110 protein-coding genes and 7 pseudogenes (1 of these 117 cut by a window edge) are annotated in these 112,063 nt (G+C 61.1%); 33 read left to right on the top strand and 84 right to left on the bottom strand.

Annotated elements, in window-relative coordinates; all coding sequences use genetic code 11:
• The 3 genes from C5L10_RS18520 to C5L10_RS18510 all read right to left on the bottom strand — a co-directional run.
• On the bottom strand, positions 1 to 1,059 hold the 5' portion of the coding sequence (locus tag C5L10_RS18520; protein ID WP_105430866.1) for a malonyl-CoA synthase. Its footprint begins 474 nt before the window's first position; the window shows 1,059 of its 1,533 coding nt (coding positions 1-1,059); the start codon lies at positions 1,057 to 1,059; its stop codon lies beyond the left edge, outside the window.
• The gene (locus C5L10_RS18515) at positions 1,059 to 2,432 is read right to left on the bottom strand and encodes a malonyl-CoA decarboxylase (protein WP_105430865.1); all 1,374 of its coding nucleotides are present in this window, start codon (positions 2,430 to 2,432) and stop codon (positions 1,059 to 1,061) included. Before C5L10_RS18515 ends, C5L10_RS18520 begins: the two co-directional genes overlap by 1 nt.
• 82 nt (positions 2,433 to 2,514) lie before the next feature.
• Complete coding sequence (locus C5L10_RS18510) at positions 2,515 to 3,729, bottom strand: polyhydroxyalkanoate depolymerase (protein ID WP_105430864.1); 1,215 nt, start codon at positions 3,727 to 3,729, stop codon at positions 2,515 to 2,517.
• A gap of 114 nt (positions 3,730 to 3,843) precedes the next feature.
• Here C5L10_RS18510 and C5L10_RS18505 point away from each other — a divergent pair, with 114 nt between their 5' ends.
• From C5L10_RS18505 to C5L10_RS18490, 4 genes are all read left to right on the top strand, one after another.
• On the top strand, positions 3,844 to 4,497 hold the full coding sequence (locus tag C5L10_RS18505) for a glutathione S-transferase (RefSeq protein WP_105430926.1): 654 nt from the start codon (positions 3,844 to 3,846) through the stop codon (positions 4,495 to 4,497).
• Between the two features lie 24 nt (positions 4,498 to 4,521).
• On the top strand, positions 4,522 to 5,361 hold the full coding sequence (kynA, locus tag C5L10_RS18500; RefSeq protein WP_105430863.1) for a tryptophan 2,3-dioxygenase: 840 nt from the start codon (positions 4,522 to 4,524) through the stop codon (positions 5,359 to 5,361).
• Positions 5,362 to 5,435: 74 nt separating this feature from the next.
• Positions 5,436 to 6,272: an AraC family transcriptional regulator gene (locus C5L10_RS18495; RefSeq protein ID WP_105430862.1), complete on the top strand. Its 837-nt coding sequence runs from the start codon at positions 5,436 to 5,438 to the stop codon at positions 6,270 to 6,272.
• 86 nt (positions 6,273 to 6,358) lie between these two features.
• Positions 6,359 to 6,781, top strand: a complete 423-nt coding sequence (locus C5L10_RS18490) for a VOC family protein (protein ID WP_105430861.1) — start codon at positions 6,359 to 6,361, stop codon at positions 6,779 to 6,781.
• A gap of 5 nt (positions 6,782 to 6,786) precedes the next feature.
• Here the strand turns inward: C5L10_RS18490 and C5L10_RS18485 are convergent, their stop codons facing one another.
• The 31 genes and pseudogenes from C5L10_RS18485 to C5L10_RS18340 all read right to left on the bottom strand — a co-directional run bounded on the left by C5L10_RS18485 (position 6,787) and on the right by C5L10_RS18340 (position 38,576).
• Positions 6,787 to 7,110 carry a hypothetical protein gene (locus C5L10_RS18485; RefSeq protein ID WP_105430860.1) on the bottom strand — a complete coding sequence of 108 codons (324 nt, stop codon included), beginning with the start codon at positions 7,108 to 7,110 and terminating at the stop codon, positions 6,787 to 6,789.
• A 73-nt stretch (positions 7,111 to 7,183) separates the two neighbouring features.
• Complete coding sequence (locus C5L10_RS18480) at positions 7,184 to 8,089, bottom strand: 2-hydroxyacid dehydrogenase (protein WP_105430925.1); 906 nt, start codon at positions 8,087 to 8,089, stop codon at positions 7,184 to 7,186.
• Positions 8,090 to 8,156: 67 nt separating this feature from the next.
• A complete protein-coding gene (locus C5L10_RS18475) occupies positions 8,157 to 8,870 on the bottom strand; it encodes an amino acid ABC transporter ATP-binding protein (protein WP_205837068.1) in 714 nt (237 codons plus the stop codon).
• Positions 8,871 to 8,982: 112 nt separating this feature from the next.
• Positions 8,983 to 9,783, bottom strand: coding sequence for a transporter substrate-binding domain-containing protein (locus C5L10_RS18470; protein ID WP_105425576.1), 801 nt, complete (start codon positions 9,781 to 9,783; stop codon positions 8,983 to 8,985).
• 52 nt (positions 9,784 to 9,835) lie between these two features.
• The gene (locus C5L10_RS18465; RefSeq protein WP_105430924.1) at positions 9,836 to 10,492 is read right to left on the bottom strand and encodes an amino acid ABC transporter permease; all 657 of its coding nucleotides are present in this window, start codon (positions 10,490 to 10,492) and stop codon (positions 9,836 to 9,838) included.
• Between the two features lie 16 nt (positions 10,493 to 10,508).
• Entirely contained in the window at positions 10,509 to 11,177 is a 669-nt protein-coding gene (locus C5L10_RS18460; protein ID WP_041363762.1) for an amino acid ABC transporter permease, read from the bottom strand.
• Between the two features lie 88 nt (positions 11,178 to 11,265).
• Complete coding sequence (locus C5L10_RS18455; protein WP_105430923.1) at positions 11,266 to 12,321, bottom strand: LacI family DNA-binding transcriptional regulator; 1,056 nt, start codon at positions 12,319 to 12,321, stop codon at positions 11,266 to 11,268.
• A gap of 81 nt (positions 12,322 to 12,402) precedes the next feature.
• Complete coding sequence (locus C5L10_RS18450) at positions 12,403 to 13,227, bottom strand: inositol monophosphatase family protein (protein WP_105430858.1); 825 nt, start codon at positions 13,225 to 13,227, stop codon at positions 12,403 to 12,405.
• The gene (locus C5L10_RS18445; protein ID WP_105430922.1) at positions 13,228 to 14,241 is read right to left on the bottom strand and encodes a LacI family DNA-binding transcriptional regulator; all 1,014 of its coding nucleotides are present in this window, start codon (positions 14,239 to 14,241) and stop codon (positions 13,228 to 13,230) included.
• Positions 14,233 to 14,970, bottom strand: a pseudogene (locus C5L10_RS34170) (glycerophosphodiester phosphodiesterase); the annotation flags it as partial. The gene C5L10_RS18445 and the pseudogene C5L10_RS34170, both read right to left, overlap by 9 nt.
• An 8-nt stretch (positions 14,971 to 14,978) precedes the next feature.
• Complete coding sequence (locus C5L10_RS18440; protein ID WP_105430857.1) at positions 14,979 to 16,034, bottom strand: ABC transporter ATP-binding protein; 1,056 nt, start codon at positions 16,032 to 16,034, stop codon at positions 14,979 to 14,981.
• Complete coding sequence (locus C5L10_RS18435; RefSeq protein WP_105430856.1) at positions 16,034 to 16,891, bottom strand: carbohydrate ABC transporter permease; 858 nt, start codon at positions 16,889 to 16,891, stop codon at positions 16,034 to 16,036. The genes C5L10_RS18440 and C5L10_RS18435 overlap by 1 nt, the downstream gene beginning before the upstream one ends.
• Before the next feature lie 2 nt (positions 16,892 to 16,893).
• Positions 16,894 to 18,195, bottom strand: a complete 1,302-nt coding sequence (locus C5L10_RS18430) for a carbohydrate ABC transporter permease (RefSeq protein ID WP_105430855.1) — start codon at positions 18,193 to 18,195, stop codon at positions 16,894 to 16,896.
• 131 nt (positions 18,196 to 18,326) lie between these two features.
• Positions 18,327 to 19,673: an extracellular solute-binding protein gene (locus tag C5L10_RS18425; RefSeq protein ID WP_105430854.1), complete on the bottom strand. Its 1,347-nt coding sequence runs from the start codon at positions 19,671 to 19,673 to the stop codon at positions 18,327 to 18,329.
• A 186-nt stretch (positions 19,674 to 19,859) separates the two neighbouring features.
• Positions 19,860 to 20,156, bottom strand: coding sequence for an addiction module antidote protein (locus C5L10_RS18420; protein WP_105430853.1), 297 nt, complete (start codon positions 20,154 to 20,156; stop codon positions 19,860 to 19,862).
• A 2-nt stretch (positions 20,157 to 20,158) separates the two neighbouring features.
• Positions 20,159 to 20,353, bottom strand: a complete 195-nt coding sequence (locus C5L10_RS18415) for a type II toxin-antitoxin system RelE/ParE family toxin (protein ID WP_311766243.1) — start codon at positions 20,351 to 20,353, stop codon at positions 20,159 to 20,161.
• Positions 20,354 to 20,491: 138 nt separating this feature from the next.
• Positions 20,492 to 21,553: a molybdenum ABC transporter ATP-binding protein gene (gene modC / locus C5L10_RS18410; RefSeq protein WP_105430852.1), complete on the bottom strand. Its 1,062-nt coding sequence runs from the start codon at positions 21,551 to 21,553 to the stop codon at positions 20,492 to 20,494.
• Positions 21,550 to 22,251, bottom strand: a complete 702-nt coding sequence (gene modB / locus C5L10_RS18405) for a molybdate ABC transporter permease subunit (RefSeq protein WP_105430851.1) — start codon at positions 22,249 to 22,251, stop codon at positions 21,550 to 21,552. Before modB ends, modC begins: the two co-directional genes overlap by 4 nt.
• A 215-nt stretch (positions 22,252 to 22,466) precedes the next feature.
• Positions 22,467 to 22,694, bottom strand: a complete 228-nt coding sequence (locus C5L10_RS18400) for a hypothetical protein (protein ID WP_105430850.1) — start codon at positions 22,692 to 22,694, stop codon at positions 22,467 to 22,469.
• An 85-nt stretch (positions 22,695 to 22,779) separates the two neighbouring features.
• A complete protein-coding gene (locus C5L10_RS18395) occupies positions 22,780 to 23,010 on the bottom strand; it encodes a hypothetical protein (RefSeq protein WP_105430849.1) in 231 nt (76 codons plus the stop codon).
• A gap of 298 nt (positions 23,011 to 23,308) precedes the next feature.
• Positions 23,309 to 24,106 carry a molybdate ABC transporter substrate-binding protein gene (modA, locus tag C5L10_RS18390; RefSeq protein WP_105430848.1) on the bottom strand — a complete coding sequence of 266 codons (798 nt, stop codon included), beginning with the start codon at positions 24,104 to 24,106 and terminating at the stop codon, positions 23,309 to 23,311.
• A 1,071-nt stretch (positions 24,107 to 25,177) separates the two neighbouring features.
• Entirely contained in the window at positions 25,178 to 26,227 is a 1,050-nt protein-coding gene (locus C5L10_RS18385) for a class I SAM-dependent methyltransferase (protein ID WP_105430921.1), read from the bottom strand.
• 167 nt (positions 26,228 to 26,394) lie between these two features.
• Positions 26,395 to 27,453: an alpha/beta fold hydrolase gene (locus C5L10_RS18380; RefSeq protein ID WP_105430847.1), complete on the bottom strand. Its 1,059-nt coding sequence runs from the start codon at positions 27,451 to 27,453 to the stop codon at positions 26,395 to 26,397.
• Positions 27,454 to 27,715: 262 nt separating this feature from the next.
• Positions 27,716 to 29,251: an ABC transporter substrate-binding protein gene (locus C5L10_RS18375; RefSeq protein WP_245448037.1), complete on the bottom strand. Its 1,536-nt coding sequence runs from the start codon at positions 29,249 to 29,251 to the stop codon at positions 27,716 to 27,718.
• 50 nt (positions 29,252 to 29,301) lie between these two features.
• Complete coding sequence (locus C5L10_RS18370) at positions 29,302 to 30,138, bottom strand: ABC transporter permease (protein WP_245448036.1); 837 nt, start codon at positions 30,136 to 30,138, stop codon at positions 29,302 to 29,304.
• Positions 30,135 to 31,112: an ABC transporter permease gene (locus C5L10_RS18365; RefSeq protein WP_105430845.1), complete on the bottom strand. Its 978-nt coding sequence runs from the start codon at positions 31,110 to 31,112 to the stop codon at positions 30,135 to 30,137. The genes C5L10_RS18370 and C5L10_RS18365 overlap by 4 nt, the downstream gene beginning before the upstream one ends.
• Positions 31,109 to 32,812, bottom strand: a complete 1,704-nt coding sequence (locus C5L10_RS18360; RefSeq protein ID WP_105430844.1) for an ABC transporter ATP-binding protein — start codon at positions 32,810 to 32,812, stop codon at positions 31,109 to 31,111. Before C5L10_RS18360 ends, C5L10_RS18365 begins: the two co-directional genes overlap by 4 nt.
• Positions 32,813 to 32,823: 11 nt before the next feature.
• Positions 32,824 to 33,717, bottom strand: a complete 894-nt coding sequence (locus C5L10_RS18355; RefSeq protein ID WP_172717072.1) for a fructoselysine 6-kinase — start codon at positions 33,715 to 33,717, stop codon at positions 32,824 to 32,826.
• A gap of 133 nt (positions 33,718 to 33,850) precedes the next feature.
• Entirely contained in the window at positions 33,851 to 34,897 is a 1,047-nt protein-coding gene (locus C5L10_RS18350) for an SIS domain-containing protein (RefSeq protein WP_105430842.1), read from the bottom strand.
• Positions 34,898 to 34,920: 23 nt separating this feature from the next.
• Positions 34,921 to 36,531: a hydantoinase B/oxoprolinase family protein gene (locus C5L10_RS18345; protein WP_105430841.1), complete on the bottom strand. Its 1,611-nt coding sequence runs from the start codon at positions 36,529 to 36,531 to the stop codon at positions 34,921 to 34,923.
• Entirely contained in the window at positions 36,531 to 38,576 is a 2,046-nt protein-coding gene (locus tag C5L10_RS18340) for a hydantoinase/oxoprolinase family protein (protein WP_105430919.1), read from the bottom strand. The genes C5L10_RS18345 and C5L10_RS18340 overlap by 1 nt, the downstream gene beginning before the upstream one ends.
• 142 nt (positions 38,577 to 38,718) lie before the next feature.
• On the opposite strand from C5L10_RS18340, the gene C5L10_RS18335 reads away from it, so the two are divergent.
• On the top strand, positions 38,719 to 39,642 hold the full coding sequence (locus tag C5L10_RS18335) for a LysR family transcriptional regulator (RefSeq protein WP_172717071.1): 924 nt from the start codon (positions 38,719 to 38,721) through the stop codon (positions 39,640 to 39,642).
• Positions 39,643 to 39,992: 350 nt separating this feature from the next.
• Here the strand turns inward: C5L10_RS18335 and C5L10_RS18330 are convergent, their stop codons facing one another.
• Positions 39,993 to 40,223 (bottom strand): DUF982 domain-containing protein, encoded by a 231-nt coding sequence (locus tag C5L10_RS18330; RefSeq protein ID WP_371411954.1) that lies wholly within the window; start codon positions 40,221 to 40,223, stop codon positions 39,993 to 39,995.
• A 96-nt stretch (positions 40,224 to 40,319) separates the two neighbouring features.
• Here C5L10_RS18330 and C5L10_RS34925 point away from each other — a divergent pair, with 96 nt between their 5' ends.
• Positions 40,320 to 40,910 (top strand): transposase, encoded by a 591-nt coding sequence (locus C5L10_RS34925; RefSeq protein WP_371411953.1) that lies wholly within the window; start codon positions 40,320 to 40,322, stop codon positions 40,908 to 40,910.
• Positions 40,911 to 41,462: 552 nt separating this feature from the next.
• On the opposite strand, the gene C5L10_RS18320 is transcribed toward C5L10_RS34925, so the two are convergent.
• The 3 genes from C5L10_RS18320 to C5L10_RS18310 form a co-directional block, all read right to left on the bottom strand.
• Positions 41,463 to 42,131, bottom strand: a complete 669-nt coding sequence (locus C5L10_RS18320) for an NAD(P)-dependent oxidoreductase (RefSeq protein WP_105430837.1) — start codon at positions 42,129 to 42,131, stop codon at positions 41,463 to 41,465.
• Positions 42,132 to 42,201: 70 nt separating this feature from the next.
• A complete protein-coding gene (locus C5L10_RS18315) occupies positions 42,202 to 42,675 on the bottom strand; it encodes an SRPBCC family protein (protein ID WP_105430836.1) in 474 nt (157 codons plus the stop codon).
• A 37-nt stretch (positions 42,676 to 42,712) separates the two neighbouring features.
• A complete protein-coding gene (locus C5L10_RS18310) occupies positions 42,713 to 43,582 on the bottom strand; it encodes an SDR family oxidoreductase (RefSeq protein ID WP_105430835.1) in 870 nt (289 codons plus the stop codon).
• 106 nt (positions 43,583 to 43,688) lie between these two features.
• Here C5L10_RS18310 and C5L10_RS18305 point away from each other — a divergent pair, with 106 nt between their 5' ends.
• On the top strand, positions 43,689 to 44,579 hold the full coding sequence (locus C5L10_RS18305) for a LysR family transcriptional regulator (protein ID WP_105430834.1): 891 nt from the start codon (positions 43,689 to 43,691) through the stop codon (positions 44,577 to 44,579).
• Between the two features lie 182 nt (positions 44,580 to 44,761).
• Positions 44,762 to 44,997 (top strand): annotated as a pseudogene (locus C5L10_RS34920) (MerR family DNA-binding transcriptional regulator); the annotation flags it as partial.
• 174 nt (positions 44,998 to 45,171) lie between these two features.
• On the opposite strand, the gene C5L10_RS18295 reads toward C5L10_RS34920, so the two are convergent.
• Both C5L10_RS18295 and C5L10_RS34370 read right to left on the bottom strand, forming a co-directional pair.
• Positions 45,172 to 46,428 carry an arsenic transporter gene (locus tag C5L10_RS18295; protein ID WP_105430833.1) on the bottom strand — a complete coding sequence of 419 codons (1,257 nt, stop codon included), beginning with the start codon at positions 46,426 to 46,428 and terminating at the stop codon, positions 45,172 to 45,174.
• Positions 46,429 to 46,833: 405 nt separating this feature from the next.
• A pseudogene (locus C5L10_RS34370) lies at positions 46,834 to 47,066 on the bottom strand (chromate transporter); the annotation flags it as partial.
• 1,210 nt (positions 47,067 to 48,276) lie between these two features.
• Here C5L10_RS34370 and C5L10_RS34365 point away from each other — a divergent pair.
• The 6 genes from C5L10_RS34365 (at position 48,277) to C5L10_RS18255 (ending at position 52,375) form a co-directional block, all read left to right on the top strand.
• A complete protein-coding gene (locus C5L10_RS34365; RefSeq protein ID WP_105430831.1) occupies positions 48,277 to 48,438 on the top strand; it encodes an entericidin in 162 nt (53 codons plus the stop codon).
• A 221-nt stretch (positions 48,439 to 48,659) separates the two neighbouring features.
• Positions 48,660 to 49,001 carry a hypothetical protein gene (locus C5L10_RS18275; protein WP_105430830.1) on the top strand — a complete coding sequence of 114 codons (342 nt, stop codon included), beginning with the start codon at positions 48,660 to 48,662 and terminating at the stop codon, positions 48,999 to 49,001.
• Between the two features lie 662 nt (positions 49,002 to 49,663).
• Positions 49,664 to 49,966 carry a hypothetical protein gene (locus tag C5L10_RS18270; protein WP_105430829.1) on the top strand — a complete coding sequence of 101 codons (303 nt, stop codon included), beginning with the start codon at positions 49,664 to 49,666 and terminating at the stop codon, positions 49,964 to 49,966.
• Positions 49,963 to 50,181 carry a hypothetical protein gene (locus C5L10_RS18265; RefSeq protein WP_105430828.1) on the top strand — a complete coding sequence of 73 codons (219 nt, stop codon included), beginning with the start codon at positions 49,963 to 49,965 and terminating at the stop codon, positions 50,179 to 50,181. Before C5L10_RS18270 ends, C5L10_RS18265 begins: the two co-directional genes overlap by 4 nt.
• Before the next feature lie 139 nt (positions 50,182 to 50,320).
• Complete coding sequence (locus tag C5L10_RS18260; protein WP_105430827.1) at positions 50,321 to 51,049, top strand: alpha/beta fold hydrolase; 729 nt, start codon at positions 50,321 to 50,323, stop codon at positions 51,047 to 51,049.
• 72 nt (positions 51,050 to 51,121) lie between these two features.
• Complete coding sequence (locus C5L10_RS18255) at positions 51,122 to 52,375, top strand: cation:proton antiporter (RefSeq protein ID WP_311766212.1); 1,254 nt, start codon at positions 51,122 to 51,124, stop codon at positions 52,373 to 52,375.
• Positions 52,376 to 52,625: 250 nt separating this feature from the next.
• Here the strand turns inward: C5L10_RS18255 and C5L10_RS18250 are convergent, their stop codons facing one another.
• Positions 52,626 to 53,576, bottom strand: coding sequence for a tripartite tricarboxylate transporter substrate binding protein (locus tag C5L10_RS18250; RefSeq protein WP_245448042.1), 951 nt, complete (start codon positions 53,574 to 53,576; stop codon positions 52,626 to 52,628).
• Between the two features lie 215 nt (positions 53,577 to 53,791).
• Between C5L10_RS18250 and C5L10_RS18245 the strand changes: the two genes are divergently transcribed.
• Together C5L10_RS18245 and C5L10_RS18240 are read left to right on the top strand one after the other, a co-directional pair.
• The gene (locus tag C5L10_RS18245) at positions 53,792 to 54,730 is read left to right on the top strand and encodes a hypothetical protein (RefSeq protein WP_105430918.1); all 939 of its coding nucleotides are present in this window, start codon (positions 53,792 to 53,794) and stop codon (positions 54,728 to 54,730) included.
• Between the two features lie 193 nt (positions 54,731 to 54,923).
• Positions 54,924 to 56,962 (top strand): annotated as a pseudogene (locus C5L10_RS18240) (AI-2E family transporter).
• Between the two features lie 159 nt (positions 56,963 to 57,121).
• Here the strand turns inward: C5L10_RS18240 and C5L10_RS18235 are convergent.
• The 8 genes from C5L10_RS18235 to C5L10_RS18195 form a co-directional block, all read right to left on the bottom strand.
• Positions 57,122 to 57,397, bottom strand: a complete 276-nt coding sequence (locus C5L10_RS18235; RefSeq protein ID WP_105430823.1) for a hypothetical protein — start codon at positions 57,395 to 57,397, stop codon at positions 57,122 to 57,124.
• 454 nt (positions 57,398 to 57,851) lie between these two features.
• On the bottom strand, positions 57,852 to 58,061 hold the full coding sequence (locus C5L10_RS18225) for a cold-shock protein (protein ID WP_172717077.1): 210 nt from the start codon (positions 58,059 to 58,061) through the stop codon (positions 57,852 to 57,854).
• A gap of 206 nt (positions 58,062 to 58,267) precedes the next feature.
• Complete coding sequence (locus tag C5L10_RS18220; RefSeq protein ID WP_105430821.1) at positions 58,268 to 59,353, bottom strand: sensor histidine kinase; 1,086 nt, start codon at positions 59,351 to 59,353, stop codon at positions 58,268 to 58,270.
• A complete protein-coding gene (locus tag C5L10_RS18215) occupies positions 59,350 to 60,792 on the bottom strand; it encodes an ATPase domain-containing protein (protein WP_105430820.1) in 1,443 nt (480 codons plus the stop codon). Before C5L10_RS18215 ends, C5L10_RS18220 begins: the two co-directional genes overlap by 4 nt.
• A 179-nt stretch (positions 60,793 to 60,971) precedes the next feature.
• Entirely contained in the window at positions 60,972 to 61,202 is a 231-nt protein-coding gene (locus C5L10_RS18210) for a DUF982 domain-containing protein (RefSeq protein WP_311766210.1), read from the bottom strand.
• Between the two features lie 465 nt (positions 61,203 to 61,667).
• Positions 61,668 to 62,123 (bottom strand): BA14K family protein, encoded by a 456-nt coding sequence (locus C5L10_RS18205; RefSeq protein WP_371411951.1) that lies wholly within the window; start codon positions 62,121 to 62,123, stop codon positions 61,668 to 61,670.
• Positions 62,124 to 62,226: 103 nt separating this feature from the next.
• Positions 62,227 to 62,574, bottom strand: a complete 348-nt coding sequence (locus tag C5L10_RS34915; protein WP_371411950.1) for a GXWXG domain-containing protein — start codon at positions 62,572 to 62,574, stop codon at positions 62,227 to 62,229.
• A gap of 294 nt (positions 62,575 to 62,868) precedes the next feature.
• A complete protein-coding gene (locus C5L10_RS18195; protein ID WP_172717070.1) occupies positions 62,869 to 63,336 on the bottom strand; it encodes an MgtC/SapB family protein in 468 nt (155 codons plus the stop codon).
• 319 nt (positions 63,337 to 63,655) lie between these two features.
• On the opposite strand from C5L10_RS18195, the gene C5L10_RS18190 reads away from it, so the two are divergent.
• Entirely contained in the window at positions 63,656 to 63,970 is a 315-nt protein-coding gene (locus tag C5L10_RS18190; protein WP_105430818.1) for a hypothetical protein, read from the top strand.
• Positions 63,971 to 64,020: 50 nt separating this feature from the next.
• Complete coding sequence (locus C5L10_RS18185) at positions 64,021 to 64,593, top strand: exopolysaccharide biosynthesis protein (RefSeq protein ID WP_245448034.1); 573 nt, start codon at positions 64,021 to 64,023, stop codon at positions 64,591 to 64,593.
• Between the two features lie 183 nt (positions 64,594 to 64,776).
• Here the strand turns inward: C5L10_RS18185 and C5L10_RS34355 are convergent.
• Positions 64,777 to 64,964, bottom strand: a pseudogene (locus tag C5L10_RS34355) (hypothetical protein); the annotation flags it as partial.
• 12 nt (positions 64,965 to 64,976) lie between these two features.
• Between C5L10_RS34355 and C5L10_RS18175 the strand changes: the two are divergent.
• Positions 64,977 to 65,391 (top strand): annotated as a pseudogene (locus tag C5L10_RS18175) (SOS response-associated peptidase family protein); the annotation flags it as partial.
• 240 nt (positions 65,392 to 65,631) lie between these two features.
• On the opposite strand, the gene ggt reads toward C5L10_RS18175, so the two are convergent.
• Both ggt and C5L10_RS18165 read right to left on the bottom strand, forming a co-directional pair.
• Positions 65,632 to 67,224, bottom strand: coding sequence for a gamma-glutamyltransferase (gene ggt, locus C5L10_RS18170; RefSeq protein WP_105430816.1), 1,593 nt, complete (start codon positions 67,222 to 67,224; stop codon positions 65,632 to 65,634).
• A gap of 441 nt (positions 67,225 to 67,665) precedes the next feature.
• A pseudogene (locus tag C5L10_RS18165) lies at positions 67,666 to 68,614 on the bottom strand (LysR family transcriptional regulator).
• A 113-nt stretch (positions 68,615 to 68,727) separates the two neighbouring features.
• On the opposite strand from C5L10_RS18165, the gene C5L10_RS18160 reads away from it, so the two are divergent.
• On the top strand, positions 68,728 to 69,228 hold the full coding sequence (locus C5L10_RS18160) for a MarR family winged helix-turn-helix transcriptional regulator (protein ID WP_172717069.1): 501 nt from the start codon (positions 68,728 to 68,730) through the stop codon (positions 69,226 to 69,228).
• Positions 69,229 to 69,317: 89 nt separating this feature from the next.
• Here C5L10_RS18160 and C5L10_RS18155 read toward each other — a convergent pair whose 3' ends face one another.
• Together C5L10_RS18155 and C5L10_RS18150 are read right to left on the bottom strand one after the other, a co-directional pair.
• Positions 69,318 to 70,133 (bottom strand): xanthine dehydrogenase family protein subunit M, encoded by an 816-nt coding sequence (locus C5L10_RS18155; RefSeq protein ID WP_105430814.1) that lies wholly within the window; start codon positions 70,131 to 70,133, stop codon positions 69,318 to 69,320.
• Between the two features lie 13 nt (positions 70,134 to 70,146).
• Positions 70,147 to 70,638, bottom strand: coding sequence for a (2Fe-2S)-binding protein (locus C5L10_RS18150; protein WP_105430813.1), 492 nt, complete (start codon positions 70,636 to 70,638; stop codon positions 70,147 to 70,149).
• A 413-nt stretch (positions 70,639 to 71,051) separates the two neighbouring features.
• On the opposite strand from C5L10_RS18150, the gene C5L10_RS18140 reads away from it, so the two are divergent.
• Positions 71,052 to 71,636 (top strand): UbiX family flavin prenyltransferase, encoded by a 585-nt coding sequence (locus C5L10_RS18140; protein ID WP_105430811.1) that lies wholly within the window; start codon positions 71,052 to 71,054, stop codon positions 71,634 to 71,636.
• A gap of 21 nt (positions 71,637 to 71,657) precedes the next feature.
• On the opposite strand, the gene C5L10_RS18135 is transcribed toward C5L10_RS18140, so the two are convergent.
• The 9 genes from C5L10_RS18135 to pcaD form a co-directional block, all read right to left on the bottom strand.
• Positions 71,658 to 72,164: a TIGR02444 family protein gene (locus tag C5L10_RS18135; RefSeq protein WP_105430810.1), complete on the bottom strand. Its 507-nt coding sequence runs from the start codon at positions 72,162 to 72,164 to the stop codon at positions 71,658 to 71,660.
• 141 nt (positions 72,165 to 72,305) lie between these two features.
• Entirely contained in the window at positions 72,306 to 74,117 is a 1,812-nt protein-coding gene (locus tag C5L10_RS18130; protein WP_105430809.1) for a methyl-accepting chemotaxis protein, read from the bottom strand.
• A gap of 513 nt (positions 74,118 to 74,630) precedes the next feature.
• Entirely contained in the window at positions 74,631 to 75,053 is a 423-nt protein-coding gene (locus C5L10_RS18120; RefSeq protein ID WP_105430808.1) for a type II toxin-antitoxin system VapC family toxin, read from the bottom strand.
• Positions 75,054 to 75,308, bottom strand: a complete 255-nt coding sequence (locus C5L10_RS18115) for a type II toxin-antitoxin system Phd/YefM family antitoxin (protein WP_105430807.1) — start codon at positions 75,306 to 75,308, stop codon at positions 75,054 to 75,056.
• A gap of 75 nt (positions 75,309 to 75,383) precedes the next feature.
• Positions 75,384 to 76,454, bottom strand: coding sequence for a 3-carboxy-cis,cis-muconate cycloisomerase (locus C5L10_RS18110; protein WP_105430806.1), 1,071 nt, complete (start codon positions 76,452 to 76,454; stop codon positions 75,384 to 75,386).
• 33 nt (positions 76,455 to 76,487) lie between these two features.
• Positions 76,488 to 77,105, bottom strand: coding sequence for a protocatechuate 3,4-dioxygenase subunit alpha (gene pcaG, locus C5L10_RS18105; protein ID WP_105430805.1), 618 nt, complete (start codon positions 77,103 to 77,105; stop codon positions 76,488 to 76,490).
• 1 nt (position 77,106) lies between these two features.
• Positions 77,107 to 77,847, bottom strand: a complete 741-nt coding sequence (gene pcaH, locus C5L10_RS18100; RefSeq protein ID WP_105430804.1) for a protocatechuate 3,4-dioxygenase subunit beta — start codon at positions 77,845 to 77,847, stop codon at positions 77,107 to 77,109.
• Positions 77,844 to 78,260, bottom strand: coding sequence for a 4-carboxymuconolactone decarboxylase (gene pcaC / locus C5L10_RS18095; protein ID WP_040123922.1), 417 nt, complete (start codon positions 78,258 to 78,260; stop codon positions 77,844 to 77,846). Before pcaC ends, pcaH begins: the two co-directional genes overlap by 4 nt.
• A 2-nt stretch (positions 78,261 to 78,262) precedes the next feature.
• A complete protein-coding gene (gene pcaD, locus C5L10_RS18090; RefSeq protein WP_105430803.1) occupies positions 78,263 to 79,057 on the bottom strand; it encodes a 3-oxoadipate enol-lactonase in 795 nt (264 codons plus the stop codon).
• Between the two features lie 93 nt (positions 79,058 to 79,150).
• On the opposite strand from pcaD, the gene pcaQ reads away from it, so the two are divergent.
• Positions 79,151 to 80,077 carry a pca operon transcription factor PcaQ gene (pcaQ, locus tag C5L10_RS18085; RefSeq protein ID WP_105430914.1) on the top strand — a complete coding sequence of 309 codons (927 nt, stop codon included), beginning with the start codon at positions 79,151 to 79,153 and terminating at the stop codon, positions 80,075 to 80,077.
• Here the strand turns inward: pcaQ and C5L10_RS34350 are convergent.
• Both C5L10_RS34350 and C5L10_RS18075 read right to left on the bottom strand, forming a co-directional pair.
• On the bottom strand, positions 80,061 to 80,255 hold the full coding sequence (locus C5L10_RS34350) for a hypothetical protein (protein WP_245289928.1): 195 nt from the start codon (positions 80,253 to 80,255) through the stop codon (positions 80,061 to 80,063). The two genes, pcaQ and C5L10_RS34350, sit on opposite strands and share 17 nt — an antisense overlap.
• Positions 80,256 to 80,578: 323 nt before the next feature.
• Positions 80,579 to 80,911 carry a hypothetical protein gene (locus C5L10_RS18075; protein ID WP_105430802.1) on the bottom strand — a complete coding sequence of 111 codons (333 nt, stop codon included), beginning with the start codon at positions 80,909 to 80,911 and terminating at the stop codon, positions 80,579 to 80,581.
• 153 nt (positions 80,912 to 81,064) lie between these two features.
• Between C5L10_RS18075 and C5L10_RS18070 the strand changes: the two genes are divergently transcribed.
• A complete protein-coding gene (locus C5L10_RS18070) occupies positions 81,065 to 82,321 on the top strand; it encodes a glycerate kinase (protein WP_105430801.1) in 1,257 nt (418 codons plus the stop codon).
• 45 nt (positions 82,322 to 82,366) lie between these two features.
• On the opposite strand, the gene C5L10_RS18065 is transcribed toward C5L10_RS18070, so the two are convergent.
• Positions 82,367 to 83,272, bottom strand: a complete 906-nt coding sequence (locus C5L10_RS18065; protein ID WP_105430800.1) for a S1C family serine protease — start codon at positions 83,270 to 83,272, stop codon at positions 82,367 to 82,369.
• A 189-nt stretch (positions 83,273 to 83,461) separates the two neighbouring features.
• The gene (locus tag C5L10_RS18060; RefSeq protein ID WP_046627168.1) at positions 83,462 to 83,995 is read right to left on the bottom strand and encodes a DUF992 domain-containing protein; all 534 of its coding nucleotides are present in this window, start codon (positions 83,993 to 83,995) and stop codon (positions 83,462 to 83,464) included.
• A gap of 269 nt (positions 83,996 to 84,264) precedes the next feature.
• Here C5L10_RS18060 and C5L10_RS18055 point away from each other — a divergent pair, with 269 nt between their 5' ends.
• The 3 genes from C5L10_RS18055 to C5L10_RS18045 are packed head-to-tail and all read left to right on the top strand — an operon-like array spanning position 84,265 to position 86,426.
• The gene (locus C5L10_RS18055; RefSeq protein ID WP_105430799.1) at positions 84,265 to 85,092 is read left to right on the top strand and encodes a DUF1206 domain-containing protein; all 828 of its coding nucleotides are present in this window, start codon (positions 84,265 to 84,267) and stop codon (positions 85,090 to 85,092) included.
• Between the two features lie 19 nt (positions 85,093 to 85,111).
• The gene (locus tag C5L10_RS18050; protein ID WP_105430798.1) at positions 85,112 to 85,819 is read left to right on the top strand and encodes a phosphatase PAP2 family protein; all 708 of its coding nucleotides are present in this window, start codon (positions 85,112 to 85,114) and stop codon (positions 85,817 to 85,819) included.
• Between the two features lie 37 nt (positions 85,820 to 85,856).
• Positions 85,857 to 86,426, top strand: coding sequence for a putative glycolipid-binding domain-containing protein (locus C5L10_RS18045; protein ID WP_105430797.1), 570 nt, complete (start codon positions 85,857 to 85,859; stop codon positions 86,424 to 86,426).
• A 4-nt stretch (positions 86,427 to 86,430) separates the two neighbouring features.
• Here C5L10_RS18045 and C5L10_RS18040 read toward each other — a convergent pair whose 3' ends face one another.
• The 3 genes from C5L10_RS18040 to C5L10_RS18030 all read right to left on the bottom strand — a co-directional run bounded on the left by C5L10_RS18040 (position 86,431) and on the right by C5L10_RS18030 (position 88,626).
• A complete protein-coding gene (locus C5L10_RS18040) occupies positions 86,431 to 86,841 on the bottom strand; it encodes a TIGR02588 family protein (protein ID WP_105430796.1) in 411 nt (136 codons plus the stop codon).
• Between the two features lie 13 nt (positions 86,842 to 86,854).
• On the bottom strand, positions 86,855 to 87,664 hold the full coding sequence (locus C5L10_RS18035) for a TIGR02587 family membrane protein (protein WP_371411952.1): 810 nt from the start codon (positions 87,662 to 87,664) through the stop codon (positions 86,855 to 86,857).
• A gap of 176 nt (positions 87,665 to 87,840) precedes the next feature.
• Positions 87,841 to 88,626, bottom strand: a complete 786-nt coding sequence (locus tag C5L10_RS18030; protein ID WP_105430794.1) for a DUF1194 domain-containing protein — start codon at positions 88,624 to 88,626, stop codon at positions 87,841 to 87,843.
• Between the two features lie 618 nt (positions 88,627 to 89,244).
• Here C5L10_RS18030 and C5L10_RS18025 point away from each other — a divergent pair.
• Positions 89,245 to 89,481 (top strand): hypothetical protein, encoded by a 237-nt coding sequence (locus C5L10_RS18025; RefSeq protein ID WP_040123933.1) that lies wholly within the window; start codon positions 89,245 to 89,247, stop codon positions 89,479 to 89,481.
• Positions 89,482 to 89,528: 47 nt separating this feature from the next.
• Here C5L10_RS18025 and C5L10_RS18020 read toward each other — a convergent pair whose 3' ends face one another.
• From C5L10_RS18020 to C5L10_RS17980, 9 genes are all read right to left on the bottom strand, one after another.
• Complete coding sequence (locus tag C5L10_RS18020) at positions 89,529 to 89,687, bottom strand: YqaE/Pmp3 family membrane protein (RefSeq protein ID WP_046605997.1); 159 nt, start codon at positions 89,685 to 89,687, stop codon at positions 89,529 to 89,531.
• 67 nt (positions 89,688 to 89,754) lie between these two features.
• A complete protein-coding gene (locus C5L10_RS18015; protein ID WP_105430793.1) occupies positions 89,755 to 90,957 on the bottom strand; it encodes an acyl-CoA dehydrogenase family protein in 1,203 nt (400 codons plus the stop codon).
• Positions 90,958 to 90,967: 10 nt separating this feature from the next.
• Positions 90,968 to 92,125, bottom strand: a complete 1,158-nt coding sequence (locus C5L10_RS18010; RefSeq protein WP_105430792.1) for an acyl-CoA dehydrogenase family protein — start codon at positions 92,123 to 92,125, stop codon at positions 90,968 to 90,970.
• A 155-nt stretch (positions 92,126 to 92,280) separates the two neighbouring features.
• Positions 92,281 to 93,123 (bottom strand): p-hydroxycinnamoyl CoA hydratase/lyase, encoded by an 843-nt coding sequence (locus tag C5L10_RS18005; protein WP_105430791.1) that lies wholly within the window; start codon positions 93,121 to 93,123, stop codon positions 92,281 to 92,283.
• 26 nt (positions 93,124 to 93,149) lie between these two features.
• Complete coding sequence (locus tag C5L10_RS18000) at positions 93,150 to 94,592, bottom strand: NAD-dependent succinate-semialdehyde dehydrogenase (protein ID WP_105430790.1); 1,443 nt, start codon at positions 94,590 to 94,592, stop codon at positions 93,150 to 93,152.
• A gap of 184 nt (positions 94,593 to 94,776) precedes the next feature.
• Positions 94,777 to 96,918 carry an acetate--CoA ligase family protein gene (locus C5L10_RS17995; protein WP_205837065.1) on the bottom strand — a complete coding sequence of 714 codons (2,142 nt, stop codon included), beginning with the start codon at positions 96,916 to 96,918 and terminating at the stop codon, positions 94,777 to 94,779.
• Positions 96,919 to 96,929: 11 nt separating this feature from the next.
• On the bottom strand, positions 96,930 to 97,793 hold the full coding sequence (locus C5L10_RS17990; RefSeq protein WP_046599283.1) for a p-hydroxycinnamoyl CoA hydratase/lyase: 864 nt from the start codon (positions 97,791 to 97,793) through the stop codon (positions 96,930 to 96,932).
• A gap of 115 nt (positions 97,794 to 97,908) precedes the next feature.
• Positions 97,909 to 98,637: an SDR family oxidoreductase gene (locus C5L10_RS17985; protein ID WP_105430789.1), complete on the bottom strand. Its 729-nt coding sequence runs from the start codon at positions 98,635 to 98,637 to the stop codon at positions 97,909 to 97,911.
• Positions 98,638 to 98,664: 27 nt separating this feature from the next.
• Positions 98,665 to 99,456, bottom strand: a complete 792-nt coding sequence (locus C5L10_RS17980) for a helix-turn-helix transcriptional regulator (protein ID WP_172717068.1) — start codon at positions 99,454 to 99,456, stop codon at positions 98,665 to 98,667.
• A gap of 124 nt (positions 99,457 to 99,580) precedes the next feature.
• Between C5L10_RS17980 and C5L10_RS17975 the strand changes: the two genes are divergently transcribed.
• The gene (locus C5L10_RS17975; protein WP_105430787.1) at positions 99,581 to 100,114 is read left to right on the top strand and encodes a VOC family protein; all 534 of its coding nucleotides are present in this window, start codon (positions 99,581 to 99,583) and stop codon (positions 100,112 to 100,114) included.
• Positions 100,115 to 100,300: 186 nt separating this feature from the next.
• On the opposite strand, the gene C5L10_RS17970 is transcribed toward C5L10_RS17975, so the two are convergent.
• The gene (locus tag C5L10_RS17970) at positions 100,301 to 101,479 is read right to left on the bottom strand and encodes an alpha/beta hydrolase (protein WP_105430786.1); all 1,179 of its coding nucleotides are present in this window, start codon (positions 101,477 to 101,479) and stop codon (positions 100,301 to 100,303) included.
• Positions 101,480 to 101,558: 79 nt separating this feature from the next.
• A complete protein-coding gene (locus tag C5L10_RS17965) occupies positions 101,559 to 102,779 on the bottom strand; it encodes an FAD-dependent monooxygenase (RefSeq protein ID WP_105430785.1) in 1,221 nt (406 codons plus the stop codon).
• 468 nt (positions 102,780 to 103,247) lie between these two features.
• Here C5L10_RS17965 and C5L10_RS17960 point away from each other — a divergent pair, with 468 nt between their 5' ends.
• From C5L10_RS17960 to C5L10_RS17940, 5 genes are all read left to right on the top strand, one after another.
• Entirely contained in the window at positions 103,248 to 103,694 is a 447-nt protein-coding gene (locus C5L10_RS17960) for a tripartite tricarboxylate transporter TctB family protein (RefSeq protein ID WP_172717067.1), read from the top strand.
• A gap of 3 nt (positions 103,695 to 103,697) precedes the next feature.
• On the top strand, positions 103,698 to 105,203 hold the full coding sequence (locus tag C5L10_RS17955; protein ID WP_105430783.1) for a tripartite tricarboxylate transporter permease: 1,506 nt from the start codon (positions 103,698 to 103,700) through the stop codon (positions 105,201 to 105,203).
• Between the two features lie 36 nt (positions 105,204 to 105,239).
• Positions 105,240 to 106,223: a tripartite tricarboxylate transporter substrate binding protein gene (locus C5L10_RS17950; protein ID WP_105430782.1), complete on the top strand. Its 984-nt coding sequence runs from the start codon at positions 105,240 to 105,242 to the stop codon at positions 106,221 to 106,223.
• Between the two features lie 72 nt (positions 106,224 to 106,295).
• Positions 106,296 to 107,273, top strand: a complete 978-nt coding sequence (locus C5L10_RS17945; RefSeq protein ID WP_105430781.1) for a tripartite tricarboxylate transporter substrate binding protein — start codon at positions 106,296 to 106,298, stop codon at positions 107,271 to 107,273.
• A gap of 83 nt (positions 107,274 to 107,356) precedes the next feature.
• Positions 107,357 to 108,340 carry a tripartite tricarboxylate transporter substrate binding protein gene (locus C5L10_RS17940; RefSeq protein WP_080951282.1) on the top strand — a complete coding sequence of 328 codons (984 nt, stop codon included), beginning with the start codon at positions 107,357 to 107,359 and terminating at the stop codon, positions 108,338 to 108,340.
• Between the two features lie 104 nt (positions 108,341 to 108,444).
• Here the strand turns inward: C5L10_RS17940 and C5L10_RS17935 are convergent, their stop codons facing one another.
• The 3 genes from C5L10_RS17935 to C5L10_RS17925 form a co-directional block, all read right to left on the bottom strand.
• A complete protein-coding gene (locus tag C5L10_RS17935; protein ID WP_105430780.1) occupies positions 108,445 to 109,257 on the bottom strand; it encodes a class II aldolase/adducin family protein in 813 nt (270 codons plus the stop codon).
• A 12-nt stretch (positions 109,258 to 109,269) separates the two neighbouring features.
• Entirely contained in the window at positions 109,270 to 110,223 is a 954-nt protein-coding gene (locus tag C5L10_RS17930; protein WP_205837064.1) for a 2-hydroxyacid dehydrogenase, read from the bottom strand.
• 129 nt (positions 110,224 to 110,352) lie between these two features.
• Positions 110,353 to 111,951 carry a thiamine pyrophosphate-dependent enzyme gene (locus C5L10_RS17925; protein ID WP_105430779.1) on the bottom strand — a complete coding sequence of 533 codons (1,599 nt, stop codon included), beginning with the start codon at positions 111,949 to 111,951 and terminating at the stop codon, positions 110,353 to 110,355.
• Positions 111,952 to 112,063 lie beyond the last annotated feature (112 nt).

The following is a 112,063-nucleotide window of genomic DNA, read 5'->3' as shown; positions in this document are numbered from 1 at the left end:
GCGCACCTCGATCATGCCGATCTCTTCCGTGCCGAGGCAGGCGCCTGTTTCGGGCTCAGTGATCCGCACCTCGACGCCCGGCAACGGGAAACCAACCGTGCCGGCGACGCGCCGGCCGTCATAGGGGTTCGAGGTGTTCATGTTGGTCTCGGTCATGCCGTAGCGCTCGAGGATGGCGTGCCCGGTGCGGGCTTGCCATTCCGCGTGGGTTTCGGCCAGAAGCGGCGCCGATCCGGAAACGAAGAGGCGCATATGGGCGGTGCTGTCCCTGTTGAGCCCCGAATGCTGCAGCAGGCGCGTATAGAAGGTCGGCACCCCCATCAGCACGGTCGCCTTTGGCAGTGCCTCCATGATCTTGTTCGGGTCGAATTTCGCGTGGAAAATCATTGAGGCGCGCGAGGCGAGCACGACGTTGGTGGCGACGAAAAGCCCGTGCGTGTGGAAGATCGGCAGCGCGTGGATCAGAACGTCCTTGTCGGTGAAACGCCAGCTTTCCACCAGCGAGGTCGCGTTCGACAGGAGATTGTCGTGGCTGAGCATGGCCCCCTTGGAACGCCCCGTCGTACCGGACGTATAGAGGATCGCGGCGATATCCACTCCTCCCCGCGCCGAGGTTTCGGCAATCGGCGTGGCAATGGCGGCGGCGTCCGTCAAAGTCCCCTGCCCCGCGGGATCGAGCGTCAGGATCTTCGCGCCGGCCGCCTTGGCAATCGGCTGCAGCGCCTCGAATTTCGAGGGGTCGCAGATGAAGATCGCAGGCTCGGCGTCGGTGAGGAAATATTCGATTTCCGCCGGCGTATAGGCGATGTTGAGCGGCAGGTAGATGCCGCCCGCGCGGACCGTCGCCAGATAAAGCGCCAGTGCCGCGACCGACTTTTCCGCCTGGACGGCAACCCGGTCGCCCGGCTGCAGGCCGGCTGCGAGAAGCGCTCCGGCAAGCCGCGCGCATTGATCGGCGAAGGCGCGGTAGCTCATGGCGCCGACCGTTTCGTCCGTCAGGAGCAGCCGATCCTCCCGCTCGAGCCCGCCGAGCAGCGCGTCATAGAGATTACCAGCCATTAAAACACCTCCTGGGAAACCGGTTGGGCCAGTTTGCGCAGCGCCGGCGTCGCTGCGATATGGCCGTTTTCGGCATAAGCCTCATGGTTCTTCTCGATTTCGCCGAGCCGGTAGCGATAGTTGACCATCAGGCCGTAGGACTGGCGCATGCCCTTCGGCGATCGGTCGCCGAGAAAATTGAGCCGCTCGGCCTGCGCGCCGTTGCCGAGATGGAACCGCGCCACCGGATCCGCCGGCCGCCCATTGCCGCGCCGGACGTTCAACAGGTAGTGCGCCCCGAGCGGCAGTATGGCGCGCTGGATCTGGTCGAGTTCGTGCTCGCCGGCAGATGCCCAATCACCTTCAAGTCTGGCGATAAGCCGCTGCTTCTCTTGGGCGATTTCCTCGCTGTCGGTTACGCGGCTTTCGCCGCGCAGCCAGGCCCCAAAGCTCGGGATTGGCGATAGCGTGACGAAATTGTCAAGCCGCGGAAGGTCGCGCTTCAGATCGTTCACCACCTGTTTGATGAGGAAGTTGCCGAGCGAAATGCCGGCAAGGCCGCGCTGGCAGTTGGAAATCGAATAAAAGACGGCCGTCGTCGCCTGCTGCACTTCCAGAGGCTGGCGGTCGCGGGCGAGAAGCGCGTCGACCGAAGCCGGCAGATGGTCGGTCAGCGCCACCTCGACGAAGATCAGCGGCTCGTCTTCCAATTGCGGGTGGAAGAAGCCGAAGCAACGGCGGTCGGCCGGCGCCAATCGCCGGCGCAGATCGTCCCAGCCGTCGATATCGTGCACGGCTTCATAGCGGATCAGCGCCTCGAGGATATTGGCGGGCGTGGTCCAGTCGATCGATCGCAACATCAGGAAGCCCCGGTTGAACCATGAGGAGAAGAGATGGCAGAAGTCGAGGTCGACCGGCTGCAGCGCCGGTTCCTTGGACAGCATGTCCATCAGATGTTCGCGCATCTCGACCAGCGTCGCCGTACCGCGCTTGGCGAAGTTGATGCGGCGGAAAAGCTCCTGCCGGCGCGGCTCGGCCGCCTCGTGCAGCCTGGCGATGTTCTCCGCGCTCGGCTCGGCACTATAGGCGGCCGTCGCGGCATCGAGGGCCGTGCGGTCGGGGCCGAAACGGTCCAGCAGCGCGCGCATGAACACGTTGCGGTCCGCGGCGCTTGCCTGGCGGTAGGCTTCGAGGAAGGCTTCGGCGAGAATGGCGCCGGAGACCTCGCCGCGGCGTGACAGGATCATCTCGGCAAGGCCGGTGAGATCGCGGTTCTGCACGGGCGGCGATGACAGGCCGAACAAGGCCCGGCCGCGGCCGGACAAGGACTGGATCAACTCGCCGATAAACGGTGGAGCGTCCCACCAGCCAAAAACTGGATCCCTGCTGCTCATCTCTTTTCTCCTACCCGTTCATTGCATACAGCAGATAGATGATCGTATGCAAGTCAAGGCATGAGACTTGACGCCTTCGGTGTCATTCCATTGCGAGGATCAGGTTGCGCACGACAGGGTAGATTTCCTTCTCCCACCGGCGTCCGCTGAAGACGCCATAATGCCCGACATTGGCCTGCAGGTGGTGGCGGCGCAGATGCGGCCGCAGCGAGCGACAGAGGTCGTGCGCGGCCGAAGTCTGGCCGAGCCCGCAGATATCGTCGCGCCCGCCCTCGACGGTGAGAAGCGCCGTGGCCTGGATGTGGTTTGGATCCACCTTGCGGCCATGATGGGTGTAGGTGCCGCTCGCCAGCTCCGTCCTCTGGAACACCCGGTCGATGGTCTCGATGTAGAATTCCTCGGTCATGTCGAGCACTGCGAAATACTCGTCGTAGAAATGCTTGATCTTGTTCGCCTCAGCCGTCTCGCCCCTGGCGAGATGTCGGTAGAGCTTGCGATGCGCCTCGACATGGCGCTCCATGTTCATGCTCATGAAGGCGACGAGCTGCAGGAAACCGGGATAGACGCGCCGTCCGCTGCCCGGAAAGCCCATCGGAACGCCGGTAATCAGTTCGCTCTTGAACCACGACAGCGGCTTCGAGACCGCAAGTTCGTTGACCTTGGTCGGGCTCTCGCGGGTATCGACCGGTCCGGCCATCAGCGTCATGGTGCGCGGGGTCGCCGGGTTCTTCGCCTCCGACATCACCGCGACTGCGACCAGCGCCTGGACGCAGGGCTGGCAGACGGCGAGGATGTGCCCGCGTGGTCCGATCTCCTCGAGGAAACGGATGATGTAATCGACATAATCGTCCATGCCGAAGCGGCCGGCAACCGTGGAAACGTCCCGCGCATTAGCCCAGTCGGTGACATAGACGTCATGGTCTTTCAGCAGCGTCTGGACCGTGCCGCGCAGCAGCGTCGCGAAATGGCCCGACAGCGGCGCGACCACCAGCACCCGCGGGCGGGGCGTATCGACGTCGGCAACGAAATGCAGCAGGCGGCCGAAGGGCAGGTCGAGCGCCGTTTCCACAGCGATCGGCACGTCGCGATTGCCGATCGTGACCGAGGTGATCTCGAATTCCGGCCGCTCGTGGGTGATCTTGAAGCGGGACATCAATTCCAGTGCCGCGGCAGCATGCCGGCCCATTTCGCCTGCCGTCCCGAAGAACAGCGTGGAGGACATCAGTTGCAGGCGTCGGGCCAGATCCCGCATCGGGGCAAGGAGGTCATCATGAAATTGATATGCCTGATAGAGCATGAACGGACCCCCGCACCGCTAAAATGCGGCAGTGCAAAAATGCTAGTGCAATATGTCTCGCGATGCGAGAAGATTGTCACAGGACGCATGATTGTCCGGCAAGGATTGAAACTGATGGCACAGGCGACACTGACGATTTCGTCGAAAAACTATTCCTCGTGGTCGCTTCGCGGATGGCTCCTCTGCCGCATGGCAGACCTTGATTTCGAGGAAGTGCTGGTCGAGATGAATGATGATGCGCGCCAGGAACTGCTGCTCCTGTCGCCCTCCGTGCTGGTGCCGCGGCTGACTCACGACGACGTCATCGTCTGGGATACGCTGGCGATCGCCGAATACCTGAACGAGACCACCCCTGATACGGGTCTCTGGCCGGCCGACATCGCCGATCGCGCTCGCTGTCGTGCGGTCTCGGGTGAAATGCATTCGGGCTTCCACAATCTTCGCTCCGCCCTGCCGATGAACCTCAAGGCGCGGCATGAGCGGTTCAAGATCTTTTCGGGCGCCCGGCCGGATGTCGAGAGGGTCAAGACGATCTGGACCGAGTGCCTGGAGACAAGCGGCGGCCCGTGGCTGTTCGGCGAAAAGCCGACGGTGGCGGATGCCATGTATGCGCCGGTCTGCAGCCGTTTCCGCACCTACGCAGTCGAGCTTGAACCGAAGCTTGGCGCCTATGCGGAAATGGTCCTTGCCTGGCCGCTGATGCTCGAATGGACCGAAGGCGCACTTGCGGAACCGGACGAAATCGTCGAGTTGGAAGTGGAATTCTAGACCACAAAAGACATATCGGACATCATGAGCTCGAAACCCTACGATCCCGGCGAAGACGGCGCGGAAATGTCTTTTCGCGAGAAGATGTCCTATTCCGATTATCTGCATCTCGAAAAGGTGCTCGACGCGCAGGCGCCGATTTCGGCGGCGCATGACGAACTGCTGTTCATCATCCAGCACCAGACGTCCGAACTGTGGATGAAGCTTGCGATCCACGAAATCACCTCGGCGATCGATGCCATCCGCAATGACGATCCGCAGCCGGCCTTCAAGATGCTCACCCGCGTCGCCCGCATTTTCGAGCAGCTCAACAATGCCTGGGACGTGCTGCGCACCATGACGCCCAGCGAATATACGGAATTCCGGGCCTCGCTCGGCCAGTCTTCCGGCTTCCAGTCCTATCAGTACCGGGCGATCGAGTTCCTTGCCGGCAACCGCAACGTCGCGATGCTCGGGCCGCATGCGCATCGGCCCGATATCATCGAGAAGCTGGAGGGCATCCTCGCCCGCCCGAGCCTTTACGACGAGGCGCTGATGCTGCTTTCCCGGCGCGGGTTCGATATCGGCGAGGACGCGGCCAGAACCGACTGGCGCACAAAACGCACCGAGAACGAGCAGGTGCTGGAGGCCTGGAAACAGGTCTACAGCGCGCCCGGCACCCATTGGGAGCTTTACGAACTCGCCGAAAAGCTGGTCGACTTCGAGGACTATTTCCGCCGCTGGCGATTCAATCACGTCACCACGGTGGAACGGGTGATCGGCTTCAAGCGCGGCACCGGCGGCACGTCGGGAACGTCGTATCTGAAGAAGATGCTGGAGGTCGAACTGTTTCCCGAACTCTGGCGGGTGCGCACCGTCCTATAACTGCACGAAGCTGGAAGCTGCCGGGTTGGTGATCTTCTCGAGCCGAGTTATGCTGGCTCGAACGCGAGGAGCCGATGCGGGCGAAGGGACGAAACGGATTTCGGGTGTTTCGATGCGGCATGGCCGGCGTGCAGGCGGTCGTGGCCCGTTCCGACCACCATTTTGCCCGTCACACTCATGACCAGTACGGCATCGGCGTGATCGAGAGCGGAGCCCAGAAGTCCGCAAGCGGACGCGGTCCGGTGGAAGCCGGAGCGGGCGATGTCATCACCGTCAACCCCGGCGAAGTGCATGACGGCGCGCCGATCGGCGACGAGGGCCGTTTCTGGCAGATGCTCTATTTCGATCCGCACGTGATAGCCGGAGCAGTCGCGGATATCCGCCAGGGCCGGCCCGGTGAGTTCGAATTTGCCGATCCGGTGCTGCGGCAACCCCCGCATGCCGCGACGATGCGGCAGCTGTTCACGGCGATGACCGCCGAGCAAGCCGGCGCCGAACTCCGCCGCCAGGAATTGCTGCTGACGCTGTTGGCCGAGGTGATGCGGGAGGTGCCGGAGCCGAAACCGGTTCCGCGAGGGATCCGGGCAGCGCGCGAGCGTATCGATGACGATCCGGCCAGAGCGGTCAGCCTTGCCGATCTGGCGGACCTCGCCGGCGTCAGCCAATTCCAGCTCCTGCGCGCTTTCGACAAGGTGATCGGGTTCACTCCGCATGCCTACCTGATCCAGCGGCGTGTCCAACTGGCGCGAAAATTGATCGCCGGCGGGGCGGGACTTGCGGAGGCGGCGCTGGCCAGCGGTTTTGCCGACCAGAGCCACATGACCCGCATCTTCACCCGCAGTTTCGGGCTTTCCCCGCACCTTTATGCGGTTTCCATGCGTCCGGCGCAGGCGTCCAGCGGGCCTTGCTGAGGAAGGCGGATGACGCTTGCCCTCTGTTGCGGGAGTGTTAGGCTCCGCGTTCCGGATATCCACCTGACACCGGGAGGGCTCGAACAATGGCCGCATGCTTCAGATATATCGTCAATGATGTAAAGGCAGCGATCGATTTCTACACCGCACACCTCGGCTTCAAACTCGAGATGCACCCTGCCCCGCCCTTCGCGGAAATTTCACGCGGCGACATGCATCTCTATCTGTCCCAGCCGAACCCCCGGGGCGGCGGCGGTGCGCCAATGCCGTCCGGAGAGCAGCAGGCACCCGGCGGCTGGAACCGCATTCATCTCACCGTCGAGGATTTGGATGGGACGGTCGAACGCCTGAAACTGGCCGGCTGCAGCTTCCGCAACGAGATCATCCAGGGGACGGGCGGCAAGCAGATTTTACTGGAGGATCCGTCCGGAAACGTGATCGAACTGTTCGAGCCGAACACGCCCGCTTATCGCGCGCCCGGCTCAGGCACGAAGACCGCCGGCGGTTGACGAACTCAGGTCAGCGCCAGATCGAAGACGTGGTGGTGGATATGGCCGTCGAACATGTCCAGCAGCCCCTTGGTCATGTCCCGGCTTTCGTGACGCACCGGCGATTCGAGCGCCGCGGCCAGTGCCTCGCGGCTTTCGTACATCGTCGACAGCACCATCGGATAGGATGGTGCACCTTCATCGCGCTCGATATTGTAGAGCACGCGTACTTCCTTGATGCCTGGAAAGGCGAGCCACATGGGCATGAGCTTCTCAGCCACATAGGCCTGGAACGCTTCTTCCTGGCCGGCATGGATCATGCCTTCGAAAAAGGCCTGGCGGATAATCATCGAATTTCTCCGGCTCACTTTTGCGCTGCGCAATTCCGAACGGAAAACCGCTTCACACTTTTCCTGGAATTGCTCAATTGACGGTGGTCGGCGGCTTCTCGCCGGCGAAGTGCGCGGCGATATTGGCAAGCACCAGCTCGCCCATGGCGACGCGGGTTTCGACGGTGGCGCTGCCCTGATGCGGCATCAGCACCGTGTTCGGCGCGGTGAAGAAATCTTCGCGTATCCGTGGTTCGTCGAGATAAACGTCGAGACCGGCGGCGCCGATCGTGCCGTCGTTAAGGGCGGCGAGCAGCGCGTTCTCGTCGACGACACTGCCGCGGGCGATATTGATCAGGATACCTTTCGGTCCAAGCGCCTTGAGAACCTCGGCATTGACGACATCCTTCGTCTGCGCATTCGCCGCGACGATGACGCACAGCACGTCGCTGTCTTCTGCCAGTGCCACCGGCGAGGCGCAGGACTTCCAGGTCGTGTCCTTGACCGGCGAGCGGTTCCAGAAACGCACGTCCATGCCGAAGGCTTCGGCGCGGCGGCCGAAGGCCTTGCCGATCTGGCCGAGACCGAGAATGCCGACACGCTTGCCCTTCGGGCTGTTACCGAGCGGAAATCCTTGGTTGCCCCACTTGCCGGCGCGTACGAAGGCGTCGCCCTTGGCGATATGGCGCAGCACGCCGAGCATCAGCGCAATGCCCATATCGGCGACATCGTCGGTCAAAACGCCGGGCGTGGTGGTGACGTCAATATTGCGGCTGCGTGTGAATTTGAGGTCGACCTTGTCGGTGCCGACGCCGTTGATGGCGATGACGCCAAGCGACGGCAGCTTCTCGATCCACTCATTGGAAAGGCCGGTGCCGCCGCCGGTCGCGACGGCGCGGATGTTCGGCAGCGCTGCTTCCAGCGTTGCCTTCTGCGCCGGGTCATACAGCCGATGCACGGTATAGGCTGCGTCGAGCTGGTCCTCGATGAACTGCATCATCGGTTCCACAAGCAGGATGTCTGGTTTCACGTCCGGAACTCCTTCATTTCAATGGATGGCAGCTGTCTCAGGAGATCTGTCCGAGGAAGATCTTCAGGCGCTCGTTCTTGGGATTGCCGAAGAATTCTTCCGGCGCGGCGGTTTCGAGGATCTCGCCGCGGTCCATGAAGATCACCCGGTCGGCGACCTGCCGGGCAAAACCCATTTCATGAGTGACGCAGAGCATGGTCATGCCCTCCTTGGCGAGATCGATCATGGTGTCGAGCACTTCCTTGACCATTTCGGGATCTAGCGCCGAGGTCGGCTCGTCGAACAGCATGATCTTCGGGTTCATGCACAGCGCCCGGGCGATCGCGACGCGCTGCTGCTGGCCGCCGGAAAGCTGGGCAGGATATTTTTCCGCCTGTTCGGGAATGCGCACCCGTTCCAGGTACTTGCGGGCGATCTTTTCGGCTTCGACTTTCGAAATACCACGCACCTTCATCGGCGCCAGCGTGCAGTTTTCCAGGACAGTCATATGCGGGAAAAGATTGAACTGCTGGAAGACCATGCCGGTCTCCTGGCGGACGATATCGACGTTCTTGCCGCCGGCGGTCAGGTCATGGCCGTCGACTACGATTCTGCCCTTCTGGATCGTCTCCAGCTGGTTGATGCAGCGGATCAGCGTCGACTTGCCGGAGCCGGAAGGGCCGCAGATGACGATCCGCTCCCCCCGGTTGACCGACAAATCGACATCCTTCAGCGCGTGAAAACCGCCATACCACTTGTTGACGCCTTCCATCCTGACGGCGAGTTCGGAAGTTCCTCGCGTGGCCGCGGCCGATGCGTTTGCGTTCACCTCAGTCATTGCGAGGAACTCCCTTTCGATCTCAGTTCTGGGCGTGGTTCTAGTCTTACTTGGCGTTGGCGACAAAGTCCGGCAGCGGAGCGCCGAGCCACTTTTCATGGATCTTGCCAAGTTCGCCATTGGCCTTGACCTTGGCGATGAAGGCGTTGACGGCAGTCAGCAGCTCGGTCGAGCCCTTGCGGACGGCGATGCCCTGAACCTGCTGGCTGAGCTGCAGCTTCTGGGTGAACCGACCCGGAGCTGCCTTTTCAATCTGGGCGGCGACGACGTTCGAGACGCCGATCAGTTGGACCTGGCCGGACAGCAGGGCCTGCACGGCGCTGGCATCGTCATCGAAACGCTGGATCTTGGCATCCTTCGGGGCGATCTTGGTGACGCCGGTATCCTGGGTCGAGGCGCGGGCGACGCCGATCGTCTTGCCGGACAGGTCTTCCGGCTTGGAGACTTCGGTCGCCTTGGCACCGAACACGCCGATCGAGATGCCGGCATAGGGCTGCGAGAAATCGACGCTCTTGGCGCGCTCTTCGGTAATGCCGAGCGAGGCGACAAGCAGATCGACCTGGTTGCTCTGCAGATAGGGGATGCGGTTCGGGCCGGTGACCGGAACGATCTGCACCTTCACGCCGAATTCCTTGGCGAGCAGCTTTGCCACGTCGGCGTCATAACCGTCCGGCTCGTTCGAGGTGTTCATGATGCCGAAGGGCGGGAAGTCGACCAGCATGCCGATCTTGACGGTGCCTGCGGACTTGATGCTTTCGACGGTCTGTGCCGATGCGGTGGAGGCGCCTGCGCCCATCATCAGGCCTGCGCCGATGACGGCCATAACCATGCGTCTAGAAATGTTCATGTTCCTACCCTTTTCTGTTGTGCCGGCTTTCCTCCCTCCGGCTCGGGTCCCGTCAACGTGCCGTTGCGCGGGAAAATCTGAGTTCCATGCGTCGTGCCAGCACCGAAAGCGGCCAGCAGAGGACGAAATAGACCGCCGCCACCGTGCCGAACACCATGAATGGGCTGAATGTCGCATTGTTGATGATCTGGCCCTGGCGGGTGAGCTCGGTAAAACCGATGATCGCCGCAAGCGACGTGCCCTTGATGAGCTGCACCAGGAAGCCGACCGTCGGCGCCACCGCGATCTTTAAGGCCTGCGGCAGGACGATGTAGCGCATCCGGTTGTAGTAGCGCAGGCCGAGCGCGGTCGCGGCTTCCCGCTGGCCAGGCGGCACCGCTTCGATGCAGCCGCGCCAGATTTCGCCGAGGAAGGCGCTCGCATGCAGGGTGAGCGCGACGGTTGCTGCAAGCCACGGATTGATGGCGAAACCGAGGATGTTCATGCCGAAAAATACCAGGAAAAGCTGCATCAGCAGCGGTGTTCCCTGGAAGACGCGGATGAAGCCGGTGGCGATCAGCCGCGGCCATTTCGCATCCGAGACGCGCAGCAGCGCGACCAGCAGCCCGCCGATACCCCCACCCGTGAAGGCGATCGCCGACAGCGCGATCGTCCATTGCGCGGCAAGCACGATGATCCAGAACTCGTTGATGCCGAAAGGTCTGATCAATGGCATGGTCAGGCTCCTATCGGCTCAATGGATATTTGAAGGCGGCCTTCTCGATCATCGAGAAGATCGTCGAGAAACCGACCGACATGACGAGATACATGATCGTGATGACGATATAGACTTCGAAGCTCGCGAAGGTCTGCGACTGCAGATTGTTGCCGGCGGCGGCAAGGTCGTCGGCTGAAATCGCCGAGACGACGCTCGAGGTCAGCATCAGGTAGATGAACTGGCTGGTCAGCGACGGATAAACGGTGCGCAGCGCCGGCTTCATGATGATGTAGCGGAAGATCTGCAGCTTCGAGAGGCCGAGCGCCGTGCCGGCCTCGATCTGCCCCTTCTGGATCGACTCGATGCCGGCGCGGATGATTTCCGTGCCATAGGCGCCGAAATTGACGACCAGCGCCACGAGCGCCGCGCTGTTCGGGGTCAGAAAAATCCCGAGCGACGGCAGGCCGAAGAAGATGAAGAAGATCTGCACCAGGAACGGCGTGTTGCGGATGATCTCGATATAGGCGTCGATGACCCAGCGCAGCGGCGCAATGCCCGAGGTCTTGCCCGCGGCACAGGCGATCGAAACGATCAGGCCGATGATCATCGCCGCCACCGAAAGCTGGATCGTCAGCCAGGCGCCGAGCAGAAGCTGGTCGAAACCCGCAAACACGGGCTCGAAATTGAAATTGTACAACTTGGGACCTCCCAATGATGTCGAAAGAACGCCACTCCTCTGCGGCGCCTTTCCATTTAGATCGATCTAAAAGCTTTTGCTCCGGACGTCAACCGGAAGCTGGCGGATTGTTGTTAGGCGAAATGGCGATCGGCCCGCAGGATTGGCGGATATGCAAAATCGTTTCATTCACGACCCTGCGAGCCGGGCGAATGGGATCGGCCAGCCGGTCGAGGAGAAGACTGGCGGCATTCGCACCGATGGTCACCGGTGCGGTGGAAACGGAGGTGAGCCTAGGCCGCATCGCCTCCGCGTCCGTCACGTCGTCAAAGCCGATCAGCGAAAAATTCTCGCCGACCTTCAGGCCCCGGTCGTAGAGACCGGCGGAAAGGCCGATTGCGATCACGTCGTTGAAGCAGATCACCGCCGTCGGCTGTTCGCGCTCGTCGAACAGGAGATGCGCCGCGTCGGCGATTTCGCCGATCTGGTTCGGCACGCGCAAGATCATGCTCGGATCGAGCCTGCGCGACTGCATGGCCTCGCAAAACCCTTCGACACGCTCGTGATAGGCGGAATGGATCGGCCCCTGGACGGCAAATGCGATCGTCCGGTGGCCGAGCGAGGCCAGATAATCAACCGCCTGGCGCATGCCGGCCGCATAGTCGGCCCCGGCATAGTCGACTTCTTCGGAAATCTGGCGCAGCACCTGCACCAGCGGCAGGTCCCATTCCGCGAGCCGGTGAAGGAACGCAGGCTCGGTGCCGGCCGCCGGGCAGACGATGACGCCATCGACGCCGTGCTCGCGCATGCGCCGCATCACCATGTCCTGCCGTTCGACGAGATCGCCGCTATTGGCAAGGATCACCACCATGCCGGCCGAATCGATCCCTGCCTCGATGCCGGAGAGCAGTTCCGCGAAGAACGGGTTCGTCAGATTGGGCACTATGACGCCGACGGTGTGACTGCGCTCGGCCCTCAGCCGGGCGGCCCCCATGTTGTAGACATAGCCGAGCTCACGCATCGCCTCCTCGACCCGCGCCCGCGTCTCGGTGCCGACCAGCGGGCTCTTGCGGATGACAAGCGAGGCGGTGGCGCGGGATACATTGGCGCGCCGCGCTACGTCGAGAAGCGTCACGCGACTTTTCTTTTTGTCTTCGAATGGCATGAACATCACTTAGCAGAGGTGCCGTAATCCCGCATAGGCTTCTTCTAGGCCACCGTCGATGCCCTCTGCCATCGGCCTGCCCTACCGCGCGGCAGCGAGCAGGCCTTCCATTTCCATCAGGAAGGCAAATTCGCCGGCAAGCCCCGGCGAGCAGGCAACCACCGGCCCGCCCCGCGAAAGCAGCTCATCGAGCGGCGGCACGGCGATCGTCGCGCCGGCTTCCGCGGCGATCAATACGCCGGCGAGCATGTCCCAGGAGGAAAGGTGCCGTTCGTAATAGAGGTCGGACACGCCTTCGGCGACGCGGATGAGGCCGATGGCGGCCGCGCCCATGCGGCGATAATCGATGCCGCGCTCGTAAAGCTTGCGGGAGACGGTGATGTAGTCCTCGAAATCGGTGCGGCGCGAATGGCCGAGAATGGCGATCGCGTGGTTGGGATCGCTGGTCTTGGCCGCCGTGATCGGCTTTCCTTCCTTGAAGGCGCCCTCACCCCGGATCGCATGGAAAACCCGGTCCTGTGCGGCGTCATAGATCACACCCAGCAGGATTTCGCCGCCGCAGATGAAGGCGATCGAGACGCCCCAGTGCCGAAAGCCGCGGATGAAATTGGTGGTGCCGTCGATTGGATCGACCACCCACGTGCCGCGTTCTCCAGAGTCTCCCCCACCCTCTTCGCCCATGAAGGAATCGTCTGGGAATTCGCCGAGCAGGGATGCGCGGATCGCTTCTTCGGCCCGCGTGTCGGCAACGGTAACGAAATCCTGCAGGCCCTTGTTCTCGACGCCGAGCGTTTCGGGAAGAGCCTCGGCGCGGAAGGCGGCCGCCTCCATGCCGACCCGGCGGGCGACCGCGATTGCGGTCCTTTCGCGCGATTGCAGGGAGGAGAGATCGAATGCAGATGCCATTTATGCACTTCCTCTTTTGATCAGCGTCACCGGCGTGAACTCCACCCTAGCCACGGCGTCCGGCTCGGACATGCGGCTGGTCAGGAGATCGATCACCTGTTCCGCCTGTACGTCGCAGGGCTGTACAAAGGTGGTGAGATCATAGGCCGACCAGCTTGCCTGAGGGATGTCGTCATGGCCGATCACCTTGACAGAGCCGTAGCTCCGGCCGGCCTTGGCGAGCCCGTCGAGCACGCCGCAGGCCATATAGTCGTTGACCGAAAACACCCCATCGATGCCGAGGTCGATCAGCGTCTGGGCGGCCTCGTGCCCATGGGCGTAGTCGTTGATGGTGACCGGAACCAGCGGCGCATCGAGCCCGAGCATCTGGCAGCGGCTCTGAAACGCCTCGGCACGGCGGCGCGAGGAATAGGAAACATTCGTGCCGGCGATGACGGCGAGCTTTTTGGCGCCCGCTTCGACGAGTTGGTCGACGGCCGTGTAACCCGACATCCGGTCATCGGAGACGACCCGGTCGACAAACGGGAAATCCTCGCCCTTGTTGACCAGCACGATCGGCACCCCTTCGACCGCACATTCCTCGAAGATGTGCGAGGGCGGCGCGTCCGAGGTGATGATGACGCCGGAAACGGCATAATGCAGCAGCTGGCCGATGACGGTGGCGCTATCCGCTTCCTTGGAGGTCGGCAGCAGGATCGGCCGGTAGTTGCGGGCGATCAGCGCACGAGCCAGGTTTTCGAGCTGCTGGGTGCGGAACGGGTTATCGAGGCCGGCCGCCACCAGGCCGACGAAATCGGACCGCTTGTTGGTGAGGCTGCGGGCGAGATAGTTGACCCGGTAACCGAGCTCCTTGGCTGCCTGATACACCTTCTGCCGGGTTTTTTCCGAAACGCTGGCATCCGGTGTGAAGGCACGCGAAACGGCGGCGCGGGAGACGCCGGCCGCCCGGGCGACGTCGAAGGAAGTGACGCGGCGGGGCTCGCGGGAAACGCCGCTCGTTTCCCTTGGTCGCATCAGGTCCGGCAGGTCGGTGCAGATGCCGAGCACGGGCAGCGCCATGATGTCCTTCAGGACATCCGGCCGTTCCTCGTGCCAGAGCACGATTTCCTTGCCATCGGCGAAAGCCCTGTCGATCAGTTCCTCGGTCACGAGTTTCTGCGGCGTCTCGCTCGCCTTTTCCCAGCAGAGATGCAGGATGTCGGCGCCGGCCGCCTCCCCTGCCGCATGCGGATCATGGCCGAACCGGATCAGCACCGAAAGCGGATAGTCGCAGCCCATCTCGCGCAGCTCGCGCACCTGGGCGACATCGAAGGAGCCGAGGCAGGCGAAGCGCTGGTCCATGTCCTTCAGGTGCTGCCAGCAGAGCGGGCCGGTGCCCGGCCGCTTCAGCTCGACGTAAAGGCCGCATCCGGTCTCCCGGCCGAGTGCGGCGACTTCCGCAAAATTCGGCACATCCGGCACCGCCTCGCGCAGCTCGGCAAAACTCATGTGCGAGATAAACAGGTCCCGCTGGAAGACGCGTTGCAGATGGTCGTCATGGGAGACGACGACCACGCCATCCGACGTCATCTGGGTGTCGAGTTCCCACATCTCGGCGCCGAGTTCGGCAGCGCGGCGAAAGGCGGTGAGGGTGTTTTCCCGTTCATGGCCGCTTGCGCCGCGATGGCCGATGCAGAATGGCAGCCGGCCCTTCCCTTCCGGCCAGCCGAATTTGCCGAAGAAAGCGGAAAAGTTGCGCATCAAAGCCTCCGTCACAATCTCTGGCCGTCTTCGGCGAAAACGAAAGTCGAGGCGCTGTCGAGGTTCCAGCGCACGCTGTCGCCCGGCTTCACGTCCTCGCGCACCGGCTGGATCGAGCGCAGCACGGAACCGTCCGGCAGCACGACGTCGTAAAGATTTTCGCGGCCTTGAGTTTCCGCAAACACGACCTTGCCTTCGACCGGTGTACCTGCCGCTGTCCCGAAATGCTCCGGGCGAACGCCAAGGCTGAGCGCGGTTCCGTCAGGAACGCCGGCCAGGGTAGCGAGCGGCAGGCGCAAGCTACTTCCGCCAAGCACGAAAGCCCCCTGCTGGGCCTGGCCCTTGAGAAAGGAGATCGGCGGATTGCCGAGGAAACTGGCGACAAAGGACGTCCGCGGATCCTTGTACATTTCCGAAGGAGTGGCGATCTGGACGATCTCGCCCGATTTCATGATGGCGATGCGATCGCACATCGACATCGCCTCGACCTGGTCATGGGTGACGAGGATGGCGGTGATGCCGGTTTCCTTCTGCAGCCGCCGGATTTCCGAACGCATTTCGAGGCGGAGTTTGGCGTCGAGATTGGCGAGCGGTTCGTCGAGAAGCAGCACGTCCGGGCGGCGGATCAAGGCGCGGGCGAGTGCCACGCGCTGCTGCTGGCCGCCGGAAAGCTGCGCCGGGCGCCGCCCGAGGAGATCTTCGATATGGACAAGGGCGGCGATCTTCGCGACCTGCTGTTTGATCTCGGCGGAGGCAACCCGCTTCACCATCAGCGGGAAGCCGATATTCTCCTCCACCGTCATATGCGGATAAAGCGCGTAGGACTGGAAGACGACGCCGACATTGCGCTCCTGGCTCGGCAGATGGGTGACATCCCGGTCGCCGAACAGAATGCGGCCCGAGGTCGGCCGATGAATGCCGCAGACGGCAAACAGCGTCGTCGATTTGCCGCAGCCGGAAGGCCCGAGCAGTGCCAGCATTTCGCCGGAGCCGACTTCGAGATCCATGTCTTCGATGATCTTGCTGGAGCCGAAACTCTTGGAAAACTTGTCGAGCAGTATACGCATCAGCCCTTGGTGCCTCCGCCATAAATGTTCATGAGATGCTTCTGAAAGAAGACATAGAGGATCAGCACCGGCACGACGTAGAAGACGCCGACGGCCTTGAAGGTGCCGAAATCGAAATTGTTGTCGTCGATGATCAGGCCCGCCAGGTAGACCGACAGGACCTGCACCTTCGCGCCCGGCGCCAGCACCTGCGGCATGATGAACTCGCTCCAGCCGGTGAGGAAGGAAAAGAGGCCAAGTGCCATCACTGCCGGCTTGATCTGCGGCAGCACCAGCCGCCGCCACACTGTGAAGCGTGAGGCGCCGTCGACGGTACCAGCCATCTCGATTTCCCAGGGCACGGTGTCGTAAAACCCCTTCATCAGCCAGATGCCGAGTGGAAGTTCGACCGCAGCCTTCACCAGGATCACCCCGAGCAAGGAATTGTAGAGGCCGATCCACTGCAGCACGATGAAGATGGCGATGATCAGCGTCACCGACGGAAAGGCGTGTAGCACCATGACGCCGGCGAGGAAAAAACCCCGTGCCGGCACATTGAGACGCGACAGTACATAACCCGCCATCGACGAGACCGTGAGGATGACGCCGGTGATGCAGCTTGCGAAGATGAAGGTGTTGAGCGTGACGAGCCAGATGTTCGGCTTGCCGGCCTTGGTCTCCCAGAGGAAACTCCAGTGGCGCAGTGTGAACTCGTTCGGGATCAGCGAACCGGCTTTCGTGTCGCTGATCGTGTCGATGAAGAGGTAGGCATACATCACCAGCAGCGGCAGGCTGAAAAGGCCGAGCAGCAGGATCACCGGGAGGCTCGAGAAATTCGCCGAGGTCGTGTTAGACGAGATTTGCGGTTTTTCGGCCATGCTCAATCCTCGATCAGCGGCTTGGAGATCAGCGTATCGTAACGGAAGATGCGCAGGTAGATGAGCGACAGGACGATGCCGACAACCACCAGCACCAGCGCCATGGCAGCCCCCAGCCCGTATTCCAGGTTGCCGGTATAGTTGTTGAGCGCGGTGTGGTAGGCGGCCAGCGACCATACTTCGGTCGCCCGCCCCGGCCCGCCGCGGGTCGAGAGGAGAATTTCGTTGAAGGAGGCGAGAAGCGACAGGGTCTGGTAGCAGGTGACGAACAGGATCGGCCAGCGAAGCTGCGGCAGTATGACGTGGCGAACCTGCTGCCAGCGGCTGGCACCATCGACCTCGCTCGCATGGAACTGCGTCTGCGGGATCGCCTTGATGGCCGACGAGAAGACCAGCATGCCCATCGAAGCGCCGATGAAGCCGTTGATCAGGATCACGAAGAACCAGGCGTTGTAGGCACTGTCGAGCAGGTAGTTTTTCGCCGGGTAGCCGAACTGGCCCATGAACATCGAGATGAAGCCGCTGTCCCAGGTCAGCCATTTCCACATCAGCACGTAGATGACCACCGGCGTGATGCGCGGCAGCAGCCAGATGGCGCGGAAAATGGATGCGGTCGAAGCCGTCATGTAATGGGTCATGATGGCGAGGAAGAGCGCGTAGCTGACGTTGAACAAGAGCAGCGTCACCGAGACGTAGAAGGCGGTGTTGAGGAAGATCTGCGCCATATCCGGCGAGTTGCCGATGATCCTGAAATTTTCCGTCGTCCACACCCAGCCGGTATAGGTGGCCGTGGCGACCGTCTCCTGTTCGGCCGGCGTCAGAGCGAAACCCAGCTTCTTGAGGCTCGCCATCAACTCGTCGCGGGTCTCGAACCGGGTGTTCAGAACCGAACGGTTGAAGAGGTCGGAGATCTGCTTGACCTCTCGGGTCGAGGGCCGGTCCTTCAGCGCCTTGATCATGCGTTCGGCCTCGCGCCGAGAAGGGAAGACCTCGCCCATGTGGCTGGATCGCAGTTCAGTGCTGAAACCTGCCTTGAGCTTCAAGGCCTCCAGCGCTGCAAGCCCCTGCTCGTCGATGACGAAACGCGGCTCGGCAATGCCGCCGGCGAGTTCCGGCATGTCTGCCTTCAGGCGGTTGACAGCGCCTTGCGTGACCTGCCAGGCGCCGCCGGAAATGCCGGTCGCGGTGGTCATGTTGGTCATGGCGAAGATGGCGGTCAGGACGACCGGCATCAGGAAGAACAGGAAGATCATGACCGCGGCAGGCGCGATCATCACCAGTCCGAGCGTTCGGGACGTTCGCATGGGTGAAGCCTTGGGAGACGGATGGGGTGTGGGCGGCGGAGCGATCACCGCCCACAATTCGGGGCGAGGAGTTTCGCCCGGATAGTTCACGACTTATCCCGCCCTGTCCGAGCAGGATAAGTCGCTTGGCATCAGCGGATGATGATCGCCGCGCCGAGTGTCGACTTCAGCTCGGCTTCGGCATCGTTGACCGCGGCATCGGGGGTCTTGGCACCCGTCCAGGAGGCTTCGAAGTTCTTCCACATGATCGTCCAGTACTTGCCGAAATCGGCATTGTTCGGCATGGCGTTGGCATGCGGCAGAAGGCGTTCGGTGGCTTCCGAAGCCCAGCGGTCGGCCGCATAGAGGTCGACCTTGGTTTCGGAAGGCGAGATGCCGAGATGGGCGGACTTGATCGCATGCAGCGCATTGATGCGCGGCTCGGAGGCGATCTTGATCAGGTCGGCAGCGACCTGGGTTTCTTCTTCGGTATGGCCGGCCATCAGCAGGTAAGCGAGCGGATGGGTCAGCGTGTTGGCCTTGCCGCCTTCGCCGGCAGGTACCAGCGTGAACTGAACGTTGGTGAAGAAGTCCTTCAGGCCTTCCTGGTTGACGAGACGGGCATAATGCCAGGTGCCGCCGTGCCAGATGCCGGCCTTGCCGGTGGCAACTTCCTTCCACCACTGATCGCCCGGCATGCCGACATGGTTCTTCTTGGTGACGCCGGCCTTCACGAGATCGGCAAAATACTGATAGGTGCGCTTCATCGCGGCCTTGTCGAAGACGAGCTTGCCTTCCTCTTCCATCACGCCGCCGAAGGACGTGTAAAACTGCCAGTAGTCCGGGCCGTTATTGGTGCGCGGATAAAAGCCGTAGCCCGCCTGGACGAGGCCCTTGTCCTGCATCTTTTTGGCGTCTTCGAGCACGTTCTTGAGCGTATATTCGCCCTTTTCGACCTTGGCCGGCAGAGCCTCGATATCGGCATCCGAATAGCCGATAGCCTTCATGTAAGGCTTCCAGAAGAAGAACGGACGGGATTCTGCGTCCTGCGGGATGCCGTAGACGGTACCGTTGAAGGAGGTGATCTCCATCAGGTTCGGATAGATGTCGCTGATCGGCCAGCTATCGAGGTCGATGAACTTCTCGACCGGAACGATGAGGCCGGCCTGCGCCCAGGGGCCGATGTCTTCATGGCCGGTGGCGACGATGTTCGGAGCCTTTTTGGCTTCGGCGGCGAGCGTCAGGGCCTGTTTGAAATCCTCCCAGCCGGAATAGGGCGTCTTCTGGACGATGATATTGAGCTGCTGGCCGCGGATGGCGGCTTCGCGCTCGAGAATATCGGCTGCGATGTCGAAGGCATCGGTGCGGTAGTTGTCGTTCGGCCCGGAACCGCCGGACCAGACGGAAATGGTGACATCCTTGGCGGACGCGAAAACAGCGGTCGAGGCCAGGAGAACGGCCGCAAGCGTGGCGGACTTGAGTATCGGAAGAACAGTCATGGTTTACTCCCCGAAGAGCGAAATGGCTTCTTCCGAATCCTGAAAGACCTGTCGGCCGAGGCTGCGGAAGCGCTGAAGATCATCAACAGGAAGCGGTCTAGCGGGGCTCCTTAACACCCGGATGACAAAATGTACGCGTGTGCAAAATTTCTTCGGGATCGTTTTGCCGTTTGCTGGGACAGGACCCTATGCGGCTTCGTTGGTGGAAACCACCGTGACTCGGAGCCCGAGGGCCTTCAAGACACCGAGCAATGTGGAGAGCTTCGGATCTCCCTTGTCGCTCAGCGCCTTGTAGAGCGCCTCCCGGGTAATGCCCGCTTGCTTGGCGACATTGGTCATGCCCATGGAGCGGGCAACATCGCCAAGGGCGATCGAGATAAGTTTCGGATCCCCGTCCTCGAAAGCTGCTTGGAGATAAGCAACGCGCGCTTCGGGCGTCTTCAGGTAGTCCTGAACGTCCCATTTCGTTGTCTCGATAGGCACTGTCATATCTCCTTCGCCATCTTTTTTGCCGAAGCGATGTCCCTGCTTTGGGTGCTCTTGTCTCCGCCACAGAGCAAGATGATGATTTCCTGGCCCTGCTGGATGAAATAGAGTCGGTAGCCAGGACCGTAGGCAATACGCGCCTCGCTGACGCCTTCGCCGACAGGCGTCACATCACCAAGATTGCCAATTTCCATACGGCGAATGCGCGTAACTATTCGCATTCGGGCGTTATAGTTCGCGAAGTTCGCTGAACCACTTTGGGAAAGTCGCCGTTTTGCGAATTTCGATCATGTGTAATCTATAGTTCACAGTCTGCTGAAGATCAACCCACGCTACCGTTCTAGTGCCACCGTCTTGATCACGGCAAAAACCGGCTTTTCTAGCTTCAGGTCGAGCCGTTCGACGGAAAGCGCTGTGATGCGGGCAAGCACGATATCTCCGCCGCAGCGGATGCGGATGCGGGCCATGCCGTCCCCGTCCGGCTCGATCGCGGCAATCACGCCGTCAAGGATGTTGAGGGCGCTAAGACCTTCCGGCCGCCGGGTGGCGACCATTACGTCCCGTTCGGGGATATGCACGCGGACGCTCCGGCCTTCTTCGGCATGCGCGTTGGGGACCACGATCTGCGCCTGGGAAAGCCGGATCGTCGCCAGCCGGTGCGGGATATCGATCGTCTCGATCGTGCCGGTCAGTACTGCGCCGGCATCGCGGCGATCCGCCGACGGTATCGAGAGGACTTCCGACGGCGTGCCGGTGGCCTCGACCCGGCCCTCCCTCATTATCACCACCTTGTCGGCAAGCCGCGCCACCTCCGAGACCGAATGGCTGACATAGACGATCGGCGTCGAGGTTTCGTCACGCAGGCGTTCGAGATAGGGCAGGATTTCGGCCTTGCGCAGGTCGTCGAGCGCGGCGAGCGGCTCATCCATCAGAAGGAGACGCGGAGCGGAGAGCAATGCCCGCCCGATCGCGACACGCTGTTTTTCGCCACCTGAAAGCTTCCCCGGTCGCCGCTCGAGCAGCAGGCCGATACCCAGCAGTTCGACAATCCGATCGAAATTTTCCGGCTGCGTTGTCTTGGGCGCAAACCAGCGGCCATAGGCAAGGTTCTGACGCACCGAGAGGTGCGGGAAAAGCCGGCTTTCCTGGAAGACGTAGCCGAAACGTCGTTTGTGCTTTGGCACGAAAACGCGGTTTTCGGTGTCGAGCAGCGTTTCGCCATCGACCACCAGCCGCCCGTGATCCGGCTTCGACAGCCCTGCGATCACCCGCACCAGCGACGTCTTGCCGGAACCCGAAGGCCCGAACAATGCGGTCACGCCGCCATCCGACGTGAAGCCCGCGTCGAGAACAAACTCTCCCAGCGTCTGTTGTGCCTTAACGACGAGGGTCATTCGATATCAACTCTCTTGCCGATCAGATAAGCCAGTAACTCCGAGGCGAGCAGCGCTGCAAACGAGATGGCGATCGCGACCAGCGTCAGCCGCATCGCCCCGGCGTCGCCGCCCGGCACCTGCGTGAACGTGTAGATGGCTGCCGAAAGGGTCTGGGTTTCACCGGGAATATTGGAGACGAAGGTGATCGTCGCGCCGAACTCGCCCATCGCCTTTGCGAATGCGAGGATCATGCCGGCGATCACGCCTGGCAGGATGAGCGGCAGTGTCACGGTGATGAAAACCCAGGTGGGTCCTGCGCCGAGCGTGCCGGCCGCCTCTTCCAGGTTGCGGTCGACGGCCTCGATCGACAGCCGGATCGACCGTACCATCAGCGGAAAGCCCATGACGCCGCAGGCAAGGGCTGCGCCCGTCCAGCGGAAGGAGAGAACGATGCCGAGATAATCGTTGAGAAAGGCGCCGATAACACCGCGTCGCCCGAACAATACCAGCAGCAGAAAGCCGGTGACGACCGGCGGCAGGATAAGCGGCAGGTGAACGATGCCGTTCAGGATCGACTTGCCCCAGAATTTTCCGCGGGCGAGCAGATAGGCGACGAGAAGGCCGAACGGCAGGCTGACGATCATGGCGACGGCGGAAACCTTCAGGCTGAGCCTGATCGCCGTCCATTCCTCATCGCTCAACGCCAGCCAGTCCAAACGCCGATCCCACCCGTAGCCGCCATGCAATATATCGCACTGGATATATCGAGACGGATCTGATGGCTAGGTCCTGGCGGAAAAGTTATTGGAGGGTTCTGAAAAAGGCGGTGGGAGAGCGCCGGATTGACCGCTGCTCTCCCTGCACCATCGCATTCACAAGATGGGTAACCTCGAACAAAGGCCGCTGGGCCTTGGTCTTTTTGGTGCGACGGTTAGCGGTTGTCGCGGGTCGTGTTGCCGAAGATCGACTGGCTTTCCTGGCGATCGGTGTCGCGGATCTGGATGCTGCCGGTGCGCACGTCGTCCACATTGCCGCCGTTGACCCGGGCGGAAGCATGCGTCTTCGAGGTGCCTTCAAAATAATCGCCCTCGGCGAGAGCCGAGCCTCCGAAGGAAGCGGCAGCGATCATGGCGGCGATAGCGGAGATGGAAGTCTTCATTGTCCTAGTCCTTTCAGAGTTCGTCCGGGGCTTTAGTTTGCGACCTGCCTGCCGGACGATGTTCGGTATCTTGAATGAGCTGCGGTTAGCGATTGTCGCGGCTTTCGTGCTTGAAAATCGGCTGGTCGCCGCGATTGTCGTTGGCGCGAACCTGGTCGATGCTGCCGGTCCTGACATTGTCGACCTTGTCATTGGTCTGCGCCGCAGCCTGTCCCTTGGTCACACCCTGATAATAATCGCCTTCTGCAAGTGCGACGCCGGCGAAGGAAGCCGAAGCGATCATGGCTGCGGCAAAAGTGGAAAGTACTGTCTTCATTATCGTATTCCTCAGTTGCTAAACGGAGCCGTTTGGGAGCCGGCGTCCGCTCGGTGGCATTGGGAAGCGCGTTGTTTGCTTCCGGTCATGGAGATGGGGGAGCCCGATCGAGGTCGCTAGGGCATGATTTCCAAACGGAATGTTCGGGATTCGAGAACAAACGATCGCGTGAGACCGGTTGAAATCGCGGTTCGGACTGCGCTGGACGGAGAGGCTCGCCCCCAAGAACGGTCCGGCCGGAAACGAAAAACAACCCCGAACGGGGCCGTTTCGATGCGCATTGCCGGAGTGCTTGCGGTTACTCCAGAACCGTAAAACCTTCCTTTTCCAAGAATGGCGCCGCCTTGTCCGACTTCAGATAGTCGAGATAGGCGGACACATCCTTGGACTTCGATTCCGACAGGATGACGATCGGATAGATGATCGGCGGGTGGGTGTCGGCCGGGAAGGTGCCGACGATGGCAACACCCGGATCGGCCGCCGCGTCCGTCTGGTAGACTATGCCGTAGGGCGCTTCGCCGCGCGAGACGAACGCGAGTGCTGCGCGTACGCTTTCGGCGCTTGCGACGCTCTTTTCGACCGACGGCCAGACACCGAGCTTTTCGAGCGAGGCCTTGGCGTATTTGCCGGCCGGAACCGCGTTCGGCTCCCCCATAGCAAGCCTGCCGCCCTTGAGCAGACCCGCAAGATCGAAGCCCGGCCTGATGTCGACCGGCTTGGCGGCGTCCTTGGCGGCGTCCTTGGCGGCGACCAGCACGATCCGGTTGCCGAGCCAGTTGAACCTGGTGCCTTCCCTCACGAGCTTCTTGTCGGAAAGATATTTCATCCAGTCGAGATCGGCCGAAATGAAGATATCGGCCGGTGCGCCGTTTTCGATCTGCTTGGCGAGCGTCGAGCTTGCGGCATAGGAGACGGTGACCTGCCCGCCACCCTGGGCGCCCCATGCCCTGTTGGCGTTGTCGAGCGCGTTCTTCATGCTGGCTGCTGCAAAGACAGTGACTTTTTCCTGCGCTGCGGCCGGAGCGGCAAAGGAGGCGAGCGATACAAGCGCGGCTCCCACCGCGAGCCTGATCCAAAAATGACGATCAATGTTCATGATTTGCTCTCCGATCCTTAAGCGAGATATTCCTTTGGATATCTCGCTGGCGAGTTTTTGACTAGAGGAATACACTGAAGGTTTACGACGAGCGTTTTAATACCCGGCGACTGGCGGCGGACAAAAAGCTCACAGCGACACTGTGGTCAATTCACTTGCGGGCGCAACGCCAGTTCGAGATGGACAGACACGTTCGCATGTGCGTTAATGTGCATTGACGCACATGCGTCTAACGCTCTGCTGCTGCATCGTTCAGGCCATTGGCTTGCGGCGATCCAAATTCCAGCCCCTCTTCGGCCCGGGGCGTAGAGGCAGACGGCTATCTGCGACAATCGCTAGACTTTTCAGAAAAAAGTTTCGAGGTGACTGATCGGGTTTCCGGTAAAATTGCTGTGGTAGCAGGTGTTTCAAGAGCCATCGGTGCCGCGATAGTTAAACGCCTCGCGTCCGAAGTCGGGATGGCGGCCAGGACGTCGATCTACGGCCCCTGCCCTCGGAGGACGATGGCGGGCGAAGTATGAAAACGCCACCCGTTGGGTGATCGCGCTAGTCCAACCCGCCACGCCATATGCCGCCGCAACGGATCTCCACCGGGCGATGTCTTGCCAAGGGCAGTTGACGGATTAGAGCTCCGCGAAGGGCATCCTATTGGTGTGTTTTTATAAGGGATCTAACAGGCGATCGCCTCGCTTATCATCTTTCCGTAATTGACTTCCTCAACAACGTTCTCATTTTGCCCTTTCACAGGATACTGCCTATGCCTGTGGCGGAGTTGGCCGCTGACTGCTGCTGGACCCTGCGATCTTTCCCGATCCATGCTTCCATGCGCGTTTCCGTGTGTGTAGAAACAAGAGACGCAACCAGTCGTATCATACGAGTCGCTCCAGTCCTTCTTGAGGATCATCGCCGTTCACGATGAAGTCATCCCTCGACCATTGCCCGGCCGATTGCCATCGTGCCGGGCTTGGCGGTGGCGGCCGGGACGACCGTGATCCTTTCGATGTCGGCGCCGTTCACAAATTTCCAGGACCGCCCCTTGCCGCCACGGTATCGTAGACGGCGACACCAAAATTAAGTTGCCTCGAGAATCATGTTGAGGGGCGTCTGGGCCGCCCGTCGGACCTGCTTGAAACCGCCTGACCGGATCACATCGGACAAACGTTGCTCTCCTGCTTGCGCGCCGAGCGCAAGACCTGTCTCCTGAGCAAGCGAGGTCGGAACGCAGATCATCGTCGAGGCCGAGTAATAGAGCCGTCCCACTGGGTTGATATTCTCTTCCAGCGTATCTCCGGCGATGGGCTCCACGACCATCCAAGTGCCGTCATTCTTCAGCGCACGTCGGATATGAGCTGCCGCGGCGTTCGGATCGCCCATGTCGTGCAGGCAGTCGAAGCAGGTGATCAAATCGAAATCGCGACCCTCGAAATCCTGCGCCCGGCCGACTTCGAAATGGACATTCGTCAGTCCGTGCGCCTGGACATGCGCAGTCGCAGCTGCAATCGAGCCCGGATGGAAGTCGTAGCCAGTAAACCGCGAACCTGGGAACGCCTGCGCCATCAAGATCGTCGATAGACCATGCCCGCATCCGACGTCGGCCACCTTCGCCCCCTTCTTCAGTTTGTCGACGACGCCGTCGAGCGCCGGCAGCCAATCCTGCACAAGCGCATTGACGTAGCCAGGGCGAAAGAGCCGCGCGACGGCACAGGACATGCAGCCGGCCTGATCGCCCCAGGCCACCCCCCGACCGGTCTTGAAGGCGGCCTGTACCTTCGGCTGGTTCTCGGCCATCGCAGCGGCGGTATCGAACGCGCCGATCAGATTGACCGGGCTGTCCGGCGCGGCAAACACGAGAGATTGCTCGGGCGTCAGCGAGAAGCGCCCTTGCTCGTGATGCACATAGCCCGAGGCGGCCTGGGCTGCCAGCCACTCGCGCACATAGCGTGGCGCACAGCCCGCAGCCTCGGCGAGTTCGTCGGCCTTCGCTGGGCCGATCTCCTTGAGGGTCGCATATAGCCCGAGCGCATCTCCGATCCGCACCAGCGGCACGCTGACCGCGCCGCCAAGATCGCCGAGGACCCGGCCCACCAGCTCATTGAGAGCTGTTTCGTTGAGTTCCGACATCTCGAATTCCTCCTCATCCTTGGACGGCGTCTTGCCATCCGTGACGTCGAGGATGGAACAAGTCGCCTCCCGGAACATGAGGCAATCGTCCCGCAGCGGCGAACAACCTCGCTGATTGTGGGGACATACGTCCCTCCGCCGCACAGAGAGCAGCGAGACGTCGGGGATTATTTGGAGAGCGCGATGACGATCGCCTGCGAGCGGCTATGCACGCCGAGTTTGCTGAAGATCACCGACAGCTGATTTCGTACGGTTTTGACGCTCTTGCCAAGCCGTTCTGCGATCGCGCGGTTGTCGAGCCCTTCCGCCACGAGGTCGAGAAGGGTCGCCTCCGCGAGTGTGAGATCCGCCTCGCTGACGGCGCGGGGTCGTAAGCGACTGTCGTGCCCGAGAAAAGCAGCCAGTTCTGCCTGAAATACGCTCCATGCAGGCTCATCCGGCAAGAGCACGTGGTTTTTGCTCTCTAAAGGCACGAAGCTGGCGCCTGGAATTGCGGCGGCAAGCTTGCAGCCTTGGTCGAACGGCACGCGCATGTCGCCGCGGTTATGGGCGATCAATGTCGGTACGCGAAGCATCGTCGCAAGCTGCAGCACATCGATCCCCTGCATTTGCCAAAGCAATTGCGCGGCCACCTCAGGCGTTGCAGTCAAGCGCTCCAGGTCACCCCACCAGCGATGCTGTTCAGGCGTGCCGTCGGGGATAAAGAGGTTGGTGAAAAATTGACAAAATGCCGGATTGTCTCGTCCCCAGCCAATACGAACGAAATTGACAAGTGTTTCGGCTTCCAGCCGCTCGGCCTCGGTCAGAGCTCTCGTCCTGGCGCCCTGGCCATACGCGTTTAGGAGAACCAGATGCGAGACCCGCTCTGGATACCTCAGCGCATACGCGATAGCGAGTGCGCCGCCCTGTGAAAGACCGAGGAGAACGAAGCGCGGGTCCTCAATCGAAGCAGCCACGGCATCAAGGTCGGCGTGCCACGCGTCGAGCGAAAGGTCGGACACATGCCGGTCCGACAGGCCGCAGCCCCGCGGATCGTAACGTACAAACCGGTTCCGGGCAGACATCGCACTGAGCCAGGGCCGCCAGACCGGGCTCTCGAGATCATAGTCGACGTGGCTGAGCCAATGCGCCGCCCGCAGGATCACCTGGCCTTGTCCACAAGACGCGACGGCGATACGGGTCCCATCTGCGGAGGTACAAAACCGTATGGTCTGGCTGAGTTTCATCGGCCCAGAATATCGTAGGGCAAGGTCGCATAACAGACCTATCCTATGCTTCATCAATTGGCGCCCCCCACGGCCACGCCTGGAAATCCGGTGGCAAGTTTCGCCTGCCTCGGGAAAGCATAAAGGCTGATGCTTGCTCTTGAACCAGATCGAACTGCCGACAAGCATTTACGGGTACCGCGGCCGTGGACCTCGATGAAATAATGCTGCATTATCCCCGACCTGAAAGATCGGGGATAGTGACGTCAGCGGTTTTAGACGCTTACTCCACCTCGGTGTCCTCAACCGTGATACCGGACTGAAATGTCAGAAAACCGGGAATATTGGCGAATCCCTTAACGTCTTTACGCAAGCCGAAACTCTGGTCCCGCCACATCAGGTAGACGAAGGGCGATTGCTCCAGTGCCCGGTCGACGAATCGGCCATAGATCTTCTCGCGCTCAACCGCATCGAGCGTGACGCGACCCTTGTCCAGAAGATCGTTGATAACCGGGTCGTTGAAGTAGGCCGAGTTGTTGAGCCGGACCAGTTGCTGCCCGCCGTAGAAGAAGTTGCTGAGCCAATCGGGGTCGGCGATGTCGCCTGCGGTGCCCGCGACAAGAAAATCATAGTCGCCGGCGTTGTTCTTGGCGATGCGGCCGGACCAGTCTGGAAGATCAAGCTTCGCCTTGATGCCGATCTTGGCGAGTTCAGCCTGTACGGCGATCGCGGTATTGTTATGGAAGCCGTATTGGGCGGTCGACAACAGCCGTGCCTCAAAGCCCTCGGGATACCCAGCCTGCGCCAGCAATGCCTTCGCCTTGGCAATGTCGTAGCTGAAGTAGTTAGCCTTCTCCTTGGAATAACCCATGTATCCTTCCGGGACCGCAATTCCGTAAATGGGCGTGCCCCGACCATTGAAGGCCGTGTTGATGATCGTGGCGCGATCGATGGCGTAAGACACTGCCTGCCGCACCTCCGGCTTGGAAAACGGCTCGAATTTGGTGTTGAACTGCAGCATCATGAAAGGGCCGGTCGTGCTGGCCAGCCTCAGATTGGAATCGGCCTCGATCGAGGCGGCGTCCTTCCACGGGACGTAATCGATGATGTCCACGTCGCTCGATTTCAGCGCATTGACGCGCGTATTTTCGTCGGCATAAAAGACGTAGTGGACGTCATCAAGATGAGGCTTGCCCTGCTTGTAATATCCATCGAACTTTTCGACGGTCAATTCGCGACCGCGTTCCCAGGCAGAAAACTTGAAAGGCCCGGCGCCAATCGGCGTTGCATTCGGATCCTTGCCATGCTCCCTGATCCAGGCGGCAGGCACGATTGCCGATTCCGGAAGCGCCAGGTAGTGGATCAGCGGGACAAATGGCTTGGAAAGCGTCAGCTTAACGGTCTTGGCGTCGGGCGTATCGATCGCCTTGATAACACCCAGCTCGTTTCGATAGGTCGCCTTGCTGTCTGCTGCTGTAACGCGTTCGATGGATGCTTTCACATCCCGCGCGGTCACCGGCGACCCGTCGTGGAATTTGGCATCCCGCAGCTTGAACGTATAGGTGAGCGCGTCTGTGGAAACTTCATAGGACTGCGCAAGTTCCTGCGACAGCTTTCCGTCAGCACCATAGTTGACGAGGCCTCGGTGAATGGCGAGCCGGATCGTGCGGGCCGGCGTTCCCGCATTAATGGTGCTGTCAAGCGTGGAAGGCTCACCGGAGAGGCCGAAATAGAGAGTACCGCCCTCAGCCGCCAGGGCCTGATGTGCGGAAACGCCGGATGCGAGGGCGAAGATAAGCCCGAGAACTGATTTCTTCATGCTGTACCCCTTTTTTGCTGGTGCTTGTCTATTCGTCTTTTCCATGTCCGCTATTCCTCCCTGAGACGTGGATCGAGAATGTCGCGCAACCGGTCGCCCACCACGTTGATGGCGAGCACTGTCAGCGCGAGAAGAAGAGATGGCCAGATGACATACATCGGGTTTTGGCCGAGATAGCCGCGGGCGGTTCCGATCATCTGACCCCAAGACGGCTCCGGCGGCACAATGCCGAGGCCAAGGAAGCTCAGGCCCGATTCAAGGAGAATGGCCGCGGCTACTGTCAGCGTCGCCTGGACGACCAGCGGCGACAGGATGTTTGGCAGGATCGCCGTGAAGACGACACGCCGCACCGAAGCCCCCATGGCATGCTCGGCTTCCATGAACTCCTGGCGTGTCACCTGAAGCGTGGCAGAATGAGCAACACGGGCAAAGTGCGGGATATAAAGCACGCCGATCACGACGGTCAGACTAAGAACGCCGCTTTCCCAGAAACCGACTGCGAGCAGTGCAAGCAGGATTGGCGGAAAGCTCAACATGATGTCGACGGCGCGCATGATCAAAAAGGACAACCACGGACGTCCATAAGCCCCGGCAATTCCAAGCAGGCTACCGAACACGGCAGCGATCACCGTGGCGCCGAGCGCTACCATGAGGGTCGGACGGATGCCGATAAGAAGCCGGCTCAGCAGATCGCGGCCGAATTCGTCGGTTCCCAGCCAGTGGCCGGCGGAGCTGCCCTGGTTGACGGCCTGCGGGTTGAGCATGAACGGGTCGTGAGGTGCGAGCCAGACGCCGAAGATCGCCATCAGAAGGACGATCGACAGTAAGGCAAGACTTGCGACGAATGCCGGCTGACTGCGAACGACGCCAAGGGTGCAGGAGGTCACGCCCGTTTCCTCCTGATGCGCGGATCGAGCAGGCTATACAGCAGTTCGACCAGCAAATTGATGCAGATGAAAAGCGCAGCAATGGCAAGCATCGCTCCCTGGACCAGCGGATAGTTGCGGGCCGATACCGCGCCCACCAGCAGGGTGCTGAGCCCCGGCCAATTGAACATCGCTTCGACGAGCACCGTGCCGCCCATCAGGTTGCCGAGCTGCAGCCCGATGATGGTGACGATCGGGATTGCCGCATTGCGCAGCACGTGCTGCCAGATGATGCGTCGCTCCGACATGCCCTTCGCCCGTAGCGCCCGAACGAAATCCCGACCAAGGATTTCCAGCATCGATGAGCGTGTCATGCGTGCGATGGAGGCGGCAAGACCGAATCCGAGCGCCAAGGCCGGAAGGGCGAGCTTGCGGAAATGCTCAAGCGCGTTTCGCGATATGTCCGTGTAGCCGCTGGCAGGCAACCAACCGAGTTTCAGGCTGAATAACAGAACCAACATCGTGCCCAGGATATAGACAGGCACAGAAATCCCGATCGTGGCGACGGATGTCAGGATCGTATCGCGCACACTGCCACGTTTGAGGGCTGCGGCAATGCCGAGCGGGACGCCGATCAGAGTCGCGATAATGATCGCCGCAAAGGCAAGTTCCAGCGTGCGCGGCAGGTTGGAAAGCACGTATCTCGAAACCGGATAGCCGTTGGCGAGCGACGCCCCGAAATCAAGATGCAACGCCTTCCACAGCCAGATGAAATACTGCGACATTACCGGCTGGTCCAGGCCAAGCTGGCTGCGCATGGAAGCAACGGCTTCCGGCGACGGATTGCTGTCGGCGCCGAGCAACAGCAGCACCGGATCACCCGGCATGATGTACATGACTGAGAAGATCAGTGTGGCGATCACCAGCAGTTGGAGAAAAGCCGTCAGCAGCTTTCGTCCGACAAGCAGAAAAGCTCCGGCAACAGAAGCGTTCACGCGACCCCCTTTCCGACACGGTCCGAACCGATGGTCGGCACCGCATCGAGCAGCATCCGGGTATAGGCTTCCTTTGGATTGGCGAAGATTTCGTTCGCCGACCCGTATTCGACGATGCGGCCGTTCTGCATGACGGCGACCGTGTCACTGATATGTTCGACCACGGAAAGGTCGTGGGAGATGAAGAGATAGGTCAGGTCGAACTCGACCTGCAGATCCTTGAGCAGGTTGAGCACCTGCGCCTGCACGGAAACGTCAAGCGCCGAGACGGCCTCATCGCAGATCACGAGCGAAGGATTGAGTGCAAGGGCCCGGGCAATGGCAATCCGCTGTCGCTGTCCGCCGGAAAATTCATGCGGATATTTCGCCGCCGCGCCAGCTGGAAGACCAACCGCTTCAAGCAGGCCGGCGACGCGACGGCGACGTACAGAGGCGGTGCCTTCCCCAAAGATAACCAACGGCGCTTCGACAAGCTCGGCGACGGTCTGGCGCGGATTGAGGGAGCCATAAGGATTTTGGAAGACCATGGCGATCTCACGCCGGAACGGCCGCATCTCCCCTTCCGAGAGTCTGGCGATATCTCGTCCCTTGAACAGGATTTCGCCGGCGTCGGGGCGATAGAGCCGCATGACGGCGCGCGAAAGGGTGCTTTTACCGCAACCGGATTCGCCAACCAGGCCAAGTGTCGAGCGTGGCGCGATGCTCAGGCTGACACGGTCCACGGCGCGCATTTCGACGGGCATCGCAAGCGGGGCAGGCTTGATCCAATAGGACTTGACGAGGTCCCTGATCTCGAGCAGCGGCGCAGTGTTCGCCTCCGGTGGCGCCGCGGCATTGCTCGAATGGACGCGCGGCTCGGGCCGGACGCTGAAAACGTTGCCAAGCGCGTCACGCTCGATCACCGGCAGGCGATCATGCTGCCCGCCGGGGGTCGGCATCGAGTCTATCAGTGCCTTGGCATAACCGGTCTTGGGATTGGTGAAGAGAGCAGCGGTGGTCGCCTCCTCTATCTTGTCCCCGGAATACATGACGACGACGCGGTCCGCGACTTCGTAGATAACGCCAAGGTCGTGCGTGATCAGCAGGATAGCCGCCCCCACCTCCTCGTTGAGGCCGCGTAACAGGTCGAGAACCTGTTTCTGCACGGTCACGTCGAGCGCCGTGGTCGGTTCGTCGGCAATGATGATTCGGGGTTTGCAGGCAACCGCCATGGCGATCATGATGCGTTGACATTGGCCGCCGGAAAGCTCGTGCGGATAGGCACGCATGGCGCGCTCGGGATCAGGAATCCTGACCTTCTCAAGAAGTTTTACCGCCTTCTGGTGCGCCTGCGCCTTGCCAACCGTTTCATGAAGCCGGATCGCCTCGATGATCTGGTCGCCGCAGGTGAAGATCGGGTCGAGCGATGCCACTGGATCCTGGAAGATCATCGCAATATGCCTGCCGCGCAGCTTGCGAAGTTCACCCGGTCCGAGTTGAAGCATGTCGATGCCGTCGACCAGAACCTCCCCGCTCGTGGCCACCGCATTCGGCGGGAGCAAGCCCATTACCCCAAGCGAGGTGATCGTCTTGCCGCTACCGCTTTCCCCCACCAGACCGAGTATTTCGCCCGGCCCGATGGTGAAGTCGATATTGCGCACCGCGGACTTCAGCCCGTCGCGGGTCTTGAAAGCAATCGAGAGGTTCCTGACTTCCAGCATCGCGCCTCCGATCAAGCCGTGACTTGCGACTGGATGGGTGCCGGATAGCCGAACGCGCCCTCGATCCGGCAAATCTCTGCGGCAAACTGCGAACCCTTTTCCATCGCTGTTTGGATAGTCTCCGGCCCCACATGCTCGCCGCGCTTCCAGCCGCGGCCAACCAGGGCTAAGAGCGTAGCGGTGATGAATGCATCGCCTGCGCCAAGCGTGTCGACGACATCGGTGGGTACGGGCGCAACGGACACGAAGTCCTTGCCGTTATAGGCAACAGCGCCCTCTGGTCCGAGCGTGGCGAGCGCCAGGCCGCAGCCATGCCCGACGGCCTCGCGCAGGACTTCCAATGAACGGTCGCGCCCGACATCGGCTGCCGACAGGGCGGCGAAATCGAGGTGCGGCGTCACCGGCGCGATCAGGTCCTCGACCTGCCAGCGATAGGAGAAATCAAAGGACAGCAGACGGCTGCCACTCTTCAGCACCGCAAGATGCTGGTTGAGGTGGCTGTAGCAACTCGTGTGCACCAGTGCGAAGGTTGAGAGGTAGTCGATGTCGCCTTGGCCTGGCGTGAACGGGCTTTCCCGGGCGACGCCACCTTTATTGGAGAACACGAATTCCCGGTCTCCGTCGACGACGCGCACATCCGCATGGCCGTTTTCGCCTTCAATAATACGGCTGTGCGTTGCCGGCACGCAAAGTGCTTTAAGCGTGGCCCGAACATGCTGCGCGGCGGCATCGGTGCCGAAAGTACCCAGAAATGCCGCATCGGCCCCAAGCATCTTGGCGTAAACTGCAAAGTTCAGGGCATTTCCGCCAGGATACATCTTGCCGGTGTTGAGGTAGCGGTCGACAACGTTATCGCCGAGCCCCAGCACCTTGAACGTGTTGAAAGACGTGTCGGGCGTGATCATTTTCCGGCCGCCTTCTTTCCATGCAAGACATAGGGCGCGACGGAGAAAGCGCCGGCCCGCGAGGGCGACACCGTGCCGAACCGCGATGGACTCGCGCCAGGCAAAAACAACCATGCGGGCGGGCGCCTGATCATCAGTAATCGACCTTCCACATGTAGCGGCGAACAGACAATGGATGTTCGCGCAATACCGACAGCGTGTGGGCAAACCAGTACCAGGTGACGCCAATCACGAAGGGCGACAGAAGGGCTGAGACGTCTTCGTAGCGGCCAGCGTCGAAAGTGATGATCTTGTCGGTAACGCGGCGGGTGAACTTCAGCGCGCGCTGGTCGATCTTGCGGTTCTCGCCATTGTCCATGAGGAAGACATAGGCCATCTCCGGATCGGCAACTTCGAACGGACCATGGCGAAATTCGCCCGAATGGATGTCCGATGCATCAAGCCATAACATTTCGTTGAAGATGCAGATTGAGTACTGGTAGTTGAGGCCCGATAGGATGCCGCTGGAGAGCACGTAGTAGATGTTCTCGTCCTTGTAGCGGCGGGCGAGTTCCATGCCACGCTCACGCTCGGCATCCTTGATGTCGTGCAGCTTGGCCGGCAGCGCTTCGAGGTCACGCACCAGTTGCGCGCCGACCGGGTTGCGGAGATGCTTTAGCAGGTAGGCGGCGAAAAGATAAGCGATCATCGTCTTCGGCATGCCCGGCAGCTCCTTGCTGTAGGGCAGAAGGTAGTCGCAGATCTTTGCCAGACCGCTTTCGTGGCCGGAGGTGAGGGCAACGGTAACAGCGCCGGTGGTCTTGGCCCAGCGGGCGGCAACCACAGTGTCTTCGGTCTCGCCGTTATGCGAGGTGAGAAGCACGACCGCCTTCTCGTTGACAGGCTTCGGGCGGCGCGTTTCGAACTCCGTCGAGTTGATCCGCTCGATGCGCAGGTCGCAATACTTGTCGAGAATGTACTTGATCGGTTCGATGTAGGAATTCGAGCCGCCGGCGCCGACCAGGTAGACGGTGTCGATTTGACGCGAAGAGAAAATGTCTTCCACCAGCTTTTCGGCCAGCGGGTTGCCGTCGCGGAAGGTCATCTCCAGGACGCCTTTCAGATAGTCACCTTCAAGGTAATTCGGGTTCGCAGCGGACTTGATCTCTTCGTCGCTGGGCGTCAGGTTTTCGAGTGCCATTATCGTTTTATTCTCCAATCAGTTCAGGACGCGCGACCGAAGCCGCCGCCGCCCGGCGTTTGCAGGAACAGGCTGTCGCCACGGTTCATGAGGATATTGGTGATCGAGATGTCGTATTCGGTCACTGTGCCGTCCACAGTGCCGAATTTCAGCCGCGCAACCTCGCCCTGTCCGCCGCCGAAGACCCCGTCGGCTGGAGTACGCAGTCCCTCGCAGGAAGCGTTGGCGCGTATGCCGTCCGTCATGGCGACGACCTCGCGGACGATGCCCATGCCGCCCGCGGTGTGCCCCTCGCCGCCCGACCCGTCGGCGAGCGCATAACGACGGACCATCAGCGGATATTCGATCTCGAGTGCTTCGGCCGGCAGGTTCGAGGTGTTGGTAATGTGGACCTGAATGCCGTTCATGCCCTCATGATCGAGGCTCGCCCCGGCCCCGCCGCCGACTGTTTCGAGATAGACGAAGCTGCCTTCGCGGGTCTTGTGCGGCCCGAAGAAGATCATCGTCGCGTTCATGTCGGCGGAAGAGGCGAATACCTTTTCCCGGGGCAGAACGTCGGCGAAAGCCTGGAAGATGGCGCGCACCACGCGCTGGCAACTGGTCGAGCGGATACCAACGGCGGCGGGAAACTTCGGCCGCACCAGCGTGCCTTCCTCGGCAATGATGGAGACTGGCAACGCCATGCCTTCATTCGGTGGAAGCGACGGGTCCAGAAGGGCCTTAATGGTGTAGTAGCAGGTGGCGTCGAGGGCGGTCTTGGGAATGTTGACCGCGCCTCGCGCCTGACTGTCGGTGCCTGTGAAGTCGAACGTGATCCCCTCACCTTCCACTTTAATGGCGACCTGGATACGGCAGGGGTCGAAACCAATGCCATCACCGTCGATAAAGGCTTCGCCCTTGTAGACGCCGTCGGGCATTTCCTTGATGCGCTTGCGTAGCCGGCTTTCCGAATAGGCGATCAGGTCCTCGATCGCCTTCTCTACCGTGGCAATGCCGAATTGGTCGGCAAGTGCCACGAGCTTCCGCTGCCCGATTTCGTTGGTGGCTATCTGAACCTTGAGGTCGAGGATGCGCTCCAGCGGGTCGCGGCTGTTGGTGCTGATGAGTTTGACGATCTGCTCATCGAGGACGCCCTCGCGCGCAATCTTCAGCACGGGAATACGCAGGCCTTCGGCAAAGATGCTGGTCTGGCTCGGATCGCAGGAACCGGGCACGCCGCCCCCGACGTCGGAATGGTGACCCAAATTGGCGGCGAAGAAGCAAAGGCGGCCCTGATAAAAGACGGGTGTGAGGATGGAGATATCCGGCGTATGCGAGCCGCCCGCCAGATAGGGATCGTTGCAGATGAATGCATCGCCCGGCTTGATGTCCTCGATACTGTAGTTTTCGAGTACGGCCGCGACGCCGCCTTGCAGCGACCCCAGATGCACCGGGATATGCGATGCTTGGACGACCAGGCGTCCTTTGCCATCGAACAGGCCGACGGAGCAGTCCTTGCGCTCCTTGATATTGGTGGAGAAGGACGAACGAACGAGGCTTAGGCCCATCTCGTCCGTGATCGACATGAACCGGTTGGAATAGACCTCCATTTCGATTGTGTCGAATTCGCGTGGTGGTTTGACGTGTTGCAGCATCACGAGCGGTCCTTCACAAAGCTGAGGATGATGTTGCCATAGCCGTCGACGACGCCGGTCTGGTCGGGGAGCACATAGGCGGTCGAGGTGAGCTCCTCGACAATGGCTGGGCCGGCGAATTTTTCCCCCTGCGGCATCAGCGCGCGCTTGTAGACGGGCACAGTTTTCCAGCCGCCTTCGGGGCCGACATACACATCGCGCTCGCCAACCCTGGCATCCGTCATGGTGCCGGAAGCGCCTTCCACCGTCTGCAGCGGCCGACCGGCGTGGCCGATTGCCTGGACACGCAGGTTGACGATCTCGACCGGATGATTATCCAGTGCATAACCGTAGACGACGCGGTGGGCTTCGGCGAAACGAACCGAAAAATCTTCCGCGCTCGACAGGATGCCTTCGACACGAATTTCGTGGTTCTGGCCCGCATAGCGCGCTTCGGCGATATGTTGCAATGCGCGCTTGTCGTCGGGGATGGTCTCCGCCTCGAGCCATTCCCTGGCCTGCTTTTCAAGACCTGCGACGGCTGACGTGATCTCGCTCCAACCTTCGCCCTGTGCCCGCTTGATCTGAGTGGAGACGAAATCGCGGGTAACGTCGGAAAGGAGAACGCCGCGGGCGCACATGGTGCCAGGCGATTCTGGGATGATGACCGTGTTGAGACCGGTTTCGGCTGCAACCAGCGAGGCATGCAGAGGGCCTGCTCCGCCGAAGGCCATCAGCGCAAACTGCTTGAGATCGTGGCCCTTGTCCATCGACACGGCGCGAATAGCGCGCGCCATGTTGGCGACGGCGATCCGGATAATGCCCCACGCAGTGTCTTCGACGCTGCGGCCGATCTTTTCGGCTACCGCGCTGATTGCACTCAGCGCTGCCTCGCGATCGACCGGCATGGTGCCATCAAGCAGCGCAATCGGGTTCAGGCGCTGCAGGACGATGTTTGCATCCGTAATCGTGGCATCTGTTCCGCCCTTGCCATAGGCGGCCGGGCCGGGAACTGCCGCCGCGCTCTGCGGGCCGACCTTGAGGCCGCCGGCATCGTCAAGCCAGGCGATGGAGCCGCCACCCGCACCGATGACGCTGACATCGACCATCGCGCAGCGGATGGAATAGCCGGCCACATCACGGTCGGCCGAATAGGCGGGCTTGCCGCCGGCGATGAGAGCGACGTCGGTAGAGGTGCCGCCCACATCAAAGGTAATGACGTCGGGAAAGGACGCCGCCTTGCCGACGAGGGCCGCACCGACGACACCGGCCGCGGGACCCGACAGGCAGGTCCGCACCGGATAGTTGCGCGCCGTCTCTGTGGACATCAAGCCGCCATTGGAATGGATTGTATAAGGCTTGGCATCGATGCCGGCCTGGCGCGACCGTTTCATGAAGCGGTCGAGATAACCGTCCATGCGTGGCATCAGATAGGCGTTCATCACCGTGGTAGAGATGCGCTCATATTCGCGGAACTCCGGCAGTACGTCGCTCGACAGGCTGACGAAGACACCCGGCAGATGCTTGCGGATAATCTCGGCTGCGCGCCGCTCGTGAGCGGCATTGCGATACGAATGCAGAAAGCCGATGGCGACGGCTTCGACGCCCTCAGCCCTGAAACGTTTTGCGGCATCCTCGACGCCGGCTTCATCGAGAGGAACGATGACGTCGCCGTCGGGGCCGAGGCGCTCGTGGACCTCAAGCCGCAACGGCCGCACGACCAGCGGCTCGGGTTTGCGGACGCTCATGTCGAACAGGTCGGGGCGGGTCTGGCGCCCGATTTCCAGAACGTCCCGGAAACCTTCGGTCGTGAGGAGGCCAGTCTTGCCGCCGCGACGCTCGATGACCATGTTCGTGGCAACCGTCGTGCCGTGGCCGAAATGGACGACGTCCGAGGCTGTCAGACCACGCGCCTGGAAGCTGGCGATGCCGATCTCGATTGCCTCGGACGGATCGTGCGGTGTCGACGACACCTTGAAGTGGCGCATGCCGCCCGTTTCGTCGTCGAGTACGGTGAAATCCGTGAAGGTTCCGCCGACATCGATTCCAACTCTGATGTTGCCCATGATGATCTTCGTGCTTTGGGCGTCGGCTCCCGCTTTCGCCTGTCCTGTCATGAGGGCAATGTAGAAAGGCGTCGCATATCTTGTAAAATTCAATTATTCGAGCTTTCCATTCCATTTCGGAATGTCTCGGAGGTTGCCCATCATGCGCAGGATCAAGTTGCGCCATCTCGACACGCTCGCTGCCTTCATGAAGACGGGCTCTGTAACCGAGGCAGCACTTGTGCTGCACACCACACAGCCCAATGCAAGCAAGTCGCTCAAACAGCTGGAGGAATTTGCCGGCGTCAAATTATTCGAGCGCAGTGGCGGCCGGCTGCGCCCGACTCCCGAAGCAGAATTGCTTTTTGCCCATGCGACGCGGCTGATGGACGAGTTGATGCTGTTCGAGAACCTGTCTCTCGATCTAACCACCATGTCGCAGGGCTATGTGAATATCGGCATACTGTCGGCATTCAGTACCGCTCTGATCCCGATGGCTGTCGAGCGATTCAACAATCTTTATCCCGGGATCCAGATTCAGGTGGACCTGCTCGACTCCGACAAGATCCACACCTATGTCAGCCGCGGCAACTACGACTTCGGTCTCGTTCATCATCCTGAGCACGAGGCGGATCTGATGACGCAGACGCTCAAGACCTCCTCTATGGTCTGCATCATGCCGATCGACCACAAGCTCGCGAAACACCGCGTCATCCTCGCCAGCGACATCGCTGACCAGCCGTTTGTGACCTATCCGCGTTCGGTTCCGTTCGGAGCGGCGATCTTCCGATCCCTATCCGACGAGGGCGTGCGGCCTTCCAACAGCCTCATCTCAAACCAGAGCCAGTTGATCCGGCGACTCGTGGAGCGAGGGCGTGGAGTAGCCCTTGTCGATCATTTCTCCGTCTGGGATGCCAATGAATTCGACCATATCGTCGTACGCCAGTTCGAGCCACGCATTCCGGTCTCGGTGGGAATGATCATTCCCAAACGCCGCCCCCTCTCGCTTGCTGCGCAGACTTTCGTTGCCAGCCTCAAGGAGGTTTTGGAGCAAGACCCCGCGACGGCGCCGGGGCATCAACGATGATCCTTAGGAGCGGAGTGGCGATGAGAATATTGCAGCGCTGCCGACCTGCTCCTCAATCATTGCTGTTAACCGCTATGGAGCTCTTGAAGGGAGCCGAGCCGCCGCCCTTCTCAAGGCGCTGAAATTCCAGCCTTTGCGCTATCTGGAACCTGCATTCTGCAATCCAGCCAACGTGGTTGCATAGCGATGCTGACGACGAGGGGTCGAGCCGGGGAAGTGGGTACGGGATCCACTGTCGGTGCACAGAACGTTCGCGAGCTTGCGCAGCGACCGGCAAAAGAAATCGAGGCCATAGTGGAGTCCGCGCCGCAGGTTCTGGCGTCACTGAAGGCGGCGACGGCTGCAGACGCTCAGCGAAGAATGCCCGCGTCGTTCGCGGCCGCTCTGAAAGCTGAGGCCGCCGTGGACGGATCGCCTCGACCTTCGGCCGCTTCCATGCAGGCTCGCTTGGCCAAAGCAAACGAGTCTCCGCCCTTTTGTGGCCAGCAAGTCATCAAGTATGCTAGGGCCTCCCTGCTGCCGCGAATGCTCTTGAAGTAATCGCCCGGGCCAATAACGACCTCAACTGGCTCATCCCAGATGATCTTGGTCCATCAGGTGCTCCATGGGTCCGGACCTTTGATGAACGCAAGTGGTGGGGCTCGTTCCGGGGTTAGGGCTTCGGTCCCGGACGCGGCATTGATCCACACAGCGCTGCCGGCCGCCCCTCGGTTGATCCCGAGCTGATGACGCGGATGGTGATCATTGGCCACTCCATGTGTATCTGCTCGACGACGACTATGGGAGGAGGTCCATCTTGGCTCGCTCATCGCCGGCTTTGCCGCCTTGGGCCCGGCGGCAAGGTGCCGGATCAATCCAGCTTCTCGAAGAACCGCCACCGCCATAGCCGGTTAAGGCAGAGCGACACCCTGCGGCACATGTTCGAGAAGGTGGCGGCCGGCTGCCTTTACACTCACCGCACATCGGTGATGGATATGTCTTATCCCTCAAGGGCGGCTGCGGGCTGTGGCTCTGCTACCGCCTCATCCAGCCCGCTGCATTGTGTCAAAGACAGCCGGCAAGGAGCCGGCTTGCGTGCATCAATCTATAGTAACGACATTACCCTCGCGCGGACGGGCTGCGATCACGGCTTCCTGCCATTGAACGGCGGTGTGGTCATCTGTATGTCCGTCAGCGAAGCTGTGGCAATTGGACGGAAAGGCGTGGGACGAGCGTGCGAAGCCTGCAATGAGGATGCTGCGCTCGTGAGGATGATCGTCTTACGGTAGCATAGTCTTCTAGGACGGGATAAGCGCTCGATGGCGTAAGCCGTGCTTGGCAAAAAAAACCGTGATTTCCGCGGTATGAGACCCATCCGAAGTCATGCTTAAACGGCTGATACGTCCGTACCAGGCCTGGTAGCCCGTGTATGGCTTCGTATTGTACGGAGAATGTCCGCAAACCCTGTCAATCCAAGCTTTGAACTTGTCCTCTTTGAGAAGAGCTTTCCCTTCTTCAATCGCCTTGACGACAGCCTGTTCGTGCCGGCTGCACTACGCCGCCGTTGAGCGCGTCAGTGCCAGAAGAAACCGTGGCCACAATGTAAAAGCTAAAATGTTCAGTTTTTTTGGCGCGATCATCATTCTCTTCCATTTTAAATAAAGCACCATTGGGCGGTTGCTTTTTACGTGGAAATGAACGGAAAGTGGCCCGGACCCGGGCGTCTATCGATGGGGACTGGAGGAACCCCTGCCTATTACGACCTGATCATGACCGGCTTCGCCGAAGAAAAATTCTGGCGCGGTAGATGGCATCTCCCATCGTGCAAGTCGCCTCCCGCCCTACCAGGTAATTAGCGGTGATCCTCGCAGCCACGCGTCATTTCCGATCTGATCGAGGACGAACGTCGCGACGTCTGTCCGCGAGATCGAACCGCCATGGAAGTCGCTCAGGTCGGTAGGCGTCCGGATCGTGTTGCCCCAAGGCTTGTTGTTGAGAATGGACGGACGGACGATGGTCCAGTCAAGGCCGCTATCCTTGATGACGGCTTCCTGCCGGTTTTTGTCGGCATAGACGTGCCGCAGGAGAAGTGGGAAGATCACCTTGTCGAACAGGAAGCCGCCGTGTCCTTTGCTGTTGCCGGCGCCGATCCCCGTGATAGTGATCAGGCGCGAGACCTGCTCTGCCTTCATCGAGCTGACAAGAGCGCGGGTCGCGGTCGACAGAAGCGTGACCTCCCTGAAAGGGCTGGCCGGTGTGCCGAGCGCACTGATGACGGCATCCCGGCCCTTGACGGCTGGGCGTAGTGCCTTCTCGTCACGGGCATCCCCGACGACAAGCTTTGCGCCCTTGAGATCGGCGGCTTTTTCCGGCGAGCGCACGAGGACGGTGACATCCCAGCCGCGGGCCAGTGCCTGGCTGACGATGTGGCGGCCGGTCGGTCCGGTAGCGCCGAGGATCAGGATTTTCGGTGCTTCGGCCCGATTTGATTCGGTAACGGAGGTGGTCATTGTCTTGGTCCTCTTGATAAGCCGCGCGCCTCGCCAAGAGGCGGCCCTTTTGGTTTCATTTCTGGGGTAATTAGAGACGGCCCTCTGCGAGCAGCTCGCGGGTCCGCTTCAGCGTCGACAGCAGGGCGGATATGTAGCCCTTATCGCTGTCGAACTGCGCCTGTTCGGCCTGTTCTTCCGACCCGTTCGATTGCTTGCCGCGCAGGCCGAGGTAGCAGTAGAATTTCAGCTGCAGGGCGCCGGTTTCATCCTCGAACAGTTCGTTGACGATGGTGCCTTCGCGCGGGCCGGTCGCCTGAAAGAACGTGACCTTGCTCTGCGGCTCAAGGGTGATGATTTCCCTGATGTCGGAGCCGGCGATAGTGGCTTCGCGCACGAAGTGTGTCGCGCTTTCTTCCACGACATCGCAGCGGGTGCAGAGGCCAGGGGGGAGAAACAGGCGCGCATCGCGCGCCTTCAATTCCAGGCCCTTCCAGACCTGCTCGCGGGTGAGCTTCGTTTGACCGTTCGGGTTCACCGGCACGGTAGCGGTCGAATAGATCATGACGATGGTCCTTGTTTTGAGGTGTGGGATGGCTGCCTCAGGCAGCGGCCGAAGTTTGCGTGGCGAAGTCGCGATAGGTGCGGAGCGGACGGCCGAGCAGCGTTGTCAGGCGCTCGACGTCGCCACCTTCGGGCAGCATGCCGTCAGTCAGGAAGCGTTCGCCCATCAGGCGCATGTCGTAGGCCATCCAGGCGGGCATGAACTGCTTGAGGTTTTGCTCGAAGCTTTCGGTATTGTCGCCGCCGTAGCTGATCGGGCGGGCGAGCACCTCCGACCAGATGGCGGCGATCCCCGTTCCGGTGAGCGTCTCGGGTCCGACAAGGTTGATACGCGTGATAGGAAGCGGCTGTGCGGCCTGTTCCCGACGCAGCAGTTCGAGGGCAGCGATCTCTGCGATATCGCGGACGTCGATCATGGCGAGACCCTTGTCGCCAACCGGCATCGGATAGACGCCGTAGCCGGTGATGGCATCCTTGATCATCAGGTCGTTCTGCATGAAGTAGGCCGGGCGCAGGATCGTGGCATTCATGCCCATCTGCTCGATCATCCGCTCGACACCGAATTTGCCAGCGAAGTGCGGGACGTTCACGTAGACGTCCGGGTGGATCACCGACAGGTAGACGATCCGTTCGATGCCGGCTGAGCGGGCAACGTTGAGCGCGATCAAAGCCTGGGTGAATTCGTCGGATACGACGGCGTTCAGCAGGAATTGCGTCGAGACGCCGTCGAAGGCTGTACGGAGGGAGTCGACGTCGAGGAAGTCGCCCTTGACGACGGCAACGCTGGCCGGGAAGTTTGCCTTGGAGGGATCGCGAACGAGGGCACGAACGTCTGCGCCACGATCAACAAGGTGCTGGATGACTTGGCTGCCGATATTGCCTGTGGCGCCGGTAACGAGAATGGTCATGGGAAAATCTCCGGGTTTGTTTGCTTGACAGCCGGAATATGGAAGGATCATTATCGACCCGGTAGACCATCAATCTAGACACTCTGTCTCACTGTTGGAACAGCCAATGGATCTCCTTGCTCTTGCCGACTTCAACCTTGTGGCGCGCCATGGAGGCTTCGGCAAAGCTGCCCGTGCCACCGGGCGGCCCAAGGCAACCCTGTCTCGACGGGTGACGGAACTGGAGGCTGTCCTTGGACTGAGATTGTTCGAACGTGGCGCGCGTAATTTGAAGCTCACTGATGAAGGGCGCGCCCTTCATCAGCGAACATCCGTACTGCTGACGGAGCTTGACGAGACAGCCGCCGCCATTGCCTCAGGTGCGGAAAAGCCGCGTGGCCGCTTACGGATCAGCGCGCCGCTTCTCCTGTCGCAGACCGCCATGGGCAAGATCGGTGCGGGGTTCGCGCTCAAATATCCGGAGGTGCGCCTGGAAATCACGACCGAAGATCGGGCGGTGGACATGATCGAGGAAGGCTATGATCTGGTCATCCGCGTCAATCCGGATCCGGACGAAAGTCTCGTCGGACGAGCCTTCCTGCATGACCGCCTGGTCGTCGTGGCAAGTCCCAATCTTCGCCGCCCTGCTGCAGGTATTTCCGCGCCGGGCGTCGTGCGTGGTATAGGCGATCGACAAACCTGGAATGTCATGACCGCGAAAGGCGCCGCTACGATCAACATCGAGCCAGTCCTTGCGCTGTCGTCGCTCATCATGGTCCGGGATGCCGTGCGAACCGGCGTGGGTGCTGCACGCTTGCCAATATCGCTGGTGAGCCATGATCTGGCAGACGGCACTTTACACCACTGGGGCGATATCGAGGGATCTGAGATCGCGCTCTGGGCGCTCTACCCATCGCGTCGGCTACTCAGTGCCCGCGTGTCAGCATTCCTGGATTACCTGAAGCACGCTTTTCCCAATGGGACGCCCGACGAGCTGGCCGCTTACGTTGGCAAATAACCGAACAGAGCCGTGGGTCCCGTCTGACCCGCAACTGCGAATTTCTTCCATAGTTGATTGATTTGAATTGGGCGAATTTTGACACGTTTGGCCCAGATTTAGCGAATCCTGTTCTACCGCTTGACTTAGAGCGCACTCGAACCCCGAGCCTCGGATGTGTCGTGGCGAAAAGAAGGGTGCTCATGAAGATCGGGGAACTGCCGAAACGTTCGGGACTGTCGGCCCTTACCATCCGCTATTACGAGCGGATCGGGCTGCTTCCCTATGCGGACGAGGACCGATCGAGCCAGCGTGGCTACGACGCATCAATCCTGATCTGGATTTAATTTCTCGGCCGTCTGAAAACGACCGGAATGCCGATCCGGAAAATGCCGCACCAGCCTTGCGGGAGCGCGGCGTCGGCACGGAGGCGGAGCGTTGCGAGTTCAGCCGGGTCTCATAGCGCTTTTGTGCTTTCGATGTGCTCATGGCCGTCCAGCTCCGGTGAACAAGCACTATGGCATGGGCCGAGCCGACAAATCTTGCGGAACTCTCAAAATCGACCCTGACTGTTTCGGAGCGGCGCTAGATATGCGCTCCTAGTGAAACGTACCTACTGGATAGCAAGAACAGCAAGCGACGCCGCGAGTGCCGGCACCATCACCACGATGCCTACCTTGGTGAATGCCCAGGCACCAATTTGCAGGCCTTCGCGACGTAGCGCCATTAGCCACAGAATCGTTGCGAGCGATCCGGTGATGGAGAGATTGGGGCCGAGATCAATGCCGATCAGCACGGCGCCAGCGATCTTGTCGGAGACTTGCGCCAACTGGACGGTGCTTCCCGCGACAAGTCCCGCCGGCAAATTGTTGATAAGATTGGAGACCAGGGCGACAACCGTCCCTGCACCAGCAGTGATCCAAGTTGGGGAAGACGAAGCATATTGGACAAGGTAGTGTGCGAGCGTGTCGATCAGTCCAGTCCGGTTCAGCGCTTCAACGACCACGAACAGTCCGGCAACCAGCGGCAGGACACTCCATGAGACCCCCTTCAGCGTTTCGGCAGGGCTTTTTCGCGTAATGATCAGGACCGCGGCAGTTGCCAGGCAACCGGCGAAAAACGTGGGCAGACCCAAGTCGAAATGCAGAGCCGACGCCCCAAGCAATAGGGCGGCCGTCCCACACAATGTAAAACCAGTAAGCTTTGCGCCGGCTGATAATGGGAAGTGCTGGACATCGGAGGCTACGCTATCGGCTTTGATGCTTGCGCGTTGGGTCCAGTAAAGTGCGAGGAACGTCACCATAATGGAGATGATCGAGGGCAGGCCAAAGGTCGCCAGCCATCGTGATAGCGGTGGCATGTCCCCTCCGCCAAAAATTACCAGATTGGCTGGGTTGGAAATGGGAAGTACGAAACTCGCAGCGTTGGCGATAAAAGCACAGAGGAGCAGATAGGGCGTCGGGTCGCGTACTCTTGCCGCCTTGCAGGCCGCATAGACGGCCGGCGTCAATACCACCGCCGTCGCGTCGTTCGACAAAAACACGGTTACAACGATCCCGACGGCGTAGATCAGGACGAACAAACGCTTGGGCGATCCCTCGGCGTTTGCAGTTGCCACCGCCGCCAACCAGTCGAACAGTCCTTCCTGGCGCGCGAGCTCGGAGAGCAGCATCATTCCAATCAAAAACAGATAGACGTCAATGCCTTTCGCAACGCCTGCCCATGCGTCCGCCGGACCGACCAGACCAAGGGCAACAAGCAGGGCCGCGCCGATTCCCGCCCAGATGGCCTCCGGCCAGGCGAAAGGCCTAGTGATCACGCCGAGTGCCGTTAGCCCGGCTATGCCCCAGGTCATGGTCGTTGCGTTCATCGTATTTCCAGACAGAGGTTGTAAGTTCGAGCCGCCGCGTCCGCGATCGGCCGCGGCATCCATATCGATCTTTTGCCGCGGCGCAATACTTCCTCGGCCTATCAAGCGGGCGGGGCGAACGGCCCCGACGTGGTTGGTTCCGCTGTCGAGCGGCGCAAACGCACCGGCAACGGACAAGGTTAGCCGTCGCTTAGAAACGCGAACGCCATCCCTGCGACGCTCCTTGCGATGACAATGATCCAAGGGGCGCCTTCCAGACGTTGACCAACAGGAAGCCGACCGCGGCCACACCGAAGTCGAAGGGCCGGATGATTGCGCTCGTCCACACCGGGCTGTAGAGCGCGGGGCCAGGATGCCGACAACAGCTGCATTCGCTCCGCGCATGGCCGCCTGTGCGAGCGGACACTGGCGAAAATCGTCCCAGAAGGCAAGCGCGCCCAGCAACAGGAAACCCGGGAGAAAAACCGCCAAGAGTGCGATGGCTGCACCGACAGGGCCATTCGGCGCAGGTCCCATAACGGGGCCAAGATTTGCCGCGAATGTGAAGAGAGGGCCGGGCCCGCCTGGGCCATTCCATAGCCGACCAGGAAGGCGTCGTTGCCAACCCAGCCGGTATCGACAACCTCCGCCTGCAGCAAAGGGAGGACAACGTGGCCACCGCCAAGACCAGCACGCCCGGGCGGTAAAACGCATCAAATAGCGAGATGCCCGGTAAGCCTGAGGACGCGGCAAGCGGCAAAAGCACGAGCAGTGCAAAAATGCGACCAGGCTGATTATGCCGATCCACCGCGGTACTCTGAACGATCGTGCGCTTACGCCCGCAGCTTCAGATCGATCACGCCACCAAAGTCAATCGCCGCTATTTACCCTATGGCGCTGGAAACGAAGATCACGGTCAGCATCGCCGCCAGAACGATAGCGGCTCGTGCCGGCCCGGTGTCAGGCTGCGCGCCATACCCCAGACCGCCTGTGCGACGACAGCGACGGCGCCGTTCGAGCCCTCGGAAGTCTGGTTGGCTCCCAAAGTCGCATCACCTCAAAGCGTCCGCGTCACCCGTTCAGATTGGGTCGTTCGGGTCTCGCTCCCGGAGAGGATTGAGAGCGGCATATGAAACTGCCTTGGTCTTCGGAAGGGTTGCTTCGACCTTGAATAGGATAGGAGGGATCTCCCGAAGGGAGCCTGTAACCCGCCCAAGCTCGACGCATCGTGAAATGCAATGAAGCCCGGAGGATCTCCCGATACATGCCTGACGAGCCATCAGGCTTCGCGGTCAGAGCGATGGGCCGTGCCGCTGGGCCTGGCATCGGCGGACCTCGGCTGAGTGTCTGATCCGAGACGATGGTTCTGCATTGCCAATTTAAGGTCTCATACCTTCACGAAACGAACTTTTCCCTCATCAACCAGGAGTTCGCTTTGAAAGCCGGCATCCATAACGGCTCGTCTCATCCCATGATAATAGATGCGATTGTAACGGTTCGCCCAAAAACCTTCGCGAGTGGCGCTCCTGGGAAGCGACCTGCCGATAGCGTCCTCGATTTCCGCAAACCCAAGAGTTATTTCGCGCAAGCTCTCTTTCTCTAGCCTGTTCGTAAGTCCAGCATACTTCCGCATTGTTCCTCTCTAGCTATCGGCCTCTTCAACTCGATCTGCCAGAGATGGTTCCTCGAACGGCAGCGCATGTATCGGATTTGTGAGAACAGCGGCCGCAATACTGTCGATCTAGCACAAAGTGGAACGCTCAGTTGAAAGCGCCGCGCTGCCCTCGCGCTATTCCCCGTTGGAAGCCCGCTGCCATCTGGAAAAGGCGCCCTATATATTGGAAAGCATACGCTCAGAAAGGGCCTTTCATGACATCAACCGCTCTACGCACCACCGCTGCTCTGGTCATCCTGGTGGCGACCCTGTCCTCATGCGGCAACACAATCCGCGGTCTAGGCAAGGATACGGCGAACACTGTAGACGCCACTCAAAACGCCGGGAAAAGGGTGGATCGCGCTGCACGGAACTGAATGATCTCTGCCCGCGAGGGCGAGGGTTCTCGCGTTCGCAGCGAAACGGCGTCTTCATCTAATGCTTCGCCAACGTGAGGAGTGGCAAATTCCTGCGCCTGGTAAGCTTCTGACAGCAGGCGTTTTGTGGATCACACAAAGAGTGCCCTAGCTGGTCATCTGCACTGCCGGGAACCATGGAAGGTTCCCGGAGTTTCCGTGCGTTCACAAGAGGATTGCCGATGAAGATCGCCAAATTGTTATCTGTCACCACCATAAGCATGTCCCTCGCGATCGCCGCGGCTACGGCACAAAGCCCAGATGGGGCGGAAACCAGCGCCTGTCGATCTACGGGACTCGTTGCGCTGCAAGAGCGCTCGAAGGAGGTAACTGGCCTGGTATTGGACGCCGATACACTTGCAATAAGCGCCGCGGACACTAAAGTTGGAGATGTTCCTGTAAAAACAGTGATCCTGGGCGACGCTTACATCGCGCGCAACGGGAGTACCACAACGCCGGACCGGTTCGTCTGTCTGTTAGGGGAAAAGGGAAAGGTGCTTCTTACGTTCTTCACGGCGAAGTAATCTCACCTCCGCTTATTGGCGAACCGTCAGAAGACTCTTCTGGAATGTGGTGACGAAAGGGAGCTGGGCTGCCCCGGGCGCATTCCAAAGACCCCCCGAAAACTTGATCATGTCGTGCTTGCCCTTTGGTAACAAAAGATATTCGATCGTCGGTCAACCGGGCTTTGCCAGATGTCTCGCAACGGCTTTCGAGCCCGCAGCGTCCGGAAACCAATAGATGACAACGCACACCAAAACGACGGAAAACAATCGTTCCGGGCTGCGAGCCGCTTGTCAATGAGTGTGCAGATCCGCCATCCGTGCGGGTGCTCAGAGTGGGGCGCATGTGTCAGTCGCTCGGCCTCGCCCGTGGTTCCGACGCTGCCGTAAATGGCAATGAAGCCCCCCAGTAGTCAAAAAGGACGTCGTGGTGCTTGAACATGCGCCAAGTCCCGGAAATCTCTGCCCTCTGGTGGATGCCAATCGCAGCGGTCGGGGCATTACTCCGGGACGACCAAGGTCACTAGCCGGTTGGGAAACATCTATCGCCTTGGCGAGCGCCTTCTCGAGAAAACATTTCGGCGACCCCGGATCGTAACGGACGGCCATGAAGAAGCCTTCCGTACACCGGAACTCTCGGCTCGAAACCCCGTTCTCCAAGCAACGCTCAGGAAGGGTTCGACATGGCCAGCATCTCCGATAAGACAATCGTCACCGCCTCCTCAAACGAATTCGATGAAAGTGTGGGACCGCAGGCGGGAACATCTCCTACCTACGATCAGCGCAAGGAACTTGAAGAGCTGCAGGCCGAGCTTCGGAGTCTGCAAAGGGCAGTGGGTCGCCATCCAATCCCCCTACGGTCACCAGCCGTTGCCGGTGCCCCACGCACTATGCGTGAGGAAGTGGAGTATCAGATCCGCCTTCAGCCAATAGCGTCGGTAGCCTTGGCGGCAATCGTCGGATTTGTTTATGGGATTGCAAGATGACGGAGCTCTCGACGGAGGCCGCTCGGCTTGCTGAAGAATATGTTCGGCTTGGTGGTAAGCGCCGAGCCAAGCTCGATGACAACATTGTCGACACCAGACTGTGGGATGACGAGCCGGACGAGGCGGCCGTTTTCTGGCGTGACAAGATAGACAGTTTGCCGGAAAGCGAACGGCGAGAGGTCGAGACGAACCTCCCGAACATGAACCCCGGGTAACGACGTGCCCGGTTGTCAGCAGCATTGTCGACTTCCCAGTTGGCTTTTCCGTAGGAGCCCGGAAGCTAGCCGCTGGTAGGCGAGCGCTCAGGCGCGCGTCCACATGCGAATTGGTCAACCGCTATAGAGGAGTGAACGGATGACGCGAAGGATTTTGTCTACAGCGTTGGTCGTCGCGCTCGGGATGTGCACTGGCGCGGCACATGCTGATCAAATTGCGATGACATCGACAGCTACCGTGAAGAACGACCTCAAGTATCTCATGTACACGCCGAATGGATATGAGTCGTCCAACGTCTCCTACCCGCTCGTCGTATGGCTTCACGGAGGTGATCAAGGTGGAGGCGATATCGAGAAGGTCAAGTCGAGCGGCATGCCAAAATTGATCGAGGACGGCAAGCAGTTCCCGTTCCTGGTCTTCTCGCCTCAGAACCCGAGCGAGGAACTGCTTTATCCCATCGAGACGGTGGAGGCGGCACTTGAGGAGGTCATCTCGAAGTACCGGGTTGACCGCTCCCGTATCTACGTCGTTGGCTACAGTCGGGGCGGCTTTGGGGCCTGGGCCATGGCAGAACAGTTTCCGCAAAAGTTTGCTGCCGTAGTTCCGATTGCAGGTGGTGGCAATCGTCACTACCTCAGCAGGACCAATGAGAAGGCGGCCTTCTGGGTCTTCCACGGGACCGACGACGACGTCATTCTGCTATCAGATTCCGTCATCATGTATGAACGCCTCAAGGCTTTGAAACGTGACGCTCGACTTAGTGTCCTGGAAGGCGTGGACCATTCGAATATCGAAAGGGCAGCTTTAAGCGATCCGGAACTATGGGACTGGCTTTTGAAGCAGCGTCTTGATGCTGCCCCCAAGTAACCGTTTCACGGCCCGCTGGGTTGCGGCCGAAACAGTCGCGCCAATGCAACAAGCAGATAGGTCTAACCCTTGGTGATTCACGGCTGGGAACCAGACCCTTATGCTGTAGCCCTTACCGGCGCGGGGCTTCTCATCGCATTGGTAGCGTGGCTGCCGCTGGCTCTCCGCCGACTTCCGCTCTCGCTTCCAATCGTCTGCCTGGCCATTGGTGGCCTGATCTATACCTCCCCGTATGTGACGTTGGACCCATCTCCAGGCGCATACCCCTACGCCACCGAACGTTTGACCGAATTCGTGGTTCTTGTCGCCTTGATGGGCGCAGGCCTGAAGATTGACCGCCGGTTCTCATTCAGGGGGTGGGGAGCCACTTGGCGGCTGTTATTGATCACGATGCCGACGAGCATAATCGCAATATCGTTTATCGGCACGACAATCCTTGGTCTAAGTGCCGTGGCCGCGCTGCTGCTGGCGGCAAGTCTTGCGCCCACCGATCCTGTTCTTGCGGCCGACATCCAGGTTGCGGGCCCACTGGAAGGGGGCGAAGACACTGTTCGCTTCGCGTTGACCTCAGAGGCGGGCCTGAACGACGGCTTCGCGTTTCCGTTCGTGCATCTGGCCATCATTTTAAGCCTTGCGGCCACAACAGGGGAACCCTGGTTCGCTCGGTGGCTGACCTTCAATGTCCTTTGGGAATCGATTGCCGGCATTGGCTGTGGATGGCTCGTCGGCCGTGTGTTTGGTTGGGCGACCTTCAAGATGCCCGGCGACACGCTGGCAAAGACAGGCGACGGATTGGTGGCCATAGCCGCAACCTTCGTGTCGTATGGCGTGTCCGAGCTGCTGCAATGCTATGGCTTCTTCGCGGTCTTTGTTACCGCGTTGACACTGCGTAACTCCCATCGCGACCACGACTTCCAGCGCGACATGCACGACATCACCGAACAGATCGAGCGCATCGCGATGATGCTCCTCCTGCTCGCGTTTGGCGGCGCTATCGTCACCGGCTTGCTGTCCAGTATCGGCTGGACAGAGATTGTCGCCGTCGTGCTCATATTGCTGGTCGTTCGACCCGTAACCGGCTTGCTTGCCCTAATTGGCGTCCGCGCGACGCTACCTGAGAAAATCACCATCGCCTTTTTCGGCATCCGGGGCGTTGGTTCATTCTATTATCTCGCCTATGGCCTCAATCACGGGCGGTTCGAGGACGGCGACCGGTTGTGGGTCATCCTGTCGCTCGTCGTCTTCGTCTCGATCCTAATGCACGGGCTCACTGTGACGCCAGCGATGCGTTGGCTGGATCGGCGGCACGGCCGGGAAGCTGACTGAGAACAGTCGACCCAGGAGAACACACGAAGCATGTCGTGAAGGCAAGTAACGCCGCGACGGAGCTACGGGTCGCTTACGGAGCGGAAAACAGCCTGCGTGAGGCGAACGAAGTAGACGCACTGGCAGACGCTTTGGAGGAAGTTTTCGAAGCTCAATTGCAGACCAAGATCACCTTGGAGAGCGGTAAAGCAGGGACGGAATGAAAAGGGGCGGATCGCGAAAGCGCCGCCCCTCCCCTCAACTAAAGCGTTCAGTCCATTTGGATGTTGGCATTTTTAACGATGGGTGCCCACTTGGCAAGCTCGGCACTCACGTGTTTCCCTAGATCCTCGGGAGACGAGCCTACGATGGTCGCGCTGAACTCATTCATTCGCGCGATGACCGAGGGGTCCTTGAGCGCTTTGTTGGCAGCCTCGTTTAGCTTCGCCACTACATCCTTCGGCGTCTCGGCAGGTGCAAACAGTGCGTTCCAGGTGTAAGTCTCGTAGCCCGGAATGGTTTCTGCAACGGTCGGAACATCAGGGAAAGAGGGGGCCCTCTTGGCAGTGGTGACGCCGAGCGCGCGAAGGGTACCTGACTTCATGTGGCCTGACGACGATGGCAGGTTGTCGAACATGATCGATACCTGATTGCCAATGAGGTCGTTCAGCGCAGGCCCAGCGCCTTTGTAGGGGACGTGCTGCATCTTTACCCCTGCCATGCTGTTGAAAAGCTCCCCGGAAAGATGAAGCGGCGTCCCGTTGCCGGAGGAGGCATATGGATATTTGTCCGGCTCTTTTTTCAACAGGGCGATCAACTCCGCTACATTGTTGACCGGCAGCTTGGGATTCACGACGAGAACGTTCGGTACGACCACCAGCAGCGAGATGGGTGCGAAGTCCTTCTCAGCGTCATAGGGTTTTCTTTTTAGGATGAGCGGATTAAGCGCGTGCGTCGCTACCGTTCCCATCAGGATGGTGTATCCATCGGGCTCAGCACGAGCCACGCGGTCGGCACCTAGATTGCCACCAGCTCCTGCAACGTTTTCGACGACAACCTGCTGCTTGAGGTCCTCGCTCATCTTCTGCGCGATGACGCGTGCCACGACGTCAGTCGAGCCACCAGCAGCAAAAGGGACAACCAACGTGATGGTGCTGTCCGGGAATGATTGAGCTTCGGCTGGTGTTCCAGCAGACAGGAACGCAAGCGCTCCAGTCACCATGGCAAGTGCCGCGCTCTTGAAAAAGTCGATGGGTGTCATGGAACCTCCTCTTGCATCCGGTTGGTAACCTAGGCCGAGGACACCCGCAGTCAACCGAACCTTGAAGTGCTTCAGACCGAATACAGACATGGCTCTTGTGCGCAGCGACGGTTGACAAATTTCGTGAAAATGCCGCTCTTGTCATGCCTCTCGTGCTCTTATCGGAAGGCAATTGCATGAAACATATCCCCTATGTCGGCTCCGGTCCGTATTGCTACGCCAATTCTTTTGCAATGATGTTGGGAGCGGACGCACCCTCTACTGCAACCATAGAATTCGCGACCAGCAGTCCCTTCGGGATGCAACTTCTTGGCGGCACGTTGCCTTTCTTTGATCCCTATGGATGGACCCCTGAAGCCGGTTTCGATGTCGCTCTGGACGCGATGGGCTGGACCTCAGCCGTCACCAAGAGCAACAGTAAAGAGGATGCCCTCGCCCAGCTCAAGCTGGCGCTCTCCGAGGGCCTGGTCTGGGTCGGCCCCGTGGAGATGGGTCACCTGCGGCATCAGCCCGGCATGAACGGTCCCATCGGAGCGGACCACTACCTCGTCGTACTCGCCGTCGATGACGAAGGAGTGAGGGTGCATGACCCGCAAGGCTACCCCTTCGCGACCCTGCCATTGGATGACTTCCTGACTGCGTGGAGAGCCGAAACCATCGACTATGGCGATCCCTACACGATGCGGACCGATTTCCGCCGCGTGCGGGTGGTTCAGGAAGATGACGTCATCCGGGCTTCACTGCCCGCTGCGCTGCGATGGCTCTCGATGAAGCACACGCAACATGTGCCTAAGGGCACGATTGGCAATGAAGAGGCCGCTCATCGTCTTGCGGGCATGATCGAGGGCGGATGCAGCGACGACTTGCGGGGCCACCTGATCCATTTCGCCGTACGAGTGGGCGCGAGGCGACTAGCCGATGCAGCAACATGCCTTGCACGAATCGATCAAGCCGACGCGGCGGGAATAGCTTCAGAACAGGCGCAGTTGATCGGGTCGTTGCAATTCCCCCTGGTGGTTGGTCGTGATACAGAAGCGGCCGCGATCGTGAGAAAGCTCGCGCCGACATACCTCCGTTTGTTCTCCAGCCTTGGAGGCATTTCCGGAAAATCGTGATCTCCACTGTCTGATGACCTCCGTGGGCCGACCTCCCGTCATGGCGGCTGGGCCCACGTCTTCGCCTTTTCAGGTCGCGTGCTCGGCGCTCGGCGTTCCGAGAAATGCGCCTCGGCCTCATGTCGCAAGTGTTCACCCTCGTTGAGGCACGCCAAGCGCAACCACCAACGTTTCCTGTGACGGTGTGGACCCATTGCCGTGGCCGTTCTGGGCGCTATTTGCAGAAGAGTAGTGAGGAGAGCGGCACATCGACCTCTTCGCGCTACGCCAAGGTCACGGAGGCGGATTTTGAAAAACGACCCCGGAGCCCCCCGCCGTGTCTACTCGATCTCGCCATCCTCTCCCTCACGCATGCCGGCATTTGCCAGCATTCTCGCAGTCATCGCCATCTTGTACTTTGCAAGGGAGGTGCTTCTTCCCCTTGCCATCGCGGTCTTGTTGACCTTCGCATTGGCTCCGATTTCCTCTCGGCTGCGGAAGCTTGGCCTTCCCAGGGTTCTCGCGGTAATAATTACCGTCGTGCTCGCTTTCCTTGTCCTTATCCTGTTTGGGCTTGTCGTAGCGGGTCACGTTGCAGAGGTTGCTCAGAACCTGCCGGCGTATCAGGACAACATCATAACAAAGATCCGGGCCCTACAGGAAAGCGGCACGGATAGCGGTATTGTTCGGCGCCTGACGTCAGTCATTGAGAGCGTTGGTCGCGAACTCGACAGCGCAGGGCAGCGGCCAGCTGCTCCAGATGGCGGAGCCACGCCCAGGGAGCCTCTGCTCGTTGAGATATTCGCGCCTAACCGCCCCATCGAAACCCTGACCAGCCTGATCGGTCCCCTGCTCGGTCCGATTGCGTCGTTGGGCTTGATCATTGTCGTCGTCATATTCATGCTTTTGGAGCGAGAAGAGCTTCGCGACCGCTTCATCCGGCTCGTCGGCTATGGCGATCTCCACCGTACAACGGAAGCCATTCAGGAGGCTGGTAGCCGCGTCGCGCGATACCTTCTAATGCAGCTTGTGGTGAATTGTGCTTACGGTGTCCCCTTGGCGCTGGGCCTGTGGGCGGTAGGTATTCCCAATGCAGCGCTTTGGGGCATGCTGGCCATCGTCCTCCGATTTGTCCCCTATATCGGGCCTGTGATAGCAACGGTTCTGCCGCTGTTTCTGGCGTTTGCAGTCGACCCTGGTTGGAGCCTCGTTCTCTGGGTTGGATGCATCTTTCTCGTGCTGGAACTAACAAGCAACAACGTCGTGGAGCCGTGGCTTTACGGTTCTCGTACTGGGCTCTCTCCGCTGGCCATCATTGTCGCGGCGATCTTTTGGGCATGGCTTTGGGGACCGGTCGGTCTGATCCTGTCCACGCCGCTAACCGTCTGTCTTGCGGTACTTGGCCGGTACGTACCGCAGTTCGAGTTCTTGGAGGTCCTTTTCGGCAGCGATCCGGTGCTCGACCCCAAAGAGCGGCTCTACCAAAGGCTTCTTGCTGGGGATCCTGACGAGGCCACCGACTACGCAGAGGAAATCCTTGAGGAGGATTATCTTGAGGAATACTACGGCAAGGTTGCCATTCCGGCTCTTCTTCTCGCCGAGAAGGATCGGCGTCGGGGCGTCTTGACGGCGGAGCAGATGGAACAGGTTTTCGCAGCCGCCATCGCTCTAGTCTCGAACTTGGCCGAAATTGCGCAGGAAGAAGAGCAGGAAGAAAAGGGCCGGGAAGAGAAAGAGGCCGCAGTCGGGCAGCCGCCCGCCCCTCGCAAGGAAGATGAGAACGAGAAGGAACTGCCGGACGGGAGTGGCAAGACCGTATTTTGCGTGGGAGGCAGGGGCGCGCTCGACGACGCATCAGCTGCGATGCTCGCCCAGGTCCTCCAGGTGCAGGGTGCCGAGGTGGTCGCAGCAAGGCACTCCGACATCGCCAATCGCCGCGCCATGAACCTCGTACCAAAGCAGACGAACGCCATCGTCGTGTGCTTCCTCAATTTAGACTCCGCCAAGCACGCCGGCATACTTGTTCGGCGGTTCAAGCGTCTGTACCCCACCATGCGCGTTGGCGCGGTCCTGTGGGCGGAGCGCGAGGAGGACAAGCAACCGCCCACCTTCGATGAGGCCGACTTCATTGTCTCGACCTTGACCTCGGCTGCCCGCGAGGCGCTGTCCGATGCGCCGCCGTTGTCGGTTGCGCCCCCCCGCAAGATTCGTGTCAGGCGGTCACTGAATAAGACAAGCACCACCACCGCGTAGTCTGAGTTGTAGCGTCCTCACGGTTTGCATCCCTGTGGTCTCCAGCCACCGCCCAAAGATCAGGCTGGGCCAAGCCTCCTGGTGGTCGCTACGCGCGACAGCCGTGGATGGACCGTGGCGTGTTTAAGCAAGCTTGCCGCGCTGCTTCCAAGTTGCATTTCAGGCGCGATCGTAGGTGAACGATGTCAGCAGGGTTGTGACGAAGTTGCTCGCCTTTTCCTTGACGAGGACTTCCGTCCACTCATCTGTTCCTCGAAGCCTCAGATCGGAATAGATGCTGTCGACCGCTGCCTCCTCGATCCGTTTGATCTGCGTCTTGAACGCGGCCTCGCCGCCGGCGTGATACATATCACGGATGATCATGCGCAAAATTTCCTGGATGGCGATTTGCCAAGCCGTATTGATCGCCTGAAGCTCTTTTGTATCCTGCGCCATTGAGAGGCTCCTCTGGTCTGTGACTATTCAGATAGGCTGTCTGTTTAGGTGCGGGCGGTAAGTCGATTGAGGACCGGCCAGGATCCGAAACGCCCGTCCCGCATTCTTCGCTTCGGTGTTCACGGCGACGCTCCCTGAGCAGAGGTCTTGGCGGACGCGGCTTCTGCGTGACTGTCGACTGGGCCTCCGACCAGCCGCTACCGTTCACCCGACCCAAGCGCCACTGCTTTTCAGTTGGCCCTGGTCCGTATCGCCAAGCGAGCGGATGTAGATGAGCGCGCCTTTTTGCTGTTGGAACGCCTGCTGAATGTTTCTTTTTTGGGAGTTCCGCTCAGCGAACGCTGACGCACGAACCCCAACAAAAAAGACCAGGCAAACCGCCTGGCCTTTAAATTGATAAGGTGCTTCCGGCGGTGCCAGTATATGCGTGGTCAAAGGGAAGCAGATATCGATATTAAACGTTCTGAAGATTGCAGGCCGACATCTTGCCCGACTTCACGTCGCGCTCGAGTTCGAAGCCGATCTTTTGGCCTTCGACCAGTTCACGCATTCCGGCGCGCTCGACGGCCGAGATGTGAACAAACGCATCGGCGCCGCCGTTGTCAGGCTGAATGAAGCCGAAGCCCTTGGTGGAGTTGAACCATTTAACTGTGCCTGTGGCCATGGTGAACCCTTTCATAGCAATGTTGAAGAACCGCATCGCCACGGGCGATACGATGATGACTAGCGATTTTTGAAAGGAAGGTTCGTTCAGAGCGCGGCGCCAATCGCGCGGTAACCAAAGCTCAGCAAGCAAATATCGATGAACATATCCATACGGTATTCCCCCTCACGGGTCAACGACTAGGTCTCAGAAACCCCATTCCGCTATCATGAGTTGTCCGGGGTGCGAGTGTGAAAGCGACTCTCGCTTTGTTGCCGCGGTGCGAGCTGCGATAGCGGACCCCTCACGCGGCATCGAAAACCATCTGGAGCGAAGGCGATCTCGGGAACCGATCCAAACAGGGACCCGAGCGCCGAGCGCACATATCTGGTGCCATAACCTTGACGCGTCGGTTCAAGGACTGGCGGACCTCCCGCTTCGGCCCAAACTAGGCATATTTCAGAACTATCCGCTTCGGAAATAGTCCAGATGACTTCGACCTGGCCACCGGGCTCTGATAGGGCACCATACTTAATGGCGTTGGTTATCAGCTCGTGCAGACAAAGCGCTATCGTGGTTCCAGCTTCCCGGTTGACAATGATCGCCGGGCCGCGGACGTTGATCCGGCTCATGCCATCGCTGTTGTAGGGAGCAACAGTCAGATCCATGACTGCCGAGAGCGAGATTTCTTCTCCGCCAGCCTCGAAGACGGCCGTGTGGACGTTGGAAAGCGCTTGAAGGCGCGTTGTGAAATCGATGGTTAACTCGTCAACAGATGCCGCACCGCGCCTCGTCATATGGAAGATTGAGGTCACGCTTGCCAGGATATTCTTCACCCGGTGATTAAGCTCCAGACGCAGCTCCCGTTCTCGTTCAATGGAATCCCGAACCTGGCGTTGGCGCAGTCGCACCAGCATATTAGAGTGGATGGCATTCACGAATTCCAACGGCGCGATCGGGCGCGTGTAGAACAGCAAGCGGGCATCCGGCCAGGAAGCCCGCAGTTGGTTGCGGATCCGTGCAACCGCTGCCGTGCGCTCCAGCAAGATAAAAACCGGCACTTCAGACCAATCGGGCTGCTCCGCAAGATGCTCCGCGATTGCCGCGACAACCTCGGACGTGAGTGCTTCATGCGTTACGACAATGATGCCAGGAGACAAGGCCAGATGCTGGAGCAGATTGTCGTCGGCCTTTACACCCTTGACCGCGACCTTCTGCTCACGCAGTGATGCAGCTATATACTCGGCATCCTTGCGAAAGGGAGCGAGGACAAGAACCCAGTCCAGTTCGCTTTCGGTCGGAATGATGTTCATTTCGGATCGGGCAATGGATTGTAGGCCACGACGCTCACGCTGCCGCTCTCGATCAGTAACTCACGGACGTTGAGGTCATGCGGACCATGACGCTTTTTTACGACTGTGATGTTTCGGCGCAGGCGCCCTTCATGCTCCATGATCCGAAGAAGAAGAACGGTATCACCAAGAAAGCTGACATCGACGTCTATTCCAACATTTTGGCCTAGCAGGCCGTGCTGGGCGACGATCAGCATGGTGAGGACGCCGGATCGCGCGAGATATTTCAAGAGCGACTGGATATCCCGAACGGCCTTGTCCCGATGCGGCAGAGAGTTGAGATAACCAGTCAAACTGTCGATCACCACAACTCGCGACTTGCTCTGGGTGACCGCCTCCTGAACGATCTGCCCAAATTCGCCGGGCGAGATCTCATTCGGGTTGAAATCTCGCAGGACCAGCTTGCCGTCCTTGTGGAACTGACGGAGCTCCATGCCCAGGCCTTCGGAGCGGCGGAAGAATGTCTCCAGGCGCTCCTCGAACAGAAACAGCGCCACATTCTCGCCTCGTTCCAGTGCAGCAGTCGCATAAAGAGATGACATCGTCGATTTGCCGGTGCCCGACTGGCCGATCACCAGTGTCGTGGTTCCGGCCTCCTGGCCGCCACCGAACATCTCGTCGAGTTCGGCCACGCCAGACTTGATAAGCTGTGGCTTGGCAATTTCCGGTGCCGTGCTCGGCATGATACGCGGGAAGACGATCACGCCCTCACCTTCACGTATCGCCATATCGTGGTAGCCATCAGCCACCGGTATGCCGCGCATCTTGGAAACCTCGATGCGGCGGCGCACGCCGCCATATTCTTCCAGCGATTTGTCGAACCTGATGACACCGTGGGCCAACCCCTCGACCTCCTGCCCGCTGCGATCGTTACCGGCCGTCTGCGTGTCCAGCAACAGGGCCACGACGTCCTGCTTTGCGAGGAAGGACTTGAAGCCGATCAGCTCGCGACGGAAACGCGGCGAGTCACCAGTAATCAAGCGGATCTCAAGCAATGAGTCGTAGACGAGGCGGCGAGGCTTGTGTTTCTCGATGGCGGCTTCGATCGCTTTCCTGGTTTCGTCCAGCCGAAGATCTGCCGTCAGGAAAATGCTCTGGTCGTCAGCCTCGTTGACCGTACCTGAGGTGGACAGTTCCTCGACGCGGATCCCGTCGAGCGTCCAGCCGTGAGAGACAGCAATGGCTTCGAGTTCCGCGGCGGTCTGCGAAAGCGTCACATAGATGCAACTTTCACCCGCCTCGAGGCCCGCCCGCAAGAATTGCAGAGCGGCCGTCGTCTTGCCCGATCCTGGCGCTCCCTGCAGCATGTATAGATTGGATGTCGGAAGTCCCCCGCGGAGGATCTCATCGAGTCCGACTATCCCGGTACTGACGGTTGAGGACTTGTTTCGCTTGGCCATTTTCGTCTTCTGCTAGGATGCATTGCGCATGTTGAAACCGGGCGCGCATCGTCCTGGGAAGAGACGCATTGCTTTTATATTTGTGTTTTTCAAAACATCAACAGCGCCGGCAGCCTCGGCCATAGTTGAGACCACGCTGCAGGTTCTGGCGTCACTGAAGGCGGCGACGGCTGAGACGCTCAGCGAAGAATGCCCGCGTCGTTCGCGGCCGCTCTGAAAGCTGAGGCCGCCGTGGACGGATCGCCTCGACCTTCGGCAGCTTCCATGCAGGCTCGCTTGGCCAAAGCAAACGAGTCTCCGCCCTTTTGGGGCCAGCAAGTCATCAAGTATGCCAGGGCCTCCCTGCTGCCGCGAATGCTCTTGAAGTGATCGTCCGGGCCAATAACGACCTCAACTGGCTCATCCCAGATGATCTTGGTCCATCAGGTGCTCCATGGGTTCGGAGCTTTGATGAACGCAAGTGGTTGGGCTTGCCGAGTTGGTCCCAAGCGAGCGACACGCCAAACAGCAGCACCGCAATAATCGGGAAAAGTACCGCTCTACCGGGACACGCATGACAAAACCCCTTCAGCGATTGCGCCGCAGACTCATGCTCCGGCTTGGTTACCGAAAGGGTAATGGCATCCACTTTGACGCAGGAAGCCACAACCATCTGTGCTTCTTTTCCGACCCCACTCCCCTTCGCTGAGCAGCGTCAGCAGATACAACTGACGACGAATGGAGGACACGACACCGATCTTCAGTGAACGGACGGGACGGCCAGCGGTTCAGGAAAGGGCGCGTTCAGGGAGGGATGAAGCCGCCGCGCGATCTGTCGATTGAGCGGCTTCATCAGGAATGGCTACTTGAGCAAGAGTACCTATTCGGAGCTGTCTTTATCTATACGGCGATGAACAGGTTGCCCGCACGCCTGCGCGCGGAGAATACGTGTTGTCGTAGGCGCGATAGGACTGATAGCGGTTTGCACACCACTGGACATGGCTGCCGCCACCCGCGCGGGGCTGGCTCGCAATGGCACCGCCGATAATAGCGGCAGCACCGAATGCTGCTAGAGGGTACCAGAAACCGTCGCTGTGGCGGCGGTAGCCAGCACGTCTCTCTCTATATCCCCGTCGCCCATTGTAATAGCCGTCGCGGCGATATTCGCGACGATCGTCATATCCACGGCGGTCACGCCAATCGCGATCGCCCCGATACTGCGCAACTTCAACGTCTGATACCTGCGGAAGGTTGGCTACTGACACCGGCGCGGCCGTAGCTGCAGTGAAAGAGGTAAGTCCAATCGCCAGTGACAATGTAGCCAGAGAGACCATCTTAGCAATTACTTTCATTAGGTTTTTCCTTGTTCCAACACACTGGAACGCGTGAGAGCCGCAGCGGTTCCTTTCAAAAAGCAAACCTTCCAAGCTACTGAAAGATCCTTCAGCGAGGCTTTTAGCGCGAGGCTACAAAACAGGACGCGAAGATCCGCCGGGGGACCGTCCGAGCGATACCTTCCGGTCTGTTCGGGTTGCCGCAGACCCATCCCGCCATAGCGTGCGCCCACAACGCTGCGAACGGGGGAACAGGTATAGGCGTTCGACCGACCTTGTGAGCGAAGCGCCAGGTCGAGCGGTGTCCACGCGGGATCGACGGCAACCAGTCCGCCTTCGCTTGATCGAGCCTGCAGCGCATCTGCCGCATGTCCGGCGTGAATAGCTTTCCAAACCAGCCGAGGGTTTCCAGCACGCATTGGAGCGGATGTCCTGCCGGTAAGCCCAGCCCCTTCCACAGCCCGACCATCTCGCGGGCTCGATCGGCGGCAAGCGTCGAACGCCTCGAGGGTTGATCTCTCACCCGATGAATGTCTTTTCGTCCCGACGCTCTCTCGCCCGCTGCCTGGATTAGTCATCGCGCCGAGCGCCGCAGAGGGAAACGCTACTATCGAACCATTTAGTACAGTTCGATTAGTGTGTGGCATCTATGCTCTCTCCGTCGCCACACAGGGCAAGCTCCAACTGTTTCGTACCGCGTCATGGTGCAGAACCACGTCTGTCCACGGCTGCACCGGCCCAGTCTGGGTTCTCGCGTTCCGCTTCAGTCTCCTTCCCGGAGATCCTCCTCGTCTTTCGAGGGCTTGAAATTCTTCATGAGCCGCAGCGTGAGAAAGGTGACAAGCGCAAGAACAATCGCGGTGTCGTAGGCGCCGAGCCCTACTGCCGTGCCGATCGCACCTGTAGCCCATAGGCTTGCAGCCGTCGCCGTTCCTCTGACGCTGTTCTTGACAACAAGGACAGCTCCGCCCCCGATGAATCCCATTCCGGTGATCAGGCCTTCGACGATCCTGGCTGTCGCTTCGGCTTCACCAAGAGTCATGCGCTCGGCGGCCTGAATGAACCCGCAAGTCGCTATCGCCACCAACGGGAAGGTGCGCAATCCGGCACTACGTTCGTTCCGCTCGCGGTCCCACCCGATAGGGAGCGCCAGGACGTAGGCGAACAAAAGCGCTGCCAGATGAGGAAGGATGGAGAAGTTGACGCCAAACGAATTAAACCATTCGGTCACGGAAGGCTCCTCAATCGTAACATCAACGGGCTTGATAAGGGCTGGGGATCACTCGGCGCCGGCCCCGCTGGCTGATCAGACGTTCTGTTTCGCATGTCTCTCCTTTTTGTCGACCTTCAACGTAGAGCGAAATGCGAACCCGACCAGATGAGAGATTTGTCCGAACATTCCACGCGTGCGTCGCCGGTCTTGAAACTCTGAATGGCGTCACCAAGTTTGTCTCAGTCCGCTGGTCCGGGCCCCTCTGGCGATGAGCTTCCGCGCTATCGCGATGTCCGACCGTTTTCGACATCGCTGCCATTCTCTAGGAGGGCCCCGAGTGTTATCCGATATTGCTGCCTGGCTGTTTGCCTTATTTGTACTCGATCCACTAGACGCCCAACTACGCGAGCGGGTCGGCTCGGCTAACCTACCTCTTCAGGCCCTGCAACAATCACGGCAATGCGTCGCGGCACACGGCCCCCGGCTGCTTGAGCAGGCCGGCAGCAGTCCTGGCTGGGCGACAGCCACAGCTATCGGCATCGCGGTCGGATGGAGCTCGCCCGTGCACTTGTTCGACACCGGTGATCCGAATTGCGCGGCCCTCGTTCGGTTTATGAATGCGAAGAGCAAAGAAGAGCCAGAAGGTCGTTGATGTCCCGCCACTCAGCGTCAGGTAGTTGTTCTAGTGGCGTGGCCTCCACCATGCTTGCTAACCTTGCCAAGCAAGCGAAAGATCGCGATGGGCTTACTATCGGAGAGGCGCTGGACGAGATGGGCCGGTCAGGATTCGGCTTCATCATGCTGCTTCTTGCACTTCCCGCCCTTATCCCGATCCCTGGGCCATTCGGCATGGTGTTCGGATCGGCGCTGGCGATCGTCGCCATGCAGTTCTCCTTCGGCGCAAGAAACCTTTGGCTCCCAGCTATCATCCGCAACCGCAGGATTCAGAAACACGCGTTCGCCATCCTGCAGCGTCATGCCGATCCAATTGTCAGGCCCATTGAACGACGAGTTCGGCCCGGCCGTATGCAAGCCCTTGGCGGGGATCGGTTGGCCTACTTGCTCGGTCTTCCAGTGTTCGTTCTTGCCGTGGCGGTCGCGCTGCCAATCCCTTTTGGAAACCTCCTCCCGGTGGCAGCTATTTGCTTGATGGCTCTGGGCATGATAGAGCGCGACGGGCTTGTCGTTCTGCTTGGTCTTCTACTCACGGCGATTGCGCTGATGGTAACGCTTGTCCTGCTATACGGAGCAGCCTCGCTTTTTGCAGCGATGTAGTCACAGCCGTTGTACCACCGGCTCCTTGAAGACCCCTCCCTCCAACCAAGTATCGACGTTCCGGCTCACAGAGGCCGGAACCCGCAGCACCCAGGAGCTGTTCTCACATCCAGGGTCCCCTAGAGTACCCCCGATCGCCGCCACATGTCGTTCACCGATACGAAGGGCTCGTCGGCACGGGAGGCCATCCGTCGCCGAGAAGTAGAACGCACTGACAGTGTCGGGGTCCGCAGCTCGCCGTCCGTGCCAATGAAGAAGACAACGCCGACATGCGTGCCGATCGCGCATTCCAACGGCAGGGTGTCATCGACCGGAACCGGATATCGCTTCCGCCGCCGCTCCCTTGTCCTTGCCTTCGACGCCTCAGCTTCCTTGCTCCCCCTGGCGAGCTCGTCCAGCGGCGCTGGATCTGGCCGGGTCCGAGCCAGCGACCGGTCTATAATTTCCGGTCGGAGGGCCGAGGGTTCAATTCCAACCGTTGCCTGATCATCGCCTATGGCTTTTACAAGTTCGCCGAGCCCAGGATCCGAAGAAGAAGCGCAAGGACAAGTGGCTGTTTACAAAGAAGGATGAGCCGATCTTCTGCATTGCCGGCATTTGGCGCGGAACGCCGGAGGTGGGCCAGCCTTCACCATGCTCACGATGGAGCCGGGGCCGGACATCTTGCCATATCACGATCGGCAGATCGTGATCCTTGAGCGCAGCGCTTGGGTCGTCTGGCTTGGTCAGAATGTCTTCGCAAAGTCGCTGATCATGCCTCTTCCGGCAGGGACGCTGGTGGTGGAGCAGATCGGCTAAACGACGGCATGCATGATCTTAGGCGCCGGCACCTGGAAATTCTGACCCGGCTTATTCGGACCGACGGTTAGACGTTCGAACGGAATGTTGAGGGTATAGTCCTGCTGGCTGACCATGTGCGCACGGGTGTAAAGCTTGTTGTTCTTGTCGGTAACGGCAATGCCTTTCCAAGGCCGGGCTTGGCCTCGACGACAATGTCATTTCGCTGGGCATGGTCACCTACCAAATTGAACGGGCATCTCAAATGCCAAGAGCCATGCCGTCCTTGCGCGGGTCGGAACCGCCTTTCAGCACGCCTGTTTCCCAGTCGATCCAGATCGCCTGCGCGCCGCCCATGGCCGATTCCGGCGCCTTGATTTCGAAACCGCGCTTGGTGAACTCCGGGCCGATCGTGTTGCGCAGCCGGGCTTCCATTTCGACCTGATTGGTACCGGGCAGCGGGAAGAGACGCGGCAGGTCGATGGCGCTCTGCAGGTCCATGCCGTAATCGAAGACTTTTGAGAGGAAATGGGCGTGGCCCATGGCCTGATACTGGCCCCCCATGACACCGAAGGGCATGACGACACGGCCGTCCTTCGTCACTATGCCGGGAATGATCGTGTGCATCGGCCGCTTGCCCGGCGCGATCGCATTCGGATGGTCCGGATCGAGCGAGAAGCTGAAGCCCCGATTGTGGAACATCACCCCGCTCTTCGGATCCATATGACCGCTGCCGTAAACGAAGAAGATCGAGTTGATAAAGCTGATGGCATTGCGATCGCCATCAACGACCGACAGATAGATCGTGTCCTTGTGCGGCACTTCATCGAAGGGCGGCAGGTTGTCGATCGCTTTTTCCGGATCGATCATGGCGGCCAACTTCCCGGCAAGGTCGTTGGAGAGCAGATAATCGACCGGCACGTCGACCTTGGCCGGATCGGCGAGGAAACGGTTGCGCGCCGCATAGGCCAGGCGTGTCGCCTCGACCTCGACATGCAGGCGCTCGGGCGCCAGCGGATCGCCTTTGCCCGGAAAATGCGACAGGATGTTGAGGATCATCAGCGCGATGATGCCCTGGCCGTTGGGCGGGCATTCGTGGATTTCGTGGCCACGGAACGTCGTCTTGATCGGTGTCACGTATTCGCCTTTGGCATTGGCGAAATCTTCGAGGGTGTGCAGCGCCCCGATGCCGTTCAGGTAGCTCACCATGCCTTGCGCGATCGGGCCGCGATAGAAGGCATCCCTGCCCTCCCGGCCGATCGCTTCGAGCGTATCGGCAAGTTGCCTCTGATACTGGACCGAACCCGCCGGCGGCGCCTTGCCGTCGACGAGGAAGACACGGCTCGCAGCCGGATCGTCCTTCAATATCTCCGCCTGCGCGGCAAGGTCGTGTGCCGTGCGCGGAGACAAAACATAGCCGTCGCGCGCCAGCTTGACGGCCGGGGCAAGAATATCGGCCATTTTCATGCGGCCGTGATCGGCAACCAGCCGCGTCCAGGCATCCACCGCCCCCGGCACGGTGATCGTGTGCGGCGAGGTGCGGGTGAGGCTGGTGACGCCGAGCGAACGGAGATGTTCGACGGTTGCGGCAGCCGGTGCCCGGCCTGACCCATTATAGGCCAGCACCTTGTCCGTGCCACCAAGCGAGAGGAGAGCGAAACAATCGCCGCCAATGCCGGTCGAGCCGGCTTCGACGACGCATTGTACGGCGCAGGCGGCAACCGCCGCATCCACGGCATTGCCGCCATTACGCAGGATGTCAATGGCGGTGAGGGTCGCCAGCGGCTGGGAGGTGGCGGCCATCGCAGTGCGGCCGACAGCGAGCGAACGGCCGGGTAACTCGAAATCTCTCATATCACCTCATCACTGAAAAAACGGGGTCAAGGCCCTGTGGCGGCACGGCATTTTTCTCAACAGACCATGCCAGGCGCCCGGCATCAAGCCGCCAGTTCGTTATTTTGCAGTGCCTAATGTAAGGCAGGAAATCATTAACCTTTGCGGACCGTAAACCGGTTCAAAGGGATATTCCGGGCTTGCCCAGCGTTGACGGAGGCTGGCATGGAAAGGATGTCATGAACAGTATTCCAGCCCTCCTGCTGGCCGCCGCATGCCTGATCATCATAGGCTTTTATGCGGTCGCCTTCGTGACCGCCCTGATCGGGTGATCACCTATCAAACCTGACGCCCGCCTCCAACGTGCCATTCAATGGCGGGAGGCGGGCCTGAAATACCAGCTCGATATTGATCACTTCCGGGGAATGTCGGCATCGTCGCGATATCGGCCGCCGTTCGGGCTCAAGCCGCAATCTGCAAAATTCCCATCTTGCAGCCGGACGCTTCGAGCGCCGCGCCGGCGACTTCCACGAAGAGGGCGCGGAACCATGAGGCACGGCTGTCGGCGTGGTCGACGCGTCGGTAAAGCATGCTCACGGACTCGGCTGGCAGGTCGATCGCCAGATTGTTGAGCTGGGCCATGCAGCGGGCGATCGATTCCGGAATGGTGGCGATGGCCGGCATGGCCCGAAGCGCTGTCGGCAATGCCGAGAACCGCGGCACCGTCGCCACGACATTGCGGGTTTTACCATGACCGGCGAGTGCTACGTCGATGCTGGTCGAAGAATTGCCCTCGAAGGAGACGGCGACATGTGGCGCGTCGGCATAGGGGTCAAGGCCAAGCGGCGCCTTGAGCTTGATTTGCGCGGGGTCGTAGATGCAGACGAACGACTGGGTGAAGAGCGGCGCGCGGACATGCCAAGAGGGCGGCTCGCCATGCACCGCGACGCTGAAATCGAAGGCGCCGTCATCCAGCATACGCGAAACGTCACGCCGTTCCGAGGCGACGCCGATCAGCCGCGATCCGGGCGAGAGCTGCCGCAGACGGGCGGCGAGCGGGCCGAAGAAAGCCGATTCGAGATTGTCGCACATGCCGATGCGGAACTCACCTTCCCAGCCTTTGGGATCGAATGCAGCAGGCGGCCGGATCGCCCGTTCGATGTTCGAAAGCGCGTCCTCGATCACAGGCGCGATCGCCAACGCCCGGGGCGTCGGCTGCAGGCCACGTCCGACACGTACGAACAGATTGTCGTCCAGCGGCTTCGCGCAACCGCTTCAAGGCCGCCGACAGGCCCGGTTGTCCAAGTAACAGCCGCTCGGCGGCGCGACTGACGTTGCGTTCCTGCATCAGCACCGCAAATGCCAGAAGCAGGTTGAGGTCGATCTTTCGAAGGGTCGCATCATTCATCATTGCAGTCCGCCCGGCTTTGTCGGACAATCGGTCAAAACAAGGTAATTTGATATCAAACTATCTTGCTGCACTCCCCCATTCCGACTAGTTTCCATATGGGGAGGAATGCAAAAATGGCGGTGGAAACATCGACGCGACCGGATACGCAGGCGGCATCCGCGGAAAGCGAGATGCTTGTCCCGGCAATGTTCCAAAATCTGATCGGCTATCATCTGCGGGTGGCGCAGGAGACGTCCTTCCAGGCGTTTGCCAGGGCGGCTGGCAAGGCGGACTTGAAGCCCGGGTGGTATTCGCTGCTGACGGTACTTGCCGAACGGGAGAGCATGACGCCGTCAGAGCTTAGCCGCATCTGTGGCCGCGACCGCTCGACGCTCACGTCCAGCCTCAAGGCACTATCCCACCGCGGACTGATCGAACGGCGGCCGAACCCCGACGATCAACGCAGCTACAGCGTCCGGCTTACCGAAAATGGCCGCAGGATGCAAAAGCAGCTGCACGCGATTGCCGTCGTCTACGACCGTCGTCTTGACGAGATCGCCGGCAAGGACAAGGCGGTTCTGATCGCCGTACTCGGCCGGATCGCCGCGACATTCGGCATGGCCCAGGATTGTTGAAGATGCCGTATTTCGGTTGTGCCGCCTGCCACGATGGCTTCTGGCCGGCGGGTCGCTCCGCCGGCCTTTCTCCGTCAGGGCATCTGTCCTCAGAGGATATGCGTGCCGCCGAGGTTCTGAACCGCGCGACGGGTCATGACGGCGACGAGATGGGCGCGGTAGTCGGCCGGCGCGTGCATGTCGCCCATCATCCGCGACGGGTCCATGGTGAGGCCTTCCAGCGCTTCGGCCGAAAAGCTCTCGGCTAGCAACGCCTCGGCCTCGGTCCAGCGGAACACCCCCTCGTTGCCAGCGCCGGTGATCGCCACGCGGATATTGCCGTCGCGATGTTTACTGACGAAGGCAGCAGCCATCGAATAACGCGAGGCCGGGTTGCGGAATTTCGCATAACCGGCGATTTCCGGGATCCTGAACTCAACGCGGACGAGAATTTCACCTGGCTCCAATGCGGTCGTGTAGAGGCCTTGGAAATAATCGGCGGCGGGGATTTCACGGCGGTCGGTGTGGATGGTGGCATCAAGCGCCAGCACGGCGGCGGGATAATCGGCGGCCGGGTCGTTATTGGCGGTCGAGCCGCCGATCGTGCCCATATGGCGCACCTGGACGTCGCCGATCGAGCCGGCAAGGCCTGAAAGCGCCGGGATGGCGGCCTTGATTTCCTTGGAAGCGGCGACGACGGCATGTTTGGTCGCCGAGCCGATGATCACCCTGTCGGCGGTGACTTCAATGCCGGAGAGCTCCGGAATGTTGCGTACGTCGATCAGATGCGCGGGCGCGGCAAGCCGGCTCTTCAGCGTCGGGATCAGCGTGTGGCCGCCAGAGAGATAGGAGGGCTCGTCGGAATTGGCGTAGAGTTCGACGGCTTCGGCCAGCGTCTTCGGCTTGTGGTAGGTCGTTGCGTACATGGCGTGACCCTCCTTATTCGGCCGCGACGGCGTGCGCCGCGCGATGCTTTTCGGCAGCGTCCAGCACGGCCTTGACGATATTGTGGTAGCCGGTGCAACGGCAGATATTGCCTTCGAGCTCGTGGCGGACCGTATGCTCGTCGAGCATGCCGTCATGGCGGCGGATCATGTCCACCGAGGCCATGATCATGCCCGGCGTGCAATAACCGCACTGCAAGCCGTGATGTTCGCGGAAAGCCTGCTGCACGTCATGCAGCTTGCCGCCTTCGGCCAGCCCCTCGATCGTCGTCACCTGGGAACCGTCGGCGGCGACGGTAAGCACCGTACAGCTCTTCACGGCCTCGCCGTCGAAATGGATCGTACAGGCGCCGCACTGGGTGGTGTCGCAGCCGACATGGGTGCCGGTGAGGCCGAGATGTTCGCGGATGAACTGCACGAGCAGCGTCCGGTCTTCGACCTCGCGCGTCTGGAGCGTGCCGTTGACGGTGATGGTGATGCGGGACATGAGCCCCTCCTGTTAAAATCGGGCGGCGAGAGCCGCGATGGCAATGACAGCGACGATGCCGCCACTATATGGCATACGGCTGAGAGGCCGCACGACCGTTGCCGCAGACGCGACAGACGGTCCGGCAGCTTCGGGAGCCGCAGGGGAAATAGGTGCCGATGGTGCAGCTGACATGACTGGCGCGGCAACAGCCGCCGTCGCAATAGCCTCCGCTACTCCGGCATCGGCCGCATGATCAACCATCACGCCTCGCATCGCAAGCTTTTCGAAGAACTCGTCGGCGAGTTTTGCCATGGAATTCAGTCAGCCGGGCGGCCGTGGCCGAACACATGCGAGCAATCGACCATCGCCGCATTGCGCCCATCGGAAAGTGGCGCTAAGGCGTCGCGGTAGATTGTTCAGGGAAAAGTCCCATGCGCCGCATCATCATCGCCATCACCGGAGCATCCGGTGTCGTTTATGGCGTTCGCGCCCTGCAGCTTCTGAGGCAAGTCGAGGATATAGAGACCCATGCGGTGATCTCGCCCTCCGCTTTTCGCACCGCGATCGACGAAATCGATATGAGTGCCGACGAGATCAAGAGCCTCGCCGACGTGCTCTATAATCACAAGGATATCGGCGCGGCGCTCTCCTCCGGCTCGTTCCGCACCGCTGGCATGCTCGTCGCACCCTGTTCGGTGAAGACGCTGAGTGGCATCGCCAACTGCTACAATGACGAGCTGATCGTGCGCGCGGCCGACGTCTGTCTGAAGGAGCGCCGGCGTGTCGTGCTATTGTTTCGCGAGACGCCGCTGCATGCCGGCCATATCGCGCTGATGGACCAGGCGACCCGCAACGGCGCAATCGTCATGCCGCCGGTGCCTGCCTTTTATTCGAAGCCTAGCTCACTGGACGAGATGGTGACCCAGACGGTCGGCCGGGCGCTTGATCTCTTCGATATCCACCTGCCGATGGTCAAGCGCTGGAAGGACGGTCCCGGTTCACCCGGCCAGCACTGATATTGTGCTCCACATGTCACCCTAAAGGGCCGCAAGCGCGTTTCCGATCACGGCAAGCGCCGTGGCCGTCCGCTCGTCCGGCTCCGCTCCCCGAAAAAACCGCACGACATTTCTGAGATTGCCAGCTGCATCGCCAGTTGAACCATCGGCTGCCATCAGCGCCTGCCCTTCGGCCTCCAGCACCACCAGCTCGATCCTTTCCGAACTGAGCTCGACAGCCTTCACGCTGTTGCGCAGCGTTTCCGTTTCTTTGGTGGGGGCCGGATGCGGCCCGCTCTTCAATCGCCGGCGCACGGCGCGCAGCGGTTTGATCACCTCATTGCGCCAACCGTCGACGAGGCCGTCGATGCGGGCAATCTCTGTCGGCGAAAGCGCCACGGAATTTTTAGCCAGCCAGGCGGAGAACAACAGCACCGGCACATCGACGCCGCTTTGGTCCTGAAGCAGCAGGCAAGCTTCCCCGACACCGGGTGCACCATAAAGGCGCAATGCGAACTCCCAAAGTTCCTGCCCGGTATCCGCAGCCATGCAGCCCCTCCATCGCCTTCCGACGGCTTATCAGTTTGGCGGCAAAACAGGCAAGCTTCGATGGGGATTTTACCTGCCGCCGCAGTCGGCGTGAGGAACCTCACGCCGTTGAAGCGCCAGACGCCATTTCCGGGCATCTCCTCAGGCGGCGCGGCGGCGCCGCTGAGGCTGGGAGGAGCCGGAGCCGAGCTGGAACTGGCCGACCATCTGGCGCAGTTTCGAAGCCTCGTCGGCAAGGCCAGAGCTCGCCGCCGTCGTCTCCTCGACCATTGCGGCGTTCTGCTGGGTCACCTGGTCCATCTGGTTGACGGCCGAATTGATCTCCGAAAGGCCGGTCGACTGTTCGCGGGCCGAGCGGGCGATATCGTCCACATGGCTGTTGATCGTGACGATATAGCCCTCGATCGACTTCAGGGATTCGCCGGCGTCGCGGACATGTTTCACCCCGTGGCCGACTTCGACGGTCGAGTTCTGGATCAGCGCCTTGATTTCCTTCGCCGCATTCGCCGAACGTTGGGCGAGTTCGCGCACCTCCTGCGCAACGACCGCAAAACCCTTTCCTGCCTCGCCCGCCCGCGCCGCCTCCACGCCGGCATTCAGCGCCAGAAGGTTGGTCTGGAAAGCGATCTCGTCGATGACCCCAATGATGTTGGAGATCTGGTTGGAGCTTTCCTCGATACGGCGCATTGCCTCGACGGCGTTGGCGACAACTTCGCCGGAACGGGCGGCGGACGAATTGGCCTCCGCTGCGATCTTCCGGGTCTCATCGACCTTCTTGGATGCGGAGCTGACATTTGCAGTGATCTGATCGAGTGCGGCGGCTGTCTCTTCGAGCGAAGCTGCCTGCTGCTCCGAACGGCGCGACAGATCGGTTGCGGACTGGCTGATTTCCTGGGTTCCGCCGTCGATCGCCTCGGCGCTGCCAGCGATCTGCGTCAACGTGCTGGCGAGCTGGGCGATCGAGGTGTTGAAGTCGTGGCGCAGAGCTTCGAAGTCCACCGAGAAGGCCTCGTCAAGCTGGAAGTTGAGGTCGCCTGCGGCGAGCCGGCGCAGGCCGCCGCCAAGGCCGGATGTCGCGACACGGAGCCGTTGGGACGCGTCGGCTTCGGCTTGTTCCTGTGCAGCGATGCGTTCCCCTTCCGACCGGTTGCGGGTTTCGACCGCCTCGTCTTCCAGCCGCTTGTTGCCGATCGCCGCCTGGCGGAAAATCTCCACTGCCGCCGCCATTCCGCCGATCTCGTCCTGGCGGTCCATGCCGAAGATGGTCAGCGTCAGTTCGCCACCCGCGAGGCGTCGCATGCAATCCTGCAGGCGTTGCAGCGGGCCGACGACACCTGACAGCACGACCCGGATCGAGAAGCCGACCACGATCAGCGAAATCACGCCGATCACGGTCATCCAAACCGAGAGGGCGGCCTTGTCGTCCAACCCATCCTCGAAACTCTTGTGGGCGACATCGAGCTGCAGCTTGGTCAACGCGTTCAGGGGTTCGGCGAGCGGTTCGATCGCCGGGTAGAGCCGCTTGGTCACATAGATATCGAGGGCCGCCTGGTCACGCTTGCCCATGATCGCCAGAAGCTCGTCGACCGCCTTGGTGGTTTCCGTACGAGCACCGAAATAACGCTGGACGAGACTTTTCTCCTGGTCGGTCAAGTGGGTCGCCTGATAGGCCGCCCAGTCGCGGTCGGCGGTGACGAGCGCCGCGCGGACCGTCTGCTCGCCCAGTTCCCAGCTGAACGCACCGCTGCGCGTCTTGTGGGCGGTGTCGACGATGGTGACCGCATAGGCATCGGAGACCGTCTTTATATGCGCGACCGGCTCGAGCCGATCCTCGACGATCGAGCGGGTACGTGCCGACAGCGTATCCATGCCGATGAAGGCGACAGTCGTGGTTGCGGCAAGCGCAAGCGCGAGGCCGACGACGCTGGCGACAAGCTTCAATCTAATAGTCATCGAAGAGATCCGTTGCTGCATGGGAGGTATGGCCAAATCCTGTTGGCCCGCTATGGTTAAAGATTGCGGAAAATGCTGAGGATATGTTTAACGGCACTACCAGAGATGGCGCAGGTGTGTCTTTTCACTCGGGGCCGAGGCCGCGCTTGACGAGAGACAGGCGGCGACGGTTCGGGAGCTGGCATGACGGCGATGGATTGTGAACCTTGCGCATGTCGCGCTTTGGACTACTGAACTCGACAGGCTCGTCGCGTTCTTCGAGGACATGTTCGGCGCCACCGCCAGCCCGCTCTATGAGAGCCGTCGGCGTGCAGGCTTCTCCTCGAAATTTCTCACCCTTTCCGAAGGCGCGACGATCGGGCGATCGACGAGATGGCCGTCAGGGCGGCAGCCATGGGCATCCTTCTTTCCCCGGCGCGCATGACCGGCGACGGGTTTTACGAGGCGGTGATCTCGGATCCCGATGGCAATCCGGTCGAGATCACCGAGTAGTGGAGCGCAAGCCTGACCGGTTCAGCCTTGAAAAGTCCAGGGATTGAGGCAGGGCACGCCGAGCGGCTCGAAATCCGAGATGTTGCCGGTGACGACGGTCAGCCCGTGATGCAGCGCTGTCGCGGCGATCATTGCATCCGGTGACGGCCGCTTGTTGGGAGTGGGAAGGGCGCCGGTGCGAAGAGCAATCGCCGTGTCGAAGGGAAGAATGCGATCGCTGAAATTCACCAGCACATCCTCGGTCAGCCAGCGCTCCAGTTCGGTCGAGAAAACAGCGTTTCGGCTTTGCTCCAGTCGGACGCCGAAACGAATCTCCATGATGGTGATCACTGACAAAAACGCGTCGTCTATGCGGAACTTCCGCATGAAAGCCTGAAAGGCTGGCGCTCGCTTTTCGGGCCGCTTCGAGCACGAAATGACATTGGTATCCAACAGGAATGCCATTCAGAACTCAACCTCGCGCCCCCCGAAACTCAGGCGCGGAGGGTCGAAATCCTGATCGACCGTACCTTGGGTATCACGCAAAGCGTCGTAGAGGCTCTTCTGCTTCTTCCAGTTGGCCTCGAATTCCTCGTAGCTGACAAGCACATGCGTCGGTTTGCCGTGATCGGTGATGACCAACGGATTCTCGCTCGCCGCCTGCCGGGCCTTGCTCGGGTTCTGGTTGAAGGAGGCACTGGTCATGTATGAAAGGGTCATCTAGACCTCCGGAGCATGTCTAGTATCTTTCTTCAAAAATATACTAGAATTGCCCGTCATTCAATGCAGATGCCGTCAGCCCTCGCCCAGCGATCTCACATTGCCGGCAAGTTCCGCTGCGAGCCGCAGTGCCGCGCCGGCCGCGATCACCATGGACGGCAGGATCAGCCATTCGAGCGTCCAGGCCGCACCTGAGCGCTCCTGCTCATGCACCATCGATTGCTGCATGCCGGAAAGCTGTACCGCGTTGAAACGTGCGAGCGATACCAGCACCTCGGCAGCCACCGGGTTCTGTTTGTGGGCCATCGCGGAGGAGCCGCCGCCGCCGGCGAGTTCCATTTCACCGCCCATCAGCGCGAGCAGCGCCACGTCCTGGCCAAGCTTGCCGAGCGAACCGGAAATCATTGTGATGATGTTTGCGAACTCCGCCAGCCGGTCGCGCTGACTCTGCCATTGCGGCGCGTCGGTCAGAAACAACTCCCGGGCCAGCGCCTTGCGCACCGCGGCGGCCTTGTCGCCGAATTTTTCGAGGCTGCCGGCGGCCCCGCCGAACTGCACGGCAAAACCGGTCTCGGAAAACGAGTCCAGCCGCTGGCGATGCCGCGTCAACGGTTCCTTCCAGGCACGGATACGGTCCGAAACGGTGATCGGGATCGCCGCCTGCATGCGCGTATGGCCCATCAGCCCCCGGCTGCCGAATGCCTGGTCGATGTCATCGAAAGCCTTCTCAAGGGCGGCGATCCGTTCGATGAACAGAGAGCAGGCCTGTTTCAGGCGGATCATGAGCGCCGTGTCGATGACATCCTGGCTGGTCGCGCCGAAATGCACGTGCTTGGCAGCCTCAACCCTGCCCGCCTGCTGGTTGACGGCATCGCGGAGCTGCTTGACGAGTTCGGCGACGACGACGCCGTCGCGCGCGGTCCCGTTTCGCAAGTCAGCCATGTCAGGCTCAAATGTCTGCAAGGCTGCGGCAATGCGCTCCGCAGCCTCGGCGGGGATGACGCCGCAGGAGGCCTCGGCCTTGGCAAGGCCCGTTTCGAAGGCCAGCATGGCGTCGATCTCGGCTTCCACCGAAAACAGCTGTCCGGTCTCGTCATCACCGACGAGACCGGACAAAAATGGATGCTCGAAAGCCGAGACGCTCATATCTACTCCCGGGCGAACCCTGATTCTTCGATCTCAGATGTCGAAGAATATGGTTTCCTTTTCGCCCTGAAGATAGATGTTGAAGGTGACGGTATTACCGTCACGCTTGCCGATCAGGGTTGGAACGCGAACCCGGTGCTCGATGCGCGACAGGATCGGATCCGCCGCATTGGCCTCTTCCTCATCGGAGAAGTACATGCGGGTGTTGAGGCCGAGGTTGATGCCGCGGGCGACGACCCAGAAGGTAACGTGCGGGGCCATCGGGCGACCGTCGCGGAAGGGTACGCTGCCCGGCTTGATCGTTTCGAAGGCGAACTCGCCCGTCGCCATGTCGCCCGGCTGACGGGCCCAGCCGAAGAAGTTCGGATCGGCCTTGCCGCGAGTTTCCGACGGGCTGTTGTAATAGCCGTCCGCATCTGCCTGCCAAATCTCGATCATCGCATCCTTGAGCGGCGTGTTTGCGCCGTCATAGATGAAACCCCGGATGGTGATGCGTTCGCCGCGCGTCTGGTCGTTGACCATCGGGCCGGAGCCGAGATCGGTGTCGTAGACGCCGGTAAGGCCGGAGAAGTTCGGCGTGCAGCCGATATGGACATACGGACCCGCTGTCTGCGAAGCGGATTCCTTGAAATAGGTGAGCGGCTGGACCATCTCAGTTGCCCTCTTTACGGTTCTCGAAGAATGTCGAGCGACGGCCGCGCAGGACGATATCGAATTTGTAGGCCCGCATGTCGTGCGGAACGGTGTTCTGCATGTCGAGCGCAGCAATCAAGCCCTTGATCGCGTTCTCGTCCGGAATTGTCTTCACGATGGGACAAATCCAGATCATCGGATCGCCCTCGAAATACATCTGGGTGATCAGGCGCTGGGCAAAGCCATGGCCGAAGACCGAGAAGTGGACATGCGCCGGGCGCCAGTCGTTGACGCCGTTCGGCCATGGATAGGGACCGGGCTTGATGGTCTTGAAGGCGTAGCCGCCATCCTCGTCGGTGATCGTGCGGCCGAAGCCGCCGAAATTCGGGTCGAGCGGAGCGAGATAGGTTTCCTTCTTGTGGCGGTAACGGCCGCCGGCATTGGCCTGCCAGAATTCCACCAGAGCGCCCGGAACGCCGCGGCCACGCTCGTCGATGACGCGACCGTAGACGAGGATGCGTTCGCCAAGCGCCATCTCACCGGGCTTGGCGTAGTTGACGATCAGGTCGTTGTCGAACTCGCCGAGGATGTTGTGGCCGAAGACCGGGCCGGTGATCTCGCTCTTGGTGCCTTCCAGCGAAATCAGCGCGCGCTGCGGCGAGCGCAGCACCGAGGTCTTGTAGCCCGGTGTGAATGCCGGCGGATGCCATTCCCGGTCACGGGCGAAAAAGGGTGTCGTTTCTGGGGGTGTGTTCTTCATTTTTGCTCTCCCGCGGCCTTGTCCGCGTCCATTTCGGCATAAGTGGCTTTGGCGATCTTGAAGGCATGATTGGCGGCCGGAACGCCGGCATAGATTGCCACATGCATCAGGGCTTCGCAGATATCGTCCTTTGTCGCACCCGTATTGGCGGTTGCGCGGATATGCATGGCGACTTCGTCGTGATGGCCGAGTGCCGCGAGAAGCGCGATCGTCACCATCGAGCGCTCGCGCTTCGTCCAGTTCGGGCGCGACCAGACCGTGCCCCAGGCGCCTTCGGTGATCATTTCCTGGAACGGTCCGTCGAACGGCGTCTGGTTTGCCAGGGCGCGGTCCACGTGGGCATCGCCCAGCACCGCACGGCGGGTCTTCATGCCCTGAGCGTAACGTTCCGATGGCGCGGCAGGATCGGCCATGTCTAGTCCTCGAGTTGTTCGATGAAGCCGCGGATCAGCGCGGCATGGGCGGCGGGTGCCTCGACGCAGGGGATATGCGCCGCACCCTCGATGATTTCGTAACGCGCGCCGGGGATCAGGTCGGCAAACGACCTGACGAGTTCGGGCGGTGTCGAGCCATCCTCGCGGCCGACGATGCAGAGCACGGGCACCGCGATCCTTTTGGCGGCCTCGGTGAAATCCGCATCGCGGATCGCAGCGCAGGTGCCGCTGTAACCGGAGGTCGGCTGGCGCACCAGCATGTTGCAATAGGCCTGGTAGGCGGCATTGTCCGGCTTGCGGAACGGTGCGGTGAACCAGCGCTCCATGATCGCGTCGAGAATGCTGCCGATGCCATTCTGATCGACGGCGGCGATGCGGGCCGCCCAGGACTCAGTCGTGCCGATCTTGTGCGCGGTGTTGGAGAAGATCAATGCCTTGACGAGGTCCGGCCGGGTGGCATAGAGGCCTTGGGCGATCATTCCGCCGACCGAGAGGCCGCAGATGATGACCTGGCTGAGCTGCAGGTGGTCGAGCAGGCCGGCGAGATCGGCCGCATGGTCGGCGATCGAATAGGGCGGATTGCCAAGGCCGGAGAGCCCGTGGCCGCGCTTGTCATAGGTGAGGACCGTAAAATCCTCGGCAAGCTTGGGCAGTTCGTGATGCCAGATGCGGCTGTCGGTTCCAAGCGAATTGATGAACACGACGACCGGCTTTCCGTCGCCGGCGCGCTGGATGTCGTAATGGATCACAATGTCGTTGATGTGTACAAACTGCATCCGCGCCTCCTCCCGTTTTAATAGATCGCACTAGTTTCCGGTTAGGTAAAATGATATTTCAGCATGATCTCCTAACCACAGGGTTATTTGATCTTGATCAATTCCCGAGTCAAGTTTCGGCACTTGCATACATTCGTCGAGGTCGCGCGCCAGAAAAGCGTGGTCAAGGCGGCCGAAATCCTGCATGTCAGCCAGCCGGCCGTCACCAAGACCATCCGCGAACTCGAAGAGGCGCTGGGTGTCGCCATGTTCGAGCGCGACGGTCGCGGCATCCGCATCACCCGTTATGGCGAGGTGTTCCTGCGCCATGCGGGTGCGGCACTGACGGCACTGCGCCAAGGCGTCGATTCCGTCTCGCAGGAACTGTCCGATTCCGCGCCGCCGGTCCGGATCGGCGCACTTCCGACCGTTTCCACCCGCGTGATGCCGCGTGCCATGACGCTGTTCCTCGCCGAAAAGACCGGCAGCCGCGTCAAGATCGTGACGGGAGATAATGCCGTTTTGATGGAGCAGCTCCGGGTTGGCGAGCTCGACCTGGTGGTGGGCCGTCTGGCATTGCCCGAAAAGATGACCGGCCTGTCCTTCGAACATCTCTATTCGGAGCAGGTCGTCTTCGCCGTCCGCGCCGGCCATCCCCTGCTCGATGCCAAGCGATCGATATTCGAGGGTTTTGCCGACTATCCGGTGCTGATGCCGACGCGCGGCTCGATCATCCGGCCCTCGGTCGAACAGTTCCTGATCGCCAACGGCGTCGCCAGTCTGCCGACCCAGGTGGAAACCGTCTCGGATGCCTTCGGGCGTGCCTTCGTGCGGTCGAGCGACGCGATCTGGATCATCTCGACGGGTGTGGTCGCCGCAGATATCGAGGACGGAGTTCTGGCGACGCTGCCGATCGACACCACCGAGACCCGTGGCCCGGTCGGCCTCACCATCCGCGCCGACGTAAATCCCTCCACACCGCTGTCGATCCTGATGCAGACCATCCGCCAGGCCGCTGCGGAGATCATGCCGGCGCGGTGACGCCCGGCTCTATCTTCGTCACGTCGTCGCCGCAAAACAGGATGACGTAGTGGCCGCGCGCCTGCGCGGCTTTAGCCCAATTATCGAGATCGGAAAGAAAAGGCGCCTGTTTCCAGGCATCCGGATGATCCGGGTCGACCAGTACCGTCAGCTGCGGCCCCTGCTCATAGACGAGCATCTTCGATGTCAGCGGCTGCCACGCCTCTGGAACACCCGGATCCGTCATCCATAGACAGAGGAAATCGCGGCAGAGCTCAGGTCGATCGCTATAGATTGCGCAGCCCTGCCCTTCCGAACAGTGCCGGCACCAGGCGTCCGGCGGTTTGTCCAGCGCCGCGATTTCGGGAAGCCGGCAACAAAGCGTGCAGGTTCCACAGGATCGCGCCGTCTTTCCAACTGTCTCCAAGATCTCGCCGCCTCAACTGCAAAAAGCCCGGCCAAACGATCGGCCGGGCTAGCGATTATACGCTGCGGTTGTTTTGCGCAAATAGGACCTACGTTTTAAGTCGCTCGCAACTCCGGAAACCTGCGGCGCAATTCGTCCATCGAGGCTAGCACCGCGTCGTCGGCGCGCAGCGTCACCGAGATATTGTCAGCGACATTGAGCGTCTCCTCAAAATGCACCGGCGTTTCAGCACCGCCCTGGCGCACCAGCGTGGCCTCCTTGCGAAAGCCATGTTTCAGCAGCCAGTCGCGCGGGGCGCTGAGGCTCACCGCCACATGGAACGCGCCGTCGTCTTCCTTGCTGGCCTTCAGTTTGTAAGTCACGGGAGACCTGTCGCCGCCGATGTCGATCTGGCCTGGGTAACCCGCTTCTTTCAGATGTTCACCCATATTGTCGCTCCTTCATTTTGGTGAGCCCTTGGGACAACCGACACTCGCTCGCTTTGTTCCGTTTGAAAGGCCGGTCGGCGATCAAGCCCGGTTGACGGCTGTTGACTGCCGTGATCGAAAGAGCCCCGGTGGCGGAGATGCGGAGGAAAAGCGATGACGGACCGGGAACTGCTGGAGGCGCTGTTTCATGCGGCCGTGAAGGCTGCGGATCCGTTGACCGGCATCGTGAAGCACCTGCCCGCCCCGCCGGAAAACGGGCGAACCGTTGTCGTCGGAGCCGGCAAGGGTGCGGCCCAGATGGCCGCCGCGCTCGAAAGCGTGTGGACCGGCCCGCTGACCGGCGTGATCGTGACCCGCTACGGTTATGGCTGCGAAACGAAATGGATCAAGATTCTCGAGGCGTCGCATCCGGTCCCGGATGCAGCAGGCCTTGCAGGCGCAAAGCGGTTGGTCGAGACGATCCGTGGCCTCTCCGAACACGACCTCGTCATCGCGCTCGTCTGCGGCGGTGGCTCCGCCCTGCTGCCCGCGCCGCCGGAAGGCCTGACGCTGGAGGACGAGATTGCGTTGAACGAGATGCTGCTTGCCTCGGGCGCGCCGATCTCGGCCATGAATGTTGTTCGCAAACATCTGTCGACCATCAAGGGCGGCAGGCTTGCGGCAGCAACCAAGGCCCGCGTCGTCAGTCTGATCGTCTCGGATATTCCCGGCGACAACCCCGCCTTCGTCGCCTCCGGCCCAACGATTCCGGATGCCACTACGCGCCAGGATGCGCTCGCCATCGTCGAACAATATAAACTGAAGCTGCCTGCGGCGATGATCTCGCATCTGAACTCGCCAGCCGCCAACGCACCGAAACCGGACGATCCGTTCTTTGCCCGCCACGAGCATTTCGTCATCGCTTCTGCCGGCGTCTCGCTGGAGGCCGCCGCCGAGGTCGCCCGCGCCCATGGGGTGACGCCTTATATCCTCTCCGACTCAGTGGAAGGTGAAGCGCGCGACGTGGCGCTGGTGCATGCAGCCCTTGCGCGCGAGGTGTCGCTTCGCGGTCGGCCGTTCGCAAAGCCGGCGGTTCTGCTGTCCGGCGGGGAGACCACGGTGACGCTGCGGGCGAAAGGCGGCAAGGGCGGCCGCAACGGCGAATTCGCGCTGGCCTTGGCGCTGGCGATCGACGGCCACGATGTCACCGCACTGGCCGCCGATACGGATGGCATCGACGGATCGGAAACCAATGCCGGTGCTTTCGCGGACGGCACGACGGCGAGACGCCTGGGGGCCGCGGGTCTCGACGGGCGGAAACTGCTCGACGGCAATGACAGCTTTTCAGGATTTGCCGCAATTGGCGACATATTTGAGACAGGGCCCACCGGCACCAACGTCAATGATTTCCGGGCGATCCTATTGAGGTAACCGATTGAAGCCGCCTTGCAGCCCTCTCCCGCCAGATTGCGGCAATCACTGCAGCTGCGGTTTCCTCAAGAAATCATTCCGGTCCGCCGACTTCACTCGGAGCCAGGCCTCCCGTCCATCACGCAGGATCCGCATCGGGATTTCGGCGCCCGGAGGCCCGCTGTCCCAGATCTTGCGGTAGAAGTCCGCAAGCCCATCGACCTCGCCGTCACGGATTTCCGAAATCACGTCGCCGCGCTTCAGGCCCGCCTTTGCGGCCGGACCGTTTTCGGTGACGCTCATGACCACCACCTCGCCATTGCTTTCCGCCGACATGGCACCGAGCCAGGGGCGTGGCGGGCGGTTGAATTCGCCGCGATTGAGGAGATCGTCGAGGATAGGCTTCAGAAGGTTGACCGGCACGACCATGTTGATGTCGGCGATCTCGCCGCCGCGGCTCATCTGCAGGCGCAGCGATCCGACGCCAAGCAGCTTGCCTTCCGTATCGATCAGCGCCGCCCCGCCCCAGGAGGGGTGGGCGGGTGCAATGAAGATCGCCTCGTCCAGCAGATATTCCCAGTACCCCGCAAATTCCTGCTTGGCGACGATATTGCCGCGCACATACTCTCCTTCGCCATCGGCGAAGATGACTGGATCGCCGAGCGTCGCGGTTGCGGAATCGCCGATCTGAAGCGCCGGCAGATCCAACGGCGCCATGGCCTGCACGAGGCCGAAGCCGCTTTCCTGATCATAGGCCAGTGCATGAGCCGGAACGACGCGACCGTCCTGGCGTGTCAGCCAGACGTCGTCTGCTTCGGTGATCAGGTACCCGATCGTCAGCACCAATCCGTTTTCGCGGATCACCACGCCGCTACCTTCCCGGCGGGTGCCGAGAGTATTGGCCGTAAAGGCGTTGTCCGGAATGGAAGCACGCACGGCCACGACCGACCGTAAACTTTTCTCGAGATCCATGATGCAAATCCTGATGAGGCAATACGCGGTCCGGAACCCCGCAAGGGTCTGCAAAGGCCAACCATACCGTCCCTTTAAGGTATGAACGTGGACGGCGTGGAGCAAGAGGCCGGAGAGAACTCATGCTTGTAAAAGTGTCTACCTCATGGGATCCCCTCCCCGTTTCCGGGAAGGGGAAGCGTGGAATGCTCAGCCAGCCGGCGTCAGGGTGACCGACGTGCCGGTTGCGGCGACGTTAAGGCCGAGCTGGCCGGTAACGCTCACGGTCTGCAGGTGGATCGAGCCGGCGGTCCCGCCGACGAGGATATTGGCGCCGATACCGGCACCGACGGTAGCCTCAGCGGTCGCGCCCTGATAAAGACCGCCGAGCGAACCGTGGTGATAACCCGCGGTCGGCGCGAAGACGGCCCAGATCAGCCGCGAGCGGGTCGTGAAGCCGAGATCGACACCCATCTTGCGCACCACGCCGGTATAACGGTCGAGCGGCTCGCTGCCGATCGCCGTTGTAAAGACGCAATCGGCTTCCTTGGCGGAACCAAGCACGTAACCGACGCCGCCGCCGATCGAGCAATCGAGATAACCGATGCGAACGCCGCCGCGCTGGTCCTGTTCTTCATAAACCGGAACACGATCCCGGCGGGCAATCACATCGGCGGAAAACGCGGCTCCGGCGCTGGTTACGACCGGCAAAGCGGCGAGCGCCACGGCAACAATCTTCTTCATCCCTGTACTCCTTTAATTATTCAGCCGCCCTTGTTGAGACTCATCCGAGCGGGTTTGGCAGCGTTGGGAAACGCATGTGGCGGAAGAATGATCCCACGTGTGCTGCACACGAATTATCACCGAATTGTTCCAAGCGTGAGTTGGCTCCATTCCACCGCCCCTGCATCAGCGTTCCGGGGAATTGGCCGAGAAGAGAAACAGGGCAGCGGCGACCTTCCGGAACCGCGGCCATCCAGGCACGTTCCTGTCGATCTTTCGAGGAGATCGGGATGGACAAGGACAGAAAACTGGAATGGCTGGCGAGGTCCGGGTATGCGGCCAGGGGGATCGTATATCTCCTGATCGCCGGCATGGCGTCGCTCTCGACCCTCGGCGGCGGAGAGCCCGATTCCAATTCCGCGCTGCAGATCGTATTGGAACAGCCTTTCGGCCAAATCTGGCTCGGCGTGATCGGCATAGGCCTGATCGGCTTCATTCTGTGGCGAGTGGCGCAAGCGATCCTCAACACCGACCGACATAAGCACAACACGAAAGGGTATCTGGTCAGGGCGGGTCTTCTCGTCAGCGCCGCCACCTATACCGGTCTCGCCTTCTACGCGATGGGGCAGGCCCTGCATCTCGGCTTCGGCGCAGGATCGTCCGGAGCCCGCGAAAGCTGGACCGCCTGGCTGATGCAGCAACCGTTCGGTCGCTATCTTGTCGCAGGCGTCGGCCTTGCGATCATCGGTGCCGGCTGCGCCCAGGCGGCCAAGGGCATCAAACGCGGATATCTTCGCTTTTTCGAAAGCGGTTTCGAGCAGCGAACCGTCCTCAATGGCATCTGCGCCTACGGCCTTCTGGCGCGCGGCGTGATATTCCTCATTATCGGCGGGTTCTTCATCTATGCCGCCTTCGCTGTCGATCCGAACCAGGCCGGCGGCCTGGCGGATGCGCTCGCGTGGGTGCGCCAGCTCCCATTCGGGGCTATCCTCTATGGATTGGCGGCCATCGGACTTTTCGCCTTCGGCCTGTATGGATTGATCGAGGCCCGGTACAGGATCGTCCAGCCGCCTTCGATGGACCGGCCGCTCCGCGCGATGCGGTCGGTCGTGAACTGAAATTGAGCAAGGAGTTTGGATGGCATTCCATCAGCGCGTGACACGCAGAGTGGTCGAAAGGGTCATGACGTTCGAGCCGATCGGCTTGATGATGATCGCCTTTCTGGCAGGCGGGCTTTTCGTCTTCTTCCGCTTGACCGACGAGGTTCTGGAGGGCGAAACCCGTGCCTTCGACGAAAAGATCCTTCTCGCCCTGCGCAATGCCACCGATCTTGCGACGCCGCTCGGTCCCTATTGGCTCAATCACGCCATGGGAGACATCACGGCGCTCGGCGGGGTCACCGTGCTGACCCTGATGACCGTGATGGGCACGGCCTTCCTGCTGCTGTCGCGGCAAAAGGCGATCGCGCTCTTCATGTTCCTGTCGATCGCCGGCGGCTGGCTTTTGAGTTCGCTGCTGAAGCTCGGCGTTGCACGGCCGAGGCCGGATATCGTGCCGCATCTGGTCGAAGTCAGCGATCTCAGTTTTCCGAGCGGTCATGCAATGCTGTCGGCGGTCACCTACCTGACGCTCGGGGCACTGCTGTCGCGCGCTCAGCCCTATCGCTCGACGCGAATTTTCCTGATCAGTGCGGCGATCTTCCTGACATTCATCATCGGTTTCAGCCGGGTCTATCTCGGCGTCCACTACCCGACCGACGTCCTCGGTGGCTGGTGCGCCGGCGCGACCTGGGCACTGACGTGCTGGATGATCGCGAGACGCTATATTTCGGCGGTGCCGGAGTAATCCGGCGGGTTGGACACCTTTGGGAGGAGCTTCTGGCATGAGCACATCCATACTTTTCTGGTGTCGGACCGATGTTGAGGGATTTGAAAGGCTGGAGCTTTCGGTCGAACCGGACGTCGTCACCGCGACATCGACGGTCCTCTGCCTCGAAGCCGGCGGCTTTCGCCTCGATCATCGCTGGCGGCTGGATCCGGGCTGGCGTGCTCAATCGGTCACGGTCGAACGCTGGAATGCGCAAGGCTACGGCCTGCTGCACCTGGAACGCGTCGGCAAAGGCTGGCGGGTGAACGACATCGCCCGGCCGGATCTCGATGGCGCGGAGGAGCCGGACCTGTCGGTCACTCCATTCTGCAACACGTTTCCGATCCGCAGGACCGCTGATGAGAAGGGAGCCAGCCTGACTTTGGACACGGCATTCATCGATGGCCCGGCGCTCGCGGTGGCGCGGTCGAGCCAGCGCTACGACCGCCAGGGTCCGGATCGGGTGCGCTACGTCGATCTCGGCCTTTCGGCGGGTTTCGAAGCGGACCTTGTCGTCGACGGCGCCGGGCTGGTTTTATCCTACGAACACCTGTTCAAACGGGTGACGCCGGGGTGGTTTCCATGATCCGTCACGGATCGATATACCCGACCGCCCGGACCCGCACCTCGCGGGTGCCCGGATCCTGAGAAAACAGGATGGCGCCGGAGGATTTGGATTGGGCCGCTACGTAGTCGAAGGTGACGTCTGCGTCCTCGACGAGGTTGCCGCCATCCACAATCTCCCCCCGCACGGTCACGGCAGCAGCCGTCGCCGTCGCCTTGTTGGCGATATCGAAGGCGACACGGTAGCCGCCTTCGGTCTGGCGCCTCTCGGTGATGGCGATTGAGAATTCTGGTTGCATGTCGTCGTGCGTCCATGCCTGGTAGGCGACGCAGGCGATGGTGGCGACGACGACGAGCGCCGAAACCATGCCGGTCGCCCATTCGATCCAGTGCGGCTCCTTGACTTCGGTATGGCGTTTGTTGGCTGTGGTCGTCATCGAGGTTCACGCGTTACAGGATGAGGCGGGCGGCGGCAGCCCCGATTGCGCCGGGAAAGCTTAGGACGATCGCCGACATCAGCATCTGCGTCGGCGCCGTATCGTCGAGCCGGCCGAAAGTCCACAGCACGTAGAAGCTGATCAGCATGGCGACCAAATAGCCTGGCAAAGTGAAGCGGAAGAAGGCGTGCCACCATGGCGTTTCCTTCGAAATTTCATGGGTGCCCTTGAAGGCGACCGCATAAACGAACCCGTGCATGATGGCGATCGATAGGCCGATGGTGACAAGCGCGTGCCAGGGCGTCATCTTGTAGGCGATCAAGATGATTTCTTCCGTCGGCGCAACGTTGAGGTTGAGAAAGAGGGCGCCGACCGCCATCAGGAACAGTTCGCGGCTATAGCTGGTGGAAATTTCGTCGGGCACCGCGCCGCCGCCTTGCCCCTCATCCTCTTCCCCGTCGTCCTCGTGTTCATCATTCCCGGACTGTCCGCCGAGCTGGGAGCGGCCAAGCAGAGCGCCTATGCTGGCCGGGACGGACTGTATGGCGATCTTGCCGAGCATTTCGGCGAGCGGCATATGGGGCTTGATATCGCCGAGCATGATGAGGATGGCCGCGCTTATGACGATGCCGAGGCCATAGGCGATGGTCGCGTCGCGGCAGGCTTCCGCCAGGGTGGAGGTGCGCTCGAACCCGATCCGGTGGGCGAGCAATATGAGAAGCGGAATATTGACGATCAGCAGCAGCAACAGGCGCCAGCGTTCGATGTAAAAGCCGAGCTGCCAGAGCTCCATTGTCATCAGCATTGGGATACCGAACAGCATGGCGCCGGCCGCGCCACGTCCGAGACCGATCAGAAAACTTCGGCTTGCGCCTGCGTCATTGCCCCGTTCCGCCCTGGCCCCGTTCAATGCCGGCTCCCTCCCCTCCTATGATAAGCGGAAGGAAACTCCGACATCGGATAAAATGTTCCACCCGGACGAGAACCCGGGCAAGGCAATCACCGATCGAACAGATCCTGCCATTGCTTCTCGCCGACCAGGCAGTCGCTGGAGGGCTGGTTGCCGGCAACCTTCTGCACGGTTGCCGGCGGCGTGAGCCCGCTGATCTCAAGGACCAGCTTGCGGCGCACGGCGACGGCGAAATCCTCGATCTTGTGAACCGGCAGCACGAAGGAGCCAGGTCCGCCGATGACGCAGTCGCCGTAATATTTGTCGAGCCCGCCCGGTGCCCCGGAGGGCCTCAGCATGATCGCCAGCCCGTTGATGATGATGCCGGCTTCCAGGGCCTTCCCACGGACGGGCACGACCGGATTGCCGGAATTGTTCGGCCCGTCGCCGGAAATGTCGATCACCTGACGCGCGCCACGATAGGAATTGGCAACGATCATCGTTGCGCCCTGGGTGATCGCCGCGGAAATCGAGGTGCGGCGCTGGGTATTGATGGGCCGGGCCTCGAGCTTGGCGGCAAAATTAAACGCGTCCTGCTCGTTTTCGATGATTGTCCAATCGATGATCGAATCCGGCACCACGTCGCCGGCCCATTCGAAATAGCTGATGGCAATGCGGCCGGTCAGCCCCGTCTTCACCGCGTCGATGAATTCCTTGTGCTTGAGCGCCTCGAGATATCCCTCGCGCTGGACGCGGACTTCCTCGTAGTCCATGGAGCGGGACGTATCGACCGCGAGAACCAGTTCCACATCGACTTCACCTCCCTTTTGCTGCGCGACCATCGGGGCGGTGGCAGCGGCGGAAAGGCTTATGAGCATCGCAAGTGTTGTAAGCATGGCCAATCCAATCACTGCGTTATCGATTTCTTAAAACTGTAACACAGAGGCGACCGAGGGCGACTCTCCTCCGCGAGCCTGCCTTCAACTTTCGGTGATAGGACTTTATTCCGCCCCCCCCCCCGCGCGTAATCTGCCATGGAGATTGCTGCTGCTTCGGCCTTGGCTTGGAGTTGCATCCATCAACTGGTATCTGGACGAGGGCGGCGGCCTGGCGAGGTTACAGACAAATGTTATTGCGGCGCGGTCGCCTACGAGGTGGAGGACGCCTTTGCATACATGTCGATTGCCACGCTGATTTGCCCTTTTGGCTACTACCTTGCCCTTGGGGCAGGCTGCTGTCCTATTCGTCGCGTCCAAGGCGCCCTGGTACGACATCACCGACGATCTGCCGCAATATCGCGGCCATAAGGAATTGCTATTCCCGACCGGCCAGCGCCTTCAGCTTTTCACCGGTGGAAGACCCGAGCCTCCTTCCGGTCGAACTGGACCGCTGGAACGGAGCCACTATTCCGGTGGCGCAAACTCCGTGTCAACTTGGGGACAAGGCTATTTCCGATGGCCGCTGTTGACTTCGCAGCACGCATATCGCCAGAGTGGCGCAAAGAAGGAAACGCCATGTCCAGGTCAGAAAAATTCATCGTGCTGCCGTTCAAGAAAGTCCGGGGCAACGTGACGCCTGGCGAGATGCGTGTGGCCTCGAACGCAGCTTCGGCCGAGAAAATCGCCCGCGCCATGGCCGATCGGTTCGTCGGGGTCGCGGCCTATTCGGTTCAGGTCGACATGGAAAGCGGCGACATGTCGGATCCGCGCATCCTCTGGCAGACAGGCGAAATCGCCGATATCGCCGCCTAGCCCCGGAGCCGGCTGCTTCTTTCACAGGCGACGCGGGTTCGATCCGGCTATTTCTTGAGGATCACCCACAGCGCATGCACGATGCCGGGAAGCCAGCCGCAGAGAGTGAGCAGGATGTTCAACCAGAAATGCAGGCCGAGCCCCACCTGAAGGAACACCCCGAGCGGCGGCAGGATGAAGGCGAGCAGAATGCGGATGATATCCAACGGGCGTTCTCCGGGTTGATAGATTCGGCCGGTAACGCGCTGGATGGGATATGGTTTCAGAAGACGCTCATCTCAGCAGTGTCTTTGCGATGATCTCCAGCTGAATCTCGTTGCTGCCGCCGAAAATGCTCTGGGAGCGGGAATTGAAATAGACGGCGGAGGCGACCTTGCGCTCTTCGTCGATCTCGCTTTCCTCCGGCAGTTCGTGTAGCGGCCGGTGTTCTTCAAAGCGCAGCGCATTTGGGCCGAGGATCGAGGCCGCGAGTTCGGCGATCGACTGGCGGATGCGGCTGCGCTCGACTTTCATGGTCGAGGACGGCACCGACCCCGGATTGCCGCCCGCCTGGACCTTGGACATGGCCGAAAGCTCCAGCATGTCGTTGGCGTCGACATCCGTGGCGATCTCGGCGAAGCGTGCCATGAACAGCGGATCGTCGATCATCTTTCGCCCGTCGGGCAGTGGTTCCGAGGCAAGCCGGTGCAGTCGGGTCAGCATGGCGCGCAGCACGCCGCCAGCAAAGGCGCCGCCCCGCTCGAATTCGAGCAGGTACTTTGCGATGTCCCAGCCTTCGCCCTCGTCACCGATACGGTCGGAGACGGCCACGCGCACGTCGTCGAAGAAGACCTGGTTGAACTCATGCGTGCCGCAAATCGAGCGGATCGGCTGGATGGTGACCCCGGGCGATTTCAGGTCGATCAGGATGAAGGTGATGCCTTCCTGCTTTTTGCCCGTGTCGGCGGTGCGTACCAGCGCGAACATCCGCGTGGCGTGATGCGCCAGCGTCGACCAGATCTTTGAGCCGTTGACGATGTATTGGTCGCCGTCGAGCACCGCCCTGGTCTTCAGCGAGGCGAGGTCGGAGCCGGAGCCCGGTTCGGAATAGCCCTGCGCCCAGAGATCCTCGCCACTCAGGATGCGCGGCAGGTAGAAGCTCTTCTGCGCATCGTTGCCGTAGCGCATGATCACCGGGGCAATCATCTTGATCGAGGCGCCGCGGAAATGCGGCTCGCCGGCGCGTTCGCATTCCTGGTCGAAAATGTAGCGCTCGGCGAGCGTCCAGCCCGTGCCGCCATATTGTTTCGGCCAGGATGGGGCGGCCCAGCCCTTGTCGTTGAGCTTCGCCTGCCATTTGAGGCCGATAGCGGGGTCGGCGAGGAAGCTGGGGTTCAGCCGCTCGGCGCGCTTCAAATCGTTATCCAGATGGGCGTCGAGGAATGTCCGAACCTCGTCGCGGAACCGAACCTCTTCTTCCGTCATCAACAGATCCATGGAAACCTCCTCAGACGGGTTCGCGCAGCAGGCTGCCGGAGAGCATGGCGGGATCGCGGATGATCTCGCCATAGCGCTTCAGGTGGTCCGCGGTGGTGCCAAACGTGTTTTCGATCGCGTAAAGCCGGCGGAACCAGGCGCCGATCGGCATCTCTTCCGAAAAGCCCATGGCTCCATGCAGCTGGATCGCCTCCTGTGCGACAGAGCGGGAGACCTTGCCGATCTTGGCACGTGCGCCGGAAACGCCGCGAATGCGTATCGCGCGCGGCGCGTCGACGGAAAGCGTGGCGAGCAATGCGGAACCGCGGGCTTCCTGGCATTTCACCGCCATCTCGGCCATGCGGTGCTGAAGTGCCTGAAAGGCGGCGAGCGGCTTGCCGAACTGCACGCGCTCCTTGGTATAGGCAACGGTCGCGTCCATCAGCGCATCCATGATGCCGACCGCTTCCGTGGCGAGCGCCGCATTGGCGCGGTCGTAAGCCGCTTCAAGTTCGGCGAGCGTATCGGCCTTAGCGTCGAGCAGCGCCGAAGCGGGTACGGAGACGTTGTCGAGAATGAGATCGCGGGCGCGGCTGCCATCGACGAGTTTCACCTGTGTTGAAGTCAAGCCGGCGGCATCCGCAGGTACGACGAACAATTTTACCGTCCCGTCGAGCTTGGCCGAGACCAGAAAGATTTCCGCAAAGGAGCCACCGAGAACCAGTGGCTTCTCGCCGATGATGGCGTAGCGATCCCCGCTCTTCGTGGCGGTTGTGGCGATGTTGCCGAGGTCGAAACCGGTCTGGCGCTCCGCATGCGCCAGCGCCGGGCGCAAGGTGCCGGCGATCAGGCCGCCGAGGATCTCGGCTCTTTGATCTTCGGAGCCAAGCTTTTCGACCAGCCCGCCGGCGAGAATGACGGATGCAAGAAAGGGCTCGACCACCAGCGCGCGGCCGAGCGCTTCCATGATCATCGAGATTTCCATCGCCCCGCCGCGGAGCCCGCCATTCTCTTCGGCGAATGGTAGCGCCAACCAGCCGAGATCTGCCATCTGGGACCAGATGCCAGCATCGAAGCCGGTTTCCGATGCGACGATCTTGTTGCGCTTTTCGAAGTCGTAGCGATCCTTCAGGAACCGCTCGGCGCTTTCCTTCAACAGAAGCTGCTCGCCCGAATAGTTCAGGTCCATAATTTGGTCTCGCGTTTTAGTCTTGGAGGCAGCGGGTGCCGCCCCTCACCCGGCCTCCGCTTCGCTCCGCCACCTTCTCCCCAAGGGAGAAGAGATGTGCCGAAGGATCGGATGAGGGACTTCACTGCGATTGCCCCCTCAGCGAAGAGCGTAACTCAATCCTCGCGCTTGTAAGCCCCATGCCCCGGACGATAGGTCTTAGTGTCAAGAAACTGCGACAGTCCCTTTTCGCGGCCCTTTTCAGGATCAACGAACGTCGTCTGGTCGGCCTTGGCGGTCAGGTATTCGGCCGACTCCTCCCAGGTCATCTCGCGCACATACTTGTAGGCCATGCGGGCCTGGCGGAGCACGGTCGGGTTCTTTTCGAGGAGCACGCGGGCGATTTCGACGGTGCGCTCCCGCAGCTTGTCGGCCGGCACCGCCTCGTTCACCAGGCCGAGCTGTTCGGCCATCTTGCCGCCGAACTTTTCGCCGGTCATGACGTAATACATCGCCTTGCGGTCGTTCATCAGCGTCGAGATCGCCTTGGAGACGACGCCGCCGGGAATGACGCCCCAGTTGATTTCCGAAAGGCCGAAAACGGCGTCTTCGGAAGCGATCGCGAGATCGCAGCAGATCAGCGGCGTGAAGGCCCCGCCAAAACACCAGCCGTTGACCATGGCGATGGTCGGCTTGGCGTAGTGCATCAGCAGGCGCCACTGCCAGGCGCGGGTGGAGCGGTAGGCGCGCATGCGCTTGACGTCCGAGACACCGTCGGTGGCGCGGAAGAAGTCCTTGAGGTCCATGCCGGCGGAAAAGGCGTCGCCCTCGCCGGTGAGGATGATCACGCCGGCGCGGTCGTCGATTTCAAGCGCATCGAGCACCCGGATCATGTCTTCGGCAAGGCCGACGCTCATGGCGTTGCGCTTGTCCGGGCGGTTCAGTTTTACCCAGGCAATGCCGTCCTCGAATTCAACCTTGACGTTCTCTCCGCCCAGATCGCTTGCTTCAATGGTCATCATGTTCTCCTAAAAGGTCCGGGACCTTATGACAGGCTGGTCATTTTGGTGACGAGATAGGCGTCCATGCCCTCGGAGCCGCCTTCAGAGCCGTAACCGCTCTGCTTGACGCCGCCGAACGGCGTTTCGGCCATCGAGATGAAGTTGTTGTTGATGCCGACCATGCCGGCCTCGAGCGCGTCGCTGACCATCGCTGCGGTCTGGCTGGACCGGGTGAAGGCATAGGAGGCGAGCCCGTAAGGCAGCCGGTTGGCCTGTTCGATCACCTCGTCGAAGGAGGTGAAGCGGGCAGTGACGGCGACCGGACCGAAAGGCTCGTCATTCATGATGATCGCGTCCTGCGGCACGTCGGACAGCACCGTCGGCTGAAAGAAATAGCCGCGATTGCTGCCGCGCTCGCCGCCGGCCTTCACCTTGGCGCCGCGCTGCACGGCATCGGCGACCATGCGCTCCATCGCCGGCACACGGCGGCTGTTGGCAAGCGGTCCCATCTGGCTCGACGGGTCCATGCCGTCGCCGACCTTCAAAGCCGAAGCCGCCTTGGCAAAGCCGTCGACGAACTTGTCGTGGACGCTGTCATGTACGTAGAACCGGGTCGGTGAGATGCAGACCTGACCGGCATTGCGGTATTTCGCGTGCACCATGACGCGGATGGCGTGGTCGAGGTCGGCGTCCTCGAAGATCAGCACGGGGGCATGGCCTCCGAGCTCCATCGTGGCGCGCTTGACGCCGGCTTTCGCGGCGAGGACGGCGAGATGCTGGCCGACGGCAGTCGAGCCGGTGAAGGTGATCTTGCGGATGCCGTCTGCGGCAATCAGGTGTTCGGAGACCTCCGCCGGCTTGCCGTGCACGACGTTTAGCACGCCGTTCGGCAAGCCCGCATCCTGCAATGCGCGGGCAATTTCGAGCACGGTCGAGGGCGTTTCTTCCGAGGGTTTGATGACCATGGTGCAGCCGGTCGCAAGCGCTGCCGAGATCTTTCTCGCGGGGATGACGCCCGGAAAATTCCAGGGCGTGAAGCCGGCGACGGGGCCGACCGGCTCCCTAGTGACCATCCAGCGGGCGCCGGGCACACGCGAAGGCACGATGCGGCCATAGATGCGGCGGCCCTCGTCGGCGGTCCAGTCGAGAATGTCAGCCGAGATATGGACTTCCGGTATCGCCTCGGCGAGCGGCTTGCCCTGGTCGAGCACCATGCGCCGGCCGATTTCGTTTGCCCGTTCGCGCAGGATATCGGCTGCCTTGCGGATGATCTTGGCGCGGTCGAAGGCGGTCGTAGCCTTCCAGGCCTTGAATTCACGGGTGGCGGCTGCCACGGCTCGCTCAAGATCCGCCGTGGTTGCATGCGGCAGGGCGGCGATCGGCTCGCCGGTTGCCGGATTGATGACGTCTTCCGTCACCCGGCCTTCCGCGCTGAGCCACTCGCCATCCACAAAGAGCTTCAATTCACCATAGGATTGGGTCTGCATCACGGCTTCCTCCCTCGTGACTGCCAAAATAAAATAGCGGGCGTAGCACCCCCCTCACCCGGCCTCCGCTTCGCTCGGCCACCCTCTCCCGCTTGGGAGAGGAGGAACGGAGACCCCGCGGCATATCTCTTCTCCCTTGGGAGAAGAGGCCGGTAGGCGGACGAGGGGGAAACTCCCCCTATCCTCACTGCACCACGAATAGCGCGTCGAGAGCCAAAGCCCCGTCCCCCTCGCCATAGACAACGAGGGGATTGATATCGACCTCGACGATCTGCGGCTCCGAGCGCATCAGCGCGCCGAGCTTGACGACCACGTCGGCAATTGCCTCGACATCGCGGGCCGGCTGGCCGCGAAACGGTCCCAGCAGCTTCGATGCCTTCAGCTTGTGGATTTCGGCGATCGCCCGCTCGCGGCTGATATCGGCCGGCAGCAGGCGGGCATCGGCGAGAGCCTCGATCCAGACGCCGCCGAGGCCGACCAGCACGACCGGACCCCATTGCGGATCGCGCTTGGCACCGACCACCATTTCAAGGCCCTGGCGCGCCATGCCCTCGATCAGCACGCCGTCGAGCTTCAGGCCCGGCTTGTGCTTGGCGATGCTGGCATACATCTTGTCATGCGCCGCCCGTAGCGCCGGCTCGTCGGCGATATTGACGATGACGCCGCCGACATCGCTCTTGTGGGCGAGTTCGGCTGCCTGCGCCTTCATGACCACCGGATAGCCGACATCGGCTGCGATCGTCGCGGCTTCGTCGATGGACCTGGCCAAAGCGCCCTTCGGGATGTGGATGCCGAGATCGGTAAGAATACGCTTGCCTTCATACTCGACCACGAGGCCGGAGGGCGGCAGTTTGGCGATCCGTCCGCCTTCCGGCGCCCGGTCCTTGGTGGCGGCGAGCGCAGCCGCATAATTCATCACCACTGCCATGGCGCGCATGGCGCGTTCCGGCGAGCGGAAGAACGGAATGCCGCTGTCGCGCACCGCCTTCATAAAGGTCGGATCGAGCGGATAGTCGTCGCCGACAATGTTGAGGATGACGGGCTTTGTCGCGGTCGCGGCGACCGGAATGATGGCGTCCGACTTCTTGATCTGCATCGGCGGCGAGCCGCCCGCGTGCGACAGGAACACGATGCCCACATTCGGATCCTTCAGCATGGATGCCGTGGACGTTCCGAAAATTCCGGGATTGGAGAAGCCGGTCGTGCCGATGTCGAACGGGTTGTCGACATGGACGTAAGGCGGCACTTGTGTTGCAAGCTCGGCATGCACCTCGTCCGACAGCGTCGCGATCGGCAGGCCGACGCGTTCGCAGAAATCGAAGCAGAGGCCGCGGATGGCGCCGGAATTGGTAACGATGCCCGCCTCGCCCGGCGGCGGCGACGGATAACGCGCCAGGATCGCCGTGACGTCGAACAGTTCGTCGGTCGTCTCGACCAGCGCGACAGCCTCGTTGCGCACGGCCGTCTGCATCAGCGCATGGTCGCCGGCAAGCGCGCCGGTATGCGATTGCGCCGCCTGCTTGCCGCGCTCGCTGGAGCCCGGATGCAGCATCACGATCGGCTTGCCGAGCTCGCGGGCGCGCCGCGCCACAGTGAGGAACTTTTGGGGGTTCTTGACCTGTTCGACATAGACCGCGACGGCGGCGTTGTCCTTGTCCTCGATCAGCCAGCCGACCAGGTCCTCGGCGGCGATCACTGCCTCGTTGCCGGTGGCGATCACATAGGAAACCGCGATTTCGCGCGAATGCATGGCGAAGCGGATATTGGCCGCCGTTGCGCCGCTCTGGGCGACGATCGCGACGCGCGAGCGCTCGCCGACACCGCGCAGGTCGACCGGCTCAAAAGTCAGCGGAATGCCGTCGACATAATTGGTATAGCCCATGCAGTTCGGTCCGAGCATGGCCATGCCCGCCTTGCGGCAGATCCCGGCAAGCTCGTCCTGCTGCCGGCGGCCTTCCTCGCCGGCTTCGGCGAAGCCGGACGAATAGACGATGACGCCCGCTACATCCCGCTCGACACAGGCAAGAACCGAGTCCTTGATCGCCACCTGCGGCACGATGAGGATCACCACGTCGACGCCCTTGGGCAGGTCGCCGATGGTCTTCACGCAGGGGCGGCCGTTGATCTCGTCGCGCGAACGGCTGACGAGATGCAGGTCGCCGGCATATTTGAAGAGTTCGAGATTGGCGAGCACGCCGCCGCCGATCGAGGCGGGATCCGGCGATGCGCCCACGATCGCGATCGATCGTGGGCGCAGCAGACGGTCAAGATCGAACGGCTTGGCCGGATCGAGCGTCTTGGGAGCGGTGGTCATCGTATCAGCCATGGGAGCACTTCTTAGTCGCGACGGTAGGCACCGAGGCCCGGGCGGAAGGATTTCTCGTCCAGGAACTGACTCATGCCGGTATTGCGGCCGTTTTCCGGGTCGCGGAGTTCCGTCTGGTCGGACTTCGCCATCAGGTATTCGCCGGCCTGTTCCCAGGTGAGATCGCGGGTGAAACGGCAGGCGGTCTTGGCTTGGCGCAGCACGAAGGGGTTCTTGCCGATCAGCGTCATGGCGAGCTTGCGGGTCTCGGCCTTCAACTCGTCCGGCGAAACGGCCTTGTTGACCAGCTTCATGTCGGCAGCCTGCTGGCCGGTGAAGGTTTCCCCGGTCATGATATAATACATCGCGTCGCGGAAGCTCATCGTCTCCAGCACCGACTTGGTGACGATACCGGCCGGGATAATGCCCCAGTTGATTTCAGAAAGGCCGAAGATGGCGTCTTCCGAGGCGATGGCCAGGTCGCAGCCGACCAGGAACTGGAAGGCGCCGCCGAAACACCAGCCGTTGACCATGGAGATGGTCGGCTTCGGGAAATACATCATCCGGCGCCACTGCCATGCGGCGTTCGCCCGGAACAGGCGTTCGCGTTGGATCGGCGGCACCTTGTCGGTAGCGCGGAAATATTCCTTCAGGTCCATGCCGGCCGAGAAGGATTCGCCGGCGCCGGTGACGACCATAACCTTGCAGCGGTCGTCTTCTTCCAGCGCGTCCATGATCGCGTTCATTTCCCAGACGATGCCCGGGTTGATGGCGTTGCGCTGCTTCGGACGGTTGAGCGTCACCCAGGCGATGCCCTCGTCGAAATCCACGGTAACATATTCGCCCCACTTGCCATTGTTCTGGCCGGCGGCAGCGGATTCGGTCTGGTTTTCCATAGCAAATTCTCCCTACTGGGGAAATGGATATCAGGGACCCGAATATGCGTCAAGCGGCTTTCCATCTCGGGCCTGGCGAAAAGAAAACCCGTTTGACGTCGTGCTGAACCGATGCTTAACCGCGGCCGAGGAACGGCATTTCGACCGGCAGGATGATGCTTTCGTAGAGGTTCACGTCGTCCGGCAGGGTCGCCATCAGCACGACGATCCGCGCCACGTCCAGAGGCATCATGGTTGCGGGCCGGACCTTGTCGGTAATGCCGGGAACCAGCGAGCTGACCGTCGACCCCGGATGCACCATGGAGACCGCAATGCCGTGCTCGCGGCCATCGACGGCGAGCGAACGGGTAAGGCCCTCGAGCGCGAACTTGCTCGCGGTATAGGCGGCGGTATGGCCGCGCGGAACCTTCGACGACAGGCTGCCCATGTTGATGATCCGGCCGCGCTTCTGTTCCTGCATGATGACGAAGGCGGCGCGGCTGCAATAGAAGACCGAGTGCAGGTTGGCACCGATCACCTCGTGCCAGCGCTCGTTGGTGAGCTTTTCGACCGGCGTATGGTCGGCGATGCCGGCATTATTGATCAGGATGTCGAGCCGGCCGTATTTCTCCTTTACCGCGGCGAACAGCTTTTCGACCTGCGCGTCGTCGGTGACGTCGGTCGGCACGACGAACGCGCGGCCGCCTTCGGCCTCGATCTCGGCCGCCAGTTTTTCAAGCTTGTCGACGCTGCGGGCGGCAAGCACGGCGACGGCGCCCTCAGCGGCAATCGCCTTGGCGATGCCCCAGCCGATGCCCGAGCTGGCGCCGGTGACGATGGCAATACGGTCCTTGATCGAAATCATCTGAAACTTCTCCCCTGATCAATACGCTTAAGCGCGTGAAATTCCCTTATAAAGCGCTTCGAGCCCGCGCCGGTCGCTGACCCCCAGCTTGCGGTAGGCGCGCTGACGGTAGGTGACGATGCTCGAAAGCGCGAGCCCGACTTTTTCGGAAATTTCCCGATGTGTGCGGCCGAGCAGCAGCCCGGCGGAAACCTCCGCCTCACGGCCCGAAAGCGCAAATCCCGCCTGCAGCAGCCGCCCGGCGATCTCCTGCTGTGGCGGATGCAGTGGCGCCGTCGGCGGCCGGCCCTGGAGCCGCACGTGCTTGACGACCATGGCGATCAGCAGCGGCGCAAAGGCCTCCAGCCGTTCGACCGCGGAGAGCGGGAACGGGCCGCTTTCGCGGGTGCGATAGAGGCTGGCGAAGATCCGCGGCTCCTCCGAGTGATAGATGGTCAGGCGTTCGAGCACATGGGCGCGTTCATAACAGTCGCGGCGGTATTCGGGATCGCGGATGCCGTTCCAGGCCTGGCGCACCACCTGCACCTTGGCAAGTCCAGGGGCGCCGTTCAGCATCTGCCGGGTCACCTGGTCGCGCTGCCAGTAGCGGCGGGCGTAATCGAGCGAGGCGCGCTCGGCAAAACCCGGAATGGTCGAGTGATAACCGCAGGCGAAGAGATAGGTGAGCGACCCGTCTTCCTCGGCCTGGAAGGCGGAACAGAAATCGGTGCCGGCGATGGCGCGCAGGGTTTCCAGCAATTTTTCGGGGAAGCCGGGCTCGCCGAGCTCGTCCATGAGGGCAGCCATGCCGGTCAAGTTGTCTCCATCAAGCGCAGGCATTGACGCCTCCAGGGTTGAGAACAAATCTGTCGGGGGCATGTCCACCTGCAAGGTGGACATGGGAGGGTCGGCAAAGGTCTACCATCACGGCCAATGCAACAAGCCTGGATATGGAGGAATCACCATGGTCGACGCACCAAAGCTTCGCAAACTCTATCACTTTTCCTACCCGTGCCGAGATGGCGAGGAGACCCGCAAGTTCTATGAGGACCTGCTTGGCCTGCCGCTGGTCAACTGCATGACCGCCGACAAGGTGCCGTCGACGGGCGAAGAAAAGCCCTACGCGCATTTCTTCTTCGAAATGGGCGACGGCTCCTACATGGCCTTCTTCGACCTCGGCGAAAACATAATGCCGCTTCCCTCGCCGAACACGCCGGACTGGGTCCAGCACTTCGCGATGGAGGTCGATTCGGTCGAGGAGGTCCTGACGTTCAAGAAGCGGTTGCAGGATGCTGGCGTGAAGACGACCGACGTCATCGACCACGAGTTCATCAACTCGATCTACTTCTTCGACCCCAACGGCCTGCGCCTGGAAATCACCGCGCGCACGGAAGAGCCCGGCTATCTGGAACAGGCCGCTTCGGAAGCTCATGACGCGATGAAGGCATGGATTCAGAAGAAGGCCGGCATGATCGCCCGGAAATCGGCTGCGGCTTGAGATAGCCAATTGGGGGCCGGACGAATGGCCGGTCCCTGATACCGCCATGAAGGCGGAAGACGAACTTGGAGCACCACCGGTCCCGAATGGACGGTGGTGCTTTTTGCTAAAGCTCACGTTCAGCCTCCCGACTGCAAACCTCCCGAAAATCTGGAGCCCCGCCCCTGACGAGCTCCAGCTTGTCTTTCATGCCAACAACCCTTGCCGCTTGCTCCAGTCGATCACCCGGTCGATGCAGGCGTTTAAGAGTTCCGGCTGGCCGAGGTAATAGTGGGTCGCGTGCGGGATCGTCATATATTCCTTGTTTTCGGTCGCGAGGGCTGCCCGGATCGTCGGATTGTGGGTCGCCGGGACCGCCTCGTCGGCATTGTTCTCGATCTGCAGCACCGGCGAGCTCTTGATCAGCGACGCGTTCATCGGCCCCTTGGCATTCGACAGATCGTAGCTCCACTGCGAAAGCCAGGAGCGCAGCGTGGTGAAGCGGGCAAGCCCAACCGGCCCGACATTGACCGTACGCGGGTCGCCCATATAGCTCCTGCCGATCGGCCGGTCGTTGGGGTCGATGGTGCCGTCGAACCAGCGCACGTCGCACATGGTGCGGTGAACGATAAAGGCGCGCTCCTGCTCGAACGAGCCGCGGCGCTTCAACTCCGCCAGCATGTCGAGCGCCCAATGCGTGATCTTGCGGTTGCGGGCGACCTGGGCGGCCCGGAAGCGCTGGATGAATTCCGCCGAATAGGGTGGTTGGTGCGGGCAGTCCGGGGAATAAATGTCGAATTCCGGGTCGCGAAGATCCGGGTCGAGTTCGTCGAGAACCGACGGGTCGAGCCATTCGGTCAGCGTTTCGGCACGCGACAGGTGGGCAGCGATGAAGATCACGCCGTCGGCGGGCTTCAGCCCCGCTTCGACAAGGTTGACCTCGTCGCCGGCCGGAGTGTGGGTGATCGTCGGGCTCTCGGCCTGCGCCTGGTAGAACAGCGACAGCGACCCGCCGCCCGACCAGCCAACCAGCACCACCTTCTCGTAACCGAGCTCGCCACGGGCATAATCGAGCCACTTGCCGAGGTCGATCGCCACCTTTTCCATGATGAGAGCGGTGTCGTTCTTCGGATAACGGCTGGCGGCGCAAAGCACGTGCAGGCCGGCATCGGCAAGCGCCGTCGGCATCGGCAGGAGCTGGAGCGTCGAGGTTGGGTGCATGAAGACATAGACCGTCTTCGACGGCGCACCGGTGCCACGCAGAAGCTGGCCCTCGAGATTGACCCTGCCGGAATTGCCGGCAAAGCCGTAGGTCTCGGTATATTTCGCGGTCTCCGGAAAGGAGATGATCAGCGGGATTCGCTGCCAGTCCGCCTTGGTGGTCATGATGTCCTACCCGTTATGCTTCACCCGCTCGGCCGGTAAGCCGGCGAACGGGCTTTCAAGATTGAATGTGATCGCGGCCTCAGGCGGCCGCTTCCGGCGACCTGCTTCCCGCCACCACCGGCACCGAGGTGGCGTCGTAGGTGAACAACCACTCGTAGCGCTGCTTGACCTTGTCTTCCTGCCATTCGGCATTGACGTAGTCCTCGGCAAGCTTCGGATCCTTCAATGCGGCATTGTGGAAACGGCTGAGATTGCCTTCCGCACCACGAACGATCTTGCCGGTGCGCTCGACGCGGGCGGCCTCATAGCCGGCAAAAGCCGCTTCGTAATTGCCGTTGTGCTCGGCAAGCGCCCGGGCGAGCACGAAACCGTCCTCGATCGCCATTACCGCGCCTTGGGCAAGGAACGGCAATGTCGGGTGGCAGGCGTCTCCGAGCAGCGTCACCCGGCCGCGGGTCCAGTCGTCCATCGGCGGCCGCAGCATCAGCGCCCATTTGTAGGGCACATCGATCGCCTTGATCAGCGTATGAATATCCTCGTGCCAGCCTTCGTAGTCGGCAAGGCATTCTTCCGTCGTGCCGGCGACTGACCAGGACTCGACCTGCCAGTCGGCGCGCTCGACGACCGAGACGTAGTTCATCAGCTTGCCGCCGCGCAGCAGGTACTGGATGACGTGGCCGCCGGGGCCGATCCAGTTGGTGCCGACCGGCCGCAGCATGCGTTCCGGCAGGCGCTCGACCGGAATGACGCCGCGCCAAGCGACGATGCCGGTAAATTTCGGGTCGTCGCGGCCGAACAGCGTCTCGCGGATCCTCGAATGCACCCCATCGGCGCCGACGACGATATCCGAGATGGCGGTGGTGCCGTCGGCGAAGGTGATGGTCGCGCCCTTGTCGTCCTGGGTAATCCCGACGCATTTCTTGGACAGCTTGATCGCATCGGGCCTGATGCGACGCACGCCGGCGGCCAGCGTCTGGTGCAGGTCGTTGCGGTGGATGGTGATGTAGGGGAAGCCGTAGCGCTCGATCGAAAGCGGGCCGAGGTCGAACAGTTTCCAGGTCTGCCCGGTGTTCCAGAGACGAATCTCCTTGCCCTGCGCCTGCGAGGCGATCGACATGATGTCTTCTTCAAGCCCGAGCGAAAACAGAACCCGCGTGCCGTTGGCGCTGACCTGAACGCCGGCGCCGACCTCTTTCAGCTCGACCGCCTGTTCGTACACGTCGACGTCAAACCCCTGGCGGAGCAGCGACAATGCCGCCGTCAGTCCGCCAATCCCTCCTCCCACGACAGAAATCTTCATTTTTTTATCCTTTGAAATCCTGACGGCAATCTCTCCCGACGCGCATGCGCCTGTCAACTATTTTTGATAAAGTATAATTGACTTTGTTCAAAACCAATTTCATATCTTCCCGCCGGAGCTTTCGAACCGGCCTTTGGGAGACGGCACCTGCAATTGAAAGTTTCAATCCACGGACCAAAAACAGGAAACGATGTCACGAAACTACACCTGGGATATCTGGCTTCCTGATATAAATGCGATAGGATCGAAAACGGCGGACGGCTGTGGTATCTGATCGACAGGGGAGACTACGGAATTCGATTGACTGACAAGAGGAATACTCTTGTATATAGTCAAATCTAGTTGCCTATAGACGAATTCAGGGCGGCGAATTCGAGGCGCGGCCCGAGGAACATGCATAATGACGGTTTGGCCGGCGCCCACGGGGGTCAGACCGGTTCACACCGTCGGGTTTTCAGGGAGGAAACCATGGTCATCAAAAGTCCGCAGGATTTCGGCGCGGGCATCTTGTTTATCCTTTTCGGCGCGGTCGGCCTCTATGTCGGGTCTGACCTCACCTTCGGTTCCGCCCGCAACATGGGCCCTGGCTATTTCCCGATGATCATTTGCGGCCTGATCGCGCTGATCGGGCTGATCGTCGCGGTAAAGTCGCTGGCGATCGAAGGTCCGGCCATCGAACGCATCCAGTTCCGCCCGATCATCTTCATCCTGCTGGCGATTGCCGCATTCGGCATCCTGATCGCTGAGATCGGCGCGGTGATCTCCTCGATCCTTTTGATCATGTTGGCTGCCTATGCACGGCGCGACGTCAACCCGGTCGAGACCGTCATCTTCGCGGTCACCACGGCGGCGTTCGTCGTCATCATCTTCGTATACGCGCTTGGGCAGCCGATGCCCGTCTGGTGGGGCAGGTAATCCATGGAAGTCTTTGAACACCTCGCAACCGGCTTCATGGCTGCAGGCTCGCTCGAGAACCTGATGTTCTGTCTGATCGGCGTCGTGCTCGGCACGCTGATCGGCGTTCTTCCCGGCATCGGACCCATTCCTGCGCTTGCCATCCTGCTGCCGATCACGTTCGGGCTCGATCCGCTTTCGTCGCTGATCATGCTGGCCGGCATCTATTACGGGGCACAATATGGCGGCTCCACCACCTCGATCCTGGTCAACATGCCGGGTGAAGCCTCCTCTGTGGTGACCTGTATCGAGGGACATCAGATGGCCCGCAAGGGCCGTGCGGGTGCGGCACTCGCGATCGCCGCTCTCGGCTCGTTCTTCGCCGGCACGATCGGCACCGTGTTCATCGCCGCCTTCGGTCCACCGCTCGCCTCGATCGCCCAGCAGTTCAATTCGCCGGATTATTTCGCGTTGATGCTGCTTGGTCTCACCATGGCGATCGTTCTGGCGCACGGTTCGGTCCTGAAGGCCGTTGCCATGGTATTGATCGGCCTGCTGCTCGGCCTCGTCGGCACCGACATCAACACGGGTCTTACCCGCTATACCTTCGGCCTTTCGGGCCTGTGGGAAGGCATCGACTTCCTGCCGCTGGTTCTCGGCCTCTTCGGTATCGTGGAAATCATCCGCAATCTCGAGAACCCGCCGCCGCCGCGCGAAGCGATCAGCACCCGCATGCGTGACATGTGGCCGACCAAGAAGGAATTCAAGGAAGCCTATCCGGCCGCCCTGCGCGGCACGGGCCTCGGCTCGCTTCTCGGCATCCTGCCGGGCGGCGGCGCGGTTCTTGCCTCCTTCGCCAGCTATACGCTCGAAAAGAAGATCTCGAAGAACCCGCGCAAGTTCGGCACCGGCGCGGTCGAAGGCGTCGCGGGCCCGGAAGCGGCCAACAACGCTGCCGCCCAGACCTCGTTCATCCCGCTCCTGACGCTCGGCATTCCGTCGAACCCGATCATGGCGATCATGATGGGCGCGATGATCATCCAGGGCATCCAGCCGGGTGCGGCGGTCATGACGACCCGTCCGGACCTTTTCTGGGGCATGGTCGCCTCGATGTGGATCGGCAACCTGATGCTCGTCGTCATCAACCTGCCGATGATCGGCATCTGGGTGAAGCTGCTGTCGGTTCCCTACCGCCTGCTCTACCCGGCGATCCTGCTGTTTTGCGCGATCGGTGTCTACTCGACGAGCACCGAGCCGTTCATGATGGTTCTGATGATCGTCTTCACGGTCTTCGGTTACATCCTCTACAAGCTCGGCTGCGAGCCGGCACCCATGGTGCTAGGCTTCATTCTCGGTCCGCTGATGGAGGAAAACCTGCGCCGTTCGCTGGTCATCTCGCGCGGCGATCCGACGATCTTCATCGACCGTCCGATCTCGGCCACGCTTCTGGCGGCGACGGTCCTGATGCTCTGCCTGATCATCTTCCCGCAGTTCCGCAAGACACGCGAGGAGGCGTTCCAGGAGGAATAACAGACGTTCCGCAACGGTTTTTTGGAGGAGGAACCAATGACTGAACAAGATTTGAAACTGACCAGACGCACCCTGATTGCGGCGGCCGCGATGGCCGCCGTGCTCCCCGGTGTCTCGTTCGCGCAATCAAGCTATCCCAACGGTACGATCACCTTCGTATGCGCCTTTCCGGCCGGCAGCGGCGCCGATATTCTGGTCCGCTTCTTCTCCGAAAAGGTGGCGGCCGTTTCAAAGCAGACGGTGATCGTCGAGAACAAGCCGGGCGCCAACGGCAATATCGCCGCCGAATATGTCAGCCGAGCCAAGCCGGACGGCTATACCGTCTACGTCCATTCGGGCACCTCGACCGCAGCCAACATGTCGCTGTTCAAGAAGCCCGCGATCGATGTCACCAAGGCGCTGCGCGGCGTCCAGTTCATCAACAAGCAGCCCTTCATGATCGCGGTCGCGGCAGACAGCCCGATCAAGGACATGAAGCAGCTCACCGAGCATCTGAAGGCCAGGGCGGGCGATGCCACCTATGGCTCGACCGCGACCTCGGGCAAGGTTCTCGCCGAAGTCTACCTGCAGTTGGCAGGGGTCTCGGCGACCGAAGTCGCCTACAAGACCGGTCCGGATTCCCTGAACGACATCACCAGCGGCCAGCTCGATTTCGCGGCACTCGACCCGGTCTTCGCGCTCAGCCAGCAGCGTGAGGGGCGCCTGCGGTTGCTCGCGGTCGGCTCGCCGCAGCGCATGAAATCGACGCCGGAGATTCCGGCGATCAAGGAATATGGCCTCAATGTCGACCAGCTTGGATGGTGGGGTGTGTTCGTGCCGGCCAAGACGCCGGACGATGTCGTTCTGAAGCTGAACGCGCTGTTCCGGGACGTGCTCGACCAGCCGGAAACGGAAGCCTTCCTGAACAAGTTCGGTGGGGACGTCTACAAAGGGACGCCGAAGGAGGTCGACGAGCTTCTTGCAAAGACCGTCGAGGAGTGGCGTGCCTATGTGGCGTTGGCGAAGATCCCGCAAAACTGAGGCTGGTTCAACGGGCTTCACGGAAGCTTGCTACGGGAATGACTGGGGCGTTCAAGGGAGGAACTTGTACCGATGACCACTGAAATCTCACGCAGAAACCTGATGATCGTGACTGCCGCGGCGGCCGCGCTCGCACCCTTTGGTGCGTTCGCGCAGGGTGCTTATCCGAATGGCCAGATCACGTTCGTCTGCGCCTTCCCGGCCGGCTCGGGCGCCGACGTCCTGGTCCGCTTCTTTGCCGACAAGTTCGCCAAGGTCGCCGGCCAGACGGTGATCGTCGAGAACAAGCCGGGAGCCGCCGGCAACATCGCCGCCATGTACACCGCCCGCGCCAAGCCGGACGGATATACGATCTACGTCCATTCCGGCACCTCGACGGCGGCCAACATGTCGCTGTTCAAGGCGCCGCCGATCGACGTCGTCAAGGAGCTGCAGACCACCTCCTTCATCAACAAGCAGGCCTTCATGTTCGTGGTCGCTTACGACAGCCCGATCAAGGACATGAAGGAGCTGACCAAGGTGTTGAAGGAAAAGGGCAACAATGCCAGCTACGCAACAGCTGCGACGTCCGGCAAGGTTCTCGGAGAAATCTACAAGCAGGTCGCCGGTGTCGATCCGGTCGAAGTCTCGTTCAAGGACGCCAAGGACTCGCTCAACGACATGCTGAGCGGCTCTCTCGACTACGGCGTCCACGATCCGGTCTTCTCCCTCTCGCAGGCCAACGAGAAGCGTGTCCGGATCCTTGCGACCGGTTCGCCGATCCGGCTGAAGTCGCTGCCCAACATCCCAACCGCCAAGGAACAGGGTTACGACATCGACCAGCTCGGCTGGTGGGGCTCCTTCGTTCCGAAGGCGACGCCGAAGCCGGTTGTCGACAAGATCAACGCGCTGTTCAACGAAGTTCTGGCTCAGCCCGATACCGTCGCTTTCCTCGCGAAATTCGGCGGGGACGTCTATGTCGGCACCCCGGACGAGGGTCAGGCGCTGCTCGCCAAGACCGTCGAGGAGTGGAAGACGTATGTGGCCATGGCCAAGATTCCGCAAAATTAATCAACCGATTCGAAAGACCCTCTCGCCATAGTGCGGCAGGTTCTTTCGCAGGGACCCTTACGAACCGCCACAGGAGATGAAAAGTGACAAAATGGCTTAAGAAGATCGCGCAAGCCACCGCCGCCATGGCGATGCTGGCGGTTGCACAGATTGCAAACGTTACGCCCGCCCAGGCCGCTTATCCGGAGCAGACGATCACCTTCGTCTGCGCCTTCCCGGCCGGCTCCGGCGCCGACGTTCTCGTCCGCTATTTCGCGGACAAGGTGTCCAAGGTTGCCGGCGCCACGATCATCGTCGAAAATAAGCCGGGTGCGCTCAGCAACATCGCCGCTGAATACACGTCGCGCTCCAAGCCGGACGGCTACACGATCTTCGTCCATTCCGGCAACTCGATCGCCGGCAACATGTGGATCATGAAGAAGCCGCCGATCGACGTCGGCAAGGACCTGATGACGATCGCCACCATCAACAAGCAGGCCTTCATGATCGCCGTCGCCAAGGACGCGCCCTACAAGGACCTGAAGGAACTGACCGCCGCCATGAAGGAAAAGGGCGACGGTGGCTCCTATGCCGTCAACGCCACTTCGGGCAAGGTCATGGCCGAAGTCTACAAGCAGAAAGCCGGCCTCGAGACCGTTTCGGTCCAGTACAAGACCGCCGCCGACTCGCTTAACGACATGACCAGCGGCGCGATGGACTTCGGTTCCTACGATCCGGTCTTCGCCCTCGCCCAGCAGCGCGAAGGCCGCTTCCGCCTTCTCGGTGTCGGCTCGCCGGAACGCATGAAGGGCGCTCCGAACATTCCGACCTTGAAGGAGCAGGGCTTTGACGTCGACCAGCTCGGCTGGTGGGGTGCCATGGTTGCCAAGGGCACGCCGGAAGACATCACCACCAAGATCAACGGCTGGTTCAACACCGTTCTACAGCAGCCGGAAACCCAGAAGTTCCTGGCCGACCAGGGCGGCGACGCCTACATCTCTACTCCTGCCGAAGCCCAGGCTCTGATGATCAAGACGATCGCGGAGTGGAAGGACTACGTGGCGATCGCCCAGATTCCGCAGCAGTAAGACTTGCTGAAGCAGATAAAAAAGCCGGCGGAAACGCCGGCTTTTTTCGTTGCGGAGAATGAGAGAAAAGCCCGCCAGTTCCCGGCAAGCGGTCGTATCGGATGTCAGTCCCGATAGCTCGGATCGATCCGATCCAGCTTGCGCAGCATCGCCGGCCATTCCTTCAGCCCCGGCTTTGCCGGCGACATCTCGTACATATGCGCGGTCAGCTCGGCGATCTTCTCGGCCGGAACGGTGAGACACTGCGGCTGGGCGGCCATGGCGGCGAGTTGGGCGCGAGCTGCCTTTTCCAGCCAGAAGGTCCAGACGAACGCCTCGCCGACACTTTCGCCCGAGGTCAGCGTGCCGTGGTTCTTGAGGATCATGTTCTTGTGCGGGCCGAGATCGTGGATCAGCCTTTCCTGCTCTTCCATGTTGAGGGCCAGGCCCTCGTAGCCGTGATAACCGATGCGGTTGTAGAAGAACATCGAATGCTGGGAGAGCGGCAGCAGCCCGCAATCGAGCATGGAAAGCGCCATGCCAGCCTCGGTATGCAGGTGCATGACGCAGTTGAGCTCGTGGCGCGCCTTGTGCACGGCGTGGTGGATGACGAAACCGGCACCGTTTACCGGATAGTCCGACTTGCCGATGATCTTCGCCTCGTGGTCGATCTTGACGAGGTTGCTCGCCTTGATCTCGTCGAAGGCGAGCCCGAACGGGTTGATCAGGAAGTGATTGTCCGTGCCCGGGACACGGGCCGAGATATGCGTGTAGATGAGGTCGTCCCAGCCGTAGAGTGCTGCGAGACGATAGGCGGCGGCGAGATCGACGCGGACGGCCCATTCCTCGTCGGTGACCGAGGCCCGGTCGAATTCGGTGACGACCTCCTGCCCGTCGTCCTGTCCTGCCAGTCCTATGACGTGACGTTGAAATGCCATTTGAATTCCTCCCTAGAGTTCAAAAGCCCAGATCGCGATCGGGACCACCGGCGTCGGCAGCGGCGTTCCCTTGAAAAAGGCCTGGACATTCTCGACCAGCAAAAGGGCCATGGCCAGGCGGGTTTCCGCAGTCGCGCTGCCCTGGTGCGGCGTCATGATCACATTCGGCATCCACAGCAGCTTTTCCGAAACCTTCGGCTCGTTGGCAAATACATCCAGCGCCGCAAAACCGAGCTTGCCGGTCCTGAGCGCCTCCACCAGCGCCGCCTCGTCGACGGTCGAACCGCGCGAGACGTTGACCAGCGTGCCCTGGGGCCCGAGCGCCTCCAGCACTTCGCGGTTGACGATTTTCCTGGTGTCCTCGCCGCCGCGGCTGGCGACCACGAGAAAATCGCTCTCCTTTGCCATCGCGACGAGGTCCGGCATGTAGGTATAGGGGACAGGTTTCTGCCGCGGCCCATGATACGAGACCCGCATCCGGAAGGCGCTAGCCCGTTCCGCAATCGCCGCGCCGATATTGCCAAGCCCGACAATGCCGATCGCCTTGTTCCTGAGCGAGCGACCGAGCGGGACTTTTGCCGCGATCGCCGTCCATCGGCCGTCGCGGATATATTGGGTCTGAGGCACGATATCGCGGGCAGAAGCCAGCATCAGCGCCATCGCGAGATCCGCGACATCCTCCGTCAGCAGCCCCGGCGTATTGCAAATGCCGATGCCACGCGACTTGACGGTGGGCATATGGATCGAGTCGATGCCGATGCCGTAACAGGCGACCAGCTTCAGGTCGGGGAATTTTGCGAGTACATCCGCGTTTGCGCCGACCCCTGGATCGGTGACCAGCACCTGCACGCCCGGCATCTCGCCGCCTGCAGCGACCTCCGCGACAGACATTTGCCGCCCGCCCATGCCTTCGAGCGTCCAGACCACCGAAGCCGGCAGGACCGCCGTCAGCACAACGACACGCATGGTTTTCTGGTCTGATGTCACGGAAACGATGCCCTCCCCGGATCGAAATCTTGAAGCCTACTTTATACGGCTCCCTGCCATGACGATAGGTATTTTCGTCCATGTCGAACGGAATTCGTCATCGACGGATCAGCCATGAATGAATTTCCAGGGGCTGACTTCGGTTTCGATCGACAGCGGCACTTCGATCAGCCAGGGCCCGCCGCGGGTGATGGCGGTCTCGATTGCGGTGCGGAGATCCTCCGGTGCATTCACCCGGGCGAAATCCACATGAAAGGCGGCGGCGAGCTTGTCGAAATCCGGGTTCTTCAGTTCCGAACCGATCAGTCGTCCGCCGAAAGCTTCGCTCTGGTCGCGCTTCACGTTGCCGAAGGCGGAATTGTTGAAGACGACGGTGATGACGTCGATGCCGTATTGGGCGGCGGTCGCCAGTTCCTGCGCCGCGAACATGAAGCCGCCATCGCCGGCGATCGATACGACCGGCACGTTCGGCCGGGCGACCTTGACGCCAAGTGCGGTGGGGAAACCGAAACCGAGCGTGCCCTGGAAGCCGGTCGAGATGAAGGTGCGCGGTTCGTAAACCGGATAGCAGTACCAGGAGGCGAAACCGGACTGGCAGACCTCTTCGACGAGGATGCCGTCGTCGGGAAGGGCTGCGCGGATCGCCTCCAGATATCCATAATGCGGCGAGATTTCCTGGATGGCTTGCGCCGTTTGCGCGCGCGCCTTTTGGATCGCTTCCTGCCAGTCGTCGGAAGGCGTCCGCGGCTTGAGTTCGGCAAGCAACGCCGTGAGGGAGGTCTTCGCCCTGCCCAGCACGCCGAGGGCCTCCGGTGTACGGATCAGTTCCTCCGCGTCGATTTCCAGCCGCACCACCGGCACGTCGGCTCTCGGCTTCCAACGCCAGCTCGGCACCTCGAGCCGGGTGCCGATGCCGATGACGCAATCGACGGCCGGCCAGAGCTTTCGTGCTTCGGCGATGGTGAGGCCGAGTTCGTGGCGGTTTGAGACCACGCCGCGCCCGGAACGAAAGCCGACCACCGGCGCATGCAGCATTTCCGCAAGCCGCAGCACCTCGTCACGGGCCTCGAATGCACCGGGCCCGACGAAGATCATCGGCCGTTCCGCTCGGCTGATCGCCGCTGCCGCCTCGCCGATCGCGACATCCGCCACCGGATCCGGATGGTTTTCGAACGGCCGGGCGATCTCGAATTCGCCCTCCGCCACGAACTGCTCCCAGGGCATTTCAACCGTCGCCGGGCCGGGCTTCAGGGAGCGCATCTCGCGAAACGCATGGGCGATGGCGGCCGAAACGTCCGCTGCCCTGTCGGCGCGTTCGGCGGACTTGGCGATGCCGGCGAGAACGGCGCGCTGGTCGCGCATCTCGTGCAGATGGCCGCGACCCTTGCCCAGAAACGCGGTCGGCACCTGCCCGGTCAGGCACAGAACCGGCTCGTTGCAGCCCCAGGCAGTCAGAAGCGCAGCGCCGGTATTCAGCACCCCCGGACCGGGCACGACGGAATAGACACCGGGATTGCCCGAGGCGCGGGCATAACCGAAGGCCATATAGGCGCATGTCTGCTCGTGCCGCGGCGTGATCACCCGCATGTCGTCGCGCTGAAAGGCATCGAACAGGCCGTAGAGCTGGGCACCCGGTATGCCGAACACGGTATCCACATCGTGGGCGCGCAATGAAGCGACGATGGAATCGCCTCCGGTGATGGTCATGTTGGAATCTCCTTGTTAGACGAAGTGGAATCCCATGAAAAACTGTGGCGGTGCTGCGATCCTAGCCCGCCCCCTTGTGGGGAGGGTGGCCGGCAGGCGGGAGGGGTGGTGA

The organism is Neorhizobium sp. T6_25 (assembly GCF_002968555.1).
Taxonomy (GTDB): Bacteria; Pseudomonadota; Alphaproteobacteria; order Rhizobiales; family Rhizobiaceae; genus Neorhizobium.
Note: the sequence above shows the minus strand (reverse complement) of the source record. Positions and strands in the feature narration are given on the sequence as shown.

Excerpts from the sequence above, each read along its gene's own strand:
- C5L10_RS18305 (WP_105430834.1), top strand. The coding sequence starts at position 43,689 with ATGGATCTCCTTGCTCTTGCCGACTTCAACCTTGTGGCGCGCCATGGA.
- C5L10_RS34365 (WP_105430831.1), top strand. The coding sequence starts at position 48,277 with ATGACATCAACCGCTCTACGCACCACCGCTGCTCTGGTCATCCTGGTG.
- C5L10_RS18265 (WP_105430828.1), top strand. The coding sequence starts at position 49,963 with ATGACGGAGCTCTCGACGGAGGCCGCTCGGCTTGCTGAAGAATATGTT.
- C5L10_RS18220 (WP_105430821.1), bottom strand. The coding sequence starts at position 59,353 with ATGAACATCATTCCGACCGAAAGCGAACTGGACTGGGTTCTTGTCCTC.
- C5L10_RS18215 (WP_105430820.1), bottom strand. The coding sequence starts at position 60,792 with ATGGCCAAGCGAAACAAGTCCTCAACCGTCAGTACCGGGATAGTCGGA.
- C5L10_RS18450 (WP_105430858.1), bottom strand. The coding sequence starts at position 13,227 with ATGGCATCTGCATTCGATCTCTCCTCCCTGCAATCGCGCGAAAGGACC.
- C5L10_RS17995 (WP_205837065.1), bottom strand. The coding sequence starts at position 96,918 with ATGGCTGATACGATGACCACCGCTCCCAAGACGCTCGATCCGGCCAAG.
- C5L10_RS18010 (WP_105430792.1), bottom strand. The coding sequence starts at position 92,125 with ATGGACCTGAACTATTCGGGCGAGCAGCTTCTGTTGAAGGAAAGCGCC.
- kynA (WP_105430863.1), top strand. The coding sequence starts at position 4,522 with ATGAGCTCGAAACCCTACGATCCCGGCGAAGACGGCGCGGAAATGTCT.
- C5L10_RS18205 (WP_371411951.1), bottom strand. The coding sequence starts at position 62,123 with ATGAAAGTAATTGCTAAGATGGTCTCTCTGGCTACATTGTCACTGGCG.
- C5L10_RS18060 (WP_046627168.1), bottom strand. The coding sequence starts at position 83,995 with ATGAAGAAGATTGTTGCCGTGGCGCTCGCCGCTTTGCCGGTCGTAACC.
- C5L10_RS18035 (WP_371411952.1), bottom strand. The coding sequence starts at position 87,664 with ATGCTGTTCGGTATCCCAATGCTGATGACAATGGAGCTCTGGCAGCTC.
- C5L10_RS18040 (WP_105430796.1), bottom strand. The coding sequence starts at position 86,841 with ATGACGACCACAGCCAACAAACGCCATACCGAAGTCAAGGAGCCGCAC.
- C5L10_RS18075 (WP_105430802.1), bottom strand. The coding sequence starts at position 80,911 with ATGGGTGAACATCTGAAAGAAGCGGGTTACCCAGGCCAGATCGACATC.
- C5L10_RS18400 (WP_105430850.1), bottom strand. The coding sequence starts at position 22,694 with ATGAAGACTTCCATCTCCGCTATCGCCGCCATGATCGCTGCCGCTTCC.
- C5L10_RS18260 (WP_105430827.1), top strand. The coding sequence starts at position 50,321 with ATGACGCGAAGGATTTTGTCTACAGCGTTGGTCGTCGCGCTCGGGATG.
- C5L10_RS17950 (WP_105430782.1), top strand. The coding sequence starts at position 105,240 with ATGACTGAACAAGATTTGAAACTGACCAGACGCACCCTGATTGCGGCG.
- pcaD (WP_105430803.1), bottom strand. The coding sequence starts at position 79,057 with ATGCAGTTTGTACACATCAACGACATTGTGATCCATTACGACATCCAG.
- ggt (WP_105430816.1), bottom strand. The coding sequence starts at position 67,224 with ATGAGAGATTTCGAGTTACCCGGCCGTTCGCTCGCTGTCGGCCGCACT.
- C5L10_RS18015 (WP_105430793.1), bottom strand. The coding sequence starts at position 90,957 with ATGGATCTGTTGATGACGGAAGAAGAGGTTCGGTTCCGCGACGAGGTT.
- C5L10_RS18050 (WP_105430798.1), top strand. The coding sequence starts at position 85,112 with ATGGCATTCCATCAGCGCGTGACACGCAGAGTGGTCGAAAGGGTCATG.
- C5L10_RS18225 (WP_172717077.1), bottom strand. The coding sequence starts at position 58,061 with ATGGCCACAGGCACAGTTAAATGGTTCAACTCCACCAAGGGCTTCGGC.
- C5L10_RS18480 (WP_105430925.1), bottom strand. The coding sequence starts at position 8,089 with ATGATGCAGTTCATCGAGGACCAGCTCGACGCAGCCTATACCGTGCAT.
- C5L10_RS18310 (WP_105430835.1), bottom strand. The coding sequence starts at position 43,582 with ATGACCATTCTCGTTACCGGCGCCACAGGCAATATCGGCAGCCAAGTC.
- C5L10_RS18250 (WP_245448042.1), bottom strand. The coding sequence starts at position 53,576 with ATGGTGACTGGAGCGCTTGCGTTCCTGTCTGCTGGAACACCAGCCGAA.
- C5L10_RS18150 (WP_105430813.1), bottom strand. The coding sequence starts at position 70,638 with ATGTCCCGCATCACCATCACCGTCAACGGCACGCTCCAGACGCGCGAG.
- C5L10_RS18045 (WP_105430797.1), top strand. The coding sequence starts at position 85,857 with ATGAGCACATCCATACTTTTCTGGTGTCGGACCGATGTTGAGGGATTT.
- C5L10_RS18335 (WP_172717071.1), top strand. The coding sequence starts at position 38,719 with ATGCGCAGGATCAAGTTGCGCCATCTCGACACGCTCGCTGCCTTCATG.
- C5L10_RS17990 (WP_046599283.1), bottom strand. The coding sequence starts at position 97,793 with ATGGAAAACCAGACCGAATCCGCTGCCGCCGGCCAGAACAATGGCAAG.
- C5L10_RS18320 (WP_105430837.1), bottom strand. The coding sequence starts at position 42,131 with ATGACCACCTCCGTTACCGAATCAAATCGGGCCGAAGCACCGAAAATC.
- C5L10_RS18485 (WP_105430860.1), bottom strand. The coding sequence starts at position 7,110 with ATGATTATCCGCCAGGCCTTTTTCGAAGGCATGATCCATGCCGGCCAG.
- C5L10_RS18130 (WP_105430809.1), bottom strand. The coding sequence starts at position 74,117 with ATGACTATTAGATTGAAGCTTGTCGCCAGCGTCGTCGGCCTCGCGCTT.
- C5L10_RS18505 (WP_105430926.1), top strand. The coding sequence starts at position 3,844 with ATGGCACAGGCGACACTGACGATTTCGTCGAAAAACTATTCCTCGTGG.
- C5L10_RS18270 (WP_105430829.1), top strand. The coding sequence starts at position 49,664 with ATGGCCAGCATCTCCGATAAGACAATCGTCACCGCCTCCTCAAACGAA.
- C5L10_RS18455 (WP_105430923.1), bottom strand. The coding sequence starts at position 12,321 with ATGCCATTCGAAGACAAAAAGAAAAGTCGCGTGACGCTTCTCGACGTA.
- C5L10_RS18245 (WP_105430918.1), top strand. The coding sequence starts at position 53,792 with ATGAAACATATCCCCTATGTCGGCTCCGGTCCGTATTGCTACGCCAAT.
- C5L10_RS18235 (WP_105430823.1), bottom strand. The coding sequence starts at position 57,397 with ATGGCGCAGGATACAAAAGAGCTTCAGGCGATCAATACGGCTTGGCAA.
- C5L10_RS18065 (WP_105430800.1), bottom strand. The coding sequence starts at position 83,272 with ATGGATCTCGAGAAAAGTTTACGGTCGGTCGTGGCCGTGCGTGCTTCC.
- modA (WP_105430848.1), bottom strand. The coding sequence starts at position 24,106 with ATGAACATTGATCGTCATTTTTGGATCAGGCTCGCGGTGGGAGCCGCG.
- C5L10_RS18185 (WP_245448034.1), top strand. The coding sequence starts at position 64,021 with ATGCTTGCTAACCTTGCCAAGCAAGCGAAAGATCGCGATGGGCTTACT.
- C5L10_RS18395 (WP_105430849.1), bottom strand. The coding sequence starts at position 23,010 with ATGAAGACAGTACTTTCCACTTTTGCCGCAGCCATGATCGCTTCGGCT.
- C5L10_RS17975 (WP_105430787.1), top strand. The coding sequence starts at position 99,581 with ATGGTCGACGCACCAAAGCTTCGCAAACTCTATCACTTTTCCTACCCG.
- C5L10_RS18345 (WP_105430841.1), bottom strand. The coding sequence starts at position 36,531 with ATGCTGCAACACGTCAAACCACCACGCGAATTCGACACAATCGAAATG.
- C5L10_RS17930 (WP_205837064.1), bottom strand. The coding sequence starts at position 110,223 with ATGCGTGTCGTTGTGCTGACGGCGGTCCTGCCGGCTTCGGTGGTCTGG.
- C5L10_RS18475 (WP_205837068.1), bottom strand. The coding sequence starts at position 8,870 with ATGGAAGGCGTCAACAAGTGGTATGGCGGTTTTCACGCGCTGAAGGAT.
- C5L10_RS18425 (WP_105430854.1), bottom strand. The coding sequence starts at position 19,673 with ATGACTGTTCTTCCGATACTCAAGTCCGCCACGCTTGCGGCCGTTCTC.
- C5L10_RS18510 (WP_105430864.1), bottom strand. The coding sequence starts at position 3,729 with ATGCTCTATCAGGCATATCAATTTCATGATGACCTCCTTGCCCCGATG.
- C5L10_RS18340 (WP_105430919.1), bottom strand. The coding sequence starts at position 38,576 with ATGGGCAACATCAGAGTTGGAATCGATGTCGGCGGAACCTTCACGGAT.
- C5L10_RS18160 (WP_172717069.1), top strand. The coding sequence starts at position 68,728 with ATGGCGGTGGAAACATCGACGCGACCGGATACGCAGGCGGCATCCGCG.
- C5L10_RS34350 (WP_245289928.1), bottom strand. The coding sequence starts at position 80,255 with ATGCTCGTCTATGAGCAGGGGCCGCAGCTGACGGTACTGGTCGACCCG.
- C5L10_RS18380 (WP_105430847.1), bottom strand. The coding sequence starts at position 27,453 with ATGAAACTCAGCCAGACCATACGGTTTTGTACCTCCGCAGATGGGACC.
- modC (WP_105430852.1), bottom strand. The coding sequence starts at position 21,553 with ATGACCCTCGTCGTTAAGGCACAACAGACGCTGGGAGAGTTTGTTCTC.
- C5L10_RS18490 (WP_105430861.1), top strand. The coding sequence starts at position 6,359 with ATGGCCGCATGCTTCAGATATATCGTCAATGATGTAAAGGCAGCGATC.
- C5L10_RS18430 (WP_105430855.1), bottom strand. The coding sequence starts at position 18,195 with ATGCGAACGTCCCGAACGCTCGGACTGGTGATGATCGCGCCTGCCGCG.
- C5L10_RS17945 (WP_105430781.1), top strand. The coding sequence starts at position 106,296 with ATGACCACTGAAATCTCACGCAGAAACCTGATGATCGTGACTGCCGCG.
- C5L10_RS17955 (WP_105430783.1), top strand. The coding sequence starts at position 103,698 with ATGGAAGTCTTTGAACACCTCGCAACCGGCTTCATGGCTGCAGGCTCG.
- C5L10_RS17960 (WP_172717067.1), top strand. The coding sequence starts at position 103,248 with ATGGTCATCAAAAGTCCGCAGGATTTCGGCGCGGGCATCTTGTTTATC.
- C5L10_RS17985 (WP_105430789.1), bottom strand. The coding sequence starts at position 98,637 with ATGATTTCGATCAAGGACCGTATTGCCATCGTCACCGGCGCCAGCTCG.
- C5L10_RS18275 (WP_105430830.1), top strand. The coding sequence starts at position 48,660 with ATGAAGATCGCCAAATTGTTATCTGTCACCACCATAAGCATGTCCCTC.
- C5L10_RS18435 (WP_105430856.1), bottom strand. The coding sequence starts at position 16,891 with ATGGCCGAAAAACCGCAAATCTCGTCTAACACGACCTCGGCGAATTTC.
- C5L10_RS18120 (WP_105430808.1), bottom strand. The coding sequence starts at position 75,053 with ATGGCATTCCTGTTGGATACCAATGTCATTTCGTGCTCGAAGCGGCCC.
- C5L10_RS18415 (WP_311766243.1), bottom strand. The coding sequence starts at position 20,353 with ATGGAAATTGGCAATCTTGGTGATGTGACGCCTGTCGGCGAAGGCGTC.
- C5L10_RS18445 (WP_105430922.1), bottom strand. The coding sequence starts at position 14,241 with ATGCGACCAAGGGAAACGAGCGGCGTTTCCCGCGAGCCCCGCCGCGTC.
- C5L10_RS18495 (WP_105430862.1), top strand. The coding sequence starts at position 5,436 with ATGCGGGCGAAGGGACGAAACGGATTTCGGGTGTTTCGATGCGGCATG.
- C5L10_RS18140 (WP_105430811.1), top strand. The coding sequence starts at position 71,052 with ATGCGCCGCATCATCATCGCCATCACCGGAGCATCCGGTGTCGTTTAT.
- C5L10_RS17980 (WP_172717068.1), bottom strand. The coding sequence starts at position 99,456 with ATGCCTGCGCTTGATGGAGACAACTTGACCGGCATGGCTGCCCTCATG.
- C5L10_RS18025 (WP_040123933.1), top strand. The coding sequence starts at position 89,245 with ATGTCCAGGTCAGAAAAATTCATCGTGCTGCCGTTCAAGAAAGTCCGG.
- C5L10_RS18350 (WP_105430842.1), bottom strand. The coding sequence starts at position 34,897 with ATGGCACTCGAAAACCTGACGCCCAGCGACGAAGAGATCAAGTCCGCT.
- C5L10_RS18055 (WP_105430799.1), top strand. The coding sequence starts at position 84,265 with ATGGACAAGGACAGAAAACTGGAATGGCTGGCGAGGTCCGGGTATGCG.
- C5L10_RS17925 (WP_105430779.1), bottom strand. The coding sequence starts at position 111,951 with ATGACCATCACCGGAGGCGATTCCATCGTCGCTTCATTGCGCGCCCAC.
- C5L10_RS17935 (WP_105430780.1), bottom strand. The coding sequence starts at position 109,257 with ATGGCATTTCAACGTCACGTCATAGGACTGGCAGGACAGGACGACGGG.
- C5L10_RS17965 (WP_105430785.1), bottom strand. The coding sequence starts at position 102,779 with ATGAAGATTTCTGTCGTGGGAGGAGGGATTGGCGGACTGACGGCGGCA.
- C5L10_RS18110 (WP_105430806.1), bottom strand. The coding sequence starts at position 76,454 with ATGAGCGTCTCGGCTTTCGAGCATCCATTTTTGTCCGGTCTCGTCGGT.
- C5L10_RS18155 (WP_105430814.1), bottom strand. The coding sequence starts at position 70,133 with ATGTACGCAACGACCTACCACAAGCCGAAGACGCTGGCCGAAGCCGTC.
- C5L10_RS18385 (WP_105430921.1), bottom strand. The coding sequence starts at position 26,227 with ATGTCGGAACTCAACGAAACAGCTCTCAATGAGCTGGTGGGCCGGGTC.
- C5L10_RS18470 (WP_105425576.1), bottom strand. The coding sequence starts at position 9,783 with ATGAACATTTCTAGACGCATGGTTATGGCCGTCATCGGCGCAGGCCTG.
- C5L10_RS18000 (WP_105430790.1), bottom strand. The coding sequence starts at position 94,592 with ATGCAGACCCAATCCTATGGTGAATTGAAGCTCTTTGTGGATGGCGAG.
- pcaC (WP_040123922.1), bottom strand. The coding sequence starts at position 78,260 with ATGGCCGATCCTGCCGCGCCATCGGAACGTTACGCTCAGGGCATGAAG.
- C5L10_RS18030 (WP_105430794.1), bottom strand. The coding sequence starts at position 88,626 with ATGCTTACAACACTTGCGATGCTCATAAGCCTTTCCGCCGCTGCCACC.
- C5L10_RS18315 (WP_105430836.1), bottom strand. The coding sequence starts at position 42,675 with ATGATCTATTCGACCGCTACCGTGCCGGTGAACCCGAACGGTCAAACG.
- C5L10_RS18375 (WP_245448037.1), bottom strand. The coding sequence starts at position 29,251 with ATGAAGAAATCAGTTCTCGGGCTTATCTTCGCCCTCGCATCCGGCGTT.
- C5L10_RS18135 (WP_105430810.1), bottom strand. The coding sequence starts at position 72,164 with ATGGCTGCGGATACCGGGCAGGAACTTTGGGAGTTCGCATTGCGCCTT.
- C5L10_RS18440 (WP_105430857.1), bottom strand. The coding sequence starts at position 16,034 with ATGCGTATACTGCTCGACAAGTTTTCCAAGAGTTTCGGCTCCAGCAAG.
- C5L10_RS18115 (WP_105430807.1), bottom strand. The coding sequence starts at position 75,308 with ATGACCCTTTCATACATGACCAGTGCCTCCTTCAACCAGAACCCGAGC.
- C5L10_RS18360 (WP_105430844.1), bottom strand. The coding sequence starts at position 32,812 with ATGCTGGAAGTCAGGAACCTCTCGATTGCTTTCAAGACCCGCGACGGG.
- C5L10_RS34915 (WP_371411950.1), bottom strand. The coding sequence starts at position 62,574 with ATGGTCGGGCTGTGGAAGGGGCTGGGCTTACCGGCAGGACATCCGCTC.
- C5L10_RS18005 (WP_105430791.1), bottom strand. The coding sequence starts at position 93,123 with ATGACCATTGAAGCAAGCGATCTGGGCGGAGAGAACGTCAAGGTTGAA.
- C5L10_RS18515 (WP_105430865.1), bottom strand. The coding sequence starts at position 2,432 with ATGAGCAGCAGGGATCCAGTTTTTGGCTGGTGGGACGCTCCACCGTTT.
- C5L10_RS18355 (WP_172717072.1), bottom strand. The coding sequence starts at position 33,717 with ATGATCACGCCCGACACGTCTTTCAACACGTTCAAGGTGCTGGGGCTC.
- pcaG (WP_105430805.1), bottom strand. The coding sequence starts at position 77,105 with ATGGTCCAGCCGCTCACCTATTTCAAGGAATCCGCTTCGCAGACAGCG.
- C5L10_RS18070 (WP_105430801.1), top strand. The coding sequence starts at position 81,065 with ATGACGGACCGGGAACTGCTGGAGGCGCTGTTTCATGCGGCCGTGAAG.
- C5L10_RS17970 (WP_105430786.1), bottom strand. The coding sequence starts at position 101,479 with ATGACCACCAAGGCGGACTGGCAGCGAATCCCGCTGATCATCTCCTTT.
- C5L10_RS18295 (WP_105430833.1), bottom strand. The coding sequence starts at position 46,428 with ATGAACGCAACGACCATGACCTGGGGCATAGCCGGGCTAACGGCACTC.
- pcaH (WP_105430804.1), bottom strand. The coding sequence starts at position 77,847 with ATGAAGAACACACCCCCAGAAACGACACCCTTTTTCGCCCGTGACCGG.